The sequence below is a fragment of the Colwellia sp. 6_MG-2023 genome, assembly GCF_030547765.1.
Taxonomy (GTDB): Bacteria; Pseudomonadota; Gammaproteobacteria; order Enterobacterales; family Alteromonadaceae; genus Colwellia.
This window is the reverse complement of sequence record NZ_JAUOPP010000004.1, coordinates 1-115,343: the sequence shown is the minus strand read 5'-3', so window position 1 is coordinate 115,343 and position 115,343 is coordinate 1. Positions and strand designations below refer to the sequence as shown.

Annotated in this window: 88 protein-coding genes, 1 tRNA gene and 1 riboswitch (1 of these 90 running past the window's edge); of the genes, 62 read left to right on the top strand and 27 right to left on the bottom strand. The window is 37.1% G+C overall.

Annotated features, from left to right (window positions below):
• A protein-coding gene (locus tag Q4503_RS04095) for an HD-GYP domain-containing protein (protein WP_215972246.1) crosses the window boundary here: on the bottom strand, nucleotides 1-503 show its beginning. The gene continues 643 nt to the left of window position 1, outside the view; the window shows 503 of its 1,146 coding nt (coding positions 1-503); it begins with the start codon at nucleotides 501-503; its stop codon lies beyond the left edge, outside the window.
• Between the two features lie 248 nt (nucleotides 504-751).
• Between Q4503_RS04095 and Q4503_RS04090 the strand changes: the two genes are divergently transcribed.
• From Q4503_RS04090 to Q4503_RS04025, 14 genes are all read left to right on the top strand, one after another.
• Nucleotides 752-1,372: a tetratricopeptide repeat protein gene (locus Q4503_RS04090; RefSeq protein WP_303601453.1), complete on the top strand. Its 621-nt coding sequence runs from the start codon at nucleotides 752-754 to the stop codon at nucleotides 1,370-1,372.
• 141 nt (nucleotides 1,373-1,513) lie between these two features.
• A complete protein-coding gene (gene rnr / locus Q4503_RS04085; protein ID WP_303601452.1) occupies nucleotides 1,514-3,943 on the top strand; it encodes a ribonuclease R in 2,430 nt (809 codons plus the stop codon).
• A 52-nt stretch (nucleotides 3,944-3,995) separates the two neighbouring features.
• On the top strand, nucleotides 3,996-4,751 hold the full coding sequence (rlmB, locus tag Q4503_RS04080) for a 23S rRNA (guanosine(2251)-2'-O)-methyltransferase RlmB (protein WP_215972243.1): 756 nt from the start codon (nucleotides 3,996-3,998) through the stop codon (nucleotides 4,749-4,751).
• A 68-nt stretch (nucleotides 4,752-4,819) separates the two neighbouring features.
• Entirely contained in the window at nucleotides 4,820-6,103 is a 1,284-nt protein-coding gene (locus Q4503_RS04075; protein ID WP_303601451.1) for a DUF945 family protein, read from the top strand.
• Nucleotides 6,104-6,476: 373 nt separating this feature from the next.
• Nucleotides 6,477-7,847, top strand: a complete 1,371-nt coding sequence (locus Q4503_RS04070; RefSeq protein WP_215972241.1) for an efflux transporter outer membrane subunit — start codon at nucleotides 6,477-6,479, stop codon at nucleotides 7,845-7,847.
• A 38-nt stretch (nucleotides 7,848-7,885) separates the two neighbouring features.
• Complete coding sequence (locus Q4503_RS04065; RefSeq protein WP_215972301.1) at nucleotides 7,886-9,187, top strand: efflux RND transporter periplasmic adaptor subunit; 1,302 nt, start codon at nucleotides 7,886-7,888, stop codon at nucleotides 9,185-9,187.
• Nucleotides 9,184-12,270, top strand: coding sequence for an efflux RND transporter permease subunit (locus tag Q4503_RS04060; protein WP_303601450.1), 3,087 nt, complete (start codon nucleotides 9,184-9,186; stop codon nucleotides 12,268-12,270). Before Q4503_RS04065 ends, Q4503_RS04060 begins: the two co-directional genes overlap by 4 nt.
• A 179-nt stretch (nucleotides 12,271-12,449) precedes the next feature.
• Nucleotides 12,450-12,887 (top strand): 30S ribosomal protein S6, encoded by a 438-nt coding sequence (gene rpsF / locus Q4503_RS04055; protein WP_303601449.1) that lies wholly within the window; start codon nucleotides 12,450-12,452, stop codon nucleotides 12,885-12,887.
• 10 nt (nucleotides 12,888-12,897) lie between these two features.
• Complete coding sequence (gene priB / locus Q4503_RS04050; RefSeq protein WP_303601448.1) at nucleotides 12,898-13,209, top strand: primosomal replication protein N; 312 nt, start codon at nucleotides 12,898-12,900, stop codon at nucleotides 13,207-13,209.
• Nucleotides 13,210-13,259: 50 nt separating this feature from the next.
• Nucleotides 13,260-13,487 (top strand): 30S ribosomal protein S18, encoded by a 228-nt coding sequence (rpsR, locus tag Q4503_RS04045; RefSeq protein WP_159821572.1) that lies wholly within the window; start codon nucleotides 13,260-13,262, stop codon nucleotides 13,485-13,487.
• An 18-nt stretch (nucleotides 13,488-13,505) separates the two neighbouring features.
• On the top strand, nucleotides 13,506-13,958 hold the full coding sequence (gene rplI / locus Q4503_RS04040) for a 50S ribosomal protein L9 (protein ID WP_303601447.1): 453 nt from the start codon (nucleotides 13,506-13,508) through the stop codon (nucleotides 13,956-13,958).
• Nucleotides 13,959-14,352: 394 nt separating this feature from the next.
• Nucleotides 14,353-16,110, top strand: a complete 1,758-nt coding sequence (gene dnaG / locus Q4503_RS04035; protein WP_303601491.1) for a DNA primase — start codon at nucleotides 14,353-14,355, stop codon at nucleotides 16,108-16,110.
• Between the two features lie 214 nt (nucleotides 16,111-16,324).
• Complete coding sequence (gene rpoD / locus Q4503_RS04030) at nucleotides 16,325-18,172, top strand: RNA polymerase sigma factor RpoD (RefSeq protein ID WP_215972236.1); 1,848 nt, start codon at nucleotides 16,325-16,327, stop codon at nucleotides 18,170-18,172.
• 395 nt (nucleotides 18,173-18,567) lie between these two features.
• A tRNA-Ile gene (locus Q4503_RS04025) sits at nucleotides 18,568-18,644 on the top strand.
• Between the two features lie 114 nt (nucleotides 18,645-18,758).
• On the opposite strand, the gene cueR is transcribed toward Q4503_RS04025, so the two are convergent.
• Complete coding sequence (gene cueR / locus Q4503_RS04020) at nucleotides 18,759-19,166, bottom strand: Cu(I)-responsive transcriptional regulator (protein WP_215972235.1); 408 nt, start codon at nucleotides 19,164-19,166, stop codon at nucleotides 18,759-18,761.
• A gap of 1 nt (nucleotide 19,167) precedes the next feature.
• The gene (locus tag Q4503_RS04015; RefSeq protein WP_303601446.1) at nucleotides 19,168-21,543 is read right to left on the bottom strand and encodes a heavy metal translocating P-type ATPase; all 2,376 of its coding nucleotides are present in this window, start codon (nucleotides 21,541-21,543) and stop codon (nucleotides 19,168-19,170) included.
• 233 nt (nucleotides 21,544-21,776) lie between these two features.
• On the opposite strand from Q4503_RS04015, the gene Q4503_RS04010 reads away from it, so the two are divergent.
• From Q4503_RS04010 to Q4503_RS03960, 11 genes are all read left to right on the top strand, one after another.
• Complete coding sequence (locus Q4503_RS04010) at nucleotides 21,777-23,753, top strand: hypothetical protein (RefSeq protein WP_303601445.1); 1,977 nt, start codon at nucleotides 21,777-21,779, stop codon at nucleotides 23,751-23,753.
• Nucleotides 23,754-23,757: 4 nt separating this feature from the next.
• Nucleotides 23,758-24,735: a prolyl aminopeptidase gene (pip, locus tag Q4503_RS04005; RefSeq protein ID WP_303601444.1), complete on the top strand. Its 978-nt coding sequence runs from the start codon at nucleotides 23,758-23,760 to the stop codon at nucleotides 24,733-24,735.
• Between the two features lie 318 nt (nucleotides 24,736-25,053).
• Complete coding sequence (gene pqqA, locus Q4503_RS04000) at nucleotides 25,054-25,125, top strand: pyrroloquinoline quinone precursor peptide PqqA (RefSeq protein ID WP_118056096.1); 72 nt, start codon at nucleotides 25,054-25,056, stop codon at nucleotides 25,123-25,125.
• A gap of 123 nt (nucleotides 25,126-25,248) precedes the next feature.
• On the top strand, nucleotides 25,249-26,166 hold the full coding sequence (pqqB, locus tag Q4503_RS03995) for a pyrroloquinoline quinone biosynthesis protein PqqB (protein ID WP_215972231.1): 918 nt from the start codon (nucleotides 25,249-25,251) through the stop codon (nucleotides 26,164-26,166).
• A gap of 22 nt (nucleotides 26,167-26,188) precedes the next feature.
• Nucleotides 26,189-26,956 carry a pyrroloquinoline-quinone synthase PqqC gene (pqqC, locus tag Q4503_RS03990; protein WP_215972230.1) on the top strand — a complete coding sequence of 256 codons (768 nt, stop codon included), beginning with the start codon at nucleotides 26,189-26,191 and terminating at the stop codon, nucleotides 26,954-26,956.
• Nucleotides 26,953-27,237: a pyrroloquinoline quinone biosynthesis peptide chaperone PqqD gene (gene pqqD, locus Q4503_RS03985; protein ID WP_303601443.1), complete on the top strand. Its 285-nt coding sequence runs from the start codon at nucleotides 26,953-26,955 to the stop codon at nucleotides 27,235-27,237. Before pqqC ends, pqqD begins: the two co-directional genes overlap by 4 nt.
• Entirely contained in the window at nucleotides 27,230-28,408 is a 1,179-nt protein-coding gene (gene pqqE / locus Q4503_RS03980) for a pyrroloquinoline quinone biosynthesis protein PqqE (protein ID WP_303601442.1), read from the top strand. The genes pqqD and pqqE overlap by 8 nt, the downstream gene beginning before the upstream one ends.
• Nucleotides 28,405-29,853 carry an insulinase family protein gene (locus Q4503_RS03975; protein ID WP_303601441.1) on the top strand — a complete coding sequence of 483 codons (1,449 nt, stop codon included), beginning with the start codon at nucleotides 28,405-28,407 and terminating at the stop codon, nucleotides 29,851-29,853. The genes pqqE and Q4503_RS03975 overlap by 4 nt, the downstream gene beginning before the upstream one ends.
• A gap of 101 nt (nucleotides 29,854-29,954) precedes the next feature.
• Nucleotides 29,955-30,125: a hypothetical protein gene (locus tag Q4503_RS03970; protein ID WP_201294525.1), complete on the top strand. Its 171-nt coding sequence runs from the start codon at nucleotides 29,955-29,957 to the stop codon at nucleotides 30,123-30,125.
• 190 nt (nucleotides 30,126-30,315) lie between these two features.
• Nucleotides 30,316-32,484, top strand: coding sequence for a TonB-dependent receptor (locus Q4503_RS03965; protein ID WP_215972227.1), 2,169 nt, complete (start codon nucleotides 30,316-30,318; stop codon nucleotides 32,482-32,484).
• A 451-nt stretch (nucleotides 32,485-32,935) separates the two neighbouring features.
• Nucleotides 32,936-33,883, top strand: a complete 948-nt coding sequence (locus Q4503_RS03960; protein ID WP_303601440.1) for a CvpA family protein — start codon at nucleotides 32,936-32,938, stop codon at nucleotides 33,881-33,883.
• Nucleotides 33,884-34,052: 169 nt separating this feature from the next.
• Here Q4503_RS03960 and Q4503_RS03955 read toward each other — a convergent pair whose 3' ends face one another.
• From Q4503_RS03955 to aroQ, 4 genes are all read right to left on the bottom strand, one after another.
• Nucleotides 34,053-34,211 carry an oxidoreductase-like domain-containing protein gene (locus Q4503_RS03955; RefSeq protein ID WP_303601439.1) on the bottom strand — a complete coding sequence of 53 codons (159 nt, stop codon included), beginning with the start codon at nucleotides 34,209-34,211 and terminating at the stop codon, nucleotides 34,053-34,055.
• A 133-nt stretch (nucleotides 34,212-34,344) separates the two neighbouring features.
• A complete protein-coding gene (accC, locus tag Q4503_RS03950) occupies nucleotides 34,345-35,691 on the bottom strand; it encodes an acetyl-CoA carboxylase biotin carboxylase subunit (protein WP_303601438.1) in 1,347 nt (448 codons plus the stop codon).
• Between the two features lie 23 nt (nucleotides 35,692-35,714).
• On the bottom strand, nucleotides 35,715-36,167 hold the full coding sequence (accB, locus tag Q4503_RS03945; protein WP_215972223.1) for an acetyl-CoA carboxylase biotin carboxyl carrier protein: 453 nt from the start codon (nucleotides 36,165-36,167) through the stop codon (nucleotides 35,715-35,717).
• A 94-nt stretch (nucleotides 36,168-36,261) separates the two neighbouring features.
• Nucleotides 36,262-36,711 carry a type II 3-dehydroquinate dehydratase gene (gene aroQ, locus Q4503_RS03940; protein WP_303601437.1) on the bottom strand — a complete coding sequence of 150 codons (450 nt, stop codon included), beginning with the start codon at nucleotides 36,709-36,711 and terminating at the stop codon, nucleotides 36,262-36,264.
• Between the two features lie 526 nt (nucleotides 36,712-37,237).
• On the opposite strand from aroQ, the gene Q4503_RS03935 reads away from it, so the two are divergent.
• From Q4503_RS03935 to Q4503_RS03925, 3 genes are read left to right on the top strand one after another with little or no spacing between them, the layout of a single operon-like run.
• Nucleotides 37,238-37,627, top strand: coding sequence for a hypothetical protein (locus tag Q4503_RS03935; RefSeq protein ID WP_303601436.1), 390 nt, complete (start codon nucleotides 37,238-37,240; stop codon nucleotides 37,625-37,627).
• Nucleotides 37,605-38,831 (top strand): hypothetical protein, encoded by a 1,227-nt coding sequence (locus Q4503_RS03930; RefSeq protein WP_303601435.1) that lies wholly within the window; start codon nucleotides 37,605-37,607, stop codon nucleotides 38,829-38,831. Before Q4503_RS03935 ends, Q4503_RS03930 begins: the two co-directional genes overlap by 23 nt.
• 14 nt (nucleotides 38,832-38,845) lie before the next feature.
• Nucleotides 38,846-41,281, top strand: a complete 2,436-nt coding sequence (locus Q4503_RS03925) for an EAL domain-containing protein (protein ID WP_303601434.1) — start codon at nucleotides 38,846-38,848, stop codon at nucleotides 41,279-41,281.
• Nucleotides 41,282-41,366: 85 nt separating this feature from the next.
• On the opposite strand, the gene Q4503_RS03920 is transcribed toward Q4503_RS03925, so the two are convergent.
• Nucleotides 41,367-43,310 carry a protein-disulfide reductase DsbD gene (locus tag Q4503_RS03920; protein ID WP_215972219.1) on the bottom strand — a complete coding sequence of 648 codons (1,944 nt, stop codon included), beginning with the start codon at nucleotides 43,308-43,310 and terminating at the stop codon, nucleotides 41,367-41,369.
• A gap of 425 nt (nucleotides 43,311-43,735) precedes the next feature.
• Between Q4503_RS03920 and Q4503_RS03915 the strand changes: the two genes are divergently transcribed.
• The 8 genes from Q4503_RS03915 to Q4503_RS03880 all read left to right on the top strand — a co-directional run bounded on the left by Q4503_RS03915 (nucleotide 43,736) and on the right by Q4503_RS03880 (nucleotide 52,083).
• Nucleotides 43,736-44,287, top strand: coding sequence for an FxsA family protein (locus Q4503_RS03915; protein ID WP_303601433.1), 552 nt, complete (start codon nucleotides 43,736-43,738; stop codon nucleotides 44,285-44,287).
• Between the two features lie 293 nt (nucleotides 44,288-44,580).
• Nucleotides 44,581-44,871, top strand: coding sequence for a co-chaperone GroES (locus Q4503_RS03910; protein ID WP_215972217.1), 291 nt, complete (start codon nucleotides 44,581-44,583; stop codon nucleotides 44,869-44,871).
• A 74-nt stretch (nucleotides 44,872-44,945) separates the two neighbouring features.
• Complete coding sequence (gene groL / locus Q4503_RS03905; RefSeq protein WP_215972216.1) at nucleotides 44,946-46,598, top strand: chaperonin GroEL; 1,653 nt, start codon at nucleotides 44,946-44,948, stop codon at nucleotides 46,596-46,598.
• Between the two features lie 1,133 nt (nucleotides 46,599-47,731).
• Complete coding sequence (ltrA, locus tag Q4503_RS03900) at nucleotides 47,732-49,390, top strand: group II intron reverse transcriptase/maturase (protein WP_303601432.1); 1,659 nt, start codon at nucleotides 47,732-47,734, stop codon at nucleotides 49,388-49,390.
• 30 nt (nucleotides 49,391-49,420) lie between these two features.
• Nucleotides 49,421-49,636, top strand: coding sequence for a hypothetical protein (locus Q4503_RS03895; RefSeq protein ID WP_303601431.1), 216 nt, complete (start codon nucleotides 49,421-49,423; stop codon nucleotides 49,634-49,636).
• A 438-nt stretch (nucleotides 49,637-50,074) separates the two neighbouring features.
• Nucleotides 50,075-50,362: a type II toxin-antitoxin system ParD family antitoxin gene (locus Q4503_RS03890; RefSeq protein ID WP_303601430.1), complete on the top strand. Its 288-nt coding sequence runs from the start codon at nucleotides 50,075-50,077 to the stop codon at nucleotides 50,360-50,362.
• Complete coding sequence (locus tag Q4503_RS03885) at nucleotides 50,349-50,585, top strand: type II toxin-antitoxin system RelE/ParE family toxin (protein ID WP_303601429.1); 237 nt, start codon at nucleotides 50,349-50,351, stop codon at nucleotides 50,583-50,585. Before Q4503_RS03890 ends, Q4503_RS03885 begins: the two co-directional genes overlap by 14 nt.
• Entirely contained in the window at nucleotides 50,554-52,083 is a 1,530-nt protein-coding gene (locus Q4503_RS03880) for a sulfotransferase (RefSeq protein WP_303601490.1), read from the top strand. The genes Q4503_RS03885 and Q4503_RS03880 overlap by 32 nt, the downstream gene beginning before the upstream one ends.
• Nucleotides 52,084-52,104: 21 nt before the next feature.
• On the opposite strand, the gene Q4503_RS03875 is transcribed toward Q4503_RS03880, so the two are convergent.
• Nucleotides 52,105-52,914, bottom strand: a complete 810-nt coding sequence (locus Q4503_RS03875; RefSeq protein ID WP_303601428.1) for a RecX family transcriptional regulator — start codon at nucleotides 52,912-52,914, stop codon at nucleotides 52,105-52,107.
• Nucleotides 52,915-53,080: 166 nt separating this feature from the next.
• Nucleotides 53,081-53,530, bottom strand: coding sequence for a redox-sensitive transcriptional activator SoxR (soxR, locus tag Q4503_RS03870; RefSeq protein WP_303601427.1), 450 nt, complete (start codon nucleotides 53,528-53,530; stop codon nucleotides 53,081-53,083).
• Nucleotides 53,531-53,623: 93 nt separating this feature from the next.
• Here soxR and Q4503_RS03865 point away from each other — a divergent pair, with 93 nt between their 5' ends.
• Complete coding sequence (locus Q4503_RS03865; RefSeq protein WP_303601426.1) at nucleotides 53,624-54,040, top strand: VOC family protein; 417 nt, start codon at nucleotides 53,624-53,626, stop codon at nucleotides 54,038-54,040.
• Nucleotides 54,041-54,112: 72 nt separating this feature from the next.
• On the top strand, nucleotides 54,113-54,634 hold the full coding sequence (locus Q4503_RS03860; RefSeq protein ID WP_303601425.1) for a flavodoxin family protein: 522 nt from the start codon (nucleotides 54,113-54,115) through the stop codon (nucleotides 54,632-54,634).
• 96 nt (nucleotides 54,635-54,730) lie between these two features.
• On the opposite strand, the gene Q4503_RS03855 is transcribed toward Q4503_RS03860, so the two are convergent.
• The 3 genes from Q4503_RS03855 to Q4503_RS03845 form a co-directional block, all read right to left on the bottom strand.
• Nucleotides 54,731-55,729 (bottom strand): LacI family DNA-binding transcriptional regulator, encoded by a 999-nt coding sequence (locus Q4503_RS03855; protein ID WP_215972208.1) that lies wholly within the window; start codon nucleotides 55,727-55,729, stop codon nucleotides 54,731-54,733.
• 144 nt (nucleotides 55,730-55,873) lie between these two features.
• Nucleotides 55,874-57,400, bottom strand: a complete 1,527-nt coding sequence (locus Q4503_RS03850) for an MFS transporter (protein WP_303601424.1) — start codon at nucleotides 57,398-57,400, stop codon at nucleotides 55,874-55,876.
• A 107-nt stretch (nucleotides 57,401-57,507) separates the two neighbouring features.
• Nucleotides 57,508-58,839 carry a GH1 family beta-glucosidase gene (locus Q4503_RS03845; RefSeq protein ID WP_303601423.1) on the bottom strand — a complete coding sequence of 444 codons (1,332 nt, stop codon included), beginning with the start codon at nucleotides 58,837-58,839 and terminating at the stop codon, nucleotides 57,508-57,510.
• Nucleotides 58,840-59,156: 317 nt separating this feature from the next.
• Between Q4503_RS03845 and Q4503_RS03840 the strand changes: the two genes are divergently transcribed.
• On the top strand, nucleotides 59,157-60,416 hold the full coding sequence (locus Q4503_RS03840) for a sugar MFS transporter (protein ID WP_215972205.1): 1,260 nt from the start codon (nucleotides 59,157-59,159) through the stop codon (nucleotides 60,414-60,416).
• 588 nt (nucleotides 60,417-61,004) lie between these two features.
• Here Q4503_RS03840 and Q4503_RS03835 read toward each other — a convergent pair.
• Both Q4503_RS03835 and Q4503_RS03830 read right to left on the bottom strand, forming a co-directional pair.
• Nucleotides 61,005-62,483 carry a tryptophan halogenase family protein gene (locus Q4503_RS03835; protein WP_303601422.1) on the bottom strand — a complete coding sequence of 493 codons (1,479 nt, stop codon included), beginning with the start codon at nucleotides 62,481-62,483 and terminating at the stop codon, nucleotides 61,005-61,007.
• 273 nt (nucleotides 62,484-62,756) lie between these two features.
• The gene (locus Q4503_RS03830; protein WP_303601421.1) at nucleotides 62,757-65,738 is read right to left on the bottom strand and encodes a TonB-dependent receptor; all 2,982 of its coding nucleotides are present in this window, start codon (nucleotides 65,736-65,738) and stop codon (nucleotides 62,757-62,759) included.
• A 449-nt stretch (nucleotides 65,739-66,187) separates the two neighbouring features.
• On the opposite strand from Q4503_RS03830, the gene Q4503_RS03825 reads away from it, so the two are divergent.
• The 8 genes from Q4503_RS03825 (at nucleotide 66,188) to Q4503_RS03790 (ending at nucleotide 81,108) form a co-directional block, all read left to right on the top strand.
• A complete protein-coding gene (locus tag Q4503_RS03825) occupies nucleotides 66,188-67,570 on the top strand; it encodes an MFS transporter (protein WP_215972202.1) in 1,383 nt (460 codons plus the stop codon).
• On the top strand, nucleotides 67,563-69,950 hold the full coding sequence (locus tag Q4503_RS03820) for an NdvB protein (RefSeq protein ID WP_303601420.1): 2,388 nt from the start codon (nucleotides 67,563-67,565) through the stop codon (nucleotides 69,948-69,950). Before Q4503_RS03825 ends, Q4503_RS03820 begins: the two co-directional genes overlap by 8 nt.
• Nucleotides 69,943-70,518 carry a gluconokinase gene (locus Q4503_RS03815; RefSeq protein ID WP_303601419.1) on the top strand — a complete coding sequence of 192 codons (576 nt, stop codon included), beginning with the start codon at nucleotides 69,943-69,945 and terminating at the stop codon, nucleotides 70,516-70,518. The genes Q4503_RS03820 and Q4503_RS03815 overlap by 8 nt, the downstream gene beginning before the upstream one ends.
• A 13-nt stretch (nucleotides 70,519-70,531) precedes the next feature.
• Nucleotides 70,532-71,338 (top strand): CBM9 family sugar-binding protein, encoded by an 807-nt coding sequence (locus Q4503_RS03810; RefSeq protein WP_215972296.1) that lies wholly within the window; start codon nucleotides 70,532-70,534, stop codon nucleotides 71,336-71,338.
• A gap of 113 nt (nucleotides 71,339-71,451) precedes the next feature.
• Entirely contained in the window at nucleotides 71,452-74,052 is a 2,601-nt protein-coding gene (locus Q4503_RS03805) for a glycoside hydrolase family 3 C-terminal domain-containing protein (protein WP_303601418.1), read from the top strand.
• 735 nt (nucleotides 74,053-74,787) lie between these two features.
• Complete coding sequence (locus Q4503_RS03800) at nucleotides 74,788-75,549, top strand: PEP-CTERM sorting domain-containing protein (protein ID WP_303601417.1); 762 nt, start codon at nucleotides 74,788-74,790, stop codon at nucleotides 75,547-75,549.
• Between the two features lie 163 nt (nucleotides 75,550-75,712).
• On the top strand, nucleotides 75,713-77,419 hold the full coding sequence (locus Q4503_RS03795; RefSeq protein ID WP_303601416.1) for a hypothetical protein: 1,707 nt from the start codon (nucleotides 75,713-75,715) through the stop codon (nucleotides 77,417-77,419).
• 362 nt (nucleotides 77,420-77,781) lie between these two features.
• Entirely contained in the window at nucleotides 77,782-81,108 is a 3,327-nt protein-coding gene (locus tag Q4503_RS03790) for an ATP-binding protein (RefSeq protein WP_303601415.1), read from the top strand.
• Between the two features lie 7 nt (nucleotides 81,109-81,115).
• Here Q4503_RS03790 and argR read toward each other — a convergent pair whose 3' ends face one another.
• Complete coding sequence (argR, locus tag Q4503_RS03785; protein ID WP_215972197.1) at nucleotides 81,116-81,589, bottom strand: transcriptional regulator ArgR; 474 nt, start codon at nucleotides 81,587-81,589, stop codon at nucleotides 81,116-81,118.
• A 253-nt stretch (nucleotides 81,590-81,842) separates the two neighbouring features.
• On the opposite strand from argR, the gene mdh reads away from it, so the two are divergent.
• Nucleotides 81,843-82,775 carry a malate dehydrogenase gene (gene mdh, locus Q4503_RS03780; RefSeq protein WP_215972196.1) on the top strand — a complete coding sequence of 311 codons (933 nt, stop codon included), beginning with the start codon at nucleotides 81,843-81,845 and terminating at the stop codon, nucleotides 82,773-82,775.
• Between the two features lie 71 nt (nucleotides 82,776-82,846).
• Here mdh and Q4503_RS03775 read toward each other — a convergent pair whose 3' ends face one another.
• Together Q4503_RS03775 and ispB are read right to left on the bottom strand one after the other, a co-directional pair.
• Nucleotides 82,847-83,257, bottom strand: coding sequence for a VF530 family DNA-binding protein (locus tag Q4503_RS03775; RefSeq protein WP_215972195.1), 411 nt, complete (start codon nucleotides 83,255-83,257; stop codon nucleotides 82,847-82,849).
• Nucleotides 83,258-83,354: 97 nt separating this feature from the next.
• Entirely contained in the window at nucleotides 83,355-84,341 is a 987-nt protein-coding gene (gene ispB, locus Q4503_RS03770; protein WP_303601414.1) for an octaprenyl diphosphate synthase, read from the bottom strand.
• Nucleotides 84,342-84,621: 280 nt separating this feature from the next.
• On the opposite strand from ispB, the gene rplU reads away from it, so the two are divergent.
• The 7 genes from rplU to Q4503_RS03735 all read left to right on the top strand — a co-directional run bounded on the left by rplU (nucleotide 84,622) and on the right by Q4503_RS03735 (nucleotide 89,682).
• Entirely contained in the window at nucleotides 84,622-84,933 is a 312-nt protein-coding gene (gene rplU / locus Q4503_RS03765; protein WP_159821501.1) for a 50S ribosomal protein L21, read from the top strand.
• Between the two features lie 16 nt (nucleotides 84,934-84,949).
• Entirely contained in the window at nucleotides 84,950-85,207 is a 258-nt protein-coding gene (gene rpmA / locus Q4503_RS03760) for a 50S ribosomal protein L27 (RefSeq protein WP_215972193.1), read from the top strand.
• Between the two features lie 149 nt (nucleotides 85,208-85,356).
• Nucleotides 85,357-86,520, top strand: a complete 1,164-nt coding sequence (gene cgtA, locus Q4503_RS03755) for an Obg family GTPase CgtA (RefSeq protein ID WP_303601413.1) — start codon at nucleotides 85,357-85,359, stop codon at nucleotides 86,518-86,520.
• A gap of 185 nt (nucleotides 86,521-86,705) precedes the next feature.
• The gene (locus Q4503_RS03750) at nucleotides 86,706-86,972 is read left to right on the top strand and encodes a hypothetical protein (RefSeq protein WP_303601412.1); all 267 of its coding nucleotides are present in this window, start codon (nucleotides 86,706-86,708) and stop codon (nucleotides 86,970-86,972) included.
• A gap of 224 nt (nucleotides 86,973-87,196) precedes the next feature.
• Nucleotides 87,197-87,499, top strand: coding sequence for a YkgJ family cysteine cluster protein (locus Q4503_RS03745; RefSeq protein WP_215972190.1), 303 nt, complete (start codon nucleotides 87,197-87,199; stop codon nucleotides 87,497-87,499).
• A 142-nt stretch (nucleotides 87,500-87,641) separates the two neighbouring features.
• Nucleotides 87,642-88,154, top strand: a complete 513-nt coding sequence (folA, locus tag Q4503_RS03740; protein ID WP_303601411.1) for a type 3 dihydrofolate reductase — start codon at nucleotides 87,642-87,644, stop codon at nucleotides 88,152-88,154.
• Nucleotides 88,144-89,682 (top strand): Na+/H+ antiporter NhaC family protein, encoded by a 1,539-nt coding sequence (locus tag Q4503_RS03735; RefSeq protein WP_215972189.1) that lies wholly within the window; start codon nucleotides 88,144-88,146, stop codon nucleotides 89,680-89,682. The genes folA and Q4503_RS03735 overlap by 11 nt, the downstream gene beginning before the upstream one ends.
• Before the next feature lie 312 nt (nucleotides 89,683-89,994).
• Here Q4503_RS03735 and Q4503_RS03730 read toward each other — a convergent pair whose 3' ends face one another.
• The 4 genes from Q4503_RS03730 to gltB (Q4503_RS03715) form a co-directional block, all read right to left on the bottom strand.
• On the bottom strand, nucleotides 89,995-91,428 hold the full coding sequence (locus Q4503_RS03730; protein ID WP_215972188.1) for an FAD-dependent oxidoreductase: 1,434 nt from the start codon (nucleotides 91,426-91,428) through the stop codon (nucleotides 89,995-89,997).
• Between the two features lie 23 nt (nucleotides 91,429-91,451).
• A complete protein-coding gene (gene gltB / locus Q4503_RS03725) occupies nucleotides 91,452-95,912 on the bottom strand; it encodes a glutamate synthase large subunit (RefSeq protein ID WP_215972187.1) in 4,461 nt (1,486 codons plus the stop codon).
• Between the two features lie 462 nt (nucleotides 95,913-96,374).
• Nucleotides 96,375-97,865, bottom strand: a complete 1,491-nt coding sequence (locus tag Q4503_RS03720; RefSeq protein ID WP_215972186.1) for a glutamate synthase subunit beta — start codon at nucleotides 97,863-97,865, stop codon at nucleotides 96,375-96,377.
• Between the two features lie 20 nt (nucleotides 97,866-97,885).
• Nucleotides 97,886-102,493 (bottom strand): glutamate synthase large subunit, encoded by a 4,608-nt coding sequence (gene gltB / locus Q4503_RS03715; RefSeq protein ID WP_303601410.1) that lies wholly within the window; start codon nucleotides 102,491-102,493, stop codon nucleotides 97,886-97,888.
• A gap of 72 nt (nucleotides 102,494-102,565) precedes the next feature.
• Between gltB (Q4503_RS03715) and Q4503_RS03710 the strand changes: the two genes are divergently transcribed.
• A complete protein-coding gene (locus Q4503_RS03710) occupies nucleotides 102,566-102,715 on the top strand; it encodes a hypothetical protein (RefSeq protein WP_215972184.1) in 150 nt (49 codons plus the stop codon).
• Between the two features lie 447 nt (nucleotides 102,716-103,162).
• Here Q4503_RS03710 and folE2 read toward each other — a convergent pair whose 3' ends face one another.
• Nucleotides 103,163-104,086, bottom strand: a complete 924-nt coding sequence (gene folE2 / locus Q4503_RS03705; protein ID WP_215972183.1) for a GTP cyclohydrolase FolE2 — start codon at nucleotides 104,084-104,086, stop codon at nucleotides 103,163-103,165.
• 300 nt (nucleotides 104,087-104,386) lie between these two features.
• Between folE2 and Q4503_RS03700 the strand changes: the two genes are divergently transcribed.
• Nucleotides 104,387-104,743: an Hpt domain-containing protein gene (locus tag Q4503_RS03700; RefSeq protein WP_303601409.1), complete on the top strand. Its 357-nt coding sequence runs from the start codon at nucleotides 104,387-104,389 to the stop codon at nucleotides 104,741-104,743.
• Nucleotides 104,744-104,780: 37 nt separating this feature from the next.
• Here Q4503_RS03700 and arcA read toward each other — a convergent pair whose 3' ends face one another.
• The 3 genes from arcA to Q4503_RS03685 form a co-directional block, all read right to left on the bottom strand.
• Nucleotides 104,781-105,488: a two-component system response regulator ArcA gene (gene arcA / locus Q4503_RS03695; RefSeq protein ID WP_303601408.1), complete on the bottom strand. Its 708-nt coding sequence runs from the start codon at nucleotides 105,486-105,488 to the stop codon at nucleotides 104,781-104,783.
• A 142-nt stretch (nucleotides 105,489-105,630) separates the two neighbouring features.
• Nucleotides 105,631-107,262, bottom strand: coding sequence for a sensor histidine kinase (locus Q4503_RS03690; protein WP_215972180.1), 1,632 nt, complete (start codon nucleotides 107,260-107,262; stop codon nucleotides 105,631-105,633).
• A 48-nt stretch (nucleotides 107,263-107,310) separates the two neighbouring features.
• Nucleotides 107,311-108,357 (bottom strand): methyltransferase, encoded by a 1,047-nt coding sequence (locus Q4503_RS03685; protein WP_303601407.1) that lies wholly within the window; start codon nucleotides 108,355-108,357, stop codon nucleotides 107,311-107,313.
• 279 nt (nucleotides 108,358-108,636) lie between these two features.
• Nucleotides 108,637-108,882, top strand: a riboswitch (Lysine riboswitch).
• A 129-nt stretch (nucleotides 108,883-109,011) separates the two neighbouring features.
• On the opposite strand from Q4503_RS03685, the gene dapA reads away from it, so the two are divergent.
• The 5 genes from dapA (at nucleotide 109,012) to Q4503_RS03660 (ending at nucleotide 114,085) form a co-directional block, all read left to right on the top strand.
• Entirely contained in the window at nucleotides 109,012-109,986 is a 975-nt protein-coding gene (gene dapA / locus Q4503_RS03680; RefSeq protein WP_303601406.1) for a 4-hydroxy-tetrahydrodipicolinate synthase, read from the top strand.
• A complete protein-coding gene (locus Q4503_RS03675; protein WP_303601405.1) occupies nucleotides 109,983-110,732 on the top strand; it encodes a 2,3,4,5-tetrahydropyridine-2,6-dicarboxylate N-succinyltransferase in 750 nt (249 codons plus the stop codon). The genes dapA and Q4503_RS03675 overlap by 4 nt, the downstream gene beginning before the upstream one ends.
• Nucleotides 110,733-110,968: 236 nt before the next feature.
• Nucleotides 110,969-112,192: a PLP-dependent decarboxylase gene (locus tag Q4503_RS03670; protein ID WP_303601404.1), complete on the top strand. Its 1,224-nt coding sequence runs from the start codon at nucleotides 110,969-110,971 to the stop codon at nucleotides 112,190-112,192.
• Between the two features lie 67 nt (nucleotides 112,193-112,259).
• Nucleotides 112,260-113,468, top strand: a complete 1,209-nt coding sequence (locus tag Q4503_RS03665) for a succinylglutamate desuccinylase/aspartoacylase family protein (protein ID WP_303601489.1) — start codon at nucleotides 112,260-112,262, stop codon at nucleotides 113,466-113,468.
• Between the two features lie 26 nt (nucleotides 113,469-113,494).
• Nucleotides 113,495-114,085, top strand: coding sequence for a bifunctional 2-polyprenyl-6-hydroxyphenol methylase/3-demethylubiquinol 3-O-methyltransferase UbiG (locus tag Q4503_RS03660; RefSeq protein WP_303601403.1), 591 nt, complete (start codon nucleotides 113,495-113,497; stop codon nucleotides 114,083-114,085).
• Nucleotides 114,086-114,117: 32 nt separating this feature from the next.
• Here Q4503_RS03660 and Q4503_RS03655 read toward each other — a convergent pair whose 3' ends face one another.
• Entirely contained in the window at nucleotides 114,118-115,191 is a 1,074-nt protein-coding gene (locus Q4503_RS03655) for a GGDEF domain-containing protein (RefSeq protein WP_303601402.1), read from the bottom strand.
• Between the last annotated feature and the right edge of the window lie 152 nt (nucleotides 115,192-115,343).

Below are 115,343 nucleotides of genomic sequence, written 5' to 3'. Positions count from 1 at the left end.
GCGCCAATGCTAAGATGATGGACAACTTTTTTATTCATTTTTAAGTGGTGAGCAAAAATAGTCATGTAAACCGAGACGGCAACAGAGTGCTCTAGTAAGTATTCGTCTTTTTCGCGAATATTTACCATGCAGGCTAAAGAGTCTGGACTATTGAAAATGGCATCGACCGACTTATTAGTAACATCAACAACTGATTGTAAATCAACTGTTGTACCATTTAAGGCCGCAGCAAATAGTTTTTTTTGAATGTCTTTCGACTCATTAAATATTTCGACAGCTTGTTTTGCTTCTGCGCTGATTTCAGCCCTAGTTTTGCTGGGAGGAGGCAGGGTTTTGCTATCATCGATAAATACAGATATAACCTGTTTACTTCTTAAATTATTAATTACATTAATGCTTTTTATATGTCCAGGCGCGCTTAATGTAAATGTTCCATTTTGCTTGGCAATATCCGTGACAAAGTGACCAACATTTAACTCACTAAGTTGTATTTCTATAATCATTTAGTTCTAAGCCAATTCATTACACTAAAGAAGGTTTTTTATTCTTTTTCTGATACTAGCTAGTTTTTTACTATTTCACAATTCATATGTTGTTATAAATTAATACCCAAACGTGTTAAAAGTTAAATTAATGAACGTTATCTGCTATTTTAATTGTTAATTCTTATGCAAATAACTATTTAGTTTTGTCGTCTCTTGCCGATAACTTTAAGGTGAGTGTTTCTTGCCTACTATTTTAGGATTATAATATGCGTGTACTTCTTCTTTTTATTTTTATGTGCTTTTTAACACCGCTGGCACACGGAGAAAATTTAACAGCTGTACAAATTTATACTGATGATCAACTGTTAGATCTTATTAAAGAAAATAAACATTTAGGGCAAGTGGTTTTAGATGAGTGTCAATTAGTGCAAGACATTGAAGCAAGAGCGGTAATATCTAAAATGCCTTCTTATCAGTTTTTGTGGGGGGATATGCTAGCTTATGGTGTATGCGTAAAAAAAGATATTGAGTTAGGTCTACATTTTATGCGTTTAGCTGCAAATCAAGGTTTAATTGAAGGTCTTGAACAAATGGGGCGCTATTATCATATCGGAAGATTTATGCAGAAGGATATCGATCAAGCAATTAGTTTTCTAAAAGCAGCCGCTTCTATGAATAATCTTGCTGCTCAAATGCGTTTAGCTGGTATCTACAACCAAGGTTATGGTAGCTCATTAGATTACCCTGAATTATATTCTCAACTTCACCATGCAATTACTGACGATAAAGCTGTTTATAAGAAAATAACCCAACTAAAAAAACAATTAGCGACGAAAATGCCTGATAAGGTAGTTAATGCTGCCAAAAAAGCTGACTACACAAATTAGCAATAATATTTTAGGTGAACTTAAAAAATTAAAAACACCTAGTTACATCAACTTTTTACTTTCTATCTTGTGATTGTAAAGTTTATGGTATACTCACCTACAATTAATTTCTATTCTATTTATAACAAGTAATCCATTATTGTGACCCTAAACGATCCCCATGCTAAACGTGAAGCAAAAAAATACGAAAAGCCAGTGGCTTCACGTGAGCTGCTATTATCTATCATTGAAAAATGCTCACCGCCACCTACCTTTAATACCTTAGCTAAAACATTAAATTACCAAGAAGATCATCTGCTGGTAGGTTTGAAGCGACGACTTCGAGCAATGGAAAATAGCGGACAGTTAATTTTTAATAAGTTTAAACAGTACGCTATTCCGGCAAAAAATAGCTTGTTAACAGGGCAGGTGTTAAGCCATCGTGATGGTTTCGGTTTCCTTGTCGTCGATGATGCAGATCTAAAATCAACGTCACCAGACAAGCGTGGCAAAGACTTTTATATTTCGTCTTATGAAATGCAACGAGTATTTCACGGTGATATTGTTCAAGCTATATTGGTTGACCGTACTGATAGAAAAGGTAAGAAAGAAGTTAAAATTCTAGATGTTATTGAACCTAGAAAAGCACCAATTGTAGGTCGTTTTAATGTTCAGCAGCATATTTGCAGTGTTGTGCCTGAAGATAGCAAGATAAAACAAGAAATATTAATTGATCCAAAAGCCCGGTTAGGGGCTCGTCATGGTCAAATGGTAGTAGTTGAATTAGCACAAAGGCCGACAAAACGCTCAAAAGCGATTGGTAATGTTATTGAAGTTTTAGGTGACCATATGGCGCCTGGTATGGAAATAGAAATAGCGTTACGCGCCCATGATTTACCCCATCAATTTTCTCATACAGTAGAAGCTGAAGTCGCTACCATTGCTGATGAAGTTGAAGAGTCAGCGAAATTACCGCGTAAAGATTTACGAGAATTACCACTGGTTACTATCGATGGTGAAGATGCACGAGATTTCGATGATGCTGTTTATTGTCAACCTGAAAAATCTGGTGGTTGGCGTTTATGGGTTGCTATAGCTGATGTTAGTTATTATGTTCGCCATGGCAGTGCGTTAGATGATGAAGCTATTTCGCGTGGTAATTCAGTATACTTTCCTAGCCAAGTTATTCCTATGCTACCGGAAAAATTATCAAATGGTTTGTGTTCTTTAAACCCAGACGTTGATCGACTTTGCATGGTCTGTGAAATGACCGTAAGTAGTGATGGTGAGCTTTCAGATAGCCAATTTTATCCTGCAGTCATGCGTTCACATGCACGTTTTACTTACAGTAAAGTTGCCGCAATACTTGATGCCAAAGATAATGACGATGTAGAAGCAATGGAAGGCCGAGACCTTCGAGAACAGTATTCTGCATTGGTACCGGATTTAGAAAATTTAAAAAGTATGTACTTAGCATTAAGTGATGCGCGCACTAAACGTGGTGCCATTGCTTTTGAAACAGAAGAGTCATTATTTCTGTTTAATAAAGATAAAAAAATTGAAAGTGTTGTACCACTTATTCGCAACGATGCGCATAAAATTATTGAAGAATGTATGATTTTAGCCAATGTTTCTACGGCTAAATTTATTGAAAAACATAATAAACCGGGCTTATTTCGAGTACATGATAAACCGAGTGAAGAGAAATATAATAATTTTGTCAGTTATTTATCTGAACTCGGCATTACTATACCTAAAAGAGATCAACCTGAACCAAGAGACTATTGTGATATTTTGACTAAAGTTGCAGAACGACCTGATCAAGAGCTCATTCAAACCATGTTACTTCGCTCAATGAGACAAGCAGTTTATCAGAGTGATAATTTAGGTCATTTTGGTTTAGCTTTAGCGTCTTATAGTCATTTTACTTCACCTATTAGGCGTTACCCTGACTTAGTTGTGCACAGAGTAATTAAAAGCATTTTACTTAAAGAAGCACAAGATCAAGCAACAAAAGAAGCTAATGCAGGCGCTTATGATTATAAGCTTGCAGAAGTTATTGAGCTAGGTGAACATTGCTCTATGACTGAACGTAGAGCTGATGAAGCAACACGTGACGTAAGTGATTGGCTTAAATGTGAGTTTATGCAAGATCATGTTGGTGATAGTTTTAATGGTGTAATTAGCACGGTAACTAATTTTGGTATGTTTGTTCGTTTACATGAATTACATATTGAAGGTTTAGTTCATATCACCTCTTTAGGTCAAGACTACTATCATTATGATGATGTACGCATGTGCTTAACTGGTGAAAAATCAGGTGTTAAATACCGTGTTGGTGATGTAGTTACAGTACAAGTGGCAGCAGTAAATTTAGATGAAAAGAAAATCGATCTTGCTATGGAAGGTAGTAGCGCAGTAAAAAAAGGTGCGCTAAAAGCTAAAGGTAAGCGTAAACCTAGTGCTAAAAGCACCAAAAAACCTTCAACTGACACGAAAGTTAAATCGAAAGTTAAGTCCAAAGCTAAAAAGCGCAGCGAGCGTAAAAAACGTCCAGGTAAAAATGCTCGTAAGAACGCAGTAAAGAAATAAATACCATTAAGCTGTCTATTAAGCGACAGCTAAATGAAATTAAGGTAAAGAAATGGCAAAGAATGAAGAAATAGTATTTGGTATTCATGCAGTGAATGCATTGTTAAAGCATGCACCAGAGCGCTTTATTGAAATGTGGTTATTAAAAGGGCGTGATGATGAGCGTCTGCTGCCTATCACCAATTTAGCACGTAAATATGGTATTGCCACGCAATTGGTTCAAAGGCGTGTGCTAGACGAGAAAAGCGTTGGTGAACAACATCAAGGTGTTATTGCTCGTGTAAAACCGGGTAAAGTACTCACTGAAAATGATTTAGATGATATTATTAGCGCCACAGAAAAGCGTGAGATACCACCATTTTTACTCATTTTAGATGGTGTAACTGATCCTCATAACTTAGGCGCTTGTTTACGAAATGCTGATGCTGCAGGTGTGCAAGCAATTGTTGTTCCTAAAGATAACGCCGCTAAAATAACCTCTACAGTACGTAAAGTTGCTGTAGGCGCAGCAGAGACCGTGCCTTTAATTCAAGTCACAAACTTATCTCGCACGATGAAACATTTACAGCAAATGGGGATATGGATAGTTGGTACCGCTGGTGAAACTGACACTTGTCTTTATGATGTGAAATTATCGGGTCCTATGGCACTTGTTATGGGCGCTGAAGGTAAAGGTATGCGTAGATTAACGCGCGAGAACTGCGATCAGTTAGTCAAGCTGCCAATGGCTGGTAGTGTTTCAAGTTTAAATGTATCTGTTGCTACAGGTATTTGTTTATTTGAAATGGTTAGACAACGTTCATCTTAAAAATTATCTCTTTTTGAAATTTAACTCAATTTATTGAATCTAACGGAATAGCTCCAAGGATTAATTATATGAAAAAACTCTTTATTATTATTTTATTACTGATCATTGCTGGCTTAATTTCGCCAAAATTTATTGGTAGTGTCGTAGAATCTGAGCATCAATCAGTAGTTAATAAGCTCAACGACAATCAGGCTATTACTGTTAATTCAACAAGCATTACCCGATCATGGTTTACTGGAAAAGCTGAAACTGAAATAACAATTTCTTTGCAAGATGAAGGCTTAGAAAATATCAGTTTTATTGTTGAAGAAAACTTAGCATTTGGCCCAGTAATTTTTACTGATGAAGGAGTCGAGTTTGCGTTAAGTTATTCACAAGCAAGCATTAATTTTAAAGAGTTATTAATAGACGAAGAAATTGAAACGTTTATCAATGATAAAATTCATTTTAGTGGTTTATTAACGTTTTCTAAAGATGTCGTTGCTAACATTGTTGTTGATGAAGTATCCAAAGAAATTGATGGTAATAAAGTGACCTCAGCCAAAGCGTTTGGACATTTTACTTTAGAAGATAGTAAACGACTTTATGGTGATTTTAACTGGTCAGGCTTAACAGCAAAAACCAGTGACGAAAGCTTTACCTTAGGTAAGCTTCAATTTTCACTCGATCAAACACTGATTACAGGTGATTATTTCCAAGGTACAGCGATTTCTACTGGTAAATTCGACTTTTCATTGGACTCAATTGCTGCGAAAGATACCGATAATAATGCGGTGTTTTCACTTGATGACATACTTATTAACGCGGTATCAGCATTAAACGATGATTTAATGACAGTAACCATGAAATATAGGGCTGGTAAAGTAGAATTTGAAGGTCAAAAATTAGAAGATGCAAATTTAACCTTACTTGTTAGCGATTTAAATATTATTGCTATGCAAGAAATTAACACTATTTTGGCTGAAATATCTGTTGATGGTGCTGGCATGTTTACTCCTGATGTCATGCAAAGGCTGACGACATTAATTGACAAATTATTAGTTGATAAACCTGTTATTGAAGTTGAAGATTTTAGTGTGAAAACTCAACAAGGTGATATTGCATCGTCTATGCACATTAGTATCGATGAAAATTTGTTTGATACTACAAATATCATGTCGATTATACCGGCGATAAAAGTCGATGCTAAAGGTAAAGCGCCTATGCCATTTTTTGATGAGCTAGGGGTTGCTCCTATGGTTGATTTGTATATAGAAGAAGGCTACGTTGTGTTAAAAGAAGATGAGCTGAGTTTTATTGTCAACTTTGCACAAGGGAGTTTAAAAATTAACGATAGAGTTATTCCTATGTAATCATGGCTATATGAAAAGTTAGTCAATCAACCTTAGCTAACGTTCATCAAGTTATCCTAATATAGCTAAGCTTATTATTACTCGCTGTGCTCAATAGCTTTCTCTAAAACCATTACTGGCATTAAGCGGTAATGGTTTTTTTATGGCAAACTTTAGCGTTATTCATTAATTTAACTGGAATAATTCACTCCAATGCCAATTTGGTGCAATAGGTTGTAGAGAGGTATAACTAAGATAACAACGTTGTGTAATGTTATGTAAAGTAGATAGAAACTCATAGCATAATTGAATTAGAATAGAAAAATAATTAATAATATTAAGATTTTTGTTTATGGGTTACCGTCTAAAACCTCTATACATCTCAATAATGAGTATGATGCTATTTTCGTGTAGTGCTACTTACCATGTAGATGAAGAGCTTCGTCAATCCAATGCTCCTGCGCAATGGTCGGCTAATTTATTAACAACCGACGTAGCAGATAATTGGTTTGAACAATTACAAAATGAGCAAGTACATCAGCTTGTTGATATTGCAATAAATAACAACTTTCAATTAAAGCAGCAGGCATTGGCCATCGCTATTCTTGAGCAAGATTTGATTATAGCGGGCAGTGAACTCTGGCCCTCATTAGATTTGTCATTAAAAAATAGTCGCAGTAAGTCTGTATCAGATGATAGTACAAGCACTTATAATACAAGTGCCTCTTTAGATCTGGATTTACAGTATGAACTTGATCTTTGGGGAAAACTATCCGCAGCTAATCGACAAGCTAATTTAGAATTAATGGCTCAAAAGGCAATATTTGAACAAGCTAAACAACAGCTGGTTGCCGATGTTATTACTGCATGGTTTTCGGTAATAGAAGCCAATAAATTATTAGCACTTTATCAGCAACGTAGTCAGGATATTCAGCAGAATCTATTGATTATTGAATCTGGTTATCAACAAGGACTAAACAGCGCATTAGACGTTTATTTAACGCGAAATGAGGTGAATAGTGAACTCTCTAGAACATCAGAGCAGCGAACTCAACAAACACTCGCTATACGTAAATTAGAACAGTTGTTAGGGCAGTATCCTGAAGGTGCATTGTTTGTTGATGCTGAATTACCTTCGCTTGATTCAGATGTTCCTGTTGGTTTACCAAGTGATTTAGTCTCAAGAAAGCCAGAATTAGTCGCTAGCTGGTACCAGTTACTTGCTAAAGATTCTGCGTTAGCTTATGCGCACAAACAACGCTTTCCAAGTATTAGCCTTACAGCCTCATTATCTGATAATCAAACGAATATTTCTGATTTGTTATCCACCTCTTCTTTGGGATGGTCATTGCTTGGTAACTTAGCTATGCCATTGTTTAATGCTGGCAGGTTGGAAGCTAATGAAGAGAAAACCCGTTTAGATTTAAAGCAAACAGAGCAAGAATATTTATCAACTTTATATGATGCGTTTGCAGATGTTGAAAATGCAATAACCTATGAGGCGAGCTTAAAAGAACGCTACCAAATGATGATTAAAGCACAAGAAAATGCGATTGCAGCACAGCGATTATCTTTTGAACAGTATCAAAGTGGTTTAGTGGAATATATTACTGTGCTTGATGCACAGAGTCGATCTTACGATGCCCAAAGTGCGGTAATTCAACTTAAAAATCAATTAATTGCTAATCGAATAAATCTTCATGTTGCCCTTGGTGGTAATTTTGCGCAAGCACCTTCGACAGAAGCACAAGAGCAGGAAAAATAGGCATGACTAAACTAAGTAACGAATCAACAAGTCAATCAATGAATAAGCAAAATAAGCAATCAACAATTAAAAAAATAATTATTCCTGTAGTGATTATTGTAGCTACCTATTTCCTTTATCAAATGATTATGGATAATCCGCCAGAAACTAATCGAGGTAAAGGTGGTCCTGTCGCTAAAATTAGCGTTGAAACAATAGCGTTAAAGCCACAACAATACTCTGTTGTTGTTAATAGTTTTGGTACAGTACAGCCCAGAACGAGCAGTGTACTCGTCGCTCAGGTCTCGGGTGAAATAAATGAAATTAGTCAACAGTTTAGGGATGGTGGTTTTTTTGAAAAAGGAGATGTGCTCGTACAGCTTGATGATAGAGATCACCGTGCGGAAGTAAAAATCACCCAATCAAGCCTATTGTCAGCAAAACAAGCGTTACTAGAAGAAGAGGCGAGAGCAAAACAAGCGTTGATTGACTGGGAACGTTTAGGTAACGGCGCACAACCGAACACGCTAGTTTTACGTGAGCCACAATTAGCTGCTGCACAAGCTGAAGTATTATCGGCTCAAGCTAATTTAGAAAAAGCAGAACTATTATTAGAGCGTACTAAAATAGTGGCTCCATTTGCAGGACGCGTATTAAAAAAACAGGTTGATTTAGGGCGTGTTGTTACTAGCAATACTGAGCTAGCAGATATTTATGCTATTGATTATGTAGAAATAAGATTGCCTATTAATAACAAAGATCTTAGTTTTATTGATTTGCCTGAAGAATATCGCTCTTCTAATAATAAACAACAAGGCCCTAGTGTTAGCATTACGTCAGACTTAATTGGGAAGCAGTATTGGCAAGGAGAAATTGTTCGCACCGAAGGTGCTATTGATGACAACTCTCAGCAGCTTTATATTGTCGCACAGATTGACGATCCATATGGCGTTGATAATAAAAGTGAAGTAGCGCCTATCAAAATTGGCCAGTATGTTAATGCCGAGATTGCTGGTAAAACAATAGAGCAAGCGTTAGTTATTCCTAATAGCTCAATTTACCAAGGCAGTTATGTTTATATTGCCGAAAATATAAATGATAAAACAGTATTACAAAGAAAAGAAATTACCATTCGTTGGCAAAATGATGAAGATGCAATTATTGAATCAGGTTTGTCTGCGGGAGATGTGCTGGTGTTAACACCGCTTGGACAGGTTAGCTCTGGAACTCCTGTTGAAATTGCTGGCGCAACACCACCAAAGAGAAAGGGGGTAAATAAACAAAAGAGAAATGCTAACCGAGGTACTGAAGACAGAAAACCTCGTGATAAAAAGAACAGAAATAAGGAGGGCAAACAATGATAGCTTGGTTTGCTCGTAACCACGTTGCCGCTAATTTATTAATGGTAACCATTTTATTTCTTGGTTTATTTAGTTTGTCAGCCAAAATACCCCTTGAAGTCTTTCCTACTTTTGCAATGGATCAAATTTCAATTAGTGTTTCGCTTCGTGGCTCAACCCCTGAAGATGCCGAGCAAGGTGTTGCGATTCGTATTGAAGAAGCTGTACAAGATTTAGAAGGTATTGAGCGAATTACTAGTCGTTCTTCCGAAGGTTCGTCATCTGTCACCGTTGAAATTGACTCAGCCTATGACGCAAGAGAGATGCTAGCAGATATTAAAGCACGGGTTGATGCAATTAATACTTTTCCTGTAGATGCTGAAAAACCGATAGTTTCCTTAGCTGAGCGAAAAAGAGAAGTTATTTCTGTCACTATTGCTAGTATTTATGGTGAGAAAGAAATAAAAGAATTTGCTGAGAAAATCCGTGATGATTTATTACAAATTTCTGGCGTTACTCAACTTGAGTTGAGTGGTGTTAGAGATTACGAAATAGCAATAGAGATAGCACAAGACAAGTTACGTCAATACAATTTGAGTTTAAGTGACGTTTCTTCGGCTGTTAGTAACTCAAGTAGCGATATATCTGCAGGAAATATAAAAACTAAAGGTGGTGATATTCTTATTCGCTCTAAAGGGCAAGCCTACCGAAAAGATGAATATGCTCGTATAGTCATTAAAACGAACAGTGACGGCTCAATGTTAACACTTAATGATATTGCTACCATTAAAGATGATTTTGAAGAAACGCCTGTCAGAACACGTTTTAATGGTAAACGTGCCGCTTTTATTGATGTCTACCGTATTGGTCAACAAAGCGCGACAGATGTTGCTGATAAAATTAAAAATTACATAGAAAGTCGTCAAGAAAACCTCCCTTATGGATATGAATTAAGTTATTGGGATGATAATTCTGAAATTGTAAAAGCACGTATTTCAACGTTAACAACAAACGCAATGCAGGGGTTAATTTTAGTTTTTGCGTTGTTGTCGTTATTTTTACGACCTTCTATTGCTATTTGGGTATGTGTGGGTATTCCAGTGTCCTTTATGGGCGCCTTTATTGTTATGCCGTTTATGGGCATAACCCTAAATATTATGAGCTTATTTGCCTTTATTTTAGTATTGGGGATTGTGGTAGATGATGCCATTGTGACAGGGGAGAATATCTATACCCACCTGCAAACCTCCTCATCAGGAACTGAAGCAGCTATTCGCGGAACACAAGAGGTCGCCACACCGGTTACTTTTGGTATATTAACAACGGTTGCTGCCTTTCTACCTCTTGCTTTTATTGAAGGGAATCGAGGGCCTATCTTTGCTCAAATTCCAGTGGTGGTTATTCCAGTACTAATTTTTTCATTAATTGAATCAAAGTTTGTTTTACCTTCACATTTAAAGGGAATCAAATTACGTCATGAGCAAGCTGAACCAGGTAGATTTGAACGTTTTCAGCGTGGTTTTGCTGATGGTTTTGAGCGGGTTATATTACGTTATTATCAACCAATATTAGCCGTTGCATTAAGGTATAAGTTAACCACATTAAGCTTATTTGTAGGTGTGTTTTTTATTATTCTTGCTTTGGTTATGAGTGGCTGGACTAAATTTATATTCTTTCCACGCATTCCAAGTGAAACTGTTCGTATGAATTTAACGCTTCCGGTTGGAACTCCTTTTGATGTGACCAATAAGTTTGTTATTGATATTGCTGATAAAGCTGAAGACTTACAAGATAAGTACCGCGACGAAGAAACTGGTAAAAGTGTTATTCTCAATATATTAGCGACAACCGGAGGCCGTGGAAGTGTCTCTAATGCAGGAAGTGTGCGTTTTGAAATTACACCTCCAGAAGAAAGAGATTCCGATATTACCTCGAGTGAATTGGTTAAAGAGTGGCGAGAACTTATTGGGGTAATTCCGGGGGCAGAAAGTCTTACTTTTAGAGCGGAAACCGGTCGTTCATCTAGTCCAATCGATGTACAATTAACGGGAAGTTCACTAGTAACATTGCAAGAAGTTGCCGATAAAGTTAAAACTCGTTTAGGCACTTACCCTACCGTGTTTGAAATTGAAGATAGTTTGTCTGACGGTAAAGAAGAGTTACGTATAGAGCTAACGAAGCAAGGAAAAGCGGTTGGTCTAACGCGTGTTGCTATTTCACAGCAAGTGCGTAGCGCCTTTTTTGGCGCAGAAGTGCAACGTATACAGCGTGGTCGTGACGATGTTCGAGTTATGGTGCGTTTACCAGCAGAAGAACGTAGCACAATTGCAAACTTAGAAAATATATTAATCAAGACTCCGCAGGGGGGCAATGTACCATTATCGCATGTTGCGACCTTAATTCCCGGACAAAGTCCGTCAACAATTAACCGTATTGACTTATATCGAACCGTTAATGTTACGGCTGATGTTGAAAAAACAAATACCAATATGACTGTGCTGCAAGCCGATTTAAAAACTTATTTAGATGAGCTTATTAGCCAATACCCAGGTGTTAAGCATTCATTAGAAGGTGAAGCAAAAGAGCAGCGAGAATCTTTTAGCTCTTTAGGGTGGGCACTTGTTTTTGTGTTTTTCATTATTTATGTGTTGTTGGCTATTCCATTTAAATCCTATTTACAGCCTTTAATTGTCATGAGTATTATCCCATTTGGCATGATTGGTGCGGTAGTAGGGCATTGGATTATGGGCATGGATCTAAGCATTATGAGCTTATTAGGCTTACTCGCTTTAGTTGGTGTTGTTGTTAATGACTCATTAGTATTGGTAGATTTCATTAATAAAAAGCGCGAAGAAACAAATGATTTAATGAGTGCAGTTTTAATGGCTGGTGCATCACGTTTTAGACCGGTAATGCTAACCAGTTTAACGACTTTCATAGGTTTGATGCCGCTGCTTTTTGAGAAATCAACACAAGCACAATTTTTAATTCCAATGGCGGTTTCATTAGGTTTTGGCATTTTATTCGCTACTTTTATCACATTATTATTAATACCGGTGAACTATATGTTGGTTGAGCGCCTTAAAAACTATAGGAATCAATAGCTTCTGTTGAAATGTCGTTAGGATGTTAAGTAGAAAGATTAAGTCGTATTTTTACTTGCTTTAAATGCTTGTTTTCTCTACACTACGCATCCTTAATTCAGCCTGAACTTTTTGTTCCTTGCCTCAACTGGTGTTTGGCTGAGCCAGAAAATGAGGCTACAACCCATAAGGAGCTCGTAATGCGTCATTACGAAATCGTATTTATGGTTCACCCTGATCAGAGTGAACAAGTGCCTGGTATGATCCAGCGCTACACAGACTTGATCAACGCTGCTGAAGGTAAAGTTAACCGTCTAGAAGACTGGGGCCGTCGCCAATTAGCATACCCAATCAATAAATTACACAAAGCACACTATGTTCTTATGAACATTGAAGCGCCACAGTCAGTTATTGATGAACTAGAAACAGCTTTCCGTTATAACGATGTTGTTATTCGTAACATGATTATGCGTACTAAAGACGCGGTAACTGAAGCATCGCCAATGGCTGCTGCTAAAGAAGACCGTCGCGAAGTTAAGAAAGATTTTTCTGCGCCAGCTGAAGGTACTGAAGCTTCTACAGAAGAAGCATCTGCACCAGCTGAAGCTTCTACAGAAGAAGCTGCTAGCGAAGAATAAGTAATTTGTGATGCTCTCGCAAGAGAATAGCCTAGTGTTGACTGGCACTGTAGTGAAAACTCCAAAACAGTCAACAAGCCCAGCAGGTATTACTCATAGCCAGTTTTCAATGGACCACAAGTCTATTCAAAATGAAGCGGGTATGAACCGACAAGCTTTTGTCAGAATACAAGTTGTAGCTACGGGTGAATTATCACACTTAACTCGTGAATTAGTTGCTGGGGATAATGTAAGAGTGACGGGGTTTATTAACCGTCATGAGTCAAGAAACGGTAACCCGTTACTTGTATTACATTCCCAGCATATAGAAATGATTAATTAGTGTTTTGTTTTTACAGTTAATGTTCAAATAAAACCAATTCGGAGAATATTATGTCTCGTTTTTTTAGACGTCGTAAGTTTTGTCGCTTCACAGCGGAAGGCGCAACATCTGTAGATTATAAAGATATTGCAACGTTAAAAAACTATATCACTGAAAGTGGTAAAATTGTTCCTAGCCGTATCACTGGTACTGCTGCTAAATACCAACGTCAACTAACTCGCGCTATCAAACGTGCTCGTTACTTGTCATTGTTACCATACACTGACTTACACAAGTAAGCTAATAAGGGGTTTATTATGGAAGTAATTCTTCTAGACAAAATCGCCAAATTAGGCGGCCTTGGTGACAAGGTATCTGTTAAATCAGGTTATGCACGTAACTACTTATTACCTCAAGGTAAAGCAGTATTCGCATCAGATGCTAACATCGAGCACTTTGAAGCACGTCGTGCTGAATTAGAAGCTAAGTTAGCTGAAGTTTTAGCAACAGCTGAAGCTCGTGCAGTTAAACTTAGTGAATTGGCTGAAGTAACTATCGCATCTAAAGCAGGTGAAGAAGGTAAGTTATTCGGTTCAATCGGTACTCGTGATATCGCTGATGCGATCACAGAAGCTGGCGTTGAAGTTACGAAAGCTGAAGTACGTTTACCATTAGGTGCAATCCGTGAAACTGGCGAATTCGAAATCGCTATTCACTTGCACAACGATGTTGATACTAGCGTTAAAGTGATTGTTATCGCTCAAGCTTAATTGCTTAAATTAACGTAGGTTAGAATTTATTCTAGCAAGTACTACATTATTAAATACCGCAATATCTTTGATACTGCGGTATTTTTTTGTCTTTTTTCTTACCCTTTTTAAAATTCCCTCATCCTGAACTTGATTCAGGACCACAAGCGCTATGCTGCCAGCCTCATGAGATTCCGTATTAAGTGATCTGAGGAACGACGTTTTTGTTTATATTGTTTTGTATTAAATGGTCTTCATATGGGCTGCTTTTTTACCCTGAAAAACCTTGTAGTCCAATGGTATTTTTTCGTGTTATTACGACAGATAAAAAGAAATAATTTTCAGCGGCAGATGAATCTCGGGTATAATGATCGCTTCTTAGTTTTTACAGTGAAAAGTATTTAGCACTATGAGTATGCTCGGACGTATCCCTCGACAATTTATTGATGACTTATTAGCGCGTACTGATATTGTTGAATTGGTTGATGGCCGTGTACCTTTAAAAAAAGCGGGAAAGAATTATCAAGCCTGCTGCCCTTTTCACAACGAAAAATCGCCTTCCTTTACGGTAAGCCAAGACAAGCAGTTTTATCATTGTTTCGGCTGTGGTGCACACGGTAATGCTATTTCATTTTTAATGGAATTTGACCGTTTAGACTTTGTTGATGCTATTGAAGAACTCGCTAGCCATTGCGGTGTAGAAGTTGTTCGTGAAGAAAATAATGCGAGTCCGGCCGAGCAACGTCAACAACAAAAAGTTTATCAACAAAAACAAGATGATTACGAGTTAATGAATCAAATTAGTCGTTTTTATCAACAACAATTAAAAGCAGCAACAGATAAAGAAACCGCTATTAACTACTTAAAAGGCCGAGGCTTAAGTGGTGAAGTCGTTAAGCGTTTTGGTATTGGTTATATTAGTGATGCCTGGGATGGCATGATGAAGGTTTTTTCTCCGCAAGGTAAAGCTAATCAACAGCTAATTGATTTAGGTATGGCAATACAGGGTGATAAAAACCGTCCATATGACAGATTTCGTGGCCGTATTATGTTTCCTATTCGTGATAAACGCGGCCGAGTAATTGCTTTTGGTGGTCGGGTTTTAGGTGATGAAAAACCTAAATATTTAAACTCACCAGAAACACGTGTTTATCATAAAGGCCAAGAGCTCTATGGTTTATATGAAGCGAAACAAGCCAATAAGAACCTTGAACGACTCGTTGTTGTTGAAGGCTATATGGATGTTGTGGCATTAGCACAGCATGGCGTTGATTATGCTGTGGCCTCATTAGGCACATCAACTACACCAGAGCAATTACAAACCTTATTTCGTACCGTAAAAGAAGTGATTTGTTGCTACGATGGGGATCGAGCAGGTCGTGATGCTGCATGGCGAGCGATGGAAAATGCGTTACCATTAATTCGTGATGGTTTTTCATTAAAATTTGTTTTTGTACCCGATGGTGAAGATCCTGATTCATTGATCCGTAAAAAAGGACAAAAAGTATTTGAAGGTATTTTAGATGAAGCGATGCCTTTATCTAAATTTTTAGTTGAACAATTAATGAGTCAAGTTGAAATGAACTCATTAGAAGGTAGGGCTGCGTTAGTTGATTCTTTTCAACCTTACCTAATGAAAATGCCAGATAGTGTACTAAAAGATGCAATTATTAATGATATTGCAAATAATTTTGGTACAGGTAGTGAACAGTTTTTAGCTAAAATAGCTAAAAATATCAACAAACAAGAAAAAATTAAAAAACCGCAGGGCACTACAAAAACAACACCGGTTAGATTAGCTATTGCATTACTACTTGAGCATCCCCATATTGTAAACGAGCTAGGAGATATTTCAGCATTAGCGCCATTACAAGTTCCTGGGATAGAGTTATTGACCCAATTACTGAAATTATGCCAACAAAATCCTGAAATAAAAACGGCACAGTTATTAGAGTATTTTCGAGGTACAGAAACAGGTAATCAGTTAGCAAAATTAATGTGTTGGCAACATCATGTTACTGCTGAAACTGCTGCTGATGTTTTTCTTGATAGTATTGAAAAACTATTGAATGATTTTGTTGAAAAACGTACTGAATTTTTATTACAAAAAGCACGTGTTAAACAAATAACATTACAAGAAAGACAAGAGTTACAAGCGATACTTAACGCCTAGCTACACATAACGGGTTTTAGTAACTATACTTTAGTTGATTTGAATTGTTATTTAAAAATAAGTAGAGACTTAATACATGAATTCAATGGTGGAAATCGAGTGAAAAACTCGCTATAATCTCCCGCCTAATTTATTTGTGCAATTTTTACTACCCCATTTTTACAATATTGTTTTTTAACAGTAATATATACCAGACATAGGTGGACACTCGTCAATGGAACAAGCTCCTCAATCTAGATTGAAAGATTTAATAACCAAAGGTAAAGAGCAAGGTTATTTAACGTTTGCGCAAGTTAACGATCATCTACCACAAGATATTATCGATTCAGACCAAGTCGAAGATATTGTTAGCATGATTAACGACATGGGAATTCAAGTTTTTGAAAATGCCCCTGATGCAGATACGTTAATGATGAGCGAAGCTAATACCGATGAAGATGCTGCAGAAGCCGCAGCACAGGCATTAGCAACCGTAGAAAGTGAAATTGGCCGTACAACTGACCCTGTTCGCATGTACATGCGAGAAATGGGTACAGTAGAATTACTGACACGTAAAGGCGAAATTGTTATTGCCAAGCGTATCGAAGAAGGTATTAAAGAAGTACAACATAGTGTTTCTGAATATCCACCTGCGATCAATTATTTATTGGAAATGTGGGATAACTTTGAAGCGGAAGAAGTACGTTTAACAGACATTATTGTCGGCTTTTTAGACCCTGATGCCGAAGACGAAGAAGTTGCCGCAGCAGCTACACATGTTGGATCTGAATTATCAAAAGAAGATTTAGATGATGAAGATAAAGACGACAGTGATGTTGATGATGAAGATGAGGATGAAGAAGATACTGGTCCTGATCCTGAATTAGCACGTGAAAAATTTATGGCTCTGCGTGATGTGTACGAAGTAGCCAATAAGATTATTGAGAAAAAAGGTCGTGGTCACAAAGATGCGCAAGAAGCAATTGATGACGTCGCCGAAGTATTTAAAGAATTCCGTCTAATACCTAAATTATTTGATAGATTAGTGAAGAACATGCGTAGTGTCATGGACCGATTACGTGTTCAGGAGCGCTTAATCATGAAGCACTGTGTTGTAGGCGCGGGTATGCCTAAAACAACTTTTATCAAAATCTTCCCAGGTAATGAAACATCAAAAGATTGGTTTGAAGAACAAAAAGCAGCAGGGCATAGCTACTCAGCTAAGCTTTCTGATATTGAACATGACGTTGAACGTTGTATCTACAAACTGAATCAAATTGAAGAAGAAACACACCTAAATATACATGGTATTAAAGATATCAACCGCCGTATGTCAATTGGTGAAGCGAAAGCACGCCGAGCGAAGAAGGAAATGGTTGAAGCCAACTTGCGTTTGGTTATCTCTATTGCTAAAAAATACACAAACCGTGGCTTACAATTCTTAGATTTAATCCAAGAAGGTAACATTGGTTTGATGAAAGCCGTTGATAAGTTTGAATACCGTCGTGGTTATAAGTTCTCAACTTATGCAACTTGGTGGATTCGTCAAGCAATTACCCGTTCAATTGCCGACCAAGCGAGAACAATTCGTATACCAGTACATATGATTGAAACGATCAACAAATTAAATCGTGTTTCTCGCCAAATGTTACAAGAAATGGGACGTGAGCCAACACCTGAAGAATTAGCTGAACGCATGATCATGCCTGAAGATAAAATTCGTAAGGTATTGAAAATAGCTAAAGAGCCAATTTCAATGGAAACGCCAATTGGTGATGATGAAGATTCGCATTTAGGTGACTTTATTGAAGATGGTAGTGGTGAATTACCTGTTGATTCTGCTACGTCAGAGAACCTTAAAGGCGCTACCCATGAAGTACTTGCCGGTTTAACAGCTCGTGAAGCTAAAGTACTTAGAATGCGTTTCGGTATTGATATGAACACTGATCACACCTTAGAAGAGGTTGGTAAGCAGTTTGATGTAACACGTGAACGTATTCGTCAAATTGAAGCGAAAGCATTACGTAAATTACGCCATCCTTCGCGCTCAGAGCAGTTAAAAAGCTTCTTAGATGGTGAGTAAGCAGTATTGCTGTTTAGCATCAAATAACTGAGTTTGAATGATAAGAAAAAGAGTATGTTAGCCTAGCTAGCATACTCTTTTTTTGTTTTTAACTGTTGTTAGCCAAGTAAAAGTAAAATAGTATTCAATGATATGATTTTGTTAAACTCTTGCTTCTCTAGCTAAATGGAACTGATTGAATTAATATTAATTCAATGAGTATAAATATTGAAAAGAATATAAGGTTAATAATAATCAAATAAGCAATTTGACTATTAATACAACAATCAAACCAATTTTATTTGTTTTTTACTATTCAGATGGTGACATTAAAATAAAAAATGCTTATACTGCTCGCGCTTAATTGGACTGTTTACCTTTAATTGTTCAGTTAAGTATATACATCTTATGTATATGGCCCCTTAGCTCAGTTGGTTAGAGCGCCCGACTCATAATCGGTAGGTCCAGTGTTCAAATCACTGAGGGGCCACCACTTTTCCTCAATGCCTTCAGTGAAATTACCCACTAACATAAATATTACTTTCTCACATTATAGTTATTTTTTTAAGCTAATTAGCTGCTCTCACTTTATTCTTCTGCTTATTAACTAAGAAGAAAACTCTGCTAAACCTTCTAGAATTGGGCATTTAGCATTATCATCACCATCACACTTATCTGCTAATTCTTGCAGCACTGTTTTCATTTTCTCTAGCGCTAAGATCTTTTCATTAATATCTTGTAAATGATTTTGTGCGAGTTGTTTTACCTGACGACTTTCTCTATCACTGTCTAACCAGAATTTCAGTAGTGATTGAATTTCTGCCATGGAAAACCCTAAGTTTCTCGAACGTCGGATAAAACCCAATTGTTGTAATTGGGTTTGATTATATAATCGATAACCGGCCTCAGTACGGCTGGCTTTTTTTAACACGCCGATGTCTTCATAGTAGCGAATCATTTTAGCCGATATGCCTGTTAAGCTAGCAGCTTTACCTATGGTGACCAGTGTATCCATGTTATTTCTCCTTCATTGACCAACGTTGTAATAGCAAAGCATTACTCACTACAAATAAGCTACTAAATGCCATTGCGGCACCCGCAATAATAGGGTCGAGGTAACCAAAAGCAGCAAGTGGTATTCCTATTGCGTTGAAGATAAAGGCCCAAAAAAGGTTTTGTTTTATTTTACGGTAAGTGAGCCTTGAAATAGTTAGTGCTGTGGCTACTAAGCTTGGTTTACTACGCATTAAAGTAATAGCTGAGGCGCTAACGGCAACATCGGTACCCGACGCCATTGCTATTCCTAAATCAGCTTGTGCAAGGGCAGGAGCATCGTTAATACCATCACCTACCATAGCTACTTGGTAACCTTGCTCTTGATATTGACGAATATATTTAGCTTTATCTGCTGGAAGTACTTCAGCTTTGAAATCGTCCAACTGTAATTTTGTCGCAACCCATGTTGCACTAGCTTGACTGTCGCCAGTAAGAATAGCGACCCTTATGCCTTCTTGTTGCAACGTTTTTACCGCTAATAGCGCATCAGACTTCAGTTCATCATTAAAACAAAACAGGGCAAGTAATTTTATTTCATCTGCTTGCTGGCTAGCCAACCAAGAAACAGAGGCTCCAGGTATTTTTATTTGCTCAGTTGGTAGATTTATTCCCAACTCTTGCATCCAGTGACTACTGCCCATCATTAATGAATTATTGCCAATATTACCTTTTGCTCCATAACCGGCAACAACTTGAAACTCTTCTATTGTTACTGGTTGAATTTCTTGATTTAAAGCTTTGTCTACCACGGCTTTACCTAAAGGGTGTTCACTATTTATTTGTAGGGAATAAGCTAATTGTAATACTTCTGCTTCCGTGCCATTGATAACAGTCACTTCATTTAAAACAGGTTTACCTTGAGTTAAGGTACCTGTTTTATCAAAGACGACGAGGTCGATATTTTTTGCCTGTTCTAGTGCAATGGCATCTTTAACTAATACACCGAATCTGGCAGCAGTTCCTGTGCCTGCCATAATAGCAGCAGGGGTTGCCAAGCCAAGAGCACACGGGCAAGCAATAACTAGAACGGCCACCGCATTGAGAATAGCGCTGGTCCAGTCATCAAATATTATTCCCGTCACCAATAGCGTAGTGATGGCAACCAGTAAAACTACGGGGATGAAAATACTACTGACTTTATCAACGATGGCTTGTACGGGCGCTTTTGCTCCTTGGGCTTGTTCAACGAGTTGAATAATTTTAGATAACGTTGATTCGGTACCAACATTGGTGGTACGAATTTCAAGAATACCGTCTAAGTTCAGAGATCCACCTGTAACAATATCGCCTTCTTTTTTACTAACAGGGACAGATTCACCACTAATTAAGGCTTCATCTAAGTGACTTTTTCCTTGTAGAATTTCTCCATCCACAGGTACTCTTTCACCTGGAATTACTTTTACTGTTTCACCTGACAGTACTGATGACACTGAGACTTTTTGCCATTTACTTAAACGTAGTACTGTTGCCTCAACAGGCTTCAAGTTCTCTAACGATCTTAAGGCATCTGTAGTACGACGTTTTGCCTTGTGTTCTAAATATTTACCTAACAGAACCAAGGTGATGACCGCACTACTACTTTCAAAATATAAGTGAGGCATGCCTTGATCACTATTAAAGGTCCACCATAAGTACAAAGATAATCCATAAGCGGCACTTGTACCGATAGATACTAGAAGATCCATATTACCCATTCTTGCTTTGAGTGCTCCCCAGCCAGCGCGATAAAAACGAGCACCAAAATAGAATTGAACAGGTGTCGCTAGTAGCCATTGCCAAAAAGACGGTAACATCCACTCTTGACCAAATAGCATACCTAACATAGGGAATACCAATGGTAAGGTTAGTAAGCCTGCACCTAATACAGGCCACCAAGCTTTACTATAAAAAGGCTCACTTTTATTGGTTTGGTTTAACTTACTGTCAGTATTTAATGGGATAAAGAGATAACCGGCTTGTGTTACGGCTTGTTCTAATTGCTCGTCGGTTACAAAAGATAGTATGTTTACTTGCGCTTGCTCTGTCGCGAGATTGACTGACGCGCTAACTACGCCGGCTACTTTACCTAAGGCTTGTTCGACTCTAGTAACACAAGAAGCACAAGTCATTTTACCAATTCCAAATTGCTTTAGCGTTAATGGCACTTGATAACCAGCCTCGGTAACTGCCGTCACTAAATCATGATAACTGGCACTGCCTTGAATAATGGCTGTTTCAGTTGCTAGGTTAACGGTAACTTCCGTTACTCCGCTCACCTTGTGTAGCGCCTTTTCAACACGGCCTACACATGATGCACAGGACATACCGTTAATTGTGAGTTGTATTGTCGTATTCATAAGCCTCTCACTTAAATTGTGTATTGAGTTGTAAACTAACACTAGGTTAAACCTTACCATGGTTGTAAGGTCAACTGTTTTTATTTAATTGATATCTCAAAAACTTAACAATGTCATTACAACAATTTTAGCGCTTTGTGAAATAAGCTGTGGCCTTCTATTATCTACTTTCACTCGCTTTGAATTTTTGAGACTATAGTGAGAACTGTATATCTATAAATGGCATTAATAAGTTGAGTAGCACTAAAAAAAATAAAGGTGATAACGAAAAGAAGGGCTTATTCAAAAAAATTAGCACACCACCTCATTATGAATCTTATAGTTGGGGAGCCAAGCATAGTTTAATTGCTAAAGTAGTTTACTGGTGTATATATGTATTCCGCTTTACTTCGCTGTTACAGCTGCTCAAAGCATTACAACGCAATAAGTCTTCTAAAATAAATGATAGTAAAGAGCGAGTAGATATACATGCGCGCGATACCGAGTATTACTTATTAGCGGTATTTTCTTTTTCCGCTATTTTATATTTTTTAAAAAGTATGGCCTGGATTAACCTTGGCATATTCCAACCTATGTTTGCGCTAGAGGGATTGCCCAATCTCATTTTAACTGTTTATCTTTGCTACTTTTTATTTGAATCAATTGTTTGGGTATTCTATTACTTATTGTTTAGAATTTTGATTGAAAAGCATCTTTCTATTTTTAATGAAGCTGAATACTTTATTACCTTGCCCTTAGTACTCGCCACTCAGTTCTTTTTAATCGCTAGCATTATTGATGTTAATGTCAGTGAAGTGATTGCGACAATTTTGAACTTCCCGGCAATAACAAATGATATTTCTGCGAACTTTAAATTAACGCTGTCACTATTAGGCTATATGTATACGGTACTGATCATAGCGAATATTATTAACCTTATACCAGCCATTCCCGTTAGACGCAGACCAAATATTACAATAATAGGGGCGGGGGATGTTGTGCAAAAAAGAATGTTACCAGCCTTAAAAGATCGTGGTTTTTACTCAAACAAACAAATAGCAATAGCAAGCGATACTATTTGTCCGCAGTTTAAACAGGCATTAAATGCTCAAGGCATTCGATATTTTGATGCCTCAGAAGCAGGGGAAGGCGGTAACACAACAAAAAAAATTGTCGACTATATTAAAAAGAGTTCATCTTATGCTGTTATCGCAACACCAACTGCTGAGCACATTACGTATATAGATGCTTTAAGCAAAGAGGGGATTGTTTTTGGTGTTGAAAAACCTATTGTAGGAAGTGAGTTAGAGCTAATGGCGCTAGCCGATAACGTTGATACAATAATGAGTAAAGGTTTCTTGTTTAGTTATTATTGGCTCGAAAAAGCGATAGCTCTTAATTACTTTCTATCGTTAAATCCTAACTATAATCGGTTCGTCAATATTTCAATCGTAAATGTAAATAATGAACCGCTTAATGAAAAAGTTGCACCAAGCACCTTAGCTTATATTCAAGGCTTGTTAGGTGAAGTAAAAAAAATAGACATTACTTTTCTTGAAGACATTGATAAACGTGATTGGGCACTAAAAAAAGAGACCGGTGGTTTTTATTACGAAACATTAGTACATCCGATCACTTTGCTTGCCAACATTCTAAAAACAGACGTTAACTTATCCGAATTAAAATCTGAATGGTATTTATTAGAAGATATACCTGAAATTGTGAAATGTTCAGCCGATGAATTAGGTGCTAGCTTAGTGCGTTTATCAGGTACTAGCTGTAATTGTGAAATCGATATACTGGCGGGAAAATTTACTCATAATAAAAAGCGATGTATGGATATAACGTATGAACATGGCTCAATCAATATGAACCTAGATACACTTGTTTGTACGATAGAGCTGACAGGTGAGAAAAAATACTCGAAAACTAAAATCGAAGTAAAATCTGAGTTTGGTGGTAGTTTCTTAGATACTTCTAAGGGATCACAATTTACTGAATTAAAGAATATAAAATACTCAGTGCAAATGACATTGTTTGATTTATTTATTAGCAATTCTGGGGATTGGGGTCACAAGCGTTTTGATGACTATCCGAATCAAGTTCATGTATTGAAAACAATGGCGTCTTTTTTAAAAGACGATAAAAATTATTTTTATAAACCAACACTAATCAACAAAACAGTAATGGCAAATACTATCGCCAGTTTTAATCATCAAGAGAAGGTATAAGTTATTGCTATCACTGTATCCCGCTATTGAACCTTTTCATCATTATTACTTAAATGTGGCCAATATTGAATTAGGCGATGAAGAGGCAGCTGTTGAGCATCAGCTTTATGTTGAACAATGTGGAAATCCAACAGGTATTCCTGTGCTTTTTTTACACGGTGGCCCAGGCTCGGGTTGTAGAGCATCCCATCGATGTTTCTTTGATCCTAAGCTGTATCATATTATTTTGTTTGATCAACGAGGTTGTGGGCGCTCTCGACCTTATGGCGCTTTAGCACACAATACAACCGCTAACCTTATTCAAGATATAGAAGCGATACGCCAACACCTTAATATTGACCAGTGGTTAATTTTTGGTGGCTCTTGGGGCACGACACTTGGCTTACATTATGCGAAAAACTTTTCGCAATACGTATCTGGTTTAATACTACGTGGTGTTTTTTTGGGGCGCGCTGAAGATATTGGTTGGGTGTATAGCGCAAATGGTGCGGCTAAAATATTTCCTGATGCATGGAGTCATTTGGTGAAAGGTTTACCTTTAGAACAAGTAACAGAGCCTTTGTCAATGATATATCAGCAACTCACCAGTGATAATATTCAGACTTCAAACCGTATTTTTAGCAAATTAGAATACTGGGAAGCAAACCTTATCTATTGGCAAAACGTAGTTGATTTCAAAGAAAATAAAATAGCTGAAGACGACAAAGTCCCTTCAATTATTCAGTTATATTATTCAATAAACAAGTGCTTTATTAGTGATGAACCTTTACTTGAAAATATAAAAAGCATACGACATATACCGACAAAAATTATTCATGGTCGTTATGATATGGTATGTCCTCTGACGCAGGCGTGGCAATTAAAGCAACACTGGCCTGAAGCTGAATTATCAATTATTGAAATGGCCGGTCATGTTGCAAATGAAGCGAAAATCATTGATGCTTTAGTACAGGCAACTGACGATTTTGCAGCAAACAAATAAGGTTGTAAAAAGCACAATGGAAATTACATGTAGAAATATATACATATATAACAGCATAATTAACGGTATTTTCTAGTTTATGATATGTAGCTTTCAAGTGAATTTAACTCATTGTTTTTAAATGTTATTTAAAGGATATGTAAAATTAAACAATCGATTTAAAAGTTACATTATGGAACAACTCATCCGTCATACGGTTTCATTTCCTTCTAAAGTATGATGTTTAATAAATGAAAATTAAATATAGTAAAAGGGTGCTTATGAATGCAATGTAAGCAAGAACATAAATTAATATCATCAACCAGCGAGGAATATATTATGTGGACTAAACCTAACTTTGAAGAAATGCGTTTAGGATTTGAAGTAACGCTTTACATCAGTAATCGTTAATTTGAGCAAGACGAATAAATTAATACAAAAAATTACCTCAGTATACTTTTGCTTAAAACCTGAGGTAATTAGTTATCACTAGTTAATTTCTAACTTCCCCTTTGTCTTGATTTCGAGGCACATATGAAAATTTTAGTTCTAGGCTCTGCTGCTGGCGGCGGGTTTCCTCAATGGAATTGTCACTGCGCAAATTGTAAAGGCTTACGCGATGGCAGCATTAAAGCAACGGCGCGTACACAATCATCTATTGCAGTTAGCCAAAATGGCAAAGACTGGGTATTGATCAATGCATCACCAGATATCCGTGAACAAATAAATCAATCTCCACAACTTTGGCCTGAAGAAGGCAGTCGTGGTACTAACATTCGTGCCGCAATATTAACTGACAGCCAAATAGACCACACCACAGGTTTGTTAACGTTGCGCGAAGGGTTACCGCTTGATGTTTACTGTAGTGATGTTGTTTATGAAGACTTATCAACGGCTTTTCCATTATTTAATTTGCTAGAGCATTGGCACGGTGGACTCAGCTTTAACAAAATTGATACTGAACAACGTGCACCATTTGGTGTTACCGGCGTTGAAGGCATCGAATTCCTTCCCGTTATTATTGAGTCAAATGCTCCACCTTATTCGCGTTATAGAGATAAAGTGGTTGACGGTAATAATATTGGTTTAAAAATTATTGATAAAAGTACCGGTAAATATTTATTCTACTTACCGGGAATTGTTGAAAGTACCGCTGAAGTTGAACGTATACTTTCAGAAGCTAGCTGTGTGCTTATTGATGGTACGCTATGGCTTGATGATGAAATGATTGCGCAAGGTGTTGGCACTAAATTAGGGTCAGAAATGGGACATATGCCAGTCAATGGTGATTATGGTACCGTCGCTTTATTGAATAAATTTACAATAGATCGAAAAATCCTAATACATATCAACAACACAAACCCTATTTTAAATGAAGAATCTCCTCAACATCAGTTTGTTTTAGACAATGGTGTAGAAATTGCCACAGATGGCATGGAAATAACGATTTAATTACACTTAAAGGATCCTTTTTATGCAAGCTTGGACCAGAGAGCAGTTTGAACAAAAACTTAAAGATAAAGGTCAGCTCTATCATATTAACCATCCTTTTCATATTGCGATGCACGAAGGTAAATGTAGTAAAGAAGAAATTCAAGGCTGGGTAGCAAATCGCTTTTATTATCAATTGAATATACCAATTAAAGATGCGGCAATTATGGCTAATTGCCGAGATATGGAAACTAGACGCTTATGGGTGCAACGTATTCTTGATCATGACGGCTGTATTGGTGATGAAGCCCTAGGAGGAATTGAAGCTTGGTTACGTTTAGGTGAAGCTGTTGGCTTAGACCGACAGGATTTATTAGATGAAAAATTTGTATTGCCAGGTGTTCGTTTCGCGGTCGATGCTTATGTGAATTTTGCTCGCAGCGCTAATTGGCAACAAGCTGCTTGTTCATCATTAACCGAAATGTTTGCACCTAAAATACATCAAAGCCGCCTTGATAGTTGGCCTCAAAATTACCCATGGATAAAACCTGACGGTTTACGTTATTTCCAAATGCGTTTATCGCAAGCGCGTCGTGATGTTAGTCATGGTTTACAAATAACCTTAGATTACTTTACTACCCGTGAAGCACAAGAAGAAGCGCTAAATATTCTGCAATTCAAACTGGATATTCTGTGGAGTATGCTAGATTCAATGAGTTTAGCTTATCAACAAGGCAGAGCTCCTTATCAAGACATACTTGGTCAAGAGGCAATTAATAACCCTATTTATCATAAAGGTATATTTAAGTGAGCACATTAACGATTACACCAACCATGACACCGTCCCTTAATAGAATGTTCCGTTTCCAATGGGAAAAAGCACAAGATTGCTTCGTGTTATTATTTCCAGAAGGTATGGTTAAGCTTAACGGTGGTGCTGGCGAAATTATGCAGCTTATTGATGGGCAAAAAAATGTACAGGAAATTACCGATGTATTACATGCTAAATTTCCTGATGCGGGTAATTTAGCTACCGACGTGAATGAGTTTATCACTACCGCAATTGAGAAGAAGTGGCTTTATCATGACTAGCCAAGCAGTAACTGAGGCATTAAAAAAAGACACCAAGACACTTGTTGGGCCTCCGCTTTGGTTACTGGCGGAATTAACCTATGATTGTCCATTGCATTGCCCTTACTGTTCAAATCCAACCCAATTAAGCGAAACTAAAAATGAGTTAACCACAGAGCAGTGGCAGAAAGTATTTAGTGAAGCAAGGGATATGGGAGCAGTACAGCTTGGCTTTTCTGGCGGTGAGCCATTGCTACGCAAAGACTTAGAAGCTTTAGTAAAGCAGGCGAGGGATTTAGGTTTTTACACTAACTTAATTACCTCTGGTATTGGGTTAACTGAAAAGCGCATCGCAAAACTAAAAGAAGCAGGCTTAGATCATATACAAATTAGTTTTCAAGGTGCTGATCCTGAATTAAACGATGCCATTGCCGGTCGTGGTAATGCCTACCAGCAAAAGTTTAATATGGCTAAATCGGTTAAAGCTCAAGGCTATCCTATGGTGCTTAACTTTGTTTTATCGAAACAAAATCTTGATCAAATTGAAGCTATTATGCGTTTAAGTTGTGAGCTAGAAGCTGATTATGTTGAGCTAGCCACTGCACAATATTATGGTTGGGCGTATGAAAACCGTGATCATTTATTACCTTCTCGAGAGCAATTAGTTGAAGCAGAACGTATTGTAAATGAATTCAGAGATCAGCAAGGTGGTAGGGGACCGCACTTTATTTTTGTAACGCCTGACTATTTTGAAACTCGTCCAAAAGCGTGTATGAATGGTTGGGGATCAACCTTTTTAACCGTTACGCCTGACGGATCTGCGCTACCTTGTCATAGTGCAAAAATGTTGCCTCTGACTTTTCCAAATGTCAAAGATAAGTCTATCAACGATATATGGCAACAAGATTTTTCTTTTGATTATTTTCGTGGTGATGATTGGATGCCGCAACCATGTAAAGGGTGTGATGAAAAAGAGAAAGACTTTGGCGGGTGTCGTTGTCAGGCATTCATGATGACTGGTGATATGCATAAAACCGATCCTGTTTGTAGTAAATCGGAAGATCACCATTTAATTCAAGAGGCGATTGCCAGTGCAACTAGCCCATCAAACCCGATCGTTATGCGTGTAAATCAAAAAGCGATGAAGCATGCTGAAAATACACAATTAAATATTACACGTATAAAAATATGATGTTAGAAACGCTATTATCAGAAGATATTTATCGCCACAAAAACGGTTTAAAACATATAAATATTGTAGATAATAGCGGTTTTAGTGCGCTTTTTGTTGTAAATACCCCAATATTTGATAACAGCGGGGTTGCTCATGGCGTAGAGCATTTTGTGTTTCGTGGTAGTAAAGCTTTCCCTAAACCGGAAACTTTATTTCAATTACTCTCGTTAACCGATGTTAAAATCAATGCCTCGACATTAGCTCAAACCACTCATTTTCACTGTCAAAGTCAATGCCGACATACGTTTAAGTTGGCTATAAATTATTTATTAAATGGTTTATTCAATCCCGTGTTTACCGATACTGATTTACAGTATGAAATTCATGATGGCGATGAAAAAGGGGTTATCTATCGAGAGTTATTAGGCGTAGAACAAGCAGAAAAAGGCAATAATAAAAACAGTGCTAAAAAAGACAAAAGCAGTGAGATTAGTTATGGGGGGATAAGTACGTCAATTGGTGAATTATCAATTAACGATTTAACTCATTTTCATCAACGTTTTTATCAAGCAGACAATATTACCTTAGTTACTGCGAACGCCGATGTTAAAGAAATTGCAAATATAGTCGCATCATTACCTAAGCCGTCTAGTGAATTAAACAAGGTAGCAATAGCATTAGAGGAATACAGTACCAATGCACATAATATTGATGCTAATGAGCAAGATAGCACCAAGTATTCTCCTGAGATTAACAAACTTATTACTCTGTATCACTCATGGTTGCAGGATCCTTATTATCAAGAAATTGACGATTACAATGAAGTGGAGAGCTCGAGTAAGCAAGTATTGATCAACAGTGATACTTCACTAACATCAGCGAGTCGCCATTTAATACCGGCACTTGCTATGCTATCTAGTAAGTTAGTAGCACAGAGGGATAAGACTTTTTTAGTTAATAGTGATGAAAAAGAATTCACTCATAAAACTGTGCTACCAAAGCTCTTTTCAAATTTATACCAAGAAGCAAAAATTCAATTAGAGAGTACGGTATTAAATCAGTCATCTGAGCACGTGTATGTAAATGATCAAAATAACGGATTATGGCTAGCAAAGATTAATGCAGAAGGTAAAATACTGGCTAATATTACCAGTTATATTATTAGCGCCTACCCCAAATTTTTAGCGCATCGTTACGAAGGTAATTGCTATGCGACCCAAGCATTAGTGATTAATAACTCTAAATACTTAGCAATATATAGTGCCTTTGATGTAAACCCGGATACATATTTAGACAATATCGCTCAATGTTTACTGAGCCTCAGTCAAGATGATGCTTTTATTAGTATGAGCTTAGCACTTGCTAAAATTAAATATTGTCGGCTTTATCACGTTCAATATGACCAAGTGATGAGCATCACCTCTACTCAAATAGCTACTTATCTAAAAAATCACATCACGTAGTTAAATCTTGTCTTAGCGCATAACGATAAAATTTACCCTGTAGTAGAAATACCTTATTATTCAGCTGAAAAGCCAAATTTATTAAAACTGTAGAGGTAGTTATGTCGGAAAAAGTAATTCAGTTTGAACTGGAAAAGCACAACAAAAATAGTGTTCGTTATAAAGAAGTGCCAGAAAATGGGATGCCACCTGTTTTAGGATCAATCTACGTACAAAAATGGTTTGTGGGTGATAGTAAAAAAATTGAAGTGACCATTAAAACTGTAGATTAATTGTGAGTTGTTCACTTTTAGCAGTTAACTGTTAGTAGTTAAGTAGCAGTTAAGCCTTGTGAATACAAATTCTTAGCTCAATTGTTAAATTATTTTCGTGATTTATTTCATTCAGGAATTTTTCCTATATGAAGTCTCTCTTATGGTGACTAATATAATATCTTTATAATAATAAAGAGAATGAAACAAGATGACTCTCAAACCAACATTAATCAGTACGGCTATACTGTCGTCGTTATTATTAGTACCTTATACGACATATGCAGAAGATACTGCGACTGCTGAAATGGATAAATTGACAGTTACTGGCATTTTACCGGACAGACTTGAAGCTGTTGCAGGTTCATTTGATATTATTGATAAAGAATACCTTGAGTCACGCCGTCCATTATCCATCAATGAACAATTAAGAACCTTGCCAGGCATAATGGTAGTTCCTGATGGCAGCATGAGTTTTGATTTAAATATTGGTATTCGTGGCCAGAATCCTCGTCGAAGTGCGAAAGCGATGGTAATGGAAGATGGCATGCCACTTCAACTTGCGCCTTACACCGACCCTGTTAACCATTATGCGACACCTTCAACATCTGTTGTTCGAGTAGAGGTTGTTAAAGGTGCAGGACAAATTTTATATGGTCCGCAAACATTAGGTGGGGCTGTAAACTTTGTTACTAAAACTGCACCTCGTAATGGTGAAATTGAAGGCTCATTAACCTCTACCTTTGGTAATCAAGCCCTCCGAGGATTACATGCAAATGTTGGCTTTGGTAATGAAACCGGTGGCTTTATGTTGGATTTCTCACAAAGTAAGGGCGACGGTATTTTTGATGATAGCGGGTATGATGTTAAAGATTATCGCTTTAAAGGCGAATTAAAAATTACTGACGATCAAACAGTTGGCTTAAAAATAGTTCATACCAATGATCGTCGTAACCAAACTGAAAACTACCTAACTCAGGATGAATATGCGCGCGATCCTTATTCTCATCCAACGGTAGAGTTAGATCTGTGGGAACAAAGTCGTGATGTTATACAACTAACTCATAAAATTGAGGTTAATGATAAATTTACGATACAGTCTCAAGCTTATTACACTGATACTTTCCGTAATGGTTTACGTGCTAGTAATAGCGGTAGAGAGGTTAATGGTGAGTGGGAATCACGATTACGTAACTGTGATGCTGTGGGGGATATAAATGATGATGGTAATGTAACCGTATCGGATATTGGTGACACCGATATTAATGTTTGTGGTGGTCGTCATGCTCCGCGCCAATATTATACATGGGGAGCAGAAAGCAAAGCCGATTTTGAACATGACTTATTTGGCTTTGAAAATGATGCAATCTTTGGGCTTAGATACCATCAAGAGCAAGCGCATCGTGAGCAGGTGTATGCTGTTAATACCGCGCAACGCTTAGATTATGAATTGGCATTACTTGAAGGCGAAGATCGCGAAGGAACCACGCTTGATGCCTATGCATTATCTTATTTTGCCCAAAACACTACTTATATCGATAACTGGTCAATAACAGCGGGCTTTCGTGTTGAAGATGTACGTACCAGAGACAGTGATGACTTTTCTTCGAATCGTGTTTCAGACAGTTATACTGAGTTTCTTCCAAGCTTTGGCGTCGCTTGGAATGGTATAACGAAGACAACAATTTTTGCGGGTGTTCATCAAGGTATTTCACCATCACGTGCTGATCGAGAGCTTGATGCATCAGGTGCCCGTGCTGTACCTGAAGAAAGTACTTTGTTCGAATTAGGTATGAGAAGTAATTACGTTAAAGGTATTGTTATCTCTGGTGCTTTATTTCATAACGATATTGAAAATACTATCGTGGATAATGGTGCAACATTTGATAATAGCGGTAAAAGTGAACAACAAGGTATTGAACTAGCGACTCGAATTAATTTTGGTGAGATTTATAACTGGAACAATAATGTCTATCTATCCGGTTCATACACTAACTTATGGACTGCAGAATATACCAAAGCCTCAGATCCTGCTAATGATGGTAATCGTATGCAATATGCGCCAGAAAATTTGGCGAACCTTGACTTAGGTTATGAACATGTTAGTGGTGTTGAAGCACGTATTGGAGTACAGCATGTGAGTAGGCAATTTGCTGATGATGAAAATACACGCATTGAATCAGGAAATGGTATTGAGGGTATAATTCCTAGTTATACCATCTGGAATGCCACGGTTAATTACTATATTCCTAATACCGGTGTAACCTTGTTTGCTAGTGTAGAAAATTTGTTTGATAAAGAATATTTGGTGAGCCGAAATGAGGGTAAATTGGCTGGCCGTGAACGTCTATTTTTTGGTGGTATCACCTTCAATTTTTAGACGTAGTACTCTCTTTTGGTTAAAGTGGGGAATATAAGTACGGCAGAACATCGCCGTGCTTATATAACTCACCTAATATCTCATCTAACACCTAACTCGCATACCGCACATAATATATTAATCTATCCATTCATGTATGCTATTAAAGCTTACAATACTCGGAAAATTACTTGAAAGTACAATAGCGACATTTTTAATATATCTATTTTGTTAAGTGTCGAGCTACTTAGAATCTACCCTGATAGAGTTTTATTTTCTCTATTTTCAATCAATGTATTCTGATATTAATGTAAGTAGTTATATTATGTTGATAGTCTATAAGTTGTGTTTATAAGGCTTTTAATTGGTTTGTGTAGAAAATAGTTTAGTCAACTTGCTATCAGTAAGGATGCTTGAATGTAATCATTATAGTGTTTAGTATTTGTGACTACTTATTTAAAAGGAAAAATACATGATTGGAATAATACTGTTTTCAATAGTTCTACTTTACTTTATCTATCGTGGCTATTGTCTTGGTTTAGGCTTAGTTATTGCTCGCATCGCGAGTTTAATTGGCGGTTATTTTATTGCGCTAAGTTTTGCAACCAAGGGGGCAGCACTGATCAGCGAAAAAACAGAGCTTCAAGGGCTAGTTGCTTACTTTGTTGCAGGCGTTGCAATATTTGTTATCAGTTGGATAGTCATTTCAATCACACTTAAAATACTCCTTAGCATTCTTGGTAAACTAACGGATGGAAAGTCAGAATTACCTTGGTTTGGTGCAATCGCTAATGGTTTGATAGGTGCTGGAGTCGGATTAGCCTTGGTTTGGTTCGTTAATATAGCGAATACAGCATTGAATAATGGCGAATTACCACAAAATAACCTAATCAATAATTTATCACAACAGTTTATGGGAGGGACTATTGATAGTGTGCTGGCTCAACAATTTCCAAAGACGCCGCAATTGGTTGGTGTCGCTTCATACGTTTTGAAAAATCCTGCTCGAGGGATACAAGATGGTTTATTTCTCGCTAATGATCCTGATGTTAAAACATTAGTGAACAGCAAGAAGATTAGCCGTATGGTAGAAGAAAGAGATGTGCTCGGTTTAATGACTGCGCATGAAATCAATACTGTTCTTGATAAAAAAACGGTACAGCGTATTTTAGCTGAAACGAATGTGTTGGGCGATGTTGATGTTACCGATAAAACAGCGGTAAAAATGAGACTTACTGAAGAGGTTATGACCACGTTGATTCGTGTCGAAGTTGTAAAACAGAACCCTCGTTTTAAACAACTTAGCAGTGATCCTGAGCTTACTCGCATGTTAAATAATGGTGATGTTGTTGGCTTGATGGCTAGCCCTAAGGCGAAAGAACTCGCACAAATTATTATGGACTCTGGCATTATCAAATAGAGCGCTATGATAAAAATATTAGTGAGAGTTTGTATTTTTTCTCTATTTATCAACTAGTATATGCCAGTAATACATATGAGGTTAATAGGCTTTAGTCACTGTAATGCACTAAAGCAAGCTTCAGGAGTTGATGATGAGAAGTCGTTGATGAAGGCTAGCATCATCGACTTTACTCTTTTTCTAGCGCTTGTTCTTTTAATTTTGCTTGCGCAATACGCCACTTTTGTAATTCAGCATAATAATGATCCCAAACACAAGGATTACAGGCTCCACCGCCACAACAATCATCATCTTGTGGTGCTGTAGGTTTTTCTAGTTGTTTTGTCATTTTTTACTCGTTGTTCATATTAATATCTTAATGATATATATTCAGTTTATGGTAAACATTTTACCGTAAGTTGCTAGGAAAAAAAAAGCTCTGCAAATGCAGAGCTTTAATTATTCAGTATTCAAAAAAATATTTAAACAAACTCAGAAAGTTTCTTTTCTAAATAGTGAATGTTGGCCCCACCATTTACAAAACCTTGATCATTTAATATATCTTGATGCAAAGTGATATTTGTTTTAATACCGTCTATTACAAGCTCTGAAAGTGCGTTACGCATACGTGCAATTGCTACGTCACGATTATCACCCCAAGTGATTAGTTTACCAATCATAGAGTCATAATGAGGAGGTACTGAGTAGTCAGCATAGATATGAGAATCCCAGCGAACACCTAAACCACCTGGTGGGTGAAAACGCGTAATTTTACCCGGAGAAGGGATAAAAGTACGAGGATCTTCAGCATTAATACGACACTCAATTGAATGACCTGAAATTTTAATATCTTCTTGCGTGTAAGATAATGGTTGTCCAGCAGCTACACGTAGTTGCTCTTTAATTAAATCTACACCTGTGATCATCTCGGTTACAGGATGTTCAACTTGAATACGTGTGTTCATTTCAATGAAATAGAACTCACCGTTTTCATATAAGAACTCGAAAGTACCAGCACCACGATAATTAATTTCAATACAAGCATTACAACAACGTTCGCCGATTTTTGCGCGCATTTCTGGTGTTATACCAGGGGCAGGTGCTTCTTCAACTACTTTTTGATGACGACGTTGCATTGAACAATCACGTTCACCTAAGTGAATAGCTGAACCTTGTCCGTCAGCCATGATTTGAATTTCAACATGACGTGGGTTTTCAAGGAATTTTTCCATGTAAACCATATCATTTTTAAAAATGGTACCAGCTTCTTTCTTTGTTAATGCAATAGATTCGATTAACTCTTCTTCGGTACGCACAACGCGCATACCACGACCACCACCACCACCAGCAGCTTTAACAATTACTGGATAACCAATGCGCTTAGCATGGGCTTTGTTTACTGCATCGTCATCATTTAATGGACCGTCAGAACCAGGTACGCAAGGCACACCTGCAACTTTCATCGCTTTGATTGCAGCAACTTTATCACCCATAATTCGGATGCTTTCAGCTTTTGGGCCGATAAAGGCAAAACCTGATTTTTCAACCTGTTCAGCAAAGTCAGCATTTTCAGCTAAAAAACCGTAACCAGGATGAATAGCAACAGCATTAGTTACTTCTGCTGCGGTTATGATCGCAGGAATATTAAGGTAACTATCGGGAGCTGGAGCCTTACCAATACAGATGGTTTCATCTGCTAATAAGACGTGCTTCAAGTTTTTATCCGCAGTGGAATGTACAGCAACAGTTTTAATACCAAGCTCTTTACAAGCTCGTAATATTCTTAAGGCAATTTCGCCACGGTTGGCGATAACAACTTTATCTAACATGGAATGACCCTTTTTGGTTGGGCTTATTCAATGATGAATAGCGGTTGATCAAATTCAATAGCATCTTCATTGTCTGCTAGTATTTCTTTGATAACACCTGATTTATCAGCTTCGATTTGATTCATCATCTTCATTGCTTCAATAATACATAATGTATCACCAGCGTTAACATGTTGGCCTACTTCGGCAAAAGCAGGTGAATCTGGAGATGCTGAAGCGTAGAAAGTACCAACCATTGGAGAGCGAACAACATGGCCAGACAATACTGGTGCTGCTGCCTCATTTGCAGGTGTTGCTACTGGTGCTGCAGCAGCTGGTGCTGTAATCGGTGCTGCTTGCATTACTGGTGCTGGAGCAGCTGTTACGGGAGCGCCGCGACATATACGAACCGATTCTTCTCCCTCAGAGATTTCTAATTCATTGATGCCTGACTCTTCTACTAACTCAATAAGTTTTTTGATCTTACGAATATCCATTACGTTACCTTATTTCAATTTGCTTTAATTAATATTAAGTTAGTTATTATAACTAACTATTATTTTGTTATTTACTACAGCTAACAACAGCTATTTAACGTTTTCTCAACCAAGCTTCTGCGGATTGTAGTGCGTAACTATAGCCATTTGCACCTAAGCCACAAATCACCCCGGTTGCTACATCAGACAAATACGAATGATGTCTAAATTTTTCTCTTGCATGCACATTAGATAAGTGTACTTCGATAAAAGGTATATCTACTGACAATAAAGCATCACGAATAGCGACACTTGTATGTGTAAATGCTGCAGGGTTTATAATAATAAAATCTACTTTTTTATAAGCTTTATGTATTGCTTCTATAAGTAAGTGTTCAGCGTTAGATTGTAAGTGAGAAAGTTTAATTTCTTTCGCTAGTGCTTGTTTTGCTAATGCGTCAATTATTTCGTCTAATGTTTGTGCACCATAAATTTCAGGCTCACGTTTACCTAACATATTTAAATTAGGTCCATTTAACACCAAAATCTCAAACTTAGTACTCATCTTCGCTAAAAACACCTTAAAGTTGATATTAGCCACAATAATTACATAAATTGATAATATTGTGAATAAAAAAACGTTTTTTTTATTATTGACGATTATTATAGTGTTTTCGCAGAATATAGCAGCAAATTACTGGTCTTATCTCTTTGCTGATATAAAAAATGGTTATTTTTATAATTGTTTACTACACTGATAGGATAAATAGTGATAATTAAAACACTGTTTTTAAAGGGATAGTTAAAATAATTAGGTAAGACAAATAATACTTTGCGATTTTTATTTATTATTAGCAATAACAAAGTATTCCTTGTGTTAAACATGTGGTTTCTGATATCTTAGTGATGTATTTTGGATTTTATTTAGCATTTTCAAATAACTATAAGTTTTTATAGTTATTGCCAATTACCGTGATTATTAAATCCCCCGCTTAATAGTTGGTAAATACCTAACAAATGTTTATTTTGAATGTTGTTAGGTATAGAAGGAATGTATTATCAAAACACCTTACTTTTTATGCTTGTTTCTCTTGTTAGGTTGTATTAGTGCAACTGCCTCGGCTGTTGAAGTTATTATACATCCTTCAGTTAGTGAAACTACATTAACCACTTCGCAATTACGACGTATTTATACGATGCGGCAAGTGCAATGGAACGACGCACAAAGAATCACTGTTTTTGTTCTGCCTCGTCAGCATGCTATGCATTTACGTTTTAGTAAAGAGCGTCTACAAATGTTCCCTTATCAACTCGATCGTATATGGAATAAATTAACGTATTCAGGGCTAGGGGTCGCACCGATTACAGTTAACACGCCAGAAGAGCTTCTAGAAGGAGTTAGAACGACACCTGGGGCAATTGGTTATATTAAAAAAACTCAAGGAGTGGAGGGGGTGAATGTTGTTAAAATTACAAACTAAAATGGTAAACTTACCTATCGAAAGATTCTGTTTCGGTCTATTAATAACGCTATGTGTATTGATATATTCGAAAAAGCTTTCTGCTCAAGATTTTCAATATCACGGCTTTGTCGCCCAAGGAGTGATCAATGTTGATGGCAGTGACTTCGTTGATGATGAGGGGGCTGTATCACCTAAACTAACAGAAGTAGGTGTAAATGCCTCTTATCGCTTAAATGATAAGCTGAGATTAGCGGGACAAGTTGTTTATTTAAATGGCGGTAATCGATATGCAGAAGGTGTTCGTGTTGATTATGCTTTATTAGACTGGACGGCATATGAAAGTACATCATGGAAAGCTAATATATTTTTAGGACGATTTAAAAATAACCACTGGCTTTATTCTAGCACTAGGGATATTCCTTTTGCGCGCCCCAGTATTATTTTACCGCAATCAGTTTATTATGATGGCTTTAGAGATATCGCTGTAGGATCTGATGGTGTCGCTATAAAAATTAGTCATAGTGATGATGAACTGGGTAACTTTGATTTTAATCTGAGTTATGGATCCTCTCAATTAAGTGATAAACAAGGAGAACTTCTGCTCAGTGAATATGCACAAGGTAAAGCAAAACAAGAGGATGAAACCCAAATTAGCGTTTATTGGCAACCGCCATTTTCACTTTGGCGATTTGGTATATCGTATTTGAACTCTGACTTTAGTTATAAGGCTAATAATACCGCAGACTTGTTCTTCGATGGGGGATTCTCTTTTGACTTTTATACGATGAATTTTTTGTATGAAGGGGAAAGTTTGGAGTTCAGCGGGGAAGTATATCAATCAAAATTTCTTACTAAAGCTTTTTATCAGCCAAATTATTATAAAGCGCCTGTTGCTCAAGGTATGTATTTACAAACTCGATATAATGTAAGTGAAGAGTTAACGTTATTGGCACGATATGAAATGTTTTATAATGACAAAGACGATAAACATGGCAAAATGTTAGCGTTACAGTCTAGTGGGACTATTCCTGAATATTTTGGTTATCACAAAGATACAACTGTTGGTCTATCATATGATTTCTCAAGCAACTTACGATTACGCTTGGAATATCATTGGGTTCAGGGAACAGGAAGATTGACACCTGTTGTTCTACCTAATCCAAGCTTAAATAATAATAAAAACTGGCAGCTTTATGCTGTACAACTGATGTACTGGTTTTAATTGGGACATTATTGATGATGAAAAAGTTTATTAGTGTTCCAACGAAATTATTAATTTTAATCGTATCAACATTATTAATACTAGCGGTTGGGTTTTCAGCATTATCGTTATCTCGGCTGCAAGATGATTATAAACAGTTCCATCAAGATACTTTAGCTCAAGGTAAAGTACAGTTTGCTTTACACAGTGACATTCTTCGTTCAAAAATGAACGTTTGGTTAGAATCATTCTCTGAAATTACCAAGTTTTCACAACAGCAAGACTTCACTATTTTTGCTGAACAACTTGCCAATCAATTCGATGGTTTACAGTTAAACTTAAATATAGAAAATATTTGGTTGGTTGATGCCAATAATAATTCACTTTTTGAAACCTCTGAAATGCCTGAGTTTGCACACGATAATATTGATCGTGTATTAAGGCTTCAAAGTCCTAATCACCAAGTATTATGTCAACAACAATGTTACTTATTACTTAGTGTTCCTTTATTGAATAATCATGGTGATGTACTAGTTATTACTATGACTGCAAGCCTTGTTGATATGCTTTATGCAATTAATACATCGCTAAATAGTGAGGTGGCTGTAGTAAGCTTTTCTTCAGTATCTAAGACGCTTAATAACGAAATTAATGTTATCTCATCATCTAATATGCCGTTAACACAGTCACTTCTTGTAGGTAACGACGAAATGAACATTGATCGAGTCATTAAAGATGGCTTAAAAATAGATCAGTATGGCAAAAGTTATTTGGTTAATTTTCTTCCTTTAGCGAATAATAATAAAAGAGATTTTTATCTGTCACTCATCGATGATGTTACGCTTTTTGAAGAAAAAAATGCACAATATAGGCTACAGTTTTTAATGTCGCTCAGTGGTATCTTTATGGTACTGGGGTTATTTCTTTATGGCCTCGCTCGGTTGTTTACGAAACGCTTATTACACTTTTCAGGTGCACTTCCTTTACTCGCCAATAAAAAGTTTGATCAATTCCGAGAGATTAAATTAAAAAGACCAATGTTATTTTCTGATGAACTCGATATTTTAAGTGACTCTGCTTTAGAGTTAAGTTATGAGCTAGAGCAGTTAAATATTGAAGTGGAACAAAAAACCAAAGAATTAGAAAATATTGCTATGTATGATTTACTCACAGGTTTACCTAATCGTAATATGCTGAATTATCAATTGCGTAAATCAATCGCTAATATTGGTCGTTATCCTGGTGGGGTTGCGGTTTTATTTTTAGATTTAGATGACTTTAAAAAAGTAAATGATAGTAACGGTCACACCGAAGGCGATAAGTTGTTAATTCAAGCGGCTGATCGTGTACGTTTAAGTGTTGGTAAAATGGATTTAGCCTGCCGCTTTGGTGGTGATGAATTTGTGGTGGTGCTAGGTGGCTTAAATTCAGTAAATGAAGCGATTAATATTGCAGAGCAATTACTTGCAGAATTTAAAGAGCCTATAAAGCTTGGCTCAAGTATTTTTTATGTGTCAACAAGTATCGGTATTTCCTATACAGAGTCGAGTAGTGAAAAAGCAGAAGATTTAATTGCTCATGCAGATATTGCCATGTATGAAGCAAAAGACAATGGCGGTAGTCAATTCCATATTTATCACCAAGAAATGTTTCAGCGGGTTGCTCACAGGGTTATGCTTGAAGGAGAAGTTCGTCAAGCACTTGCTAAACAACAGTTTACGTTAAGTTTACAACCGCAATTAAGGGCAATAGATAATAAAATATATGGCTTTGAAGCATTACTACGTTGGAAGCACCCTGAGCGAGGTATGGTTTCACCCGAAGACTTTATTCCTATTTTAGAAAACTCTCAGCACATGATTGAATTAGGTTATTGGATTATTCATCGTTGTTTTGAGTTAGCGATAATGATTAAAAAGCAAGGGTTAACGGATGTTAAAATTGCTATTAATTTATCAGCTGGGCAATTTATTGATATCAATTTGCCGAACTATTTACAAAGCTTATTGGATGAATTCTCCTTATCTGCGGATAGTTTTGAACTAGAGTTAACAGAGCAAACGTTAGTAAAAGATATAGAGCACACCATTGTGATGATGGATAGTTTGAAAGAGATGGGGTTCAGCTTTGCCATTGATGATTTTGGTACAGGGTATTCGTCATTAGCGTATATTAAAAAAATGCCAATTGACGTTATTAAAATTGATAAAAGTTTTGTTTTTGGCATGTTAGAAAATCATGCTGATTATCAAATTATTATGTCGACTATTGCGATGGTGAAAAATTTAGGCTTAACGGTTATTGCTGAAGGTGTAGAAACAGCGGCTCAATTACGAAGCTTAACGGAAAATGAATGTGATCTAATTCAAGGTTATTATTTTTCGAAACCCGTGCCAGAAATAGATTTGATAGAATTTATTCAAGAATATACTCATAATGGTTACTGGAAAACTCAAGTGGGAAAAACCTGATAAGTATAACAGAAATGTAAATGTTAGCTTTCATCCACCAGTATCTGACTGGTAGATGATATTTACGTTGATGTATATGCTACTGCTAAAATATAGTATTGATATGCTCACTAAATTTGTCAGCCTTCATAAAGCCAGTTACACGTTGTAGGCTTAATTCTTTTCCGTTTAAATCAAAAAATAAAATTGATGGTAAACCAAATACATTGAAGTGATCCATTAATTCTATATTTTGCGGCAAGCTTGTTTCGGTTAAATCAACTTGTAGTAAAAGTGAGTTAGCAAGTGCCTGTTGTACTTTTTTATCTGGAAAAGTATATTCCTCAAATTCTTTACAAGCAACACACCAATCTGCATATAAATCTAACATGACTGTTTTACCTTGGCTATTAGCCAGGGCAATAACTTCTGTTAATTCTTTCAAGGTAGTTACTTGGGTAAAATGTTGAATTTGGCTCTCTTGATTCGTTATTATTGATTGTCCGTTGTTGCTTGAATTATTGTTAACTACATTGCCATTTGATGTAACGTTATTAGGAGTAAATAATTGATAGAGCATATTAGCTCCCCAAAATAGCATTAGAAAAATGATTAATGAACGCAAGCCAAAGGCAAAGCTCTTAGCGGTTTTCTCTGTTGACTGTGAAGCCGTATTGATGTTGGCCACATATAAATAAGTAGCTGAGCTTAATATCAATATTGCCCATAGCGCATCACTGGCAACTTGGGGAATAAAGCGCTCTAATAAAAATATTGGAACAGCGAGTAATAATAGGCCGAAAATATTTTTTATAATATTCATCCAGGCACCAGCTTTAGGCAATAGTTTCCCCCCCGAACTACCTAACACTAATAATGGTAATCCCATGCCTAAACTTAGCGCATACAAGGCGGAAGCGCCTAATACCACATCACCTGTTTGTGAAATATATAATAAAGCACCGGTTAAAGGTGCGGTGGTACAAGGGGAAGCAACCAAGCCTGAAATGACACCCATCATTATAACACCTGTAACTGACCCGCCTTTTTGTTTATTACTTAAACTATTTAAATAATTTTGCCAACTAGCAGGTAGGGCTAAGTTGAACAAGCCAAACATGGATAAGGCTAAAAAGATAAACAAAATACTAAGGGCAATTAACACATAAGGATGTTGAAAAATAGCTTGGAATTGCGCGCCAGCAAGTGCAACGACTACACCGAGCAAGGTATAAGTAACGGCCATACCTTGCACGTAAAAGAACGATAACGTAAATGCTTTCTTGGTAGTTAAAGGTGTTGAATTATTATTACCAGCACCAACAATAATGCCCGTTAATATAGGGTACATTGGAAATACGCAAGGCGTAAATGACAATAAAAGCCCACCTAAAAAGAAAGCAACTAGCGTTAATAGTAAGCTCCCTTGCTTTAACATATCAGCGAGTTGGTGTTGTTCACTAACCATTGAGGTTTCTGGTTTTTGTGTTGAAGACGTTTCAGTTGCATCACTATGTAAAGCTGATAATACAGCAGCAGATGTGTTTTTGTTGGTTTGTTCTAATACTTGATCTAGTGAAATTTGTTTTTTTGTTGGAGGGTAACATAATCCCTTGTCAGCACAGCCTTGATAGCTAACTGTAATAACAGCGTTTTTGTCAGCTTGCTCGATATTAAGTGTTAAATTTAAAGCGGTTTTATAAATTTGTTGCACACCAAAAAATTCATCTTCATGCTCTATACCTTGTGGTAAATCTATTTCAGCTATGCGGGCTGTATCACTCGTAAATTTAAATTGATGGCGATAAAGGTAATAGCCTTCGCTGATATCAAAGTTAATATGCAGTAAATTCTCATCTTGATCAAAGTTAAAAACAAAGGCTTGATCTACCCTTAAAAACTCATTGTCATTACTAAATAATGATGGTCCAGATGTGTCAAAAATAGATTGCTGTGCATTACTAACTGCAGAACTTAAACCTAGCAGTAGAGCAAATAATATAATAAATGTTCTAGCAAAAAAGTTTAAAAATGATGATGGATTTTTCATTAGTACTACTTTAATTTTCACTGATCCAGTTTAAATAGTGCTTATTGCCTTGCTGGATATTCAAAGCAATCACTTCAATTACATTCTCTTAGCTACATTGTAGGGATGCAGCTTATTAATTCGAGTATTTAATTGTATCAAATTATCACTTTCAGTTTTTATTAATAGCTGCAGTTTTTTATACAGTAACTTTTTTTGATTAATGATGTCGCAACTATAAGGCATCATTTGCTCAGCTATAGGTTCGTTAGCGGTAATAGCGCCTTTTATTAGTTAGATATATCTAAACCTAAAGCACACCACAAGATAACATCGGTTTCTTAAAAAAAAGTTAACAATATCCGTGATAAGTAAAGTAAAAGCCATTTACGCTTGAAAAAGACCCGTTTAGCCCAATATATCTTACAAAGAAAACAGGAGTCTTTATGTTTCGCTTATTATTTGCGCTATTTATTATTATACCTATTATTGAAATCACAGTGTTAATGCAGGTTGGGGAGCTAATTGGCGCTTGGCCAACCATTGCTATTGTGATCCTTAGTGCCTGGCTTGGCGCTAAATATGTACGTCATCAAGGCTTAGCTACTTTACAATCAGTACAAACTAAAATGGCAGAAGGAGAGATGCCTTCAGGCGAAATAGTGACTGCTTTAGTTTTATTAATAGCCGGTATACTGTTGGTGACACCAGGTTTTGTTACTGATATTTTTGGTTTACTTCTACTGATACCTAATGTCCGTCAGGCTTTAGCTAGCAAAGTACAAAAGCATATTAAAACTAGTCAAGGTAATGGGTTTGGTGCAAATGCACATTTTCATTCTTCTACCTTCACGCAAGAAAATGGTCATATTTATGAAAATGAAGTTGATATAACGGTCGATAGCGACACTGCCTTCACGCAGAACAAAGCTATTTCTTCTGATAAAAATCATCATCAAGGCGAAACTCTAGAAGGTGACTTTAAGCGAAAAGACTAGTAACCCAGGTAATATACCTTTTTGTCATGGTTATATTGATAGATTTCTTCGTTGAATTTATGTTGATCAATTGTTTATTGAGAGGGACATGTTCTTAGCATTTACATGAATAATCTGATCATATAACTAATCGAACATTAAATTAATATTTTTCAATCAGTTAAAATTTTTTAAAACAGAGTTAAAGTTAAATAATCAAAAAAATACAGTAAAGACTTGTGAAGTATTTTTTTAACCCCATTAATTACACACAAACATATTTGTTATAACCAATAATTCTCAGGAGAAAATAAATGAGCATTCGTCCATTACATGATCGCGTAATTGTAAAACGTAAAGAAGTTGAATCTAAATCAGCCGGTGGCATTGTGCTAACAGGCAGTGCAGCAGAAAAATCAACTCGCGCTGAAGTCGTGGCTGTTGGTAAGGGTCGTATTTTAGAAAATGGTGATGTACGCCCATTAGACGTAAAAATTGGTGACCAAGTAATTTTCTCTGAAGGTTACGGTATGAAAGCTGAGAAAATTGACGGCGAAGAAGTATTGATCCTTTCAGAATCAGACATTTTAGCAATTGTTGAGTAAGCTCAATAATTAAGTATTTAATTTGATGTAGAGCATTGCTCCATCTAAATTCACAAAAAATAGGAAGAAATAACATGGCTGCAAAAGACGTATTATTTGGTAACGACGCTAGAGTAAAAATGCTTAGAGGCGTAAACATTTTAGCTGACGCGGTAAAAGTAACATTAGGCCCTAAAGGTCGTAACGTAGTATTAGACAAATCTTTTGGTGGTCCAACGATCACTAAAGATGGTGTAAGTGTTGCTAAAGAAATTGAACTTGAAGACAAGTTTGAAAACATGGGCGCACAAATGGTGAAAGAAGTTGCTTCTAAAGCCAATGATGAAGCAGGTGATGGTACAACTACTGCTACTGTTTTAGCTCAAGCTATTGTTAATGAAGGTTTAAAATCGATTGCTGCGGGTATGAACCCAATGGATCTTAAGCGTGGTATCGATAAAGCAGTAATCGCTGCTGTTGCTGCATTAAAAGACCTTTCTTCACCAGTAACTGATAATAAAGCTATTGAGCAAGTAGGTACTATTTCTGCTAACTCTGATGAAACTGTTGGTAAAATCATTGCAACAGCAATGGATAAAGTAGGCACTGAAGGTGTTATTACTGTTGAAGAAGGTCAAGCGCTAACTGATGAGCTTGATGTTGTTGAAGGTATGCAGTTTGATCGTGGTTACTTATCACCTTACTTTATGACTAACCAAGAAAGTGGCACGGTTGAATTAGAAAATCCATTCATTCTACTTGTTGATAAAAAAGTTGCGAACATTCGTGAATTATTAACGACTTTAGAAGCCGTTGCTAAAGCAGGTAAACCTTTACTTATTATTGCTGAAGATGTTGAAGGCGAAGCATTAGCAACATTAGTTGTTAACAACATGCGCGGTATTGTGAAAGTTGCAGCCGTAAAAGCACCAGGTTTTGGTGATCGTCGTAAAGCAATGTTACAAGATGTAGCTACGCTAACAGGCGGTACTGTTATTTCTGAAGAAATCGGTATGGAACTTGAAAAAGCAACATTAGAAGATTTAGGTCAAGCTAAGCGTGTAATCATTTCTAAAGACAACACCACTATTATTGATGGCGTTGGCGAGGAAGCTGACATTCAAGCACGTGTTGCTCAAATTCGTGGTCAAATTGAAGACTCTTCTTCAGATTACGATAAAGAAAAACTGCAAGAACGTTTAGCTAAATTAGCTGGCGGTGTTGCCGTAATCAAAGTTGGCGCAGCCACTGAAATGGAAATGAAAGAGAAAAAAGCCCGTGTTGAAGATGCATTACATGCAACTCGTGCTGCGGTAGAAGAGGGCGTTGTTGCCGGTGGTGGTGTAGCACTTGTGAGAGTTGCTGAAACTATTAAAGATCTTGAGGGTATTAACGAAGATCAAACACACGGTATTAACGTGGCTATTCGTGCAATGTCTGCTCCATTACGTCAAATTGCAACTAACTCAGGTGACGAAGCATCAGTTGTGTTAAATGAAGTACGTAACGGTAAAGGTAACTATGGTTATAATGCCGGTAACAGCTCTTATGGTGATATGTTAGAAATGGGTATTCTTGACCCAACTAAAGTAACGCGTTCAGCACTTCAGTTTGCTGCATCTGTTGCTGGTTTAATGCTAACTACCGAAGCTATGATCACAGATGCACCAGTTAAAGATGCTGGCGCTCCTGCAATGCCTGATATGGGCGGCATGGGCGGTATGGGTGGAATGGGCGGTATGATGTAGTGCGACGAGAGTCGTGTAGGTCACTAACCTAGCAGGCTACACCGTAAGTGAATGCTAACACATTCACTCACCCCCTGCAAATATAGCAATCGACTCCGGCATTCGGGGGTAAGACCAAATGCCGGACACTTCTTTTAGAAGTGGTCGTGCAATTGTGTTTTACAATTGTAAACGAGACATTCAGTCATCGATCAAAAAAGCAAGAATTTAGTATAAGCCAAACTGATTTTACCGTCAGTAAATCGTGATTTCTATCAGCGAACTATAGAGTAAAATAACTGATCTTTATCAGTTTACTAAATAGAAAACCGGTTTATATATAATTTTTCGCGTCAAAATTGAAAGCAATTTGTATCAGTTTCTCCATTGGAGTATTGATTTGTTATTGTTATTGAAAGAAACGTTTTCAGTTTCGATTAAAGTAGACCTACTGGTGTAAGCCATTAAAGTTATTGTCTCAACATATTCATTTATATGTTAGTGAGACCAACCTTACGACAGGTTGTAGCCTAGGGATAGTGCATTACTGGTAACGGTTTTGTGCGAAGCTTCCTAACAATGTATCTCTGTGAAAGCAGTATTTAAACTCGTGAGAGTAAATATAGTCTGTTAATAATAAACGGGCTGAGAGCTAGGCTAAACAATAGGGCTAACGTATGTGAACTGCTGATAAACACCGTCAACCTCAATAAGCGAAATGTTATTGATACGCTTAAACCAAAAGGTGCGCGGCTGGTTATTTCTTTTACATCTGGAAATACGTCGTCATACAGTCGTCGGTGGACAGGCAGAGCCTAAGTTGTTTATGTAACTTTGATGGAACTCGGTAAGCCCAATTATTCGCTTAATGTGTTTTGTAGTTTAAACATTATTGAGCAGGGGAGCCGTAAGGTGAACTGTTGAGTAAGTGGGTAAAGGAGGTTGGAAAAAGCTAATGCTAGATTGTAATGATTTAGATAGGTGCGAAATGCACTAACTGGAAACGGTGCTGACTTCTAACTGGTCTTTAATCGTGTGATAGACGTGTAAAGCCGTCTTTAATTTGATCCTAACGGGATAAGAAATAATTCTTCCCGTTAGGGGATAATTACGTCTTGTTCTGGTTGGATTATAACTAACAGGAGAAAAGCAAGATGAGTACGGCATTTGTTGTACCTGCGTTCTCCCATCAGGCGCAAAGCTGGCATACCATTAATTGGTATTCAGTTGAGCTTCAGGTGAGAGGGCTACAAGTACGGATCGCGAAGGCGACTAAGCAGCAGCAGTGGCGTAGGGTGAAAACCTTACAACGCATGTTGGTGCGCTCGTTTGCGGCTAAATGTTTAGCCGTTAAACGGGTAACTGAGAATCGAGGCAAAAGGACTGCTGGTGTTGATAGGGAGTTATGGGGTACGCCAAATTGTAAATGGCAGGCTATTTTTCGGTTAAAACGGCATGGGTATAAACCTAAGCCGCTGCGAAGGATTTACATTCCAAAGAGTAACGGTAAACGTCGCCCTTTAGGAATACCGACAATGTTAGATAGGGCTATGCAGGCATTATACCTGTTAGCACTTGAGCCAGTGTCGGAAACCTCCGCAGATCGAAATAGCTATGGCTTTCGACCAATGCGCTCTACGGCTGATGCGATAGAACAATGTTTTGTCAATTTAAGTCGTAAAAGCTCGGCAGAGTGGGTGTTAGAGGGAGATATCAAGGGCTGCTTTGATAACATCAGTCATGACTGGTTACTTGCCAACATAATGTTGGATAAACAAGTACTTAGTAAATGGCTGAAATCGGGATTCATTGAATTCGGTAAGTTAAACCCAACGAATGCAGGTACGCCACAAGGGGGAATTATTTCTCCTGTATTGGCTAATTTGGCGCTTGATGGTTTGGAAGAGGTATTGTATTTCCACTTTGGGAGGAAGAATACTAAAGCCGCCTACAAGACCAAGGTCAATTATGTGAGGTACGCAGATGATTTTATTATTACAGGTATCTCGAAAGAGTTACTTGAGAATGAAGTTAAGCCACTTGTTGAAGCCTTTATGGCTGAGCGTGGTCTTACGTTGTCACCAGAGAAAACGGTGATAACGCATATCAACGATGGGTTTGATTTTCTTGGGCAGAATTTACGAAAATACAGCAATGGCAAGATGTTAATCAAGCCTAGCCGTAAAAGCGTAAAAAGTGTGCTTGGGAAGGTTCGCGATATAGTTAAAAGGCAAAAGACTATTACAGCAGGGTTGCTTATTAGTCAGTTAAATCCAATTCTTCGGGGTTGGGCTAACTACCATCGTCATATTGTGGCGAAGGAAACTTTTAATTATGTGGATTATCGGGTGTGGAAACTTCTGTGGCAATGGTGCCGACGACGACATAATAATCGTCAGAAACGCTGGATTAAAGCTAAGTACTTTAAATCAGTGGGACCAAGAAACTGGACGTTTTCGGGTATTGTTCCTGACGATAGAGTTGTTAGGTTAACGTACACCAATGATATACCGATAAAGCGACACATTAAGATGAAAGCAGAAGCAAATCCGTATGACTTAGCATTTGAGGAATACTTTGAAAAGCGCCAAGAGCGAATTTGGAGAGACTCAATGCAAGGTAAACGAATTTTGTTAATGCTTTGGCTCAGACAGCAGCAATGTTGTGCCATGTGCCGCCACCCGATTACGAAGACAACAGAATGGAATATTCACCATATTGTTGAAAAGGTAAAGGGTGGTAGTGATGAAATGAGTAACTTAGTGTTGTTGCACCCTAATTGTCATAGACAATTGCATGCATCAACCTTATGATTGTTTATTTATAGTACATAAGGAGTTTGAATGTCTTTGGAATCGGATAAAGTCTATGCAGTAATTGCAGATCCCAAAAGAGTTTTGGGACACATTGTTAAAAACGAGTTTTATGGTAAGCACTTTTCTGAACGAGGGCCAATTGATATAAATGCAATGGACGGTTTTGTTTTAGAAGGTTTTACTCTAAGACGTAGTAAAGATGATGAGGTTTTTACTATTGTAGAAGTTGACGATATCGATTAGTTGCTGGTCTGTATTCAGGTATAGACTTATAAAGGCTTGAGCCGTATGCGGGGAAATTCGCACGTACGGTTCTTAGGGGAGGGGTGGCTAGTAATAGCTGCTCCTTACCCGACGTAGATTTTAGCCTAAATCGCTTTTCTAAAAAGCCATAACATGTTGATGTTATGGCTTTTTTATTTCTATTTTTCGTCAAGCTTTAAATGTTTAAGGGCCTAAAGTGGAGTATCAACAATGCCTCCCATATACTTAGCTCTATAAAAACAAAGTGATACTTCATCTATGGGTGGCATATGACGGTTTAAGTTCCGTGTTCATATCAATTAAATAAAGCTAAGAAAGTAATCACAGACTTTTACTTTTATTGTTATGTTTTAGTCAAACTTGAATTACGCGCACATAGTGCGCATAATATGTTCATTAGATGGTTAGGAGTTAATTATGAATATTACTTTAGGTAAAGAATTCGAAAGAAGAATCACAGAGAAAGTATCTGATGGCTTATATACCTCAGCAAGTGAAGTTATCCGTGATGGGTTGAGATTGTTGTTTGAAAAAGACGCAGCTAAAAATCAACAGCTCGAAATATTACGCGAAGAAGTCGCCAAAGGTTTTGAACAGCTAGCAGCGGGCGAATCGTCAAACCACAATGTCATGGATATATTTGAACAAGCCTCTCTTTCAGTAAAACAACACTCTGAAAGTAAGGGCGACAATGCCAACCTATAGGCTTTCTCCTTTAGCAGAAGATGATTTATATAAAATAATCTCTACGACAATTAATTCATGGGGTAATGAGCAAGCAAAAGAGTACGCACAGAATATAGATGCCACCTTAATAAAACTTGCACAATACCCAGATTTCGGTAGAGAAAGAAATGAAGTTTACAATGGTGCTAAAAGCTTTCCTGTAGAAAAGCATAATACAACAGGCGCACAAAGCGCTGGTTGAATTAGTGACGCTTAAACCAGATTTTGCCGATGGATATTTTTTGATGGCGATGGTTAATTTACGTGTTGGACAAATTAAAAAAGCAATTGGTTTACTAGAAAGAACACTATCATTTGGTGATAGTCGGATAGAATATACCGCTCAATTAGCAAAGTGTTATGCAATTACAGGGCAATTAGAGCTTGCTAAAAAAACAGCATTAAGAATTCCACTAAATAGTATAACATTTGCTTTGGATGCTGATACTTTAGGTGTAGCATTAACTCAAGTTGGGTTACATGAATACGCTGTAGAATATTTTGAGCGTGCCTTAACGCTATGTGATACCGATAAACCACAATATTCGCAGTTTTATTATAACTATGGCGTGTGCGCTAAATTCCTAGGTTTATTTACAAAAGCAGAAAGGGCATTTGAACAGGCTATTATACTCAATCCTTTGCACCATCAGAGCCACTTCGCCCTTGCTGATCTAACGAAAGCTAATGTAGATAAAAATCATATAGCAAGATTAGAAAAAATAGCAAAGCAGGTATCAAGTCCTGATGCTCTACTGCATATCGGTCATGCACTTGCAAAAGAATATCAAGATATAGGTGACTTTAATTCGGCCTATTTAGCATTACTGCAAGGAAAGATGGCAAAACATCATCAAGCACCATTTGATAATAATACTTCTAATGAGTTATTTGAGCACATTAAAAAACTGAGTGAAGATAATCAACAGCTTAAAAGTACAGGTAATCCAACATGTGAACCTATCTTTGTATTAGGTATGCCACGTTCAGGAACAACCCTTGTTGAGCGAATTTTATCAAGTCATAGCGATGTGCAATCGGCAGGTGAATTACAAGACTTTGGTTTATGTGTAAAGAAGCTGACTCAAACGCCTTCGCCGCATGTGCTCGATATAGAAACACTTAACCAAGCATACTTACTAAACTACGAACAGTTAGGAAGTAGTTACTTACAATCTACGCGTGTAGTAACTGGAGGAAGTAAACACTTTATAGATAAATTACCATTTAACTTTTATTATATCGACTTAATCACCAAAGCTTTACCAAATGCTAAAATTATTTGTTTGTTACGAGATCCTATGGATACCTGTATTGGCAGTTATCGTCAGTTATTTTCAATTAATAATCCTTACTATAGTTATTCGTTAAATTTACTCGATACTGCCAAGTTTTACAGTCGTTTTCATAAACTCGTTGAGCACTTTCAATCACTTCATAACACTATTAAGCTAGTAAAATATGAAGAGTTAGTGGCGAACCCCGATCAAGAAATAAAAAGCTTAGTGGAATTTTGTGATATAGAATGGCAACACGCTTGTATCGATTTTCATTTAAATGATGCTCCAGTTTCTACGGCAAGCAAAGTACAAGTTCGCCAGCCCCTTAATAATAAAGCTATAGGTCGTTGGCGCGCATTTAAACCTCATACAGATGAAATAGAAAAGTACTTGATAAATAAAGGGGTTATAAAAAGTTAGTTTTAAGTTTAACTAAAGGAGCTATTCGATATCTAATGTCATCACTTCTTTTATGTCATCACTAGTAAAACCTTTGCGTGATAAATAAGCATAGGCCTTAGATTTGTCTTTGTAATCAGATAAATCGTATTTCTTTTTAGCCAATTGCTCTTTACAACTTTGGTGAAAGTCGATGTCTCCGGCCAGGGTCAGTTGGTATAGGGTTTCTTCAAACTCACTCACATCAATAAGGTTTTGCTTGAGTTCATTAAGGATAAGCGTTTGTCCTTTGCCTTTTCGGTATAACTTCATAATTTCAGTGGCAAGCTCAGCTTTTTCAGCTTTTATTGCCATTTTACTGCGTAATGTTGCCTGGGCTGGGTGTTGTGATAACGCTTGATCTATCTGTGAGCGAGAAAAGCCTCGGGTTGTCATTTGAGCGTAAACTTTTTCCTTGCTCGTTCCTTCAAACGTTATATAGCGAGACTGTAGCCGATTACTTGCCATTTCATTGAAATTAATATCTTGTTCTTCAACCACTTGCTCGATTGCTTTTTCAATATCACTTGACGATATCCCACGCATTTTTAATTTGTGTTGTACCGCAGCTTTTCCTATTTCATTGTTAAATGCAGACTCGCAATAACGTATGGTAAATTCAAGGTTATTTTTTAAATAGCCACGCTCTATAAGCTGGGTAATAACAGTCTCTATCCATTCAATGTTTTCCGTTTTTCGCTCTAACTTGCTACGAATTTCAGCAATAGTAAAATCTTGTTGGCTAAGATGCCAATAAGCACTATTAAATACGTTTTCAATGGTTTTGGCTTGTCTAAGTGGCGGTCGTTGCATAAGTCAAATCTTAATTTTAATATTAGCAGTGTCAGTTTAGCAGAAGCTTACCTACATTAAAAAAAGAGTAGATAACGAAAGTGGCGAGTTAAACAAAAAATAGATAATTTTTTAATTACGCAATAAACGATTGCTGCTAATTTCTATCGAAAGGAATTAGCTCAGGCTATTGTTGATAGCTTTTTTCTAAAATAACAGGGCCTGTTCCTTGTGCGGATAATTTATCATCTTCATTGTAGAGGGGACAACTTTTCATAGATAAGCAACCACAGCCTATGCAGCCCGTTAGGTAGTCTCTCATATTTTCCATATAACGAATTCTATCATTCAACTCTTGCTGCCAATTTAAGGCGAGTACAGACCAATCATCAGCAGTGGGTGTTCTATTATCTGGCAAAGTTGATAAAGCTTGTTTGATATTTGCTAAACTTATGCCCATTTTTTGTGCTGCTTTGATCAATGAAACTCGCCGCAACACTTCTTTTTTATATTGACGTTGGTTACCTTGATTTCGCAAGCTGTGAATTAAGCCTTTCTCTTCATAAAAGTGCAGTGCTGATACTTTCACACCGCATCGCTTTGCGACTTTCCCTACCGTTAAATTTGCTTCTTCCATATTGCCTCCAAAATAAATGAATAAAACACTTTACCTCAACTTAACTTGAGGTTTTATAGTGGCATCATCTTTAAGAAATAGGAAGTAAACAATATGAGGTTAGAACATATAAATTTAGTAGTCAGCGACATTAAAGAGTCACTGCGTTTTTATCAAGCAGCGTTACCACATTGGAAAATTAGAAGTGAAGGGGTTAATCAGTGGTCTGGTGTAGAGCGTAATTGGCTGCATTTTGGTGATGATTATCAATACATTGCGCTGAATGATAATGGCATTGGTGAAAACCGTGATTTAAGTGGTCATCAAGTTGGGCTAGCGCATTTTTCGTTTGTAACAAATAACCTTGAGGCGGTAATTCTTCGTTTAAAAAAAGTTGGCTTTGAAATAGCTAAACCGGGGGCTGTTAATACGTTTAGAAAAAATGTTTATTTTTTAGACTCTAATGGTTATGAAATTGAATTTGTTCAATATTTGAGTGATTTACCAGAAGAGCGAAATAATGATGATTAGTGCTTTACTTTCGTTGAGCGACGCTGAACTTAATAAATTTATAACTATGATACAGGACATTAGGAACGATAGATGACAGATACTATTGCTGTTTTTGCTAGTGCAAGATCAAATGGAAATACTAAAAAATTAATAGATTGGATTAGTGGCGAGTTAGCTATTGATGTAATTGATCTTTCAGAAAAAAATATTTCTCCTTACGATTATAAGCATAACAATGCTAATGATGATTTTATGTCGGTGATGAATAACATTTTACAGTATAAAAAAATCATTTTTGCTACACCTATTTATTGGTACGCTGCTAGCGCGCAGATGAAAGTTTTTATTGATAGAACGACTGATTTATTAGAGCGGGAAGAATTAAAAGACCTTGGGCATCAGTTGCGTAATAAAACCAGTTATGTGGTTTGTACATCGGCGAGCATAGAGGCTGATTGTGATTTTTTAGCTACATTTAGCAAGACATTTTATTATTTAGGGATTGATTATCAAGGCTATATCCATGCCGATTGCCAAAATGGCTTTATTGCCGATAAATATAGTGCAGATGTTGTTGAGTTTATTAAGCTGGTTAGATATGAAGCTTGTTAAATGGTAAGTCTGAAATAAAGTAACTCTGATTGTGCCAATACTTTAAAACTTAGATGCTGTAAGTATTGGCACAATATTAACGTTTTCTTATTCATGTTATAGTTGAGCGATAGAATCCCGATTGATAAGTGCTGGTTCAAAAGAGTGATTAATTGTTAAGTTTTTCTGTTGATAAACATTTTTTAAAACTAATTTTGCCGCCATATGTCCCATGTCATAAACAGGGTTATCAATTGTTGTTAGTTTTGGGTAAATGTGGCGCGAAAAGATAATATTATCAAAGCCTATAATGGATAAATCTTGCGGTAAGGCAAAGCCATGTTCGCGCGCATAAGTCATTGCCCCTGAGGCCATTTCATCATTAGCACAAACTAAAGCTGTGAAAGCCAGTTTTTTAGTTAAAAACTGTTTAAGTCCGGCTTTACCACCCGTTTCTTTGAAGTCTCCTTCAAAATATAGTTCGTCATTGAATGCTAAGTTATGTTCAGAAAGAGCACGTTTATGACCTATAAGTCTGTCTTTTGAATCAGGCTTAAATTTTGGACCAGAAATGTAAGCAATTTGAGTATGCCCTTTATCAATAAGTGCTTTAGCGGCAAGGTAGCCGCCAAGTTCATTATCTAGATAAATACAATTTTCTTCTAGTTCAGGGATTATTTTACTCATGAAGTAGATGGGCGTACTGCCTTTTGAAAGGTTGATGATATACTCATCAGTCAAACCTTCTAGATGGACGATCAACGCATCACAATTACGAGATATTAAAAAGTCGATGCCTTCTTTTTCTCTATCTTCTTCACTGTGTCCAGTGGTGATAATAACGTGCTTACCTGCCGCTCTTAGTTCAGATTCAATACCTGCCATCATCTGACCAAAGAAGGGGCCATGCAATTCAGAAACTAAAATACCAACGCTGTTTGTACGGTTAGAGGCTAACGATTGAGCAATAGAATTCGGGCGGTAACCTAGTTCTGACATAGCTTCTTCAACTTTCTTACGTGTTTTGTCACTAACGCGAGTATTATTATTAATAACACGTGAAACCGTAGCTAGTGAAACACCTGCCAAGCTTGATACTTCATAAATTGTCGCCATGTTAACCTTACAATATGTGATCCGTCATTAAATGATGGCTTCAAAAAAAAAGCGATTTTAGCATAATAAACAAAGCTTAAACTAGTTGAATCTATATGACTCTATAATAAATAATTACAGAGCCTAGCGAGAGTTCTCATGCGCTCACACTAAGGCTCGCCTTTTAGTTAAATCGTCACTAATCTGTTTATTGTTGGTACTTGAAAGAGGGTAAATCATCATTAATGCAGCACCTGCGAATGCGAATGCAGCAGGAATCCAACTCATCAGTAATTGCATACCTGGTAAAGATGCTTCAATAGTTGATTTATCCATGCCATCGTAGCCATAACCAGCAAGCACCACTAACACCAGCGCACCAGCAAAGCCGCCACCGGTTTTTTGAACAAAAGTGCCGGCAGAATAAATTAAACCTGTCGCACGACGTCCATTTTTCCACTCAGAGTAATCGGCTGAATCACCTAGCATGGTGAAATATAATGTTGGCATAATAGCCGCAAAAAACTCAGCAACGCCGCCTAACACAAAAATAGCCGTAAGGTTACCTCGAGGCACCCAATAAAAAGCTGCTGTTAGCATGCCACTTAGCATAAGTGACACAATAAATAATTTACGTTTACCTAATTTTTTTGCTAAATAACTTGTTGATAATGCTCCTAATATAGAGGCTAGTAATAATATAACAAAATACTTTCCTGCTAACAGTTCACTTCCCACATGGTATTTAAAGTAGTAGGCAATAGTGCCATATTTAATGCCGTTAAATAGCATGGTTATAAAGCCCATACCAAGTAATATTAACCAAGGTTTGTTGGTTAATAAATCAACCATATCTCTTTGTGTACCACTTAAATCCTCTGGGGTATTATTGAGTAACTTCTTAATAATTAGCCACATGGAACCCATTATTATCACGAAAAATATTCCGCTATAGAGGTCTCGATAATAGAAGAATAATGTCATGGCTAATAACGGTAGAATAATAAAAGGAAGGTTTTTACTTAAGTCAATTAATTCAGATTTTAGGTTATTAGATTTATCAAGGTTGGGTATTACACGTTCTTTTGTTGTAGCGAATGTTGTCACCATTAATAAAATTAAAATTACGGCAAAAAGATACATAGTATATTGATAACCTTGAGCATCATTACCAGCACCAAAATAAGCAACTAAATCAGGTAGAAACCCCATTACAAGTAATCCACCTGCAAATGCACCCGCAAAACGGAAACCGGATAAGCTAGTTCGTTCAGTATCACTTGGTGTCATTACTCCCATTAAGGCGGAATAGGGCACGTTATTTACTGTATAGGCAAGCGTTAAACCTATGTAGGTAATATAGGCATAAACCAACTTTCCTGTATAACTTAAATCCGGTGTGGTAAAGCTTAATACCATGAATAATGCTAATAAGGGGGTTGACCATAATATCCAAGGCCTAAACTTCCCCCAACGAGTTGTGGTCCTGTCTGCGATCATCCCCATAATAATGTCGGTTACCCCATCAGACAGGCGTACCACCAAAAATAACATGGCAGCGGCTGCTGCGGTTAGGCCAAAAGTATCAGTATAAAAAACGGCTAAGTAGGCTAAAGCGCCACGCCAAACTAAGTTAGCTGCGGCATCGCCCATGGCGTAACCTATTTTTTCGTAAAAGGGGAGTTTAGTCATCTGATTACCTATCATTTTTATTTTTGGATTCAGGATTGATCATTTTATTCTTTAGTTGGGCTAGTTATTACAATGTAATATTGAGGAAACTGGCAAGAACCTTCAGTTTATCTACTAGTTATTAATGCTTTATATGCTAAACCACTATTTTTAATTGTTCTTACTTGGCTATCGTAATCCACATAAACAATACCAAAACGTTTTAAGTAGCCTTCAGCCCATTCAAAATTGTCCATTAAGCTCCAAGCAAAATATCCTTTTATATCTACACCATGCTCTATCGCGTCATTAATAGCATTTAAGTGAAGCTGATAATATTCTATCCGATCAGTGTCGTTAACTACGCCTTCAACTATTTTGTCATCAATAGCTGCACCATTTTCAGTGATATAAATTGGTGGTAAGGTGTATTTTTCATTTAATGAAACTAATAACTCATTTAAGGCTTTTGGGTATATTTCCCAGCCAATATCTGTTCTTGGTTCAGGTGGCTCTATCTGAAAAAAATGTTCTTTGTCGTCAGCACGGTATATAGCACGTGTATAAAAATTAACACCTAAAAAGTCTGTTGGATGAGAAATAATAGCCATATCCCCGTCTTTAATATCAGGCTGATGTTCAGTCGGTAATTGCGCTAATATGCTAGGGTATTCACCATCGTATATTGGCTTAATATACCATTGATTAAAATAATCGTCTGCAAATTCAGTGGCTACTTTATCCGCTTGCGAATCAGATTCTGGATAACAAGGCGTAAAGTTAAGAACAATGCCATTTTTGGATTTTGGACTGTTTTTTGTTAAGACAGCCATGGCTAAACCATGAGCAAGTAATAAATGATGAGCAGCCTTTCTACCAAACTCTTTACCTACTTTTCCTGGCGCGTGAATACCTACTTCATAGCCTAAAAATGAACTACAAAAAGGTTCGTTAAGGGTTGCATAAGAATAAACACGATCGCCAAAAGCTTGGCTAATTAGATTTACATAATCTCTAAATTTATAAGCGGTTTCTCTATTTAACCAGCCACCTTCATCTTCTAGGTGTTGTGGTAAATCCCAATGATAAAGCGTTACAAAAGCTTTGATGTTTTTGGCTTTTAGTGCATCCAGAATAGCTAAATAGTAATTAACACCGTCTGGGTTTAATTCTCCTGACTTTGTCATAACTCTTGGCCAAGAAATTGATAAACGGTATGCGTCAACGCCAAGTGATTCAATTAACGCTATGTCTTGTTGCCATAAATTAAAATGGTCACATGCTATTAAACCGTTAGAGCCATCAATAACTTTGTTGGGGGTGTTACAAAATGTATCCCAAATGCAGGGTAATCGATCATCTGCACCACCTTCTATTTGAAATGAAGCTGTTGCTACACCATAGATAAAATCTTTTGTCAGCATTGCTGAATTGAGGGGAAGAGATAGTTTAGCTGTCATTGTAAATTGTACCTACATAGTAAAGTTTATTCGGGTAACTTATCTTCACCCTTAACGAAATACGCTGTTAAAACACTTGATAAAATAGTTTAGATCGTTTCTAATCAACAAATGAAAGCGCTTACATTTAAGGTTAGTGGTTTCTGTAACCTAGGTCAACCACTTTATTTATTATTCTGTTTATTTGTTTCTAACAGTTTGATATTGAAAGTATCGTTTTGAAATATTGATATACGTAAACACAGCTAAGTATTGTTTAAAGCTACTGCTAAATTACTTAGTGATAATACTTATAAGAAAATTTACGAGGGGAAATTATGACAATACTATCAAGTTCGCCAGGTTCAACGGCAAATATAAATTCGCAACACAAGCCCGATTATCGGTTTGCCTTAACATCTCTGACATCGCTTTTTTTTATGTGGGGTTTTATTACTTGTTTAAATGATATTTTAATACCTCATTTAAAAGGGGTTTTTTCGTTAACTTATAGCCAAGCAATGTTGATACAGTTTTGCTTTTTTGGTGCCTACTTTCTTGTTTCTTTACCAGCAGGAGTGATCGTTAAAAAGCTCGGTTATCAGAAGGGCATTGTTGGTGGATTAGTGATCGCTGCTATTGGTTGTTTATGTTTTTATCCTGCGGCAGCTATGCACAGTTATTCTATATTTTTAATGGCTTTATTTGTACTGGCTAGCGGTATTACATTATTACAAGTGTCGGCTAATCCTTATGTTAGCATGTTAGGCGAAGCTAAAACGGCATCCTCTCGATTAAATATGACTCAAGCGTTTAATGCTTTGGGTACTACCGTGGCACCCTTTTTTGGTGCTTTTTTAATATTAAATCAAGCGGCAGAGTCTCTTTCACCACAAGCTTCCGCTGAGTCTGTTCAAATGCCTTATATTTTTCTCGCTGCGATGTTACTAACACTGGCTGCTATTTTCATTTGGTTAAAGCTACCAGACTTATCATCAGTGGAAGCTGAGCAGCAAATAAACATTACCGATAAGGAAGGTAGTGCATGGCAATATAGTCACTTGGTGCTAGGCGCTATAGGTATTTTTGTTTATGTTGGCGCTGAAGTTTCCATTGGGAGTTTTTTGGTTAGCTTTTTCGCCGATCCAACAATTGCAGGGTTAGAAGAATCTCAAGCTGCAAAGTATATTGCGTACTATTGGGGTGGGGCTATGGTAGGACGCTTTATTGGTGCGGCAGTAATGCAAAAGGTTTCTGCAGGTAACGTCTTGTTTTTCAATGCTAATGTTGCAGTTATTCTGATTGTCTTAGCTGTTTTTTCCTCTGGTACACTTGCTATGGTCTCGATTTTATTTGTTGGATTGTGCAATTCAATTATGTTCCCAACTATTTTTAGTTTAGCTATTCAAGGGTTAGGAAAACACACTAGCCAAGGCTCTGGTATTTTATGCTTAGCAATTGTCGGTGGTGCGATAATTCCGCTATTTCAAGGCATGTTAGCTGATAATATCGGAGTGCAACTTTCATTTTTATTGCCTATTGTGTGTTATTTATTTATTGCTTATTACGGAATATTTGGCAGTAAGATCAAGCAATAGCTGAACAAGTCATTACTCTGATACACAGTTGTGAGAATATTCATCATTAAATGAGAAAGACATCATGCAAAAATTAATAACACAATAAAGAACTAAAATGACTATGTTGAGGTTGGTAGTAATCTCAATGCTAGCAGGCTGTAATGAAGATAATGTCGACTTATCAATGGGCTGTGGTGATGTTTGCCAAGGCTAAGTTGATATAATATAAGCCTTATTGGCATTAAAAGAGGAGTACTTAAATATAGGTTTACAGTGTTTTGAAAAAATGGGACTAAACTGGCGAAAGCAACACTGCCATTTGCGTTATCTATCGCGTTAAAACTGACGATCGATTTGATTAATGTTGCTCTCAATAAAAAAGATATTGATGCGGTTAATGCCTCTTATGATTAAGCGAAGGCTTCAGTTATTAGAACATAATGGTGTATTTTACCTTTAATCATTATGAATAAGGCAGGCTTTTTCTGTTCTATATTCCTGTATTTGCAGTGAGAACGGTAAGCACAAGGAAACTAAGTTTACACAAGGTCGACCTAAGCGGTAAACTTAGTTTTCTCTTTCTAATCGCAAATAAGTCTACTGGTTTTAGGCCTTACAATATTTATCTAAAAACTCTGCGTGACTAGGTAACTTCTCAACAGCATTAGCAATTGAGTTTTTCATGCTATGCATAAAGTGCTCTAATTCCTTATCATTCATTACTTCAGCTATTGTATGATATTGTTCTGGTATTATTCCTTGGCCAATTAATACTTGAGTCCATGAATCAACCCTGAATATATCTCCATCATCTAAAAATACACGACCAGTTTCTTTAAACAGCTTTATTTTATGCTGTAAAGAAGGAGGAATTTCCATTGTTTTACAATGTAACCAGAAATCAGTATCTTCGCGTTCGGTTGTTTTATAGTGTAAAACAATAAAGTCACGAACAGCATTTAGCTCTGAATCAAGCTTACTATTGTATTCGTCAATAGTTGATTGGCAGATGCCTTCAAATGGAAACAAACGTAATAAGCGGATCACACCAGACATTATTAAATGAATACTTGTTGATTCCAGCGGTTCGATAAAACCACTTGATAAGCCTAAAGCGACACAATTTTTATTCCAACCCTTGCGACGTCGACCGGTGTTAAATTTTATCACTCTAGGCTCGGTAATCATTTCCCCTTCAATATTCTGTTTCAATGTTGCTATTGCTTCTTCGTCAGAGCAATATTTACTACAAAAAACAAGCCCGTTGCCAACACGATTTTGCAAAGGTATTTGCCATTGCCAACCACTATTATGTGCAATGGCGCGGGTATAGGGTTTTGGCGCTGATACTGTTTTAGTTTGCACTGCTACAGCACTATCACAAGGTAACCAATGCGACCAATGATCAAATCCAGTATGAAGCGCTTGTTCAATTAAAAGTCCACGAAAGCCGGTACAATCGATAAAGAAATCGCCTTCTACCACTTGCCCTGAGGCTAAAGTGAGTGAACTTATATTCCCCGTTTTACTATCTTTATTGACTTGTTGAATCTTTCCTTCGAGACGAGTAACCCCTAAATTCTCACTAAATTTTCGTAAATATTTTGCATACAGGGTAGCGTCAAGATGGTAAGCATAATTTATTGGAGTATTATTTAATAATGCGAATTTATTTGCTTTTGCTGCTTGTAGTTCATAACAATAATCACCAAAGTCGGCCTTTATTCCTTTACGAAGACCATGTAACCAAAAATGGTGAAATTCACCAGCCCAACACTCTTTACCTGTGGCGCCAAAAGAGTGAATATATTTTGAATTTTGCAGACCCCAGTTTTCAAATTCTATACCGAGTTTAAAAGTAGCGTTGGTTGCTCGCATTATTTCTTGTTCATTAATGCCAAGTAATTTGTGAAATGTTTTGATCGGAGGTATTGTGGCTTCTCCTACGCCAACAGTAGAGATTTCATCTGACTCAACTAATGTGATATTTAGGTTTTTTCCGATCAGTTTTGCAAATGCTGCTGCTGCCATCCAACCTGCCGTGCCACCACCAGCAATTACAACATTTTTTATTTTATCTTTCATGGTTCATTACCTCTTTCATCAACTGTTCCCTTAGCTCTAGGATAAACAAACAAAATACTTGTTGGGTTATTTGATTGTTCAATACTGGGCGATAGCTATAATTCCTCTGATAATCCAGCTAGCTAGTCTTGTGCCGATAAGCGTAATTTCTTGATAATTTTGTCTAAACGACTTTCTATAGAGTATTAGAATTACTGCTATGCGTAAAATAATAAATGCCGTGTAAATACACAGCATTTATAAGATCTAGCTAATGAACTGAATTACATTAAGTTAGAAAGTATAGCGAGCACCTATCGCATAACGCGCTTCTTGCTCAGCTAAATTCCATAGTTGTACTGCTGTACGGCCATGAATTCGAGTGTCTTCGCCAGTAATGTTGATTCCTTCTATAAAGACAGACATATTTTCATTCACTTGATAAGCTACATTAAAGTCAATTTGGGCATACTCTTCAGTATAAGCTGGCTCATTAATGTATCTGGCTTGTGAATTTAAGAAGTCATCACGCCAGTTGTAGGCTAATCTTGCTTGAAAATTATCTTTTTCATACATTAATACTAGGTTGGCAGTATCACTTAAACCAACAAGTGCAAACTGAGTTATTTTTGGATCTGCATTGTTATCAAAGCCAACGTCACCAGATACGGTTGTGTAGTTTGCTTGAATGCCAAAGCCTGTTTCGCCAAAGAAGTGTTGTACTGCTATTTCAAAGCCGTTGATCTTAGCTTCTTTGTTGTTAACAAACTTAGTTACAGTAAAGTCCATTAAAGGATCATCGCTATTTGGCATAACATCATAATCTACTTCAAACTGTTCAGCTGGCATTGAAAAATAATCAACATTATTTTCAGTTGCAGCCACCATGGCAAATAAGTTGCTATCAGTTAACTCTTCACCTAATTCAGCTAAGGCTAACATCGCTGCTTGAGCACGAGGGCCAGCAGTTGCATCACGTAAACCGTAAACATTTTCTACAACTGGTTGACGACCTGCAAAGTTACTAACGCGTTTTTCATAGTAACCAATTGACACATAACTTGTATCGTCAAAATACCATTCAGCTGATAAGTCAATGTTATCTGATTCTAGTGGTACTAAACCTGGATCACCACTAGACGCTGTACCCAGTTGAGCACCTGGTAAAGTGGTAGGGGCAGAAGGGCCACTAACATCAGCTGCCGCTGCACTTAATTGATCATAAGTAGGACGCGCAATGGTTTTACTGAAAGAGAAACGTGTTACTACGTTATCTATAACTTCTATATCAAAATCAAAGCTTGGTAATATGTGATCGTATCCAGCTTTGGCTGAGAAGTCTTGCATTCCTTCGCCAAAACGTACGTTAAAATCTTGGTTACCTTCCCATGCTACGGCATTGGGTAGGGCAACATTAGCTGAAGAGGTGATATCCGTACTTTCAAAGCGTAAACCAGCAGAGATATTGTATGGACGACCGCCTAGTTCACCAGCAAGATCAAGTTGGAAAAATGCAGCGGTAATATCTTCTTTTATTGTACGGTTAGTTGCTGCTGCACCATTGGCTATGAAATCAAACCCATATGCTCCCGCAGCCCACTCACCGACTTGCGAAGCGCTACCAGTAAAGCCTTGATTAAAAGCACCACTTTTATCAAAGTCATTAATTTCACTAGTAAAGTCAATTGGTGTTAAATAGTTATCCGGTAATTCACCCGGGTTTTCAATGCCCCAGTTACCCATAGTGTGGCGTGTTAAACTTTGTATAGAATGACTTTCCATAGATCGAGATTCAATACCAAATTCTATGCTACCTTCTTCGAACTGGTAAGCACCAATAACACGAAATTCATCAATTTCAGTTTTTTGAGATGAAGCACGCATATCAAGTATTGAAGTACCTACGTCATCTTGATCAAGGATACCATTACAGTTTAAGCCTCTACGTTCATCACAATCATCAAAATCAACATGCATAATTGGATATTCTTTACTATAGTCAACACTTTGACCTGCAACTATGTTTGCACCTAAGCCTGTATTTACCCATGATCCATATGACGCATCAGGAGCGCTCTCAGCACTTGAGCTGTGACCATCAAAAGTTAACGTGAAATAATCATTAACATCGTATTGAATGTTTAAACCAATTGAATCATTTTCGTTAACTTGGTTAAGTTCTTGTAATGCTAAGCCTAAATCTCTTGGTGCTTGATCTCTACGTTCTTCGTTAAAATCTACCGGAGTAGTTGATATTTGATCATCAAAACCTAAGCTGGTTTTATATACGTCCATCCAAATAGATTGCTCAGCACGTGCTTGAAAAGTATCTTGTTTTGAATAAGTATAATCTAGTGTTGCTGTTAGTGCTTCAACGGGTCTAAATTGTAAGGTTAATTGAGCATTCGTACGTTCGCGTTCTTGATCAGAAATAAAGTATCGTAAATCTGATGGCATTGAATAAACTTGTCCAATATCTGGTTCATTAATAAGTTGAATATCACTTGCTGCTTGCGGAATTGTGCCATCATAAAGACTAGTTCGCCATTCGTTGACAAAAGCACCTGAAGTCGAGCTATCGCGTTTTTGTGAGTTTATTGATAGGGAAGCACCAAACTTTTCTTCATCATCAGTCCAGCTGAATAAGCCTGATAACTCTGGCGTAACATCATTACCCACACGATTACTTGTATCTATTAGGGCTTTCGCACCAACACTAACATGCGTACCTGGATTATCTAGTGGTTTACCCGTTACTATATTAATAACAGCACCAATACCACCAGTTGCTGTGTTAGCTCTACCTGTTTTATAAACTGAAACCGATTTAACCGCATCGGAAGCTAGATTTGAGAATTCAAAGGCGCGTGAGTTTGATACACCACCACCACCAGGTAGGCTTGATGCTGGCATAGTACGGCCATTTAATGTGACCATGTTGTAATCTGGGCCGAAACCACGGACTGTTACTTTACTTCCTTCACCATTGTCTCGGTCAATAGAAACACCGGTAATACGTTGCAGTGATTCAGCTAAGTTCGTATCTGGGAACTTACCAATATCTTCTGCTGAAATAGCGTCAACTACACCAGAAGCATCACGTTTGAGTCGTGTTGATTCTTTTATACTTGAACGCATACCTGTAACAGTAATAACTTCTACGCTATCTTCAGCTTGGCTTACTTCTTCTGCCGATATAGCAGGCAGTGCTGTAGCACCTAATATTAACGATAAGCTTGTTGCTACTTTTGTTTTAATAAATCTTTTCTGATTCATGACTTTCTCCCACAAGTTTACATATTTTATAATTATTTATTTTAGTAAACGCTCCATTTGTTATATCAGTATCGTGTGTAAGAGGATATATTACAAATAAATGAAAGCGCTTACATTGAAGTTAGAGTATTAAGTTAATAAGGTCAATAATTATTTTTATAATTCGATAATTTTTTGGCAATATCTTTTAATAGTAAATTACTTTTATAAAATAAATTATATTATCTAATTTAAATAATTTATTTATAATCAGTAGGTTGAATGTTTTCTTTATTTGTTTTTGTAAATGTTGGTTGTTTTTATAAGTAATATGAATTAATTTGTAAGCGCTTACATTGTTATTGTTGTATGGTTAGAATCTGAGTAAATAGTGATTTTATTTATCCTTAGATGCATTTCAATTTTAAGTGAAAACGAAGTAGCTGATAATTCAATAAAGGTATAAAAATGTGAATACTAAACTTACTTTGAAAGAAAAAATCGCATACGCCTGTGGTGACGTGGCATCCAATTTTTATTGGCGTGTTTTTGATGTGTTTTTATTTATTTTTTATACCGATGTTTTTGGAATTTCAGCGGCAGCTGTTGGTACCTTAATGTTAGTTACTCGGTTAATCGATGCCTTTTCTGATCCATTAATGGGGGCTTTAGCTGATCGTACTAAAACCCGTTTCGGTAAATTTAGGCCTTATTTATTATGGGGCATTATTCCTATTGTTGCGGCTGGCGTATTAACATTTACGGTACCAGACACGAGTGAGGGGAATAAATTGATATGGGCTTATGGCACTTATATTTTTATGATGTTGGCCTATACATTTATCAATGTGCCATATGGAGCCTTACTTGGTGTGATAACCAGTAATACACAACAACGTACTACGTTAACTAGTTTTCGTTTTATTGGGGCGTTTTCTGGCGGTAGCCTAGTTGTGTACCTTACACCTGAGTTGGTTGAATATTTAGGGCGCGGTAATGAAGCATTAGGTTGGCAACTTACGATGGGCTTATATGGTTGTATTGCCGCAGCTTTATTTATCGTTACTTTTTATGGAACGAAAGAACGTATCGCGCCTCCTCCGGAACAGAAAACACCAATATTGCAAGACATTAAAGATTTAGGGCAAAACAAACCTTGGTTAGTACTATTTGCGCTAGCACTTATTATCATGATTACAATTTCACTACGAGCGAGCTCAGGGACTTTTTATTTTAAGTATTATGTTCAGCGTCCTGATTTAATTGGTAGCTTCGCTATGGTTTATATGATCGCATTAGCAATAGGCGCAGCTTCAACGCCATTGTTAACGCGATTTTTCGATAAACGTAAATTACTCATTATGTTAATTAGTATCGTAGCGATACTATCTACAGCATTTTATTTTATACCTAGTGACAATATTACATTGATGTTTGTACTGCAAATCATGATTGGTTTAGCGCTAGGGCCTAAATCACCGTTAGTTTTCTCTATGTATGCTGATACGGCTGACTTCTCTCAATGGCAAACAGGAAGAAGAGCGACGGCAATGATATTTTCAGCAGCAGCTTTTGCACAGAAGCTAGGAGGGGCGCTTGCGGGTGCAACTATAGGTTGGTTATTAGCTTCACTTGGCTATGTTGCTAACCAAACGCAAACAGGAGCATCAGAGCAAGGTATTGTGCTATTACTAACGATTATTCCTGCCGTATTTGCTGCATTGGCTGTGCCGTTAATTATGCTTTATCCATTAGATGATAAAACGTTAGAGCATATTCAAAAGGAGTTGGCGCAAATAAGTGCTAATTCAACAGATGGTTTAACAGGCAAAAAGGTTATGCTCAATGAATAATATAAATAACAATCATAAAATAGAAGACGCAACCGTTAAACTCGATTGCCCTATTAGTATGCCTAAAGCGAGTGGCTTCTTATGGAATAAGCGAATGGTTTTGCAAGTAAACTGTCGAGGCTATGTTAATGCTCAGTTTATGCAGCCTGAGCCAAGAAAATATTCTTATGCACCCAACATAGAAGAGAAAACTTTTATTCAGCCTGAGCACAGTTATTTTAGTCACCATCCAGGTCGTTTTTTTTATATTAAAGATGAAGATCAGCAACAAAGTTTTTCAGTACCTTATGAGCCAATGAGGGTAAAGTTAGCTAAGTTTAGCTTTGTACAAAGTGCGAGTGAAATTTATTGGTTAATAGAACACCTTGAATTAAAAATAAAAATCTCATTAAGTTTAACGGCCAATGATGTTGTTGAGCGTTGGTCATTATCCGTTGAGAATTTAAGGAAAGGTGAAGGTAAACGAAATATCAGTATATACCCTTATTTTTCTATTGGTTATATGTCTTGGATGAATCAATCAGCTACCTTTGACGAACAGCTAAACAGTATTGTTGCTACTGCAGTAACCCCTTATCAAAAAGTTGAACAGTATTTTAAAAATAAAGAATTAAAAGATAAAACCTTTTTAATTGCAGATAAAAAACCTACGTCTTGGCATACGAACCAAGCTACATTTGAAGGAGAGGGGGGATTACATTCTCCTGATGCACTAAAGTTTTTACAATTAAGTAATAACGATGCTCGATATGAAACACCTGTGGCTATTTATCAATACCGAGAGTCTTTAGGTGAAAATCAATCGGTTAATTATCAGTTTTTATTTGGACCAGCCAAAGACAATACTGAAATTGCACAAATAAGAGATCGCTACTTAAATAGCTCAAACGCTCGAAAGGCTCAACAAGAATATGACGATTATATTGCTCAAGGAAAAGCTTGTTTAACAATTAATACTGATAATACAGAGTTTGATGACTTTGTAAATCACTGGCTCCCCAGACAAATGTTTTATCATGGTGATGTTAATCGACTAAGTACTGACCCACAAACACGTAATTATATTCAAGATAATATGGGAATGTGTTACATCGATCCAACGGTTGCTCGTCAAGCATTCGTTTTAGCCTTATCTCAACAACACAGCAATGGTGCTATGCCTGATGGTATTTTGTTACATGCCCAAGCTGAGCTTAAGTATATCAATCAAGTTCCTCATGCCGACCATTGTGTGTGGCTACCAATATGTTTAGCGGTATACCTTAATGAAACGGGAGATGTCGATTTATTAACAACCCCAATAGCTTTTTCTGATTCAGATACACCTAAACTTTTCAGTGAACATATTGACTTAGCACTTAACTGGTTAGTCAAGGCGACAGATCACCGAGGCTTAAGTTTAATCGAACAAGGTGATTGGTGTGATCCTATGAATATGGTGGGCTATAAAGGTAAAGGTGTCTCAAGTTGGCTTTCATTAGCAACCGCTTATGCATTAAATACTTGGTGCGATTTATGTGAAGAATATGGTATTCAAATTCCGTTGAACAAGCTTACCGAGTATCGGCTTGCCGCGAATACTATTAATGAGTCAGTTAACACTTATTTTTGGCATGAACAGTGGTTTGCTCGAGGTATTACTGACAATGATCGCCTCTTTGGTACGGTTAATGACGAAGAGGGTAAGATATATTTAAACCCACAAAGCTGGGCAATGCTCAGTGGTGCAGCCTCGGCAGAGCAGCAACAACTGATGATTGCCGCTATTTCTGAACAGTTAATGACACCTTATGGTGTAATGATGCTAGCACCGAGCTATACCAAAATGGTCGAGGATATTGGGAGAATTACTCAAAAGCATCCTGGCGTTTCTGAAAACGGCTCCGTTTATAATCATGCTGCAATTTTTTATGCTTATAGCCTATATCAAGCTGGCGAAAACGATCTTGCTTTTGAAGTGCTAAGTAAAATTTTACCCTCAAAAGCATTAGCGGCTAAAAGTGGTCAATTATCAATCTTTGTGCCTAATTACTATCGTGGCGCTTATCAGCAGTACCCAGAAAAAGCAGGGCGCTCAAGTCAATTATTTAATACTGGTACACTGGCTTGGTTATACCGGTGCTTAGTAGAAGAGCTGTGTGGATTAAAAGGTGGCAATGGCGGGTTATATATTGCTCCTAAATTGCCAAGTCATTTGAATAAAATATCAGGACAACGCATGTTTCGTGGTGCAATTATTCATTTTATTATTGAAAAATCAACGCAAATTACTGAGATTGAAGCGTATATAGATGGTGAACAAGTCGTAGATAATAAGTTAACAATACGCGGTAATAATGCAACTTATCAATTGAGCGTATTGGTACCTGCTCATGATTAATATCTTAAGTAGAAATAAAAAGCCGCAATTTTTTAGTAAGCCTCACTTGTTTATTGTGATGGGGGTTAGTGGCTCAGGTAAAACAGGGATTAGTCAAAAGTTGGTTAACGATTTAAATACGCAAGGCGAGTATGAATTTCTTGATGCTGACGATTTTCATTCCTCGGAAGCAATAGCGCTAATGGCTGCTAACTTACCGCTTAATGATGCGATGAGAAAACCTTGGGTAGAAGCTATTATAAGTAAACTTATTAAGTTATCTAAACAGAACAAAAACGTGGTATTAGCCTTTTCTGGTCTGAAGTATCAACATCGAAAAATTTTCAGAACACTTGAGTTCAAATGTCATTTTTATTATTTAAGTGCGGACTTTAATACGATAAAAAAACGTATGTTAAGCCGCGAGAATCATTTTTTTAAAGTGGAGTTATTAACAAGTCAATTTGCCGCGATGGAAGAAGAACGAAATGATGAGAAAGATATTACTAAGCTTGATGTAAATGGCACTTTTGATGAGGTATATCAACAGGTTTATCAGCTAGTTATGCAGGAGTTAAGTAATGATTAGACAAGGAGATATTATGAAAAAAACATGGCAGTATTTAGGGCATCATATTTTATTAAACATTTTTTTTATCACTTTTATTTTATTTAGTGCTATTGCCTCAGCAAGCAAAAGTAGCAACCAATTAAAAGCCCATAAAATACAAGACGAGATAGTGATTGATGGTATTGCTAGTGAAAAAAGTTGGGACTTATCATCATGGCAGCCTTTAGATAACCTCATTATGGGTACCCAACCAACAGAAGAAGATTTTAGTGGTCAATTTAAGGTGATGTGGAATGAAGACCACCTATTCTTACTGGTTGAAATTACCGATGATATTCTATTTGATCAACATGCTGATCCACTTTATCGATATTGGGACGATGACTGTTTAGAAATTTTCATTGATGAAGATGCTTCAGGTGGGGATCACCAATTTACTTTTAATGCTTTTGCATATCATATTGCCTTAGATAATCAGGTGGTAGATATCGGTCCAAAAAACAAAGATGGATCAACTAATTTTGTTTTGTTAAACGAGCATATTGACAGTGTATGGCGAAGAAGTACAAGTAAGCCAAATAAAATTATTTGGGAAGTGGCGCTAAGTGTTTTTGATGATAGTTTTACATTACTTCCTGACAATAAAAAAGATCGGCATCAAGCGGTAAAACTGACAAGAGGGAAAAAAATGGGTTTTATGTTGGCATATTGCGATAACGATGGTTCAAAGGAGCGGGAGAGTTTTATCGGTTCAACAGACATTGAAGCAGTCAACGGTAGTAAAAATTTAGGTTATATAACTGCAGATGTCTTTCAGCAATTATTGCTAATTCAATAATTAGGTAATGTTTGCTATGACTGGCATTTATTTACACAACTTAGACCGCATTATTCAGTTTTTCTTCTATCGAGAGATAAAGAGTAAAAGGTTACTTAATGGAGGCTATCTTTATGCGTAGTATGTTAAAAAAAATTATTCACAGTTCTGCTTTATTGATACTTAGTATCAGTCTTAGTGCATGTGAAACAAGTAAAAATCAAAAAGTAACTCAGAAAAAAAATACTCATGCGAGTAAGCGCCTTGCGACAGTTGAGCAAGATGTTGAACTAATGTTAGCGAAAATGACATTAGCTGAAAAAGTATCTTTGGCTCATGCAAGTGGTAAGTTTCATGTTAATGCTATTGAGCGTGTCGGTATTCCAGAAATGTGGTTATCTGATGGCCCTCATGGCGTTCGCCATCAAATAGCACGTCATACCTGGGATTCCGCTGGTTGGACTGATGATCATTCAACTTATTTACCACACTTAACATCTGTTGCTGCCAGTTGGGATGTGGAAATGGCAAGGTTACATGGCCAAGTTTTAGGTGCAGAAGCGCGCGATAGAGAAAAAGATTTTATTTTAGGTCCAGGGGTTAACTTAGCCCGTTTACCTTTATATGGTCGTAATTTTGAATATATGGGCGAAGATCCTATCTTAGCGGCGAAGTTGGTTGTGCCACAAATAAAGGCTATTCAAGCCAATGATGTTGCTGCCACAGTGAAGCATTATGCGTTAAATACCCAAGAACTAAATCGTACGGGAGTTAATGCTAAACCAGATGAACGCACGCTAAGAGAAGTGTATTTACCTGCATTTGAAGCCGCTGTGAAAGAAGGTGGCGTACTAGGCATGATGGGAGCATACAACGAATATTATGGTACTAATGCCAACCAAAGTAAGCACTTAGTTATGGATATCCTAAAAGGTGAGTGGGGTTATCAAGGAGTATTATTAACCGATTGGCACGTCGATATTAATACTTATGATGCTGCAGTAAATGGCTTAGATTTAGAGATGGGCACTAAAGTTGATGATTATCAAGACTATTTTCTTGCTAAACCATTCTTAGCAATGCTCGAATCAGGAAAAATTCCAGAATCAATTGCTGATGATAAAGCGAGGAGAATTTTACGGGTGCAACATGCTATTGGTATGTATGATGAAAATCGTTTACCCGGCTCAAGAAACACCAAAGCGCACCAAGCGGCTGCACGAAAAATAGCGGCTGAAGGTGTGGTTTTATTAAAAAATGAAACGATTGAGTCAATGCCTGTATTACCATTAGATAAAAAGCAGATAAAAAACATTCTTGTTTTAGGGCCTAATGCGGATAAAAAACACGGGACCGGTGGTGGCTCTTCAGAAGTTAAATCTTTATATGAGATAACGCCGTTAGCTGGGTTAAAAGCTGCGTTTGGCGAAGATGTAAATATTACCGTAATGCGAGCACGTAGTAGTGAGTTAACCGCTATCGCCAGTGATTATGTCGAAAGCCGGCATTGGACTGGTACCCCAGCATGGAACGTGTCTTATTATGAAGATTTAGCAAGAGTAAACTTAATTGAGGAGTCTTGGATTGTTGATTCAACCTTTAAAGCTAAAGTACCTGATAAAGTTCAGCACATTACAATGTCAGCTAAAATTAAGCCATTAAAAACAGGTATTCATCAGCTTAATGTGGAAACTATTGGGGATTTTAGTTTAAAAATTAATGATGACGTTGTTCTAAAGCATAAGATTAACGACAATAAATTAGTCGGTGATCAAGCTATTACTACATTAACAAAAGCCATTGATTTAAAAGAAAATGAAACTTACTCTTTTGAAATTCAATATGATGGCACTGATGAGTTTACTTTAGGTTGGAATGCTCCAGGGGAGTTGTTTAGCAGTGAAGCTGAATATATAGCAGCCGCTAAAAAAGCCGATGCCGTGATCTATTTTGGTGGTTTGAGCCATGGTGACGATAGAGAATCAATCGATCGTCCTGATATGAAACTGCCAAACTCGCAAGATGAAATTATTAGTAAGCTTATTGCAGCAAATGAAAAAACAGTCGTTTTTCTTGTTGCAGGCTCTGCGGTTGAAATGCCTTGGGTTAATGAAGCTAAAGCGATTGTTTGGGGATGGTATGGCGGTATGGAAGCTGGTCATGCTTTTGCAGATATTCTGACCGGTGATGTTAACCCCAGTGGTAAAATGCCGATTACTTTACCTGCTCATCTTGAAGATACCGCGCCAATTGCCTTAAATGATTATAATGCAGTTGAAAGCTTATACACAGAAGGTGTGTTTATTGGCTACCGTTGGTTTGAGCAACAAAAAATCAAACCGACTTTTGTTTTTGGCCATGGGCTTTCATACACCCAATTTGCGTTAACTGATATTGAATTATCAGCTGAAAATATTTCTGGCGATGAAACAGTGACCGTAACCGCACAAGTTAAAAATACGGGTAAAGTTGCCGGTGCTGAAGTCGTGCAGTTATATCTACACGACAAAGAAGCAAGTGTTGCCAGACCTGAAAAAGAACTAAAAGGCTTCGCTAAGGTATATTTAGAGCCAAATGAAAGTAAAGAAATCAGCATTACACTTAACAAACGTGATTTATCTTTCTGGGATATTAAAACTAATGATTGGCTAGCAGAAACAGGTGACTTTGAAGTACAACTAGGTACGTCTTTAGATAACATTATTCTTAAACAAGGTTTTAGTTATCAGCAATAAGCAGGTATAACTTAACGGCACACAAGCCATTTGTCAGGACAGGTTGAAATACTTTACTGGCAAATGGTGTTATTAGTACTAACACTCACTCAATCTAGCTAAACATAGACCGCTATATATATTCCTCTTAAAGTATCACCATAAATCCAATCGTTTCCTCGTTCTATGGCATTCGCAATTCCAATTGTTCTGTTACCCGTTGGCTCCTCGTATTTAATAGCATCAATGTTCTCTAGAATAATATCTGAAAATGCTTGGCTGTGCAGATTTATATCAATCTCACTAACTATGTGTTCATTTTTACTTGCTAAAATCACCAACGACATCGTTATTTATTTAATAATTAGAACAACTAGTTATTGAAATAAATGCCTTGTATTTGGCAATTTTTTCTACGTATAAATTTGTTCACTTAATTAATGAAACTGGTATTAGAGGTTATTTTATCGTGTATTAACAACAAACTAATTATTAATACTAAAGTATGAAATTTAACTTATTTTAATTGTCGTTCTATATAATCCTAGAAAAATAGTGGTTGTAAGTAGGGGAATAGAATAAGGAAATTAACAGAAATATTTATGTTAATAGCTTTAGCATTCCCAATAAACTTAAGAATACAAACACCAATTTTTAATAACCTAAAAAATTAATATTAGATTTACAAGAAAAGTTAAATTAAATAATTTTTTTAACTTTTATACAAAATAACTGAAGGGTTCAAAAGTAACTAAAATGAAAAACAAATTTTTAAAAGTAACTATCGCATTAACCATATGTAGCATAATGAATATAGCGAGTGCAGGTATCATTCATTGGGCAGATTGGGAGTCAGAAACAGTAACCGAAAATGCAACTACAGTTTCGGGTAAATTCGTAACCAATACATCAACTGTTGATATTGAATACAAGAATACTCAAGGTATTCATTTTTTACAAACAGGAACAGGAATAGATTATTTTTCAAACTCTGACTACTCTCAGTCCTCAACGACTCTTCTGAACCCTAATTTATCTCCCTATACGAGTAGTGTTGTTGATAATATTCCAACCGCAGCAGAAATGATTGCGTTGAAAAATAAGGGAAGTCAAACGCTTTCATTTTCAGAATCAGTAGCGAATATTGTCTTTTCTTATGTAAGTTTAAATGATAATGGATATTCTTTTGATCAAGATTTTGACATTTTATCTGTTGGCTCGGTTGAGGGTAACGAGGACGGGTATTTTGGAGCAGGAACGTCTACTAAAGAGATCATCGACCATGGCAATGGTAATATTGAGTATAGATTAGTAGGTGCAGGGGAAGCTCATGGCACGATTCAGTTCAAAGGCTCCTTTGATCAACTAACATGGAATAGTCTGAATAATGAAACCTGGAATGGTTTTACTGTTGGAATTGAAGGTACTACTACTGAGGTGCCAGAGCCAACGACACTTGCGATTTTTTCATTAGCAATGTTTGGTTTAATAACTCGTCGATTCAATCAAAAAAATTAATTTTATAAAATTATTTAAAGTAGAAAACGCCTCTGATAAGCATTGGTGTTTTTCTAGTTGCTTAAAGTCAATGGCTATATTTAATCGATATTTTGCGATGAGAGGATTAACTGCAGATTTAAATTTCAGACTTAAAAGGATTAAAAGGATTAAAAGGATTAAAATGAATAAATTAAAAAAAACAAACGTTTTAGCAAAATATCTAGGGAGTATTTTTGTTAGCTTTATGGTGCTTTTTGTGACCAATGCTAATGCAGTTCCTGCTCCTAAGTCTGAGCCTACACAGTGTGTGTATCCAGGACCTTTAGGTGCAACTACATTGTATAATAACAGTTATGTTGCACTTAAGTCAGATCCTAAAACGCCTATTGAACAATGTGATTTTGGTTCAAGTTGTCGGCAGGATAAAAGGCTAGACAATGGTAAAGCTCAATGTGTTCGTTCAATGACTAATGAAAAAAGCCCTTATTACAACTATGGCTGTGGTATCTACACTGAGCACATACTTTTTCCAACAAAACTTGAAGTAGATTGTCGTTGTCGTGTAACAGGAACGGGCCATAAGTACTTAGATCCTAATGATAAAAATGTTGATCCAATGGAAGGGATCATCAATTGTGCCAATCCAACCAATCAAATGAGAAGAAAATGGCCTGTAAAATATGGCAAAGGGCCTAAATTTGATGCTTGGAAACAACAAAAAAGTGCGACCCGATGGACAGGTGGCGTTTTCAATCCAAAAACGAGAGAATTTTTCTCAGTGGTAAGATGGACTGATCCAAACTATCAAGCTGCAGGCACTATTGTTGCTTGGAATATAGATACAAAAAATAGACGAGTAGTCAGTGGCTTGTACCCAGATAAACGTCGTGGTATGAAAGAGTTTGGTTCTGGGTATTTATCAGATGGCGTAAAAAGTCACCAGGCAAAACAACCACTCACCGGGCCTTCCATTATGAAAATGGGAAGTGATGATATGCTTTATCTTTTAGCCGGTGGTACTGGTGAAGGTTCAGATAAACGCCGTGAAATTATTAAAATAAATCCAGACACAGGTGAGCGTTCTCTCGTTTGGAAAGCAAAAAATAAAGACTTTTCACCAAAAGCGGATGAAAAATATGGTCAGTGTTATCGACCAGATGGAAAAAATCCAAAGCAAAACAGCGTTGGTATAATGGCACTAGCTTTTGCTATGGGACCCGATGACGAATTTTACCTTTCTATGCGTGATGTACGCGCAGGTGATGGTATCTTAAAAATCAGCCCTGATGCAAAAACGTGTACACCAGTTTCTGTATGGGGAACTGCAAAGGGACACAATCCGGGTGGAAAACAACAATCAGCACCAGCATACACGCATATTGGTGGAGGTAAGTTTATCCAATTCCCTGTAAAAGGTATGTTGTATCACGAAGACCCAGAATATGGCCCGATGATTTATGGTGTATCAAAAAATGATATTTATTCATTTGCGCTTGAAGATGGATTTAGAGCATTAGAAACTTTTGCCACGGGTACATACACGGGGATGGGGTATACCAGAATGGTTTATATGGAAAAAGATGGTCGTCCTTTTATCATGGCAACAGGTAGTGATGCTGATACTCATGTTGTAGTAGAATTAGGCGTAGGAACACGAGAGCCACTCACCGCTGATACTATAAATAATGATGATCCTCTTTTTAAATCTGCCTATGGTGTGACAAGAAGTGTTAATATGAATGGTGCGCTTGGTAATGTTAATAGCATGAACATGGGGGGCTTAATGATAGATCCTGAAAACCCTGATATCGCCTACGGTGTTTTAATACATGGTGCGTTAGTACAGTTAGAACTTTCAACGTTTAATAGTATGATTTGGTCTTATTAAGCGTTTTTCGCTTTTTATTTAAGTATCAATAAGAATAAAAAATACCAACATGCACTATGTTGGTATTTTTTTAATCGCTATCACTCCATTCGCCCTACATATTAGCTTTATACTGCGTTATTGATTTTGACAAGGGGATAACCATTCTCAAAATCAATGCCTTGCCTAAAGGCGTTTCTAATTCCAGCTGAATCTTGCATCTTCAAACTTATCCTTTAAGATCAATTTATACAAACACCAGCATCATTATTAATTGTTTATCGTAATAGATTAATAATTAGCGTTTTTTACTTGTAAAACAGAGCACATAATTTGTGATGTTGTTATTATAGTAAGTAATATACGCTTGTTAAGGGACCGTTGTGTTAGACAAAACTGCAGAAAACACAGTATTTAGACGATATAATACAGCCGTGGTGGTTGCTTTTATCGTTATCGTTTTTATTGCCTTAACTGCAGCTTCATTACGGTATTATAGTGAGTTATCTGAGCATAAACAGAAGAGCTTAACCCACTTAACCGCTCAAGCAGAGCAACTAAATGGTATGTTAGTGCAAAGTGAACAAGCGGTCGTTGGTATTCAGGAATATGCTCAATATATTCTCAAGCACCCTGACGAACTATATTTTACAACCCCACCATTACGACAAGATGGCGCATTGTTCTTTCTTGATATCGCAGCACGAAGTTCCATAAATGAGGACAAACGTATCAGTGGTAATATCACAGGTTTTGGTGATATAGATACATTTTCACGCTTAAAAAATCAAGAAATTGCTATGGCTAATGCGTTAACGCCTGCTTTTGTTACCGCACAAAAAATTATCGAAGAAGCTAATTGGTTTTATTATATTTCAGTTGATCAGTTCGTTAATATTTATCCTTGGATTGGTCGCGATAGCTGGCGGTTCAGTGACCGAATGCTCACCAATGCCCACGCTAAAAAAATACAAGCATTAGGTTTAGATAATAATAAAGTTATTTGGTCTTTGCCTTATATTGATGCTGCGGGTACAGGGATGAACTTCTCTTTAGGTCTTGGCGTTTATCGACATACAGAGATGGTAGGAGCGGTCGTTATTGATATTAGTTTAACGCGCTTGCAGCAAAGTTTATTGGCGCTAACATCTGATGATCAGGCGCTAGTACTGCTTAATCAGCAGAATGATATTTTAATTTTTAAACAACAAGGTAAAAAGTCATTAAATTATAGAGCCTCATGGCAAAAACTATTACCTAACGATTTACATCACTTACAAGCAGAGCATTTAGCGCAACTACCAGATTCAATACAAATTGGTGATTGGTTTGTTGAAACGCAATCTTTACCTATTAACGGATGGACGCTATTAAAGTATCAGCCCTACTCAAGCTTTATTTCACCTTTAAGAAATCATTTTATTTTTATGTTTACTATCTTATTGATTGGGCTTTTTGCTTTTTTGATGTTGGTGAATGCCATGACAAGACGAAGTTTCATTAAACCAACACATGACTTTATTAGTCATATTGAATTTTGCTCTCAAGGTGACCCAGGAAAAGTAAAAGCAAATGCTGACTGGTTACATTGGTTTATTTTAGTTGAAGATATATTTACACAAAATCGCAGCTTGTTACTGCAATTAAAAGAGCAAAATGAGGTGCTGGACAGCAGAGTACACGAAAAAACTAAAGCATTACTAGAAACAAGCACTCAACATCAACGTGACTATGTTTTATTACGTTCAGTTATGAATGCTATTCCTGAGCTAATTATTTTTAATGATCCTAATGGTAAATTAATGGGTTGTAATCACTCATTTGAACAGTTAACTGGTCGATTAGAAAGTTCAATGCTTGGAATAGAAGCTAGCCAGTTCATACCAAAACTATTGGCACATCAACTTGATAAATTGAATGCCACATTTGATGGTGAATATCCTCAACAGTCATTGTTAGAAGCTGGAGATGAGATTTATCAAGGTTTTTGTAATCAGTTTACCAATGATGAAGGGAAAATACTGGGTACCATTACTATTTTACAAAATGTTACGGAACAACAAGCAACGCAATCAGCGTTAGAAAGTGCTAAAGACCAAGCCGAGTATGCTAACAAAGTTAAAATTCAGTTTTTAGCTAATATGAGCCATGAAATTAGAACGCCAATTAATGCCATACAAGGGATGATTAATTTGTTAACGGGGACTCAGCTCGATGCGCGACAAGAACATTATTTAACCAATGCTCAAACAGCAGCCTTTTCACTGCTACACCTTATTGATGAATTACTTGATTTATCTAAAATTGAAGCAGGTAAAATGGTTATTGTTAAGGAGGTTATCGATTTACCGTCAGTAATAGATACGGCACTTAAATTAAATGCTGCGACTATTCATACTAAAAAACTCAACATGCGAGTAGAGCTAGATGCCAATGTTCCTCGTTTTGTGATGAGTGATGCCATGCGTTTAGTTCAGGTATTATCAAACTTATTGAATAATGCAACTAAATTTACTGAACAAGGCAATATTGACTTGTTCATTGATTCTATTGGCTTAAGTGAAACGAATGTTTTACTTCGGTTTCGAGTTAAAGACACTGGTATAGGGATTTCGAAGGAGAACCAAGCGCATTTATTTGAAGTATTTTCTCAAGCTGATATTTCTATGACTAGAAAATATGGTGGCTCAGGTTTAGGTTTATCTATTTGTCAGCAAATAGTTAAGTTACTCGGAGGAGAGATAACCGTAAAAAGCGATTTAGGTGAGGGGTGTGAGTTTAGTTTTATTTTGCCTTTTTCTATTCCTAATGAAGAAACCATGATGAATTCCGACTTCTCTAGTGCAGTAAGTAATGAAACATCAAGGCTCCATATCTGTAGCATTAATCATGAGCTGTCAACAAGTTGTATTCAAACTATTAAGGCGCAGTCTTGGTACTATTATCAATTTAATAATTTAATTGAATTAAACGATGTATTACAGCAAAAAAAATCACCAACTGATCAGGTTATTTTATTAATAGATGAGCAAACCTTTATAGAGCATGATGTTAATGACAAAGCGGTGAATCTGATTGATTTAGTGGGGTTATGTCAGCCAGGTATGAGTGAATTAAAGCCCAACACATGTCAGCAACTTGATAGCTTAAAAATCCCTTATACTTTACTTGATACCCCTTTATATCGTTATTCGTTAGACAAAATAGTGAAAGTGTTGTTATCAAATAAGTTCACAGAAAAAAATAATCAGGAGTTAACGAATAATACGGCTTCTGTACCTAAGACACAGTTACTAAGCAAAGAAAGCCAGAACGACAAGGCTGACTTATCTAATGTAAAAGTACTGCTAGTTGAAGACAATCTTATTAATCAGCTAGTTGCTAAAGAACTACTCAAAAGCATGCAAGCAAAGGTTATTATTGCAGATAATGGTCAAAAGGCTTTAGATTTACTTGAAGTACAGACATTTGATGTTGTATTAATGGACATTCAAATGCCTGTGATGGATGGGTTAACGGCAACAAAAGAAATTAGAAAGTTAGATAAATATGAACATTTACCTATTATAGCGATGACTGCGCATGCACGTGAAGAAGACAAGCTAAGCAGTTTAGATGCCGGGATGAATCAACACATTGCTAAACCAGTTACTGCGACATTGTTGTTGACGAGTATACTCGAGGCGATAGAATCAAACGAACATAAATAGCAGTAAACTAACTAAGCTTTTTACTAAAAAGACATTCTAGTTTATTAATGGTTTCTTGAATGTTGTTTACATCAGTTGGTGCAATAAATATAGTATCGTCACCTGCAATTGTACCTAAGACACCATCACTTTTACTTAAGCTATCAAGTAAACGAGCGATTAATTGTGCTGCACCAGGACTCGTTTGTATAATGATCATAATGCCATTATGCTCAATTTCTAATACTAATTGTTTCAACGGGCTTTGTGCGGTGGGAACACCTAACTCTGCTGGTAAGCAATAAACCATTTCTTGGCGAGCATTACGGGTGCGAACTGCACCAAATTTACTTAACATCCGTGATATTTTTGATTGGCTGATATTATTAAAGCCCTGCGTTTTTAACGCATCAACTATTTCACCTTGAGAGCCAAATTGCTCTTGCTTTAATAAATCTTTAAATGCTTGCACTAATGCTTCTTGTTTTTGTTGACCATTCATTATTTGATATGAAAACCTTATAAAAGATAATTAATCTATTTGCTATAATACTAAAGTTGTGTTTTTGAAAAAGAGCATTATACGCTATCATATAGATAAATATACGGTATAAATGAATATTAATTGTTTTTTTGCTGCCTATGCTATATCTTTTGCGCAGCAAATTTTTACGTATTTACTCAAATTTTTTTGTTAAAATGAAATTAAGGTCAGCGGGCCTTAATTTAACCCTATTAAATCTCGGAGAGAACACATGAAAGTAGCAGTTTTAGGCGCAGCAGGCGGTATTGGCCAAGCATTATCTTTATTATTAAAAACTCAATTACCGGCAGGTTCAGAGTTATCACTTTATGATGTTGCCCCTGTTGTTCCAGGTGTGGCGGTAGATTTATCTCATATCCCTACAGCTGTTAAAGTTGAAGGTTTTGGTGCTGATGATTTAGCTGGTGCACTTTCAGGTGCTGATATTGTAATTATTCCAGCAGGTATGCCTCGTAAGCCAGGTATGGACCGTGCTGATTTATTTGCAGTAAATGCAGGTATTATCAAAACATTGGCAGAAGGCATTGTTGCTAATTGTCCAAAAGCGTTAGTGGGTATTATTACTAACCCAGTTAACGGTACTGTGCCAATTGTTGCTGAAGTATTCAAAAAAGCGGGTACTTATGACAAGAACCGTGTATTTGGTGTAACAACATTAGATGTTATTCGTAGTGAAGCATTTGTTGCTGAGCTTAAAGGCTTAGACGTAGCAACAGTTAAAGTTCCAGTAATTGGTGGTCACTCAGGTACAACTATCTTACCACTTCTTTCACAAGTTGAAGGTGTTACTTTCTCTGATGAAGAAGTAGCTGCATTAACTCCACGCATTCAAAATGCAGGTACAGAAGTTGTAAATGCTAAAGCGGGTGGCGGTTCTGCGACACTTTCAATGGGCGCAGCAGCCGCTCGTTTTTGTTTATCTTTAGTTAAAGGTTTACAAGGCGAAGATGTTGTAGATTACGCTTATGTTGACGTTGATGGTGGCGATGCTCCATATTTCGCTCACCCAGTACGCTTAGGTGTAAACGGTGTTGCTGAAATATTACCTTACGGTGAGTTAAGTGCGTTTGAAGAGAAAGCTAAGAATGACATGCTTGAAACATTAAAAGCTGATATTAAAGAAGGCGTTGACTTCATGGCATAAAGCCAAGTTAACGGTAAATAAAAAGGGGTTTTAATCGTATGATTAAAACCCCTTTTTTATTTAATTCTTTTTTATCTACCCCAAGGGTTCCCTGGAGTAGCTGCAGCAGCTCTAGCTCGTGTTTTCTCAGCTCGTTTCTGACGTAGACGTTCAGCATCTTCAAAACTTAACTCTGCAGGCTCTCCTGGCTTTTGATCTGCAGGCACTATACGATCACGAGGAGGTAATTCAAATTGAGTGTCATCTGCACGCGGTAAATTTTTATACTGATATAAGTAAAAAGCTTCAACTTTATCTTTTGCCCATTCAGTTTTTTTCAAAAACTTTAAACTTGATTGAATACTAGGCTTATTTTTAAAACAATTTAAATTTAAGTAAGCATCCATAATGTCAAAGCCATAATGATCAACTAACTCTGTGATTACTTGTTCTAAACCAACCCCGTGTAAAGGATTATTTTCGTATATATTATCTGAACTCATAATGTTTTCTCGTAAGCAGTATAATTTGAATAATTGTCGTATTAACTAAAGGATTACATATAGTTAATCATCAATAATTTAACTTTGTATTAATGAATTAGGCACTTCTGTTTGCTGCGATATGTGCTAATGCCGTTAATGCTTTCTTATAATCAGATTCGGGTAATATCGATAAGGCATTAATCGCTTTGTCTGCTTCTATTTCGGCTTTTTTCTGGGTATATTTTAAGGCGCCTGTTTGCTGCATAGCGTCAAGGATTTCGTCTAAATGCTCCATCCCATTGCCATGTTGAATTGCATCTCTCACTAACTGTTTTTGTAGCTCTGAGCCATGCGCCATAGTATAAAGTAAAGGCAATGTTGGTTTGCCTTCAGAAAGATCATCGCCAACATTTTTTCCCATTTCTTGGGCGTCTGCGGTGTAATCCATTATGTCATCTACTAGTTGGAATGCCGTACCTAAATATTTTCCATAATCAGCCATCGCCTGTTCAACTTTGCTATCTTGCTTAGTAATAACTGCAGCTAAGCGTGTAGCTGCTTCAAACAGCTTAGCCGTTTTACAGTAAATAACTTGCATGTAACTTTCTTCGGTAGTATCAGGATCATTACAATTCATTAATTGTAATACTTCACCTTCGGCAACAATATTGGTTGCATCAGATAAAATATCCATGATGTGCATATCACCCAATTTAGTCATCATTTGAAAAGAACGTGTATAAAGAAAATCACCAACTAAAACACTAGCACTATTGCCGAATAAAGCATTGGCTGTTTCACGACCTCGACGCATATTTGACTCATCAACGACATCATCATGTAATAAAGTTGCCGTATGAATGAATTCAATAATTGCCGCAATAGTACAATGTCGATCATCTAATGCTATTGACTGATCATGGTTTAATGCTTGTGCTGTTAACACTGTCAGCATTGGGCGCATTCGCTTACCGCCCGCATTAACAATATAAATACCTAATTGATTTATTAAAGCAACGTCTGAATGTAATTGCCCATGAATAAGTTCATTAACTTTGTTCATGTCATGTTGAGAGAGTGCTTGAATTGCTTTTATGTCCACAGTACTTTATTTCCGCTTCGGCTAGTAGTTTAAAATATAAGGCTAATCTGTCAAATTCTACACTAAATTGCCCGACAATAAAGCGACAAACGTGCTTTCTGAGTACTTTGTTCTTAAATTAATATTTTATTGTAGTTATTTGCTTAAATAGAAGAAAAACTTTAGAAATGATCGTTTTTCTTCTTGCTCTGTTAGCTTTCTTCGCGTAGAATTCGCGCCCTATATTTTTAAATTTAGCGTCATTTAACTTAACTAAGAGATGACGCAGTACGGAGTAGCTATGTACGCGGTATTCCAAAGCGGTGGTAAACAGCATCGTGTAACCGAAGGACAAACAGTTCGTCTAGAAAAGCTTGAGCTTGAAGTAGGCGCAGCAGTAGAATTTGATAACGTTCTAATGATCGCCGATGGCGAAAAAATCAACGTAGGCGCACCTTATGTTGCCGGTGGTAAAGTAGTGGCTGAGGTTGTTAACCAAGGTCGTGCTGATAAAATTACTATTGTAAAATTCAAACGTCGTAAGCATTCACGTAAACAAGCGGGCCATCGTCAATGGTTCACTGAAGTGAAAATTACTGGTATTAATGGCTAATTAGGAGCATTTTGACATGGCACATAAGAAAGCGGCAGGTAGTACACGAAATGGTCGTGATTCAGAAGCTAAACGTTTAGGTGTTAAACGTTTTGGTGGTGAATCAGTGTTAGCTGGTAACATCATAGTTCGTCAACGTGGAACTCGTTTCCATGCTGGTGATAATATGGGTATCGGTAAAGATCACACTTTATTCGCATTATCTGACGGTAAAGTTCAGTTTGATGTAAAAGGTCCAAAAAATCGTAAGTTTGTTAGCATTATTGCTGACTAATCTTAGATTCGATTTTCTAAAAACCTCGCATCATGCGAGGTTTTTTTTTGGCTATTATTTAACTTGTGTATACGATGATTCTTTCTCAAGTAAAAATCGTTTATACTAGTAACATAAAAACCACAAGATATTAGGGTTGTTTAAACACCATGAAATTTGTTGATGAAGTTGAAATCAGAGTTGAAGCTGGCGACGGCGGCAATGGCTGCGTCAGTTTTCGTAAAGAAAAATATATTGAATATGGCGGCCCTAATGGTGGCGATGGCGGTGATGGCGGTGATGTTTACCTCATTGCTGATGAAAGCTTAAATACGCTTATTGACTACCGTTTTGAACGTTTTCACCGTGCTAAGCGCGGACAAAATGGGCAAAGCCGTGACTGTACAGGTAAAAGTAGCGAAGAATTAGTGTTAAAAGTACCAGTAGGAACACGTGTCACAGATATTGATACGGGTGAAATTCTTGGTGATTTAACACATAAAGATCAAAAGCTTTTAGTTGCTAAAGGTGGCTGGCATGGTTTAGGTAATACACGTTTTAAAAGTAGTACTAACCGAGCACCACGTCAAAGAACCGATGGTACACCAGGTGAAATTCGCAGCTTAAAACTTGAATTATTACTATTAGCTGATGTTGGGCTATTAGGTTTACCTAATGCCGGTAAATCTACGCTTATTCGTAGTGTATCTGCAGCAACTCCTAAAGTAGCTGATTACCCGTTCACAACGTTAGTACCTAATTTAGGTGTAGTACGTCTTGATACACAGCGAAGTTTTGTTATTGCTGATATTCCAGGTATCATTGAAGGTGCGGCTGATGGTGCAGGTTTAGGAACTCAATTCTTAAAACATCTTGAACGTTGTCGTATATTATTGCATATCATTGATATTATGCCTGCAGATGGCTCAGACCCATTAGAGAACGCTAAAGTTATTATTAGTGAATTAGAGCAGCATAACGAAAAACTAGCAGGTAAGCCTCGTTGGGTTGTTTTTAATAAACTTGATTTAATGCTTGAAGACGAGGCTAAAGAATTAACTGATTCTATTTTAGCTGGTCTTGATTGGAAGGGCGAAGTACACAGTATTTCAGCTTTTAATAAAATGGGTACAGAAGAATTAGCCCAAAAAGTAATGACCTTTATTGAAGAATTACCACCAGAAGAAGAAGAAGTTGTTGATGGTAAAAATGTTGAATTCAAGTGGGATACATACCATGAAGGTGCAATGGCTGATGATGGTTTAGATGACGATCTTGATGACGATGATTGGAATGAAGACGATTACGATGTAGAAGTAGAGTATCGTCCTTAAAGTATTTTATAGCGATTAAATAAGACTCGTTCTACAATGAACAATAAAAAGAGTAATGACAGCATGTTATTACTCTTTTTTTATATCTATAATAAACGGCTAGATAGTGAAAGAGCAGTTGTTTTTTACTGTCGTATAGCCAATAATCTCGCCTTATATAATAAGGCGAGAAATTTAAGAAAAGTATGAGTAAATATTCGATTCCACAATTTATTGGTGTGATTGTTAGCTTTTTGATTATTTGGTTAATCAATGATGTTATTTTAGTCGATGGTTGTACTGAGCAAGGAGGAGTATTTAGCTATAAAACAGGAAAATGTTTACTGGCTAATAACGAAGTATACACAGCCGATTTCACAAACTATTTAATGGCTTTATATTTCTTTATCGGAATAGTTGTTGCTGTTACAACCTCCAGACTGATTAAGAAAATATTTAAAATAACACCTTAAATTTATCCCTTCGCTTAAGTGTATTTTTAGCAATAGTGTTAGATAACGTCTTACTTTTCTTATGCAAGTTGACTCACAAAAGCCAACAGCAGAGGGGAAGCAGTTCAAATACTGTTATTGTTTAGCCCTTACTTGATGTCTTAACTAAGACTTATTATCAGCATACTTCGATAAAGTTGTTACTTTGAAGTATGATAGCTGAAATAAAATTATCAAAGTCACTTATGTCCATAGAAGTTAAAAATTTAACCGAGCCAAAGCCTGAAATTAGCTGTTCAAACTGTCAAGCTTGCTGCTGTCGTTTAGAAGTTATGGTTCTTACGGATACCGGTGTGCCTGATAGACATATCGCGGTAGATGATTGGGGTAGTGAAACTATGTTGCGCTTAGAGGATGGTTGGTGCTCAGCTTTAGATAGAGATACCTTGCGATGTACTATCTATGAAAACCGGCCGTTAATTTGCCGAGAGTTTGAAATGGCATCATATGAATGCCTTACTGAAAGGAAACAGATAGTAATACTCTAAAATTAACGTTAATAATTCAATCTGGTCTTTGAGTTAGCAGTGGCCTCTTTACTCTCCTTAAACGAATAGAAATCAGGACTATTTTTTTAGGGTAAATCTAGCGATAATGTATTATTAAATAATAACATTATTTCGGATTTCTATGACCATCCTTTCTATGATAGTAGCAACAGCTAATAACAATATTATCGGCAAAGATAATGATATGCCTTGGCATTTACCTGCAGATTTAGCCTATTTTAAAAAAGTTACGGTAGGTAAGCCTATTATTATGGGCAGAAAAACCTATGAATCTATTGGTAGGGCATTACCTGGCCGTAGAAATATTGTAATTTCACGTGATGCAAACTATCTTCCGCAAGGAAAAGGCTCAGAAGGTGTTGATGTAGCTACTTCAGTTGAGCAAGCATTAGCGTTAGTTAATGGAGGCGATGAGGCTATAGCTGAAGTCATGGTTATTGGTGGAGGTGCTATTTATAAACACTGCTTACCGAATGCCGATCGTTTATATGTTACTCATATAAAAGCTGATATTGACGGTGATACCCAATTTCCAAATTATGATGGCGATGGCTGGAAGAAAGTAAGTAGTGAATTGCGCAAAAGTGATGAGAAAAATAATTATGACTTAGAGTTCTGTATTTATGAGCGCTAATTTCTCACTAGGCAGTCGCAACTCTATCGCATTATTACTTTTAATTCTAGGCATAGGCTCAGCGTTATATGTTAATTACTATGTTGAAGCTACTACAGTAGGTACAGCTTATCATTATGGTCTTTGGTCACTATTACCCGCTTTTATTACTATTTTATTATCTTGGTTAACTCGAGAGCCACTAACTGCATTATTCAGTGGCATTGTTATTGGCGCATTTATGATGGGGCAATATGATCTCACTGATCAAATATTGATCCCGTCTCTTGCGCAAGTAGGTACCGCTGGGATTCTGTTACTCTATTTGTGGTTATTAGGTGGTTTACTCGGTATTTGGTCAAAAACCGGTGCAGCACAAGCTTTTGCTGATTATATGATTAAGCACTTTGTTCGCGGGCAAAAATCAGCAAAATTAGTCGCTTGGTTTTTAGGTGTTTTATTTTTTCAAGGCGGCACTATGAGTACCGTACTGGTAGGTACTACTGTGCGTCCGCTGGCTGATAAAGCAAAAATTAGTCATGAGGAGATGAGTTATATTGTTGATTCAACTGCTTCCCCGATTGCCGTGGTTATTGCTTTTAATGCTTGGCCTGCCTATATTCAAGCGTTAATCTTTGTTCCTGGCGTTGCGTTTTTAGCAACAGAAGCAGATCGTTTAGCGTTTTTCTTCTCAGCCGTACCTTTTAGCTTTTATGGTATTTTGGCGGTAATTGGTACTTTATTGCTTAGTTTAAATATAACAACTTTCTCAGGAAAACGTATTCGTGATGCTCATCATCGAGCAGCAACCACTGGAGAGTTAGACGCACCTGGTGCTAAGCCATTAAGTGCCAAAGAATTGCAAACTTGTGATGTTCCTGATGGCTATAAAGCGCATGTATTCGAGTTTATCTTACCGTTAGTGACCTTAATCGCTATTGCGGTACTAACTTTTATTTTTTCTGGTTCTCCCAAAATCAACTGGGCATTTGGTGCTGCGTTATTATTAAGTGCATTTATTGCGTTAGCGAAAGGGATGTCATTGAGTAATATTATAGATGGTTTTGGTAATGGCTTAAAAGGTGTAGTACTGGCATCTGTTATCTTAATGTTAGCCGTTACCATAGGTGCTATCAGTAAACAAATTGGTGGTGGTTTGTATTTGGTATCACTGCTTTCTGAGCAGTTACCTTATTGGTTGTTACCCATACTATTACAAGTAATTGCAATGGTGATCGCTTTTTCTACAGGAACAAGTTGGGGGACCTTTGCTATTGCTTTTCCATTAGCTATGCCGTTAGCTTGGGCTATTGCCCAAAGTGCCGGTATTGATAACCCAGAGCTATTTATGATGGTGTGTTTTGCAACAGTTTTAAATGGTAGTGTTTATGGTGATCAATGTTCACCTATTTCAGATACAACGATCTTAAGTTCAATGACGACAGGTTGTGACATGATGGATCATGTTAAATCACAAATAGTCCCAGCGACTTTTGCTGCGAGTTTAGCTGCCGTATTATGGACTGGCACAGTTGTATTTTTTGCTTGATAGTGAGCATGTTATTTCACCGGTTACTTAATATCACTTAATAATTGGTTATTCTGTTGGTGTTTTGATACGGAATCCCATGCGTATGGTTGAATAAAACCGAGATCCTGAATCAAGTTCTATCTCTCGACTTGTGATCAAGAGATAGAATCAAGTTCAGGATGACGATTAGGAGCAGAATGACGAGATTATAGTGATTGATAACTTGAATGAAAAAAGCTTGTCAGGCTTCTTATGAAGTCTGACAAGCTTTACTAGAAACTAGAAACTAGAAACTAGAAACTAGAAACTAGAAACTAGAAACTAGAAACGTTAGCTTTCGCTAAGTACGAAATCCATGATACCCAAGGCGGCTTTTCTACCTTGATCAATAGCGGTAACCACTAAATCTGAACCCAGCACCATATCACCACCGGCAAAAACATTCTGTTTACTTGTTTGTAATGCAAAGTCACTGTTATCTGAGGCAAGAACACGACCACGAGAGTCAAGTTCAACACCTGCGTCTATCATCCACTGCGGAGGGCTTGGTAAGAAACCAAAAGCGATAACGACGGCATCAGCTTCCATTACAAACTCGCTGCCTTCAATAGGCTCTGGATTACGGCGACCGTTAGAGTCAGGTGCACCAAGTTCAGTTTTGACAAACTTAACACCAATGGCTTTACCTTGGTCATCAACAGCAATATCAAGTGGCTGTATATTGAAAGCAAAGTTAACACCTTCTTCTTTAGCATTTTGTACTTCACGAGGTGAGCCAGGCATATTAGCTTCGTCACGACGGTATGCACAAGTTACTTCTGTGGCACCTTGGCGAATTGATGTTCGAACACAATCCATTGCAGTATCACCACCGCCAAGCACGACAACTTTTTTATCTTTAAAGCTAACGTATGGTTTAACTTGGTTTGACTCTTTTTCTGTAATCCCCATCACATTTTGGGTATTACCAATTAAGAAATCTAACGCATTATATACACCTGTAGCACCTTCATTTTCAAAGCCACCACTCATATCTTTATAGGTACCAAGGCCTAAAAACACCGCATCAAATTCATTACTGATTTCTTCAAAACTGATATCAACGCCGACATTGGTATTTAGTCTAAACTCTATCCCCATGCCTTCGAATATTTCACGACGAGTTTGAATAACTTCTTTTTCTAGTTTAAATGATGGAATACCAAAGGTTAATAAACCACCAATTTGCGCGTGACGATCGTATACTACAGCGTCAACACCATTACGGGTTAAGACATCTGCACATGCTAGGCCAGCAGGACCTGCACCAATAACTGCAACACGCTTTCCTGTTTTAATGACGTCAGACAGATCAGGTTTCCAGCCTTGTGCTAATGCAGTATCGGTAATGTGTTTTTCAATATTACCTATGGTTACCGCGCCAAAATCGTCATTTAATGTACAGGCTGATTCACATAACCTATCTTGCGGACAAACACGACCACACATTTCAGGTAAACTATTGGTTTGATGACATAAATCTGCAGCTTCGAATATTTTACCTTCCGTAACCAGCTCTAGCCACTGTGGAATATAATTATGAACTGGGCATTTCCATTCACAATAAGGGTTACCGCAATCTAAGCAGCGATCAGCTTGACCAGCGCTTTGCTCTTCACCTAAAGGTTGATAAATTTCAACAAAGTTGATTTTACGTTCATTAATTGACTTCTTTGCTGGGTCAATTCGTTTTACATCAATAAATTGATAAACGTTTTTACTCATGGCTCTCTTTCCTTATCAATTAATTATTGTGCTTGTACGCGTAATTCAGCTGTTGAACGACTACGATGGCCTAATAATGTTTTAACATCAGTCGCAGTTGGCTTAATCAACTTAAATAATGGAGCAAATTGATCAAAATTTTGTAAGATATCTTGTGCACGTAAACTGCCAGTTTCTTCAAAGTGGTGTGTGATAATGCCACGTAAATGTTCTCTATGAATCGCTAAATCATCAACGGCTAACATTTCAATTGATTCAGTATTCAGGCGAATATCTAAATCAGACTTTTCATCTAACACATAAGCAAAACCACCAGTCATGCCAGCACCAAAGTTGACACCTACATCACCCAGAATAGTAACGATACCGCCAGTCATATATTCACAAGCATGATCGCCTGCGCCTTCAACAACGGCACGACAACCTGAGTTACGCACTGCGAAACGTTCGCCTGCACGACCACTAGCATATAACTTTCCGCCAGTAGCGCCATACAAACAAGTATTGCCCATAATCATTGTTTTATGGCTTAAGTAATCAACACCTTTTGGTGGTTTGACAATAAGTACACCGCCAGTCATACCTTTACCGACATAATCGTTAGCATCACCTGTTAAGGTAAGGTTTAAACCTCCGGCATTCCAAACACCAAAACTTTGACCTGCGGTTCCTGATAGGTGTATGGTAATTGGCGCTGATGCCATACCTTGGTCACCATGTTGTCGGGCAATTTCACCTGATAAAGTGGCACCTACTGAGCGATCAGTATTTTGAATGGTAAACCTAAATTCGCCGCCATGACTGTGGGCAACGGCATCTTTTGCAGCCTCAAGCATTTTTTGGTTGAGTAGGCCTTCATCGAATGGTTTGTTTCCTTCTGTTTGATGAAGGGCTGTATTATCAGCAGCGATGACTGGTGCAATGATAGGAGATAAGTCTAATTTTTGTTGTTTAGCGCTAATGCCATCAATTTGTGTTAATAAATCAACGCGGCCAATAATATCAGTTAAACTAGCAACGCCTAAGCTGGCCAGAATTTCACGTACATCTTGAGCGATGAACTTGAAGTAATTCATTGCTTGTTCAGGTAAACCTTTAAAGAATTGCTCGCGCAATACTTCATCTTGCGTAGCAACGCCTGTAGCGCAGTTGTTTAAGTGGCAAATACGTAAGAATTTACAACCTAAGGCAACCATAGGGGCGGTACCAAAACCAAAGCTTTCTGCGCCTAAAATAGCGGCTTTAACAATATCTACGCCTGTTTTTAAACCACCGTCTACTTGCAAGCGTACTTTATGGCGTAAGCCGTTGGTAACAAGCGCTTGGTGAGCTTCGGCTAAACCTAACTCCCATGGACAGCCTGCATACTTCACTGATGTTAATGGACTAGCAGCAGTACCGCCGTCGTAGCCTGAAATAGTGATAAAGTCGGCATAAGCTTTAGCAACGCCCGCAGCAATAGTACCAACACCTGGGCCAGATACTAATTTAACTGAAATAACCGCTTTAGGATTGACCTGTTTTAAATCAAAAATTAATTGTGCTAAATCTTCAATAGAATAAATATCATGATGAGGTGGTGGCGATATTAAGGTAACACCAGGTACTGAATAGCGTAGTTTGGCAATTAAAGGAGATACTTTATCGCCCGGCAATTGACCACCTTCACCAGGTTTTGCACCTTGAGCAACTTTAATTTGCAGTACATCAGCATTAACTAAATAATGCGGTGTTACACCAAAACGGCCAGAGGCAATTTGTTTAATACGAGAATTTTTTACTGTGCCAAAACGACGCTCGTCTTCTCCGCCTTCACCTGAATTTGAACTACCCCCTAAACGGTTCATGGCAATTGCTAATGCTTCATGCGCTTCTGGGCTTAGTGCGCCAATCGACATTGCGGCAGAGTCAAAGCGTTTAAACATTTCATTGCTACTTTCAACTTCTGAAATATCAATTGCTTCGCAGTCATTTTTAAATATTAACAAGTCACGAAGCATAGCCGCTGGTCGGTTATTTACTTCATCCGCAAACTTTCTATAATCATCATAATTACCGTTTAGCACGGCTCGTTGTAAGTAGTTAACGACATCAGGATTAAAGGCATGATACTCCTCACCATGTACGTATTTAAGTAAGCCGCCATGAGACATTTTTTGATGCGGTAAAAAGGCTTTGCGCGCAAGATTAATGTTGTCTTGTTCAATATCACTAAAGTCAGCACCTTGAATTCGGCTAGGTAATTCACTAAAACATAGTTTCATTATGTTTTCATTTAAGCCGATAACTTCAAATAACCCTGCGCAGCGGTAACTGGCAATCGTTGAGATACCCATTTTAGAGAGTATTTTTAATAAACCTTTATTGATCCCTTCACGATAATTAACAATCGCATCACGAGCACTTAATTTAATTTGCCCTTGTTCTACTAATTGTTCAATTGTTTCAAACGCTAAATAAGGATAGATTGCTGTGGCGCCTAAGCCGAGTAATACCGCATATTGATGCGAATCACGAACCGAGGCGGTTTCGACAATAATATTGGAATCACAGCGTAACTGTTGATCAACCAAACGCATTTGAACAGCACCAACGGCCATAGCGGCAGGAATAACCAATAATTCTTTACTAATATTTCTATCTGATAGAATTAAGATAACCGTACTTTTGTTTTTAACTAATTCTTCGGCCTCATTGCATAAACGAACGATAGCTGCTTCTAATCCTTCATCTTTATGATACGTTAAGCTTAAGGTATCTGAGCGATAATGTTCAGGATCTAGCGCGCGTAATTGTTTTAAACCGGTATACATGAGTATAGGTGTTGTAAACAACATACGGTCAGCATGGCCTGAAGTTTCATTAAATACGTTATGCTCTCGGCCTATACAAGTACCAAGAGACATGACAAAACGCTCACGCAACGGGTCAATTGGAGGATTAGTTACTTGTGCAAATTGTTGACGGAAATAATCATATAAAACACGAGGTTTGCTTGATAATACCGCCATAGGTGTATCATCACCCATAGAGCCGGTAGCTTCTTGCCCATTTTCGGCTAATGTTTTAATTACTTGGTGAATTTCTTCATAGCTGTAATTAAACATTTTATGGTATTGATTCATTTCTTGATCAGAAAAAATTCGCACACCTATCTGATTAGCTTCACATTGATCAAAAGGTACTAAATGACGAACATGTTGATCTAACCATTCTCGGTATGGATGACGGCCTTTTAATTCATTATCTATATCATTTGAATTAAAAAGTTTACCTGTATAGGTATCAAGCGCTAACATTTCGCCTGGACCGACACGACCTTTTTCAATTACTTCATCTTCACCGTAGTCCCAAATACCCACTTCTGATGCGAGGGTGATAAAACCATTTCGAGTAATAACGTAGCGGGCAGGGCGCAAACCGTTTCTATCTAGGTTACAAGCAACATGTCGACCATTGGTCATTACTACGCCAGCTGGCCCATCCCAAGGTTCCATATGCATGGAATTAAATTCATAAAAAGCACGTAATTCATCATCCATTAAAGTGCTATTTTGCCATGCAGGTGGCATTAATAAACGCATAGCTCGGTATAAATCCATACCACCAGCAAGAAACAGTTCAAGCATATTATCTAATGAAGAAGAGTCAGATCCAGCTTGACCAACAAATGGCGCGGCGTCTTTTAAATCAGGTAATAAAGGAGACTTAAAGCGATACGAGCGAGCACGTGACCATTGACGGTTACCCTTAATGGTATTAATTTCACCATTATGCGCGAGATATCTAAAAGGTTGTGCCAAATACCATTGGGGTGATGTATTTGTTGAAAAGCGTTGATGGAATACACAAATAGCACTTTTCATGCGAATATCGGCAAGATCTAAATAAAAGTTTGGTAAGTCTATAGGCATCATTAAGCCTTTATAAATAGTCACCAAACAAGATAAGCTAGCGACATAAAAGACATCATCAGTTATACGCTTTTCTGCACGGCGGCGAGCCATAAATAAACGACGTTCTAGATCACGGTTACGCCAGCCAGGAGGAGCATCAATGAATACTTGCTCAATTGCCGGCATATTATTGATAGCTGCTTTCCCTAATACAGAAGTATCTGTAGGAACGGTGCGCCAGCCAACAAGCGTTAGGCTTTCATCTGAAAATTCTTCTTCTAATATCTTCTTAGATAAAGCGGCAGCAACTGGATCTGGGCTTAAGAAAATCATACCAACGGCATATTTTTTTCCAAGTTTCCAGCCATTATCTTCAGCGACAGCGCGGAAAAAAGAGTCAGGTTTTTGTAATAATAAACCACAGCCGTCACCTGTTTTACCATCTGCAGCAATACCGCCTCGATGTTGCATACGGTCAAGCGCTGAAATAGCGGTCTTAATTAGTTTATGACTCGTTTCGCCATGTTGATGGGCGATTAAGCCAAAGCCACAATTTTCGCGTTGAACGCTATGATCATAAAGCTGCATTATTGTCTCCTAAAAAATATCTACTTGGTAACAGAATAAAAGAATCGAGGTAAGAAAAAGCGTTTACTATCCCGTTTTGACCCAAGAAGGGGAGGATAACACTACTTATTTTTAAGAAAAAGGTCAATAATTACTAGAGCTTTTGCTCGTATTTTATTTACATTATTTGAATAAATTGACGAGTTTATTTTTATAAAATATATGTTAAGTTTATGATTTATATGATTTACTCTAGCTTACTGATGATAGTAGTGTGAGGTATTGATCTTTTTAAACATTATTAAAAAGACTTTTGTAAGTGAGCGGTAAAACTGATTTTATTCTTACGGTTGATGAAAAAAGGAGATTTGATTGTTATTCGAATGTTGAGTGGCACTTGAGGTATAGAAAAGTTTTAATATCCCCTACTGTAAGATTTAGTAGGGGATGACTTGTTTTAATATGAAGTTTGTTAGTTCATTTTTACGGCAGGTAACTACTTCCCATAAGGTAAGTATCTACTTCGCGTGCACAACGACGACCTTCATCAATTGCCCAAACAATCAAACTTTGACCACGACGACCATCGCCTGCAGCGAAGATACCCGGCTTGCTGGTCGCAAACTTGTCATACTCTGCAGCAATGTTTGAACGACCATCTTGCTCAAGACCAAATTGTTCAATCAAACCACCTTCAGGACCCATAAAGCCCATTGCAATAAGTACGATATCAGCAGGAATTACTTTTTCGCTGCCAGCGACTTCTTGCGGGAACATTTGACCTTTGTCGTTTCGCTCCCAAGTAATATCAACAGTGTGAACTGCTTTAACATTACCTTGGCCATCACTTTCAATTTTCTTCGTCATTACTAAGTATTGACGAGGATCTTGGCCTTGAATAGCAATCGCTTCTTTTTGGCCGTAATCAACTAACAAACGTTTTGGCCATTGTGGCCATGGGTTGCTAGCTTCTTCACGTGATTCTGGTGGACGAGGCATAATTTCAAGCTGAATAGCACTTGCGCATTGGTGACGTAATGAAGTACCAATACAATCTGTACCTGTATCACCACCACCAATAACTACCACATTTTTTCCTGCAGCATTAATGAATTGGCCATCTTTATGTTCACTGTCTAGCAAGCTTTTAGTATTTGCTTTTAAGAAGTCCATGGCAAAATGAACACCATTAAGTTCACGACCTTCAACGGGTAAATCCCGTGGTACGGTTGCGCCAATACATAACACAACAGAATCAAAATCGGCTTCAAGTTGTTCAACGCTAACGTCTTTTCCAACTTCAGTGTTGGTCACAAAGACAATGCCTTCTTCAGCAAGAATATCGACACGACGTTGCACTAATTCTTTTTGCAACTTCATGTTTGGAATACCGTACATTAGTAAGCCACCAATTCTATCGGCACGCTCATAAACAGTAACCATATGACCTGCTTTGTTAAGCTGAGCAGCAGCAGCAAGACCTGCTGGCCCTGACCCAATGACCGCAACCGTTTTACCTGTGCGTGCTGATGGTGGTTGAGCAACAACCCAACCCTCTTTAAATGCATGATCAATAATTTCTTTTTCGTGAAGTTTAATAGCAACTGGATCTTCGTTAATACCTAGAACACAAGCACCTTCACATGGCGCAGGACATACACGACCTGTAAACTCAGGGAAGTTATTGGTTTTATGCAATAACTCAATCGCGTCTTTCCAACGACCACGGTAAATTAAGTCATTCCATTCAGGAATAACGTTGTTTACCGGACAACCAGCAACGACTGGTGCAAACTCTGATTTTGCCGACTGGCAAAATGGAACACCACAATCCATACAACGAGAAGCTTGCTTCTCTACGTCTGCTTGTGGAATTTCGTCATAGACTTCTAACCAGTCAATTAAACGTTCACCTGCGTCACGTTCAGTTGGCAAGGCACGACCTACGTTGATAAACCCTGTTGGATTTCCCATAATATATTCTCCTTGGCAGCTTAAGCTTTTGCGCTAGCTAATTTGTTTAAATGGATATCGAATGCTTGAACGGCGATGTCATATTCTGACTCAAACTTACCGCTTTCACGTACGTCATTCATATAGCCTTGCATACGTTTGTAATCAACAGGCATTACTTTAATAAAACGTTTAACGCTGTTGTTCCAATCACTTAATAATTCACTGGCAACATCTGAACCAGTAGCTTCGAAATGCTTAGTAATTAATGCTTTTAATTCAAGGCTTTCAGCATCTGTATCAACGGTTTCTAATGAAACCATTTCCATGTTGCATTTAGGCGTAAAATCATTGTTTACATCAAGTACGTAAGCGATACCACCAGACATACCTGCAGCAAAGTTACGACCTGTTGAGCCTAAAATTACCGCTTTACCACCCGTCATGTATTCACAACCGTGATCACCGATACCTTCAACAACTGCAGTCGCACCTGAATTACGTACACAGAAACGTTCGCCAGCCACACCTCGAATAAACGCAGAACCTGAAGTTGCACCAAAAAAGGCAACATTACCAATTAGAATATTGTCACGTGGTGAGAATTTAGCTTCTTTACTTGGATAAACAACCAAGTTTGCACCCGATAGGCCCTTACCAAAGTAATCGTTTGCATCACCTTCAAGCTCAAAGCGTAAGCCTTTCGCGGAGAAACAACCAAAACTTTGACCAGCAGAGCCATTAAATTTAACGTTAATGGTATTTTCTGGTAAGCCTTCAGCGCCATATTTTTTAGATATCTCGTTAGATACCATAGCACCGATAGTTCTGTCGGTATTGATAACGTCATACTCAAGAGAAACACTGGTTTGTGACTCAAGTGCGGCTTGCGCATCTTTTATCATTTGGCGATCAATAATGTCGTGAATTAAATGCTTTTGATCAATTGATTTGTATAATGTTTCATTCTCACCACATTCTTCTTTATGAAGTAATGGTTTTAAATCAACACCGTTATATTTCCAATGGTCTACATCTTCACGCTGTTTAAGGCATTGCGTTTGACCAACCATCTCTTCAATGCTCTTAAAGCCAAGCTCTGCCATGATTTCACGTAAGCCTTCAGCCATCATGGTAAAGAAGTTAACGAGAATGTCAGCACGACCAGTAAATTTATCACGTAAACCTTTATCTTGTGTGGCGATGCCAACAGGACAAGTGTTTAAATGACACTTACGCATCATAATACAACCCTCAACAACCAGTGCTGTTGTTGCCATACCGTATTCTTCTGCACCTAATAAGGTAGCGATTGCTAAATCACGTGGTGTTTTAAGTTGTCCATCAGTTTGGACTGTAATACGGCTACGTAATTTGTTACGTACTAATGTTTGATGGGTTTCAGCCAGACCAAGTTCCCATGGTAAGCCGGTATGTTTAATAGAGCTTAGTGGCGAAGCACCTGTACCGCCATCATGGCCGGCAATCAATACCACGTCAGCGTAAGCTTTCGTTACACCTGAAGCGATAGTACCAACACCTGCTTCTGATACTAATTTAACGTTAACACGTGCTTCACGGTTAGCATTTTTAAGATCAAAAATAAGCTGAGATAAATCTTCAATTGAATAAATATCGTGATGTGGTGGTGGTGAAATTAGACCTACACCTGGTGTTGAACCACGTGTTTTACCAATCCAAGCATCAACTTTGTCGCCAGGTAATTGTCCACCTTCTCCTGGTTTAGCGCCCTGGGCCATTTTTATTTGTAATTCATCAGCGTTAGCTAAGTAATGACTGGTAACACCGAAACGGCCAGACGCAACTTGCTTAATACGTGAGTTCATTGAATCGCCATTTTCTAACGGCGTAAAACGAATTGGATCTTCACCACCTTCACCACTGTTACTCTTACCACCAATGCGGTTCATCGCAATCGCTAATGTTGTATGTGCTTCCCATGATATTGAACCAAATGACATAGCACCTGAAGCAAAGCGTTTGAAAATATTTTCAATAGGTTCAACTTCGCTGATATCAATAGAAGGACGATCACTGCTGATGTCGAGCAAACCACGTAAAGTAAAGGCTTCTTTACTTTGGTCATCAACTGTTTTTGCGTATTCTTTAAATTGATTGATATTGTTACTAGCTGTTGAATGCTGAAGTAAACGAATAACTGTAGGGCTGAACAGATGACGTTCACCATCGTTGCGCCATGAGTACTCGCCACCGGTTGGTAGTAAGTTTTCAATAGCAATACGATTTGCTTCTGGGAAACCTTCACGATGACGTAAAATCGCTTCTTGCGCAATTTGATCTAGGCTTAAACCTTCAATACGACTAACGGTACCGGTAAAGTATTCGTCAATAACATCAGAGTTAATACCTAAGGCTTCAAATATTTGTGCGCCTAAGTATGACTGTAATGTTGAAATTCCCATTTTAGAGAAGGTTTTCAATAAACCACTACCTACTGCAGCAGTGTACTTCGCGGTAATTTGTTCATTTGTTAAATTGCTATCAAGTACGCCTTCGTCACGTAAACCATACATACTTTCTAATGCTAAGTATGGGTTAACGGCAGCGGCACCATAACCAATGACAGCGGCAAAGTGATGTGTTTCACGGATATCAGCAGATTCAAGAATGATATCGGCAGATGAACGTAATTTTTCACGAATTAAATAATGGTGAACAGCGGCTGTGGCTAAAATAGAGGGAATAGCAACATGATCACTGTCAACTTGACGGTCACTTAATATTAAGATCTCATAATCATCTTCAACCGCATTTTTTGCGTACAAACAAATACGGTCAAGTGCTCTTTTAAGGGCTCCAGGTCCACCACTTGCTTTAAAAGTAATGCTAATAGTTTTCGACTGCAAATGATTGTTATCGATATGTTGTAGCTTAAGCAGCTGCTCATTTGTTAGCACAGGCTGCTCAATTTCAACCTTGTGACAATGACCTGCAGTTTCATCAAGTAGATTAAGTGATCTACCAATATAACCGCGTAATGACATCACCAATTCTTCACGAATAGGATCTATTGGTGGGTTAGTTACTTGTGCAAACAACTGTTTAAAGTAATGCGAAAGTTGTTGTGGGCGATGTGACAACACTGCTAATGGTGTATCTGTACCCATAGCGCCTAATGGCTCTTTTGATGTACCTACCATACCGGCAAGGATTAAATTAAGATCTTCGTTTGTATAACCAAAAGCTTTTTGTATTTTACGTAGTTCTTTTAATGGTGGTTGTGCAATAGATCTTGTTGGTAAAGGTAATTGGTCTAATTCAACTTTATTTTCTTCTAACCATTTACCATAAGGTTTTGCTGAGCTAACTTGAGTCTTAACTTCATCATCACTAATGATGCGACCCTGTTCTAAATCGGCAATGAATATTTTACCTGGCTGTAAGCGACCTTTTTCAACAACTGTTGACTGGTCTACACATAAAGTACCTGTTTCAGAGCCCATCACCAAAGTACCATCTTCAGTTAATAAGTAGCGAGAAGGGCGTAAACCGTTACGATCGAGCGTTGCACCAATGATATTACCATCAGTAAATGATAATGAAGCAGGGCCATCCCAAGGCTCCATTATACAAGCATAGTATTCATAAAATGCGCGTTTGGTTGGATCCATATCTGTTTGTGTTTGCCAAGCTTCAGGCACCATCATCATCATTACTTGTGCAAGCGAACGACCGCTTAATACGAGTAACTCAATTGCCATATCAAGGTTGGCTGAATCTGAATTGTCTTTGTTACAAATTGGATTTAACATTTTCAATTCAGCATCACTAAAGTTAACTGAACTAAATAATGCCTCACGTGCATTCATCCAGTTAATGTTACCGCGTACTGTATTGATTTCACCATTATGTGCAATGTATCGGAATGGTTGAGCACGACGCCATGCTGGGAAAGTGTTTGTTGAGAAACGAGAATGAAACATCGCTAAGCCAGAGATAGTACGTTCGTCTTGAAGATCTAAATAATATTGACGAACTTGCTCAGTAGTAAATTGTCCTTTGTAAACAATTTTAGTCGATGACATTGAGGTGACATAAAATTCATCTCGTTCAGTGATTTGACTATTATTAATTTGATGAGAAGTATATTTACGTAAAACAAATAGCTTACGTTCAAATTCTTGTGCTGATAATTCAGCAGGCTTAGCAATAAATACTTGTTCAATATTAGGCTCTGTTTCAAGTGAAGCTGCACCTAGCATTGAATTATCGCCAGGGACATTACGATAACCTAATAGTGTTAAACCTAACTCAGAAATATTTTGGTTTAATGTTTCTTTACAGGTTTTGCTCAGTTCAGGATCTTTTGGGAAGAAGATCATACCAACACCGTAATTTCCGGCATCAGGTAAAGTTAATCCTAAAGTCGCCATTTCTTGGCTTAGAAAATCGTGTGGTATTTGTATAAGTATACCTGCACCGTCTCCACTTTTAACGTCGAAACCAGTACCACCACGATGTTCCATACAGCTCAACATAGTGAGTGCATTTTCGATAATGTCGTGAGACTTTTTACCCTTTAGATTAGCGACAAAGCCAATGCCACAACTGTCATGTTCAAATTCTGGGCGGTAAAGGCCTTGGGATTTTTTGCTCATATCATTCATTGCGTATTCCTATTTCATCAAACTATTTTTATTAGCTAAATTTTATTTGCTAATTTAAGTCATATATTTTTAATGCTCAAAATTTATACTGCTGATCCTTCAGAACATCATTTAGAATTTTTTGAACATCGAACGTCAGACTTCTACCGAGTCTTTACGGGACGATATGCCATTAATGAAAATCATTATTTAAAGCGGCCGGCAAAAGTACGCTTAAAATGATTTTGAGTCAATCTTTTTGTGAATATATATGCATATTATTTGAATATATAAGAAGATAAGTTGTTCTTAGAAAACTATTTTAATCTTATTTTTTAAATGTTATTTTCTAATTACTTTAATATATTCATGGGGTTATATTTATTTTGTGAAAATACTTTATAGCTAAACTAAATTATATTTTTTAGTATAAATCACAGATTAATTATAAGTCATTTTTTAACCAATTTGAAGTAGTGAATAAAGAGGCAAAATTTTTTATGGGTATAAATACAATAAAATAGATGAGTGTTACTAGTTGAGCGTTAGTTTATGTGAGTAATTGAATAACTTAGAAAGAAGAAATACGTTTATGTTGAGTAATCGCCCATTAAAAAAGCCTCAGCAATAATGTTGAGGCTCTTGATGATGGGGCAGATGTTTAAAGCACTATTCTTTTATATTATAGAGCTATGGCTGATAACCGCCAACAACCCCTTTAGTTGTTACACTAACGGCATCATGTGCATGCAGAGATTCAAGGTGATTTATTCTTAACCAAAAATCATCATAGCCTTCTGCTTGATTCATACTGTATTGCAAGCGGCGTGCAGCATCTTCACAAAACATTAAATTTTGTCCATTAAGACGAGCAAATTCCTGTTCGTCTTCACGTTTTACAGCAGCTTGTACCGGTGTTTTTAATGAGTTTTCAATTAAATTAACTAAATCAGTAATAGGGAAGTCGTTAATATCACTGTTAAGCTTTACTTTTACCTCTGCAACTGAGCGTTGAGAGTGCGGTGTAGCAACAATACCTTCGGTTGTACCTAACCATTCATGAATTGAATCTAAATCAACATTAGTATCGTTGAATTTATCCTGAAATGCTTTCTGAATTAATTGTCTTGCCAAAGCTGCAGAGCAAGGACAGGTAGACGAGTAAGGTACGTTAATAGACATTTCTATATCAAGCTTACCCTGATTAAAGTGGCCTATTAAAGTGGTAGGATAAGCCTTCCAACCTTCTTTTCCGCTAATTAAAGATTTTCTACGCAAGTGGTAATCAAAATTGAAAGTAACTTTTGCTTGGTCACTTAAATCACTATGACTACTAATAAAGCCGTCAAGAAGTGTTACTAAACTTTGATAGTTCAGTACATTGCTGGTTGATAACTCGTCGAGAAGTAAATACAGACGTGACATATGAATGCCTTTAGCCTGAGCTTCTTTTAAATTAACAAATGCATCAATATGGGCTGAAACCATACGTTCGCTCTGGCCTTTTGAGGCGACCATAATTGGCATTTCAATATTACTCATCCCTACCCAGTCAAGTGTTCCTTCTGTTTGGGCTGTGGTATGGTTGGCAATATCAGGCATCGTTGTCGGCATTGTGACTCCGCTTTTTAAGCTATAGCTACTTAACTAAGGCTGCGTGATGATAGCTAAATAACCGCGCAACAAGTAAATTCAAGGGCGCACATTCTATCTTATTTTTTATAGCCATACTACTTCAAAATTAATCAATTATTAGCTTAAGATGATTTGCGGTAAACTAATTTTTAATTATGTAAGTGAAACTATGGATGGATACTGTGTAGTCATTTAGAATAGAATTCAAGCAGCAAATACTTATTCATTCACTTGTTATGTTAATAAGTAACGCACTATAAATAAGATGGTAGGTGGTTTATGAATGAAAATTTTGAGTCGATACAGTTAGATAAAGAGCTGCTTAGTGACTATGTACAACGTTTAGGTCACGGCGTGGTAAAACAAATGTTTGACTTATATATTCAACAGGTGGCTTTATATATTAATGATATTGAAAGTTCATTGTTGTGCGATAACTCACAATTATGGCAAGAGCATTGTCATAAAATGAAAGGTGCAGCAGGTAGCGTTGGTTTAAAGTCATTACATATACGCTTGAAAGAAATGGAAAAAACCACAATGGGTACGAGTGGTAAAGCTCAACAACTTGCTGAGCTTAAAATTCATAACAAACAAGCGATAGCCGCTTTTGATGATTGGCTCTCAGGTTTGTAGCTTAATGGTTGTTAATTTATATTTATTGTAGTTAAGGCTAGGTTACTTTACCTACAAAACGATAACCTTCACCATGTATGGTATTGATTAGTTCAGGGGTATTATCATTTGATTCGAAATGTTTACGTAATCGTCTAATTGTTACGTCAACAGTTCTATCATTGTCTCGCAAATCTCGACCAGTCATTTCTTTAATTAATTCTTGCCTAGAAACAATATTGCCTTCATTTTTTATTAATAAACGTAACGCTCTATACTCTCCGCGAGGAATAGGAATTACTTCTCCTGTTGGACTAGTCATTTCGCGTGAATGACCATTTAATTTCCACTCATTAAAAGTAACAATAGGTTGTTCTAACTCGATGTCGTTTTTACTGTTACCAATACGGTTTAAAATATTACGCGCCCTAATGGTCAACTCTCTAGGGTTAAATGGTTTTGTTAAATAATCATCAGCACCAATTTCTAGCCCTAGTATTTTATCAATATCACTATCACGACCTGTTAAGAATATTAACCCTAAATTTTTATTACTTGCCAAATTTCTGCCTAGTAATAAGCCGTTTTTCCCCGGAAGATTAATATCCATGATCACTAGGTTGATATCTTGCTGTTCTAGCATAGTGGTCATCGTTTCTTCGTTATATGCTTCAAATACATTATAACCTTCAGCTTCAAATAAATTGCGTAAATTGAAACGTGTAACGTCTTCATCTTCTACTATGAGTATTTGATAATTTTCCATGCCAATTCCGTTAATTTAATAGAGATGTTCAAGCGAATTTTTAATATTATTATTTTATCGTGAAAGTATAGTTAACACTTTGTAAACCATGTTAACTAAGTCTAAATTAAATAACAATTATATTGCAAACTATTACCATTATTTATTGTTCTAAGGTAAGTAAAGCGGGAAAAATGATATTAAATTTAGTGCCTATCCCTATTTCGCTTTCAAAATCGATATGTCCATTTAAGGCTTGGGTCACAATATTAAACACTAAATGGAGTCCTAAACCGCTTGCACCGCTACCGCGTTTAGTTGTGGTAAAAGGAGCAAATATTTTCGATTTTACACTTTCATCAATACCTGTACCATTGTCTTTATAGCTTATATGTAATTGATCACTCAGATAAAATACAGAGATAGTTATTTCACCATCAGTCTTGCCTTCAAAACCATGAATAATTGAATTTAAAATAAGATTAACCAATATTTGGTTAATCTGTCCGGCTTTACTTTCAACAATAAGGTTGTCAGGACAGTCTATAATGAGATCAATATGTTGTTCATGTAGTTTCGCTTTTAAGGTGATAAATACTTCTTCAAGCAGCGTTTTAAAATTGAACGAATTTGTTTCTGTGCTTGTTTGATCAACTGCCACCTTTTTAAAGCTAGAAATTAATTTTGCAGCCCGATCTAGGTTTCGGTAAATCATCTCTATATTTTCTTCACCCTGAGTCAGGAATTTTTTTAGCTGACTGGATTTTAACGTTTTATCTTCAAAGGCTTGTTTTATTTCCATCAAACGGTCATTCATTAGTGTTGAGGCCGTAACACCCAAACCAATCGGGGTATTTATTTCATGGGCAATACCTGCAACCATGTCGCCTAGAGAGGCCATTTTCTCGGTTTCAACCAACTGCCCTTGAAATTGATGTAATTTTTCCAAAGTTGAAAGCAACTCTTGATTAGATTCTTTTAAAGCATTCGTTCTAGCCTGTACCTTTTCTGCCAATATATTATTTTCTAATAAGGCTTGTTGGTGTGTGTTATCTTTTTTTGTGATGTGCTTCGCTGTTCTATTTAATAAAATATTAATGTTTTGAGCTAAAATATCAAATTCAATAAGTGGTAGGGGGTCTATTTGTTCATTATAGTTTTTACTGTGTGATATTTCTTGTAATGACTCAACTAAAGTAGTGAGTAACTGATTGATTTTATTTTTAATTGAAGATGCTAATATAAAGAAGAGCGTTAAAGCGAATAGCAATAATGCAATCGCAGTGAACGTTAGCTGTCGACTAAAATCATGAATGTTTTTTTTACTTGCTTGAATATACAAATAACCGACTATGGTTTTATTTTGTTTTATTTCTACCACTAACTCTAAATTATTTTTTTGATTTTTAAGAGTTAGTAATTCATCTATTTGAGCAACTTTACTTGGAATTGCTGGATGATAGATGCTTTTATTAAAACCAGTAAAGTAAGTCGTTTCAGTGCCTTCTTTTTTATAAATATGAATATAATTAATGTAGTCAGCTGTCACGAGTTTTTTTAGGTTAGCGTTTGCTCTTTTTTCGGCGCCTTTTGTATTTTCAACTAAGTAGGTTACATTGGCTTGAGCAATAGATTTGGCCCAAGCGCGAGTGTATTTTTCTAACTTTAACTCTTCTTGAGTTTCTACAATATAGATAATACTGGTTAGAATAATGACTATTACGAAAGAAGCTACGCCTAAAATACTGGCGAGTAAAAATCTTCGATTAGATATTAATTTATTTTTTGTTTTCATGGCATAACCATCGCTGAAAAAAATACATTTATCAAGTCTGGTTGACCATTAATTAGCTCTACAGTGATAAATGTTAAATCCTTGTTTATTAATTAATCGTTTGGTTGTTCCTATGTATTCTTGCATGATCGGTAAATACTGTAAAAAACTATTGGCAACTATGGTGATATCTCCACGAGGCTCAATATGAGGCTTAATTCCTCTTAAAAAATCCTCACTTGCTTGATAACTGGTTTTGGTGCCTTGATGGAAAGGCGGATTAGAGACTATATGTTGATATTTTCCTGCTACGTTAGATAAACTATTTGAGGCAAAAACAGTACCAGATAAATTATTTAATGCGAGTGTTTTTTGGGCTGATGTTATTGCTAAAGCACTTACATCCAGTAAGTCTAATTGGGTAGATTCAAACTTCTTACCGATAAAACAGCTGATAACACCTGCACCACAACCAAAATCTAGCACTTTTCCTTGCATAAACTGAGGTAAGTTATCTAATAATAATGCGGTGCCAATATCTAACTTCTTCTGACTGAAAACACCTGGCAATGAAGCGATAGTAAGCGATATATTGTTGATATTAATTTGATATTGTTTAAACCAGTCTTCAATATTGAACTGCTTATTTAAATTTTCAGGGTTAACGATGCCGGCAAAGAGTAAACAATGACGTGCAGCATCTATTTTTTGACAATTCTGAAGAAATTCTCCGGTTAATTTAGGGCTAGATTGTATGCCACCTTTCTTCTCGCCTACTAAGATTATTTTAGCGTCGTTGCTTAAATAAGGGGCAATCACCGCAAAAGTAAAAGCAAGTTCATCTTTGCTTTTTGGGAAGTTAATCACAACTAAGTCGTGTTGTCGTTCAGTTTTATATTCGCTAGCAAAACTTGTTTCGACCTGTTTATCAAATTTGTTTTTTATCGCTAAATAATCGACAAAATTAGTATTATGGCAACTTAATTGTGCCTCTGGATTATCAAGTAGATAGCTTTCAATAAAACCATCTGCCATTAAATTAATAAATAAGGGCGTTTTAGCCGATAATAGTGCACTATTTCGTACTAATATTTGGCTGATGTTTGAAGTTGACATAATGATGATTAACAGTGAATAAGTTAGAAGATAGTATTCTACTGTATTCAAGGTTTTTTCTATAGTCTGAATATTTCGATATTGACAGAAAAGTGATAACAATGTTTAAATAGCGGCGTCCCTAATTCAGACTTTTGATTTAATATCAAAAGTTCACCTCTAAATTATTGATATTTTAGATAAACCATCAAGATAAGTGTCAGCAATGTTTATATTTTATAAATGATGACGGCAGTTACTGATAGGAATACAAATAAAATGTTAATAGTTATGAGGAAAGGGGCCAGAAGAGGAGCGTTAACCAGGTAGTTATTATTTGCAATGTTATTTTGCACAGAGATCAAAATCTGATAATAGTAATGAGGGGGATTAGCGCCGAGATAAGTATTTGTTTGATAAAACACTTATCGGTTGTTTACCTTGGTGTCTAACCAAAGTTTAAGGGCTGAATCCCGACAACTGTCACTGATATTGAGCTACCTTAATAGAAGGTAGGTTATAATTGAGTGGAGAGCTTCTGGTCTTTGCATAAAAGCCAATAATAGCCTTAACATAAGGTTGTTATACTTAGCTCTTTATTGTGAATACCTTAAAGCCCTCCGAACTAATTTGTATTGTGCTTAAGCCGATATAAACATTATGAGTTCGAGAGCAATGAATACACAATCACCTACAAATATAAATTCCCAACTTATTGGCAACAGAAACCTTGACGCTTGTTCTTTATGGACAGCTTTAGTGACGCCATTTTTAGAAAATAATCAAATTGACTTTACTAGTCTAGAACGAATCGCAATAGCACAAGCTGAAGCAGGTAACGGTATACTGTTACTTGGTAGCACAGGTGAAGGTTTAGCATTAACCCGTGATGAGCAAATGAGTATTGTTGAGTTTGTGTGCAGTCTACAGCTTAATACACCGTTAATGGTTGCTGTTGGTGGCTCTAATCTAGCAGAACAAATTAACTGGGTTGAATACTGTAATACCTTACCCATTGATAGTTTTTTACTCGGAACGCCACTTTATGCCAAGCCGGGTGTCGTTGGCCAAACACAATGGTTTAAAGCTCTACTAGATGCTGCTAATTTCCCCTGTATGTTATATAACGTGCCTTCTCGTAGTGGCGTGGAAATTCCCGTTGAAACCTTACAAAATTTGCAAAATCATCCAAATTGTTGGGCAATGAAAGAGGCAAGTGGCGATTTACATAAATTTCTTAATTACCGTGAACAATGCCCAGGTGTAGCACTTTATAGTGGTGAAGATGCCATGATGCCATATCTAGTACCGGCAGGTGCGAAAGGTTTAGTCTCGGTCTGCGCTAATGCATGGCCTCAAGCAACACAAACGTATGTTCAACTATGTTTAGTTGGACAAACCAACACTATGTTTCCATTATGGAACAGGGCTGTAGCAGCACTATTTTGTGTTGCTAACCCTATCCCAGTCAAAATGTTAATGCAGCAGCAACAAAATATTAAAACACCGATATTGCGAGCGCCATTAACACACCTTGAATTAACCGATAATACAGAGTTATTGGCATTTGATGAAAAAATTAATCAATGGTTAGTGCAAGCTAATCAATCTTCTTTTATAAATACACATGAAAATAGGAATATCGCATGAATTGGCAAGATGTAATAGCACAATTAGAAACTGGTGCACTACGCGCAGCAACTCAAGATGAAAACGGTAATTGGCATGCCAATGTTGAAGTAAAACAAGGTGTTTTAGCGGCATTTAAAGCGGGTGAAAACATTGCTTTTGGTGATAACTATTTAGGTTTTGTTGATAAACATAATTTACCTGCTCGTCAGTTTACACCTGAGGATGGTGTTCGTTTAGTACCGGGCGGTTCATCTGTACGTGCTGGTGCTCATGTTGCTAAAGGCGTCATTATTATGCCACCGGCTTATATCAACGTTGGTGCATTTGTTGATACCGGTACTATGGTTGATAGCCATGCTCTAATTGGCTCATGTGCTCAAATTGGTAAAAATGTTCATGTTTCAGCTGCGGTTCAAATTGGTGGTGTATTAGAGCCGATCGGTGCTAGCCCAGTAATCATTGAAGATAATGCTTTCTTGAGTGCCGGTGTTGTTATTGTTGAAGGTATTGTAGTGAAAAAAGGCGCTGTACTAGCACCAGGTGTTTCATTATCTAAATCAGTACCAGTATATGATTGTGTTAATGAAGTGATGCGTGAAAAAGGCGCTGAAATTCCAGAAAATGCTATTGTTGTTCCGGGCACTCGCCCTGTAAAAGGAGATTGGGCGCAAGCACAAGGCTTGAACATGGCATGTGCGTTGATCGTTAAATATCGTGATGAACAAAGTGATGCGGCATTAGAGTTAGAATCTATCCTTCGTTAATTGTTCAACTTGTTGCTGTATAGTGCAAGTTAAGCGTTAAAGTACTTATAAATTCTTGGGAAAGTATTTTAATTTTCAAAGAATGGGCTAAACGCTTAAGCATAAAAAACACGGAATATTGATTGATGATCAATTCCGTGTTTTTGCTTTTAACTTGAACTATATAGCTTAAAGCTAGATTATTAATAATAATGAATTAATTGAAACTTACAGTGTAATAAATGAATTGAAATATTATGACTAAACCCACTTGGTTCGACACCAATCTTGAAAGTACGTTATTAGCTCATCAATCGCCCGAAGATGAACAAGGCTATTTTGTCTATCAATTAGATACGTTAAAAAAACACCTTGCGACATTACAGCAACAAGATGTGATTAAGCTTTGGTTTGCTGTTAAAGCCAATCCTTTATCTAAAGTTATTCAAACATTAGATAATGAAGGGTTTGATTTTGATGTTGCTAGCGCCGGTGAGTTATCACAAGTATTAGCACAAGGTGTGAATCCTAGCCGTATTTTGAATACAGGTCCCGCTAAATCTAAAAAACAACTTGATGCTTTTGTCAAAAAAGGTGTCGGTACTTTTGTGATTGAAAGCTTAAATCAACTGACTTGGCTTAATGAAGTTGTTAAGGAAAAGCCAGCTAGTGAAAAACCAACGGTATTACTGCGTGTACAATTACAGTGGCCTGATGGTGAAAAGAATCCATTAGGTGGTAATAGCTTAACGCCTTTTGGTTTATCGGTAGAAGAATGGCAACACATTAAAGTAAGTGACTATCCCGAATTAAATATTTGTGGTTTACATATTTTTCAGTGGGGCAACATGCTCAGTAATGAAAAAATGTATTCCTTATGGGGGCAAATGGTTAAGCCACTCACTGAACTTGCCAACGATATTGGTATGGAGCTAAAAATTCTTGATTTAGGCGGTGGCTTAGGTATCGATTATCTTGGTGAAGGTAAAACGTTGGCATGGCAGCAAATTATTTCCGATTTAGCTGACATTAAAGCCAAGGCTGGCGTTGATGAGCTTTGGTTAGAGCTTGGTCGTTTTGCGGTTGCTGAATGTGGCTATTATGTTGTTCCGGTAATTGATAGAAAAACTAATTATGGTCAAGAACAATTGGTGTTGGCAGCAGGTATTAACCATCTTATTCGTCCAGCAATAACAGATCAACCTTTTCCAGTTACCTTACTTCGTCAGTCGAATGAGTCAAGCCAATACTTTGATTTACATGGGCCTCTTTGTACAAGTATGGATAAACTTGGTCATTTATCTTTACCAAAAGATGTTGAGGTTGGTGATGAATTAGTTTTTGGTTATTGTGGTGCCTATGGGTTTACTGAAAGCATGCCGTTTTTCTTATGTCACCAATTGGCGGCAGAATATGTAATTCAAGAAAATAAATTAGTTGAAGTTAGAGCTGCGAAACCTGCGAGTTCATACCTTGCATAGTATTCGAATAGTATTCGAGTAATGTTCGCGTAGTTTTGCCTATACCGGTTAATAAATGAGATAAATGATGAATACCTTCAAAAAAAGTATTATGCACGTTGGGGAAATGGCTAGTGGCGCTAAGTTAACCGTGCCTGTTTATTCGTTTGAAAGTGAAAAAAGTAATACAGCCTCTGGAACTCAAAGTACAGCGCCTAATGTTTATATTCAAGCAAATATGCATGGTGCTGAAGTACAAGGAAATGCAGTTATCTTTCAGCTGCTAGAGCTATTAAAAGATTGCAAAATTCAAAGTGATATTACTTTGGTACCTTATGCCAATCCTGTGGCTTGTAACCATAAAAATGGTGAATATACATTAGGTCGATTTGACCCTATTACGGGCGTGAACTGGAATAGAATGTACCATTTTGATGAGTCAATTATAGTACCTTTTGCTCAGCAAAATATTAATGCGAGTGAAGATGAAATTAGAGTAGGATTTGAAAAAGTATTAATCGATCAAATTGAACAAAAGTTGGATCATAATATTTGGGGACTGACTACTGGTCAACGCATTGCTTATCAGTTACAACGTATGGCACATCAAGCTGATATAGTACTCGACTTACATACCGGCCCCATTTCAAGTAAACATTTATATTGCCCTGAATACGCGAAGGCAAGTGCTAGCTACTTTGATATACCTCATACCCTTTTTATTCCTAATGATTTCGATGGTGCAATGGATGAAGCAACTTTTTGTCCTTGGTGGAGCTTGCAACAAGCCTATAAAAAGTTAGATCGAAACTTTGTTATGGGCGAGGGGGCTTTTGCTAAAGAGAGTTTTACTGTAGAGCTGGGCTCTCAAGAGCAAATTGATTTGGATGTCGCGCATCAAGACGCATTAGGTATTTTAAGCTACTTACAGTACAAAGGTGTGATTGGGCTTAGTAGTTGCCTAGAAACCCCTTCTGAAGAGGTATCGTTACAAAAAGCTGAGTCATTAGGGTATCAACCTCAAGAAATGACACGCTATGCTTGTTATTTAAAAGACTATAAAGCATTGTACTCTCCTATGGGGGGGATGGTGGATTATTTAGCTGAATTTGGTAAGCCTCTACCCGCAGGTAAGCCATTAGCACGTATTTTAAGAATGGATAATTACGGTGATGGTAATCCATTACATAATGTTATTCTTGATAAAGATGTCCTTCCTATTTTACATTTCGCTTCTGCAAGTGTGAATCAAGGGACTGAACTTTATAAAGTTTTTACCAATTACTTTGAAATATAACGTCGTATAATTGCTGGAATTTAGGTTTGAAACATTCATCATTAATAGATAAATACTTATTGTCATCGCAGCTGCTAACGTTTGATAGTAAAGCGCAGGTACTCGATCTTGCCTGTGGTGAAGGGCGAAATGGTCTGCATGTACTTGAGAATGATATTAATGTTGTTTTTGCTGATATTAATGGCGAATCACTAAAGCAGGTTGAACAGGCCGTTAATCGTTTGCAGCTAAATACACAAAAGTTAGCGCAATATTGGCAGGTAGATTTTGAGCAAGATCATTTTGAACAAGTCCATTTTGATCAAGGTAACGATAAACCATTAAAGGCAGAAACCTTTGACGCTATTATGGTTTTTCGTTACTTACATCGTCCGCTGATGGCGCAGATTAAAGCTGCTGTAAAACCAGGGGGCATGATTATTTATGAAACCTTCACAGAGCAACAAGCAAAGTTAGGCAGGCCTAAAAATCCTAATTTTCTATTGAAGCCTAATGAACTGCTTGAATATTTTTCAGATTGGAAAATATTGTATAGTTTTGAAGGAGAGGTTTTTACCTCACAAGGTAGCCATGCGAAGCAAGCTATCGCACAAATTGTTGCTATTAAACCTGAATGATTTTAAAACTGGGCCGTAAGTTGAAGCTAGATCTACAAATCGTCAGTAGTTTCTAGTTTAGGAAAAACTTGGTTTCTGCCTGCATCTTTAGCTTTATATAAGTGTTTATCTGCGCTATTGATCACTTCATCAATACTTTTCGTGCCATCGAATTGCTCAATACCCATACTCGAAGTTACCTTAATTGCTTTATCTTGATAAAAAGTCGTATGGTTTTGTATCTGAACTCGAATTTTTTCGGCCACAACATTGGCATTGGCAGCTGTTGTTTGTGGCAAAATAAATAAGAATTCTTCTCCGCCCCAGCGTGCAATAGAGTCTTGTTCTCTCATATTAGACATAAATATCTTTGCTAGCGCTATTAAAATAGCATCACCAGCGTTATGCCCATATAGATCATTTACTTTTTTAAAATAATCTATATCGCATAAAATAATAGACAATGGATCTTCTTTACGTGATATACGAGCTTGTTCTTGTTGTAAAATAGCAAGGGCACCACGACGATTTGATAGCTGGGTTAGCGGGTCAAAATTAGCGAGTTGTTGATACTTTTCACTTAACCTTAATGCGCTTTTATATGAGCGTTCTCTAGAGTATTCATATAGTGCAGAGAGAGCTGTCACGGTTAAAAACGAGTATAACAAACGTAATTTAAATTCCATACTGTATGGCGCATGTGTCATAACATCTGTTGGTATAAACATTATAATACTGATAACGGCAACGAACATCGCAATATTGACTAAGCCGTATTTTAGACCTTGAATAAATACCGAGATAGGAGGAATGATAAATATCCATAATGGTCCTGTCTGTGCTACACCTCCAGTATAAACAAGGTAAAACATAAGAGAATAAAGCGAATATAAAACAATCGCAGAGCTAAATATCGAATTATTAAACTTTTTATAAACATAGTAGCCCATAAAAAATAGCAAACTTGAGCCAAATAAAGTTACAGCTAATATATAAGTTTGGTTAAATAATGCGATAACCGCCATCGTGGCAAGGATTGACATGCCAACCAAAGAAAAGACAGCAACCACATGAGGCTGATATAATTCATCATCTGATTTGTTAGTTATTTTATGTGTTTTTTGCAAGATGTTGATCTTATTTTTAGCATATTAAGTATTGGTCAATAAAGAAGCATATCAGGTTTTTCGCAACATAATAACTAACCTCAGATCGGGTTAAGCCCTAACCATAGCATTCTTCTCTACGTCATTAATATTAAGGGTTGGCTTATTTTCTT

Excerpts from the sequence above, each read along its gene's own strand:
- Q4503_RS04090 (WP_303601453.1), top strand. The coding sequence starts at position 752 with ATGCGTGTACTTCTTCTTTTTATTTTTATGTGCTTTTTAACACCGCTG.
- rlmB (WP_215972243.1), top strand. The coding sequence starts at position 3,996 with ATGGCAAAGAATGAAGAAATAGTATTTGGTATTCATGCAGTGAATGCA.
- Q4503_RS04075 (WP_303601451.1), top strand. The coding sequence starts at position 4,820 with ATGAAAAAACTCTTTATTATTATTTTATTACTGATCATTGCTGGCTTA.
- Q4503_RS04070 (WP_215972241.1), top strand. The coding sequence starts at position 6,477 with ATGATGCTATTTTCGTGTAGTGCTACTTACCATGTAGATGAAGAGCTT.
- Q4503_RS04065 (WP_215972301.1), top strand. The coding sequence starts at position 7,886 with ATGAATAAGCAAAATAAGCAATCAACAATTAAAAAAATAATTATTCCT.
- Q4503_RS04060 (WP_303601450.1), top strand. The coding sequence starts at position 9,184 with ATGATAGCTTGGTTTGCTCGTAACCACGTTGCCGCTAATTTATTAATG.
- rpsF (WP_303601449.1), top strand. The coding sequence starts at position 12,450 with ATGCGTCATTACGAAATCGTATTTATGGTTCACCCTGATCAGAGTGAA.
- priB (WP_303601448.1), top strand. The coding sequence starts at position 12,898 with ATGCTCTCGCAAGAGAATAGCCTAGTGTTGACTGGCACTGTAGTGAAA.
- rpsR (WP_159821572.1), top strand. The coding sequence starts at position 13,260 with ATGTCTCGTTTTTTTAGACGTCGTAAGTTTTGTCGCTTCACAGCGGAA.
- rplI (WP_303601447.1), top strand. The coding sequence starts at position 13,506 with ATGGAAGTAATTCTTCTAGACAAAATCGCCAAATTAGGCGGCCTTGGT.
- dnaG (WP_303601491.1), top strand. The coding sequence starts at position 14,353 with ATGCTCGGACGTATCCCTCGACAATTTATTGATGACTTATTAGCGCGT.
- rpoD (WP_215972236.1), top strand. The coding sequence starts at position 16,325 with ATGGAACAAGCTCCTCAATCTAGATTGAAAGATTTAATAACCAAAGGT.
- cueR (WP_215972235.1), bottom strand. The coding sequence starts at position 19,166 with ATGGATACACTGGTCACCATAGGTAAAGCTGCTAGCTTAACAGGCATA.
- Q4503_RS04015 (WP_303601446.1), bottom strand. The coding sequence starts at position 21,543 with ATGAATACGACAATACAACTCACAATTAACGGTATGTCCTGTGCATCA.
- pqqB (WP_215972231.1), top strand. The coding sequence starts at position 25,249 with ATGAAAATTTTAGTTCTAGGCTCTGCTGCTGGCGGCGGGTTTCCTCAA.
- pqqC (WP_215972230.1), top strand. The coding sequence starts at position 26,189 with ATGCAAGCTTGGACCAGAGAGCAGTTTGAACAAAAACTTAAAGATAAA.
- pqqE (WP_303601442.1), top strand. The coding sequence starts at position 27,230 with ATGACTAGCCAAGCAGTAACTGAGGCATTAAAAAAAGACACCAAGACA.
- Q4503_RS03975 (WP_303601441.1), top strand. The coding sequence starts at position 28,405 with ATGATGTTAGAAACGCTATTATCAGAAGATATTTATCGCCACAAAAAC.
- Q4503_RS03970 (WP_201294525.1), top strand. The coding sequence starts at position 29,955 with ATGTCGGAAAAAGTAATTCAGTTTGAACTGGAAAAGCACAACAAAAAT.
- Q4503_RS03965 (WP_215972227.1), top strand. The coding sequence starts at position 30,316 with ATGACTCTCAAACCAACATTAATCAGTACGGCTATACTGTCGTCGTTA.
- Q4503_RS03960 (WP_303601440.1), top strand. The coding sequence starts at position 32,936 with ATGATTGGAATAATACTGTTTTCAATAGTTCTACTTTACTTTATCTAT.
- Q4503_RS03955 (WP_303601439.1), bottom strand. The coding sequence starts at position 34,211 with ATGACAAAACAACTAGAAAAACCTACAGCACCACAAGATGATGATTGT.
- accC (WP_303601438.1), bottom strand. The coding sequence starts at position 35,691 with ATGTTAGATAAAGTTGTTATCGCCAACCGTGGCGAAATTGCCTTAAGA.
- accB (WP_215972223.1), bottom strand. The coding sequence starts at position 36,167 with ATGGATATTCGTAAGATCAAAAAACTTATTGAGTTAGTAGAAGAGTCA.
- aroQ (WP_303601437.1), bottom strand. The coding sequence starts at position 36,711 with ATGAGTACTAAGTTTGAGATTTTGGTGTTAAATGGACCTAATTTAAAT.
- Q4503_RS03930 (WP_303601435.1), top strand. The coding sequence starts at position 37,605 with ATGTTGTTAAAATTACAAACTAAAATGGTAAACTTACCTATCGAAAGA.
- Q4503_RS03925 (WP_303601434.1), top strand. The coding sequence starts at position 38,846 with ATGATGAAAAAGTTTATTAGTGTTCCAACGAAATTATTAATTTTAATC.
- Q4503_RS03920 (WP_215972219.1), bottom strand. The coding sequence starts at position 43,310 with ATGAAAAATCCATCATCATTTTTAAACTTTTTTGCTAGAACATTTATT.
- Q4503_RS03915 (WP_303601433.1), top strand. The coding sequence starts at position 43,736 with ATGTTTCGCTTATTATTTGCGCTATTTATTATTATACCTATTATTGAA.
- Q4503_RS03910 (WP_215972217.1), top strand. The coding sequence starts at position 44,581 with ATGAGCATTCGTCCATTACATGATCGCGTAATTGTAAAACGTAAAGAA.
- groL (WP_215972216.1), top strand. The coding sequence starts at position 44,946 with ATGGCTGCAAAAGACGTATTATTTGGTAACGACGCTAGAGTAAAAATG.
- ltrA (WP_303601432.1), top strand. The coding sequence starts at position 47,732 with ATGAGTACGGCATTTGTTGTACCTGCGTTCTCCCATCAGGCGCAAAGC.
- Q4503_RS03895 (WP_303601431.1), top strand. The coding sequence starts at position 49,421 with ATGTCTTTGGAATCGGATAAAGTCTATGCAGTAATTGCAGATCCCAAA.
- Q4503_RS03890 (WP_303601430.1), top strand. The coding sequence starts at position 50,075 with ATGAATATTACTTTAGGTAAAGAATTCGAAAGAAGAATCACAGAGAAA.
- Q4503_RS03885 (WP_303601429.1), top strand. The coding sequence starts at position 50,349 with ATGCCAACCTATAGGCTTTCTCCTTTAGCAGAAGATGATTTATATAAA.
- Q4503_RS03875 (WP_303601428.1), bottom strand. The coding sequence starts at position 52,914 with ATGCAACGACCGCCACTTAGACAAGCCAAAACCATTGAAAACGTATTT.
- soxR (WP_303601427.1), bottom strand. The coding sequence starts at position 53,530 with ATGGAAGAAGCAAATTTAACGGTAGGGAAAGTCGCAAAGCGATGCGGT.
- Q4503_RS03865 (WP_303601426.1), top strand. The coding sequence starts at position 53,624 with ATGAGGTTAGAACATATAAATTTAGTAGTCAGCGACATTAAAGAGTCA.
- Q4503_RS03860 (WP_303601425.1), top strand. The coding sequence starts at position 54,113 with ATGACAGATACTATTGCTGTTTTTGCTAGTGCAAGATCAAATGGAAAT.
- Q4503_RS03855 (WP_215972208.1), bottom strand. The coding sequence starts at position 55,729 with ATGGCGACAATTTATGAAGTATCAAGCTTGGCAGGTGTTTCACTAGCT.
- Q4503_RS03850 (WP_303601424.1), bottom strand. The coding sequence starts at position 57,400 with ATGACTAAACTCCCCTTTTACGAAAAAATAGGTTACGCCATGGGCGAT.
- Q4503_RS03845 (WP_303601423.1), bottom strand. The coding sequence starts at position 58,839 with ATGACAGCTAAACTATCTCTTCCCCTCAATTCAGCAATGCTGACAAAA.
- Q4503_RS03840 (WP_215972205.1), top strand. The coding sequence starts at position 59,157 with ATGACAATACTATCAAGTTCGCCAGGTTCAACGGCAAATATAAATTCG.
- Q4503_RS03835 (WP_303601422.1), bottom strand. The coding sequence starts at position 62,483 with ATGAAAGATAAAATAAAAAATGTTGTAATTGCTGGTGGTGGCACGGCA.
- Q4503_RS03830 (WP_303601421.1), bottom strand. The coding sequence starts at position 65,738 with ATGAATCAGAAAAGATTTATTAAAACAAAAGTAGCAACAAGCTTATCG.
- Q4503_RS03820 (WP_303601420.1), top strand. The coding sequence starts at position 67,563 with ATGAATAATATAAATAACAATCATAAAATAGAAGACGCAACCGTTAAA.
- Q4503_RS03815 (WP_303601419.1), top strand. The coding sequence starts at position 69,943 with ATGATTAATATCTTAAGTAGAAATAAAAAGCCGCAATTTTTTAGTAAG.
- Q4503_RS03810 (WP_215972296.1), top strand. The coding sequence starts at position 70,532 with ATGAAAAAAACATGGCAGTATTTAGGGCATCATATTTTATTAAACATT.
- Q4503_RS03805 (WP_303601418.1), top strand. The coding sequence starts at position 71,452 with ATGCGTAGTATGTTAAAAAAAATTATTCACAGTTCTGCTTTATTGATA.
- Q4503_RS03800 (WP_303601417.1), top strand. The coding sequence starts at position 74,788 with ATGAAAAACAAATTTTTAAAAGTAACTATCGCATTAACCATATGTAGC.
- Q4503_RS03795 (WP_303601416.1), top strand. The coding sequence starts at position 75,713 with ATGAATAAATTAAAAAAAACAAACGTTTTAGCAAAATATCTAGGGAGT.
- argR (WP_215972197.1), bottom strand. The coding sequence starts at position 81,589 with ATGAATGGTCAACAAAAACAAGAAGCATTAGTGCAAGCATTTAAAGAT.
- mdh (WP_215972196.1), top strand. The coding sequence starts at position 81,843 with ATGAAAGTAGCAGTTTTAGGCGCAGCAGGCGGTATTGGCCAAGCATTA.
- Q4503_RS03775 (WP_215972195.1), bottom strand. The coding sequence starts at position 83,257 with ATGAGTTCAGATAATATATACGAAAATAATCCTTTACACGGGGTTGGT.
- rplU (WP_159821501.1), top strand. The coding sequence starts at position 84,622 with ATGTACGCGGTATTCCAAAGCGGTGGTAAACAGCATCGTGTAACCGAA.
- rpmA (WP_215972193.1), top strand. The coding sequence starts at position 84,950 with ATGGCACATAAGAAAGCGGCAGGTAGTACACGAAATGGTCGTGATTCA.
- cgtA (WP_303601413.1), top strand. The coding sequence starts at position 85,357 with ATGAAATTTGTTGATGAAGTTGAAATCAGAGTTGAAGCTGGCGACGGC.
- Q4503_RS03750 (WP_303601412.1), top strand. The coding sequence starts at position 86,706 with ATGAGTAAATATTCGATTCCACAATTTATTGGTGTGATTGTTAGCTTT.
- Q4503_RS03745 (WP_215972190.1), top strand. The coding sequence starts at position 87,197 with ATGTCCATAGAAGTTAAAAATTTAACCGAGCCAAAGCCTGAAATTAGC.
- folA (WP_303601411.1), top strand. The coding sequence starts at position 87,642 with ATGACCATCCTTTCTATGATAGTAGCAACAGCTAATAACAATATTATC.
- Q4503_RS03735 (WP_215972189.1), top strand. The coding sequence starts at position 88,144 with ATGAGCGCTAATTTCTCACTAGGCAGTCGCAACTCTATCGCATTATTA.
- Q4503_RS03730 (WP_215972188.1), bottom strand. The coding sequence starts at position 91,428 with ATGAGTAAAAACGTTTATCAATTTATTGATGTAAAACGAATTGACCCA.
- gltB (WP_215972187.1), bottom strand. The coding sequence starts at position 95,912 with ATGCAGCTTTATGATCATAGCGTTCAACGCGAAAATTGTGGCTTTGGC.
- Q4503_RS03720 (WP_215972186.1), bottom strand. The coding sequence starts at position 97,865 with ATGGGAAATCCAACAGGGTTTATCAACGTAGGTCGTGCCTTGCCAACT.
- gltB (WP_303601410.1), bottom strand. The coding sequence starts at position 102,493 with ATGAATGATATGAGCAAAAAATCCCAAGGCCTTTACCGCCCAGAATTT.
- Q4503_RS03710 (WP_215972184.1), top strand. The coding sequence starts at position 102,566 with ATGCTCAAAATTTATACTGCTGATCCTTCAGAACATCATTTAGAATTT.
- folE2 (WP_215972183.1), bottom strand. The coding sequence starts at position 104,086 with ATGCCGACAACGATGCCTGATATTGCCAACCATACCACAGCCCAAACA.
- Q4503_RS03700 (WP_303601409.1), top strand. The coding sequence starts at position 104,387 with ATGAATGAAAATTTTGAGTCGATACAGTTAGATAAAGAGCTGCTTAGT.
- arcA (WP_303601408.1), bottom strand. The coding sequence starts at position 105,488 with ATGGAAAATTATCAAATACTCATAGTAGAAGATGAAGACGTTACACGT.
- Q4503_RS03690 (WP_215972180.1), bottom strand. The coding sequence starts at position 107,262 with ATGAAAACAAAAAATAAATTAATATCTAATCGAAGATTTTTACTCGCC.
- Q4503_RS03685 (WP_303601407.1), bottom strand. The coding sequence starts at position 108,357 with ATGTCAACTTCAAACATCAGCCAAATATTAGTACGAAATAGTGCACTA.
- dapA (WP_303601406.1), top strand. The coding sequence starts at position 109,012 with ATGAATACACAATCACCTACAAATATAAATTCCCAACTTATTGGCAAC.
- Q4503_RS03675 (WP_303601405.1), top strand. The coding sequence starts at position 109,983 with ATGAATTGGCAAGATGTAATAGCACAATTAGAAACTGGTGCACTACGC.
- Q4503_RS03670 (WP_303601404.1), top strand. The coding sequence starts at position 110,969 with ATGACTAAACCCACTTGGTTCGACACCAATCTTGAAAGTACGTTATTA.
- Q4503_RS03665 (WP_303601489.1), top strand. The coding sequence starts at position 112,260 with ATGAATACCTTCAAAAAAAGTATTATGCACGTTGGGGAAATGGCTAGT.